The sequence below is a fragment of the Streptomyces sp. NPDC029836 genome, from assembly GCF_055574495.1.
Genome location: NZ_JBVHZI010000005.1, coordinates 55,758 through 167,973, shown reverse-complemented (window position 1 = coordinate 167,973; position 112,216 = coordinate 55,758). Strand labels below are relative to the sequence as shown.

Genomic DNA, 112,216 nt, shown 5'->3' with positions numbered 1-112,216 from the left:
GCAGGGCGGAGGTCTCGGCGAGGGCGCCCTCCAGGTCCGCCTCGCCGGGCGGGCGCAGGACGGCGGCGCCCGGCGTGTGCCGGTCAGGGGCCGGCAGCACCAGATCGGCGCTGGTGACAGCGATGGCGGTCGGCACCCGAATTCCCCCCGTTCACCCGGTACACCACGCACGTTCCCCTGGCCGTCACGTCCGCGCACGTACTGCGCGACCGCAAACTTCCGACGTGCCTCCCCCTTGCCCCAGCACCATATCCGCGACCTCCCTGGTGGGGCAGGGGCTTGCGGATTCCCGTACCGCGAGCACGTGTCACAGGTGGCCGGAAACCCGGACAACCGGGAATCCGGAGGTCGTTCATTTCAAGCCACTTCGCAAAGCCCCTTGACACGGGGATTGGTCTGGACCAACTTGGCTGCGCCAGCACTTGGTTGCGGGGAACCCCACTCCCCCTCGTTCCGCTTGTCCCTTCCTCCCCCCACGGAGCCCACGTGAACCGCATACGCTCCCTTGCCCTGCTGGGCGCGGCCACGCTCGCCGCCGGCGGGCTCACGGCCCTCGCCTCCGGCACCGCCCAGGCGGCCGACGTCAACGTCGTGCGCAACGGCGGCTTCGAGTCCGGCCTGGCCAACTGGTCCTGTTCCGGCGGCAGCGGCGCCTCCGTCTCCTCCCCGGTGTTCGCCGGGACGGGCGCGCTGCGCGCCGCCCCGGCGGGCCAGGACAACGCCCGCTGCAGCCAGACCGTCACGGTCAAGCCGAATTCGACGTACACGCTGAGCACCCAGGTCCAGGGCGGCTACGTCTACCTCGGCGCGACCGGTACCGGCACGCAGGACGTCTCCACCTGGACGCCGGGTTCCGGCGCCGGTTGGCAGAAGCTCTCCACGACCTTCTCCACCGGCCCGAACACCACCCAGGTCAGCGTCTGGACCCATGGCTGGTACGGCCAAAACCCCTATGTCATCGATGAGTTCAGCGTCGTCGGCCCCGACGGCGGCGGCGGCACCGACCCCGGTCCGAGCATCCCGGGCGCCCCCGCCGGCACCGCCGTTTCCGGCCAGAGCGCGAACGGGCTCACCCTTTCGTGGAACGCGGTCAGCGGCGCGGCCGGCTACCACGTCTACCAGGACGGGGTCCGGGTCAAGTCCGTGACCGGCGCCTCCACCCCGATCACCGGGCTCGCCGCGGCGACCTCGTACTCCTTCCAGGTCAGCGCGTACAACGCGGCCGGCGAGGGCACCAAGTCGGCGCCGGTGACCGGTACGACGACGGGCGGCGGCCCGGGCCCCGGCCCGAACCCGGCCGTCCCCAAGCACGCGCTGACCGGCTACTGGCAGAACTTCAACAACGGCGCGACCGTCCAGAAGCTCTCGGACGTCTCGAACGAGTACGACATCATCGCCGTCTCCTTCGCCGACGCCACGACCACGCCGGGCGCCATCACCTTCAACCTCGACTCGGCGGGGCTGAACGGCTACACCGTGCCCCAGTTCAAGGCGGACATCGCCGCGAAGAAGACGGCCGGCAAGTCGGTCATCCTCTCCATCGGCGGCGAGAAGGGCACGATCTCGGTCAACGACTCCACCTCGGCCAACAACCTGGCGAACTCGGCCTGGGCGCTGATGCAGGAGTACGGCTTCAACGGCATCGACATCGACCTGGAGAACGGCCTCAACCCGACCTACATGACGCAGGCGCTGCGCGCCCTGTCGGCCAAGGCGGGTCCGTCCATGGTGCTGACCATGGCGCCGCAGACGATCGACATGCAGTCCACGCAGGGCGGCTACTTCAGGACGGCCCTGAACGTGAAGGACATCCTGACCGTCGTCAACATGCAGTACTACAACAGCGGCGCGATGAACGGCTGCGACGGCAAGGTCTACGCGCAGGGCTCGGTGGACTTCCTGACCGCCCTGGCCTGCATCCAGTTGGAGGGCGGCCTCGACCCGTCGCAGGTCGGCATCGGGGTCCCGGCCTCGCCCAGCGGCGCCGGCAGCGGCTACGTGTCGCCGACCATCGTCAACAACGCCCTGGACTGCCTGGCCCGCGGCACGAACTGCGGATCCTTCAAGCCGTCGAAGACCTACCCGGGTCTGCGCGGGGCGATGACCTGGTCGACCAACTGGGACGCCAAGGCGGGTAGCGCCTGGTCCAACGCGGTGGGTCCCAAGGTCCACGCCCTCCCCTAGGCGGTACGTGTGGGGGTGGCCGATTCAGATCGGCGCACCCGGCAGGTTCTTGACCCGGACATGCCGTGAGAGCACGCTGTGCGCGTCCGCACGGCTACCCCCACACTCCCGACCCAGGAGAACGCATGCGGCTCCACACCCGCCGGAGGGCCGCCGTCACGGCGGCCCTGCTGGCGCTCGCGCTCGGCGCACCCGCCTACGGCCTGAGCGCCACGGCAGCCCAACCCGCCAATCCGTCCACCGCCACCCAGGACGAGTCCATCGTCCAGTACCGGATCCACGGGCCGTCCACCGTCGCCGACCGGACCGCCCTGCTGAGCTCCGGGGTGTCGATCGACGAGGTGGACGACCACACCGTCGTCGTCAGCGCCGACACCATGCAGGCCAAGGACCTCCGCAAGCGCGGCTACCAGCTGACCGCGCTGCCCGGACCCCCGGACCGCTCCGAGCCCGGCATCGCGTCCGGCGCCATGGACTTCCCGTCCGCCGACTCGAAGTACCACAACTACGCCGAGGCGACCGCGGAGATCGACCAGCGCATCGCCCAGTACCCCGGGATCATGAGCAAGCGGGTCATCGGCAAGTCGTACCAGGGCCGGGACATGTTCGCGATCAAGATCAGCGACAACGTCGGCACCGACGAGGCCGAGCCCGAGGTGCTCTTCACCGCGCACCAGCACGCCCGCGAACACCTCACCGTCGAGATGGCCCTGTACCTGCTGAAGGAGTTCGGCTCCAAGTACGGCACGGAGTCCCGGATCACCAACGCGGTCAACAACCGCGAGATCTGGATCGTGCCGGACCTCAACCCCGACGGCGGCGAGTACGACATCGCCTCCGGCTCCTACCGTTCCTGGCGCAAGAACCGCCAGCCGAACTCCGGCTCCTCCTACGTCGGCACGGACCAGAACCGGAACTGGAACTACAAGTGGGGCTGCTGCGGCGGCTCCAGCAGCAGCAAGAGCTCCGAGACCTACCGGGGCCCGGCCGCCGAGTCCGCCCCCGAGGTGAAGGTGGTCTCCGACTTCGTGCGCAGCCGCGTCGTCGGCGGCAAGCAGCAGATCAAGGCCTCGATCGACTTCCACACCTACAGCCAGCTCGTGCTGTGGCCCTTCGGCTGGACGTACAACGACACCGCGCCCGGCCTGACCGCCGACGACCTCGCCGCCTTCAAGAAGGTCGGCACCGGCATGGCGGCCAGCAACGGCTACACGCCCGAGCAGTCGAGCGACCTGTACATCACCGACGGCACGATCGACGACTGGCTGTGGGGCAGCCAGAAGATCTTCGCCTACACCTTCGAGATGTACCCGTCGAGCTCGGGCGGCGGCGGCTTCTACCCGCCCGACGAGGTGATCGACCGCGAGACCTCCCGCAACAAGGAGGCCGTGCTCCAGATCCTGGAGAACGCGGACTGCATGTACCGCTCGATCGGCAAGGAAGCCCAGTACTGCACCTGACGGGTCACCGGCCGCACGGCCCGAGGGGGCGCCCCGCCGCCAGGGGGCGTCCCCTCGGCGCGCTCAGCCCAGGACGGCCAGCGCGTCGATCTCGACCAGCAGCCCGGCGGGCAGGCCCACGTAGACCGTGGTGCGGGCGGCCGGCGCCTCCTTGAGGCCCTGCTCCTCGAAGTAGGCGTTGTAGATCTCGTTCATCTCGGCGAAGTGCGCGGTGTCGGTCAGGTAGACGCGGATCATCATCGCGTCGTCCCAGGTCGCGCCGCCCGCCTCCAGCACGGAACGGACGTTCTCCAGCGTCTGCAGGGTCTGCGCGCGCAGCGTCGGCCCGGCCGGCGTCGGCGCCTGTCCCGCCACCGCGGGCAGGAAGCCGACCTGGCCGGCGACCTGGAGGAGGTTGCCCTTGCGCACGCCGTGCGAGAACCTCGCGGGCGGCGCGGTGTGGGTGTCGGGGGTGATGGCGGTCTTCTCGGTCACGGGGCGTCCTCGCTGGGTTCGGAGCCGGAGTACTCCCGGCTGATGGTGTCGGCGCTGCGGCGTACCAGGGGCAGCAGTTCGAGCAGTTCGTCGGGGCCCGCGACCACACCGGGCGCCGAGACGGACATCGCGGCGACGACCCGCCCGCCCGGGCCGCGCACGGGCGCGCCCACGCAGTTGAGCGCCTCCTCGTGGCCGCCCAGGTCGGCGGCCCAGCCCTGCCGGCGCACCAGGGCCAGCTCGGTCAGGAAGGCGTCCGCGTCCGGGGTGGAGCGGGCGGTGTAGCGGGGGTATTCGATGCGCGCGGCCAGGCTCCGCCGGTCGGCCTCCGGCAGGTCGGCCAGGATCACCTTCGCGACGGCGGCCACGGTCAGCGGGACGGGCTTGCCGATGCGGGAGTACATCCGGACCGGGTAGCGGCTGTCGACCTTGTCGATGTAGACGACCTCGTCGTCCTGGTGCAGCGCCAGGTGGACGGTGTGCCCGGTGAGCCGGTTCAGCTCGACCAGGTGCGGGTGCGCGACCTCGCGCACGTCCAGGTTCTCCACCGCCTCCGCGGCCAGCGCGAACAGGCCGGCGCCGAGCCGGTAGCGGCCGTCCGGCTGCCGGTAGACGAAGCCGTGCGCGTGCAGGGTCCGCAGCAGCCGCAGCGCGGTGCTCTTGTGGACGCCGAGCCCGTCGGCGACGTCCCCGAGCCCGGCCGGGCCCTTCGCGAGCGCCGGCAGGATCTGCAGGGCACGCTCCACCGACTGGCTCACGCCGTGTCCTCTCCTCCGTCCGCCCGCGCGGCGGCGGGTTCCGGCGCCGCACCGGGCTCCGCCCGTTGACCCGCCGTCATCCGGGATGTTAGACAGCATGCAGCGGCATACGCAACGCCCGTTGCGGTACGCGCAACACGCCCGGGAGGCACCCGCACATGCCCAGCGATCCCGTCCAGGCCCTCGCCGACGAACCGGTCGACCACCGGTTCAAGGGCCTCCCCCCGGACGCCGAGCGCGCCGGCCTGACCGTCGGCGCCCTCGCCGCCGAGGCCCGCAACCTGCACACGGGCGGGTTCACCACGCCCGTGCTCACCCTCGACGCGGACGCGCTGGAACACAACCTCACCGCGCTCGGGGAATACTCGAAGCGCCACCACCTCGCCTTCGCCCCGCACGGCAAGACCTGCATGTCCCCGCAGCTCTTCCGGCGCCAGCTGGAACACGGCGCGTGGGGCATCACCGCCGCCGTCCCGCACCAGGCCCGCGTCTACCGCGCCTTCGGCATCGGGCGGATCTTCCTCGCCAACGAGCTCGTCGACCCCGCCGCCCTGCGCTGGGTCGCCGCCGAACTCGCCGCCGACCCCGCCTTCCGCTTCGTCTGCTACGTCGACTCCGTGCGCGGCGTCCGGCTCATGGACCGGGCGCTGGCCGGGCAGCCGGCCGTCATCGACGTCGTCGTCGAACTCGGCGCCGGCGAGGGCGCCCGCACCGGCGCCCGCACCGAGGAGGACTGCCGGGCCGTGGCCGACGCCGTCGCCGCCACGGACACCCTGCGCCTCGTCGGCGTCGCCGGCTACGAGGCCGAGGTGCCCGGCGCCGACCCGGCGGGCGTCCACGCCTACCTGCGCCGGCTCACCGCTCTCGCCGTCGAGTTCGACAAGGCCGGGCGGTACGCCCCCGACCTGGAGGAGATCGTCGTCAGCGCCGGCGGCTCCGCCTGGTTCGACGCCGTCGCCGACGTCTTCGCCGAACTCCCCGCACTCTCCCGGCCCGTCCTGAAGCTGCTGCGCTCCGGCGCGTACGTCTCCCACGACCACGGCTGGTACGGCCGCCTGACCCCCTTCAACCGGATCCCCGAGGAGGGCGGCCTGCGCCCCGCCTTCCGGCTGTGGACCCAGGTCGTCTCCCGCCCCTCCGCCGGCCAGGCCTTCGTCAACGCGGGCAAGCGCGACGTCGCCTACGACCTCGGCCTCCCCGAGGCCGAACTGGTCCGCGACGCCCTCACCGGCGAGGAACGGCCCGCGACCGGGGTCCGGCTCGTCAAGCTCTCCGACCAGCACGCCTGGCTGGAGACCGACTCCGCCGAGGACGTCCAGGTCGGTGACTGGGTGGCGCTCGGCATGTCCCACCCGTGCACGATCTTCGAGAAGTGGCCGCTGATCCCGGTGGTGCGGGCCGACGGCACCGTCACCGACTACGTCCGCACCTTCTTCTAGGCGCCGGCCGTGGACCTGGTCATCCGGGGGGCCCGCGTCGCCGACGGCACCGGCGGACCCTCGTACACCGCCGACGTCGCCGTGCACGAGGGCCGCGTCGTCGACATCGGCCGGATCACCGGCGGCGGCCGGCGCACCCTCGACGCCCACGGCCTGGTCCTGGCCCCCGGCTTCATCGACATGCACGCCCACAGCGACCTCGCGCTGCTCCGCGACCCGGACCACCGGGCGAAGGCCGCCCAGGGCGTCACCCTCGAAGTCCTGGGCCAGGACGGCCTGTCGTACGCGCCCGCCGACGAGCGCACCCTGGACGCCGTACGGGCCGCCATCGCCGGCTGGAACGGCCCCGGCGACGACGTCGACTTCGACTGGCGCACCGTCGGCGGCTACCTCGACCGCCTCGACCGGGCCCACGGCGGGGCCGGCATCGCCGTCAACGCCGCCTACCTCGTCCCCCAGGGCACCGTCCGCGCGTACGCCCTGGGCTGGGACGACCGGCCCGCGACCGCCGCCGAACTGGACCGGATGCGCCGGCTCGTCGCCGAGGGCCTGGAACAGGGCGCCGTCGGCATGTCCTCCGGCCTGACCTACACCCCCGGAATGTACGCCTCCGGGTCCGAACTCACCGAACTGTGCCGGGTCGTGGCCCGGTACGGCGGCTACTACTGCCCCCACCACCGCAGTTACGGTCACGGCGCCCTCGCCGCCTACGCCGAGATGGTCGACCTCACCCGGCGGGCCGGCTGCGCCCTCCACCTCGCGCACGCCACCATGAACTTCGGCGAGAACGAGGGCCGGGCCCCCGAACTCCTGGCCCTGCTGGACGCGGCGCTCGACGCGGGCGCCGACATCACCCTCGACACCTATCCGTACACCCCCGGCTGCACCACCCTCGTCGCGCTGCTGCCCGGTTGGGCCAACGAGGGCGGCCCACAAGCCGTCCTGGCCCGGCTGCGCGACGACGCCGAGGCAGAACGGATCCGGCACGCGTTGGAGGTCGAGGGCGCCGACGGCTGCCACGGCGTCCCCGTCGACTGGTCGACGATCGAGATATCCGGAGTCGGCGACCCGGACCTCGCCCGGTACGTGGGCACCCGCCTCGACGGCTGGGACACCGCCCGCGCCCTGCTGCTCGGCGACCGGCTGGCGCCGACCGTGCTCCAACACGTCGGCCACGAGGACAACGTCCGCGCGATCATGCGCCACCGCGTCCACACCGGCGGCTCCGACGGCATCCTGCGCGGCGCCAAGCCCCACCCCCGGGCCTGGGGCACCTTCCCGCACTACCTCGGCCGGTACGTCCGCGAACTCGGCGTCCTCGGCCTGGAGGAGTGCGTCGCCCACCTCTCCGGCCGGCCGGCGGCCCGGCTGCGGTTGCCCGACCGCGGTCTGGTCCGCGTCGGATACCGGGCCGACCTCGTCCTGTTCGACCCCGACACGGTCGCCGCCGGCTCCACGTACGAGCGGCCCCGGGCGCTGCCGACCGGTATCCCGTACGTGCTGATCGACGGACGCTTCGTCATCCGGGACGGGCGCAGGACGGACGTCCTGGCCGGGCGTTCCGTGCGCCGGACGGCCTTCTCCGTCTGACACCTACGATGGCGCCATGGTCGCCTTCGCCCTCGCCGCCCTCCTCTTCGTCGCCTTCGGCATAAGCGCCCGGAGGGACCGCCGCCGCTTTCGCAACGCCGTCCTGCTCGGGCTGACGGGCGTGGCGCTCTCCTTCGCCGTGGTGCTGCAAGTCGCGGCCCTGCCCGGCTGGCTCGCGGTCGCCGCCCTGCTGCTCGTCCTGTCCGTGCCCACCCTCGGCCTGGTGGCCGCCGGGGGTTTCCTCGTCGCCAACGGCGTGACGATGGTCCGCAAGGAGGGCACGCGCCTGCCCAACCTGCTGTCCCTGCTCGCCGGCCTCGGCATCTTCGCGATGATCGCGCTGCTGGTCTTCGTCGGGGTCTCCGACTCGGCGGTCCTCACCGGGGCGGTCGCGACCCTCGCCCTGGTCGTCGGGTACGTCTCGTTCGTGTTCCTGTCCTTCGTCGGGTACGCCTTCCTCTACGGCCGGATCAAGGTGCGCGGCGACGTCGACCACGTGGTGATGCTCGGCTCGGGCCTGATCGGCGGGGACCGGGTGCCGCCGCTGCTGGCCTCGCGGCTGCGCAAGGGACAGCAGATCCACGACGCCCAGGTGGCGCGGGGCGGCCGGCCGCCGGTGCTGCTGGTGTCGGGCGGCAAGGGCTCCGACGAGAAGGTCTCCGAGGCCCGCGCGATGGCGGACTGGCTGATCGCGCAGGGCGCGCCGGCCGAGCACGTACGGCTGGAGGACCGGTCGCGCACGACCGAGGAGAACATGCTGTTCAGCCGGGAGATCATGGAGGCGCAGACGCCCGGCTACCGGTGCGTGGTCGTCACCAACAACTTCCACGCGTTCCGGGCCGCGATGATGGCCCGCAAGGCCGGCGTCAACGGGCAGGTCGTGGGGGCGCCGACCGCCCGCTACTTCCTGCCGACGGCCACGCTGCGCGAGTTCGTCGCGGTGTTCTGGGAGCACCGACGGGTGAACCTGGCGATCTGCGGGGCGCTGACCGCCTTCGGCGCGCTGGTCTCGGTGGCGGCGCTGCTCACGTTCTGACGGGCCGCGGGAGGGGAGGCGGGCGAACGGCGGGGGCGCCGTGACTCCCCCCTCGGTCGTCACGGCGCCCCCTGGTCACGCGGCTCGCGCGGCGGCTACAGCCGCTGCCACAGGGCCGGGACCGCGGGCGGCTCCCAGCCGGTCTGGGCCTGGTGGCCCTGGAGGCAGCGGTACGTGGCGCCGCCGTAGGTGACGGTCGCGCCGGTGGCGTAGACGCCGCCGGCCTTCCAGGTGCCGCCGGGCTCGGGGTCACCGGGGCCGGGGCCGGGGCCCGGGTCGCCGCCGGTGGTCCTCAGGGTGAGCCCGTAGGCGGACAGGATCGGGTTCAGCGGCTGGAAGAAGGTGGTTCCGCCGCTGGAGCAGTTGCCGGAACCGCCGGAGGTGACGCCCTGGGCCTGGCTGCCGGATATGTAGGAGCCGCCGGAGTCGCCGGGCTCGGCGCAGACCGTCGTCCGGGTCACGCCCGAGATGGTGCCCTCGGGGTAGGTGACGCTCGTGTTGTGCTGCTGGACGGTTCCGCAGTGCCAGCCGGTGGTCGAGCCGGAACGGCACACGGAGGACCCGACGGGTTGCAGCACCGAGCCGGTGACCTGCACGTTCGCCCCGCCGCTGCCCTTGACGAAGGGGGTCGACGTCCAGTTGGCGTTCGCGGCGACCCAGGCCATGTCGTTGCCGGGGAAGACGGACGCCTGGAAGGAGCCCTGCGCGACCTGGTTGAACCGCTGGTGGTGGTGCCGGCCCGGCCGCAGTGCCCCGCCGTCGCGAAGCCCTGGGTGGCGCCCTTGGTGACGGGGAAGCCGACGGAGCAGCGGCCGCTGCCGTTCATGTAGTACGCGTCGCCGCCCCGCAGGTCGTACAGCGGGCGGGGCGCCTCGGCGGTACGGACGACCGTGGCCAGGGCGGAGTCGGTCCCGGTCGCGGCGAGCAGCCGGGCGGCGGCGCCCGGCCGGGTCTCCTCGATGACCAGGGTGTTGGTGCGGGTGTCGACGTAGCGCACCGGCGTCTCGGCGGTGGCGACCCGGTCCAGGGCCGACTTCGCCGCGTCCAGGTCGCTCAGCGACCGGCCGACGAGCCGGGCCTCGGCGCCGGCCGCGCGGATCGCGGCGGTGTCGGCGGCGCGGGTGGTGGCGACGGTCAGGGTGCCCGCGTCGGCCCCGTCCAGCCAGGCACCGGCGAAGGCGGCGCCGAGCCGGTCCCGCAGCCGGGCGGCGGTGGCTCCGGCCTCGGCCTCGTGGGCGAGCCGCGTCCGGGCCCGGGTGGGGGTCAGGCCGAGGTCGCGCTGCATGGCGGCGAGCAGTTCGGGTGGGGCGTCGGCGGTGCGCAGGGTCTCGGCGGCCGAGGCGGCGGCCGGTCGGGGCGCGTCCGAGGCGGTGGCTCCGCCGGTGGCTGCCAGTAGCAGCCCGGCGGTGGCCAGGGCGGTACACGCCGCGCGGGCGTGTCGCTTGAGCATGGGGGATCTCCTCGGTTCGGTGGGGGTCCTCGACACCGTAGGAATCCGAACCGCCGTACGGGAGCCGTCGGTTGGCCCCTCCCCCGGTGGTATGGCCGACCGGCACGGGCCGCCGGGGCGCCTGCGGGGAGCGGCCGGGGCGCGTTCACGGCCCGGCCGAGGTGCGTTCATGGCCCGGCCGAGGTGCGTTCATGGCCCGGCCGCCGCACGATGGGGGCCAGGGGGCAGTGGAAGGGGTACGCGATGGACAGTGAATCGGACCAGCAGCCCACCCGGTCGGACCGGCTCTTCACCGGCGGGGAGCGGCCCTACGACCCTGAGGACCTCGTGATGGCGACCGGCCACGACCCGACTCCGGAGCGGATCGAGAAGGCTCGCCTGATGATCGAGAAGGAGGGTCCGCAGGTCATCGAGCGCTACCTGCCGTAGCCGCCCCCGCCTCGGCGGGCGACCGATGACGCTGCTGTGGGTCCCGGCCCGGGGTGCACACCCCGGGCCGTGGCCCGTTGGTCACCCTCTGCGATGCCGTGTGGCCCGTCCAGCCCCTGAAGGGACCCGACCGCCGCGCCTCCGGCCACGGCCGAGGCCGACCGGGCCAGGGCGTCGGCGTGCGCGGCCCGGGCGTGCTCCAGCACCGCCGGGGCCCGGGTGGCGGTGGGCGCGGCCGGATGCCAACCCAGCAGGTGCCGCCACACCAGCGGGCTCCCGGCGAGCGGCCGGGCCAGTACCCCGGGGGTCACCGGGAACGTCGCCCGGCACAGCCCCACGGCCCGCCCCACCTGGACGAGGTGCACGCACGAAGCGGTGTCCGTCTCGTACACGCAGGCCGGCGTGAACCCGGCGCGCACGCACGCCGCCGCGAAGCAGTCCCCGAAACAGCCGTCGCCCGGTACGTCGGTCCAGGCCTCGGCGGCCAGCTCCGCCAGCTCGATCTCCGCCCGGTGGGCCAGCGGGTGGTCCTCGGCCAGCATCACGTGCACCGGGTCCCGCGCCACCTCCATCCAGGCGAGCCGCCCCGGCTCCGGCGGCGGGCTCTCCCCGCACACCCCGACCAGGGCGAAGTCCAACCGCCCGGCGGCCACCCCGGCCGCGACCTCGCGCTCCGACCAGGACGTGTACGTCGTCACGGACACCCCGGGCTCCCGCCCGGCGAGCCGGTCGACGAGCCCGCCGAGCAGCGGCCCGTGCGTCCCGCCGAGCCGGTATCCGTCCGCGCCCTGCCGGGCGAAGCGCACCGCCTCCTCCTGCAACTCGCACACGGCGGGCAGCACCACCCGGGCCCGCTCCAGCACCAGCTCCCCGAGCGCGGTGGCCCGTACGCCGTCCCGGCCGCGCAGGAACAGCGTCCCGCCCAGCGCCCGTTCGATCCGTTTGAGCTGCGCGCTCAGCGCGGGCTGCGCGAGCCCGAGCACGGTGGCGGCGCGGGTCAGGCTCCCGGCGTCGGCGACGGCCCTGACGATCTTGAGGTGCCTCAGCTCCAGGTCCATGGTCCGAGCTTGGTCCAGACCTGTGCGCATGCGCTACGGGTGTGCCGCATCCAGAATCGAGGGAGGCTCGTTAGCCGTCCGGGGGGCCGCCCTACGGAGGTCAGTAGAGATGAACAGCGTCACCGTCGCCGTCGACTGGGACCACCCCACGGACCCGCGCCCCGGACCGCGGCTCGACCACGTACGCACGTACGTGAGCAGCGGAGGCGCGGACGGTCACCTCTGGCACGGCGTCCCCACCCTCCTGCTCACCACCGTCGACCGGCACACCGGTCTGGCCGTGCGCACCCCGCTGATCTACGGTCAGGACGCCGGCCGGCACCTCCTGGTGGCCGCCGGCTCGGGCGGGCCGCACCACCCCGCCTGGTACGAGAACCTCACCGCCCGGCCGGAGGTCCGCCTCCAGGTGGGCCCGACCGGCCTCACCGGCCGGGCGCGCACGGCGAACCGGGCGGAGCGGGAGACGTACTGGGAGGCGATGACGGCCCTGTGGCCCCTCTTCGACGACCACCAGGCCACGGCATGGCCGCGCGAACTCCCGCTGGTGATCGTCGAGGGCGACGGCGGGCGCCCTGACCTGCGGAGGCCCTAGGCGGCCGGCGCGTCGAAGCGCACCGAGCGGACCTCCAGCTGGTCGGTCGTCGGGTTGCCGTTCGCCCGCAGCCGCCACTCCCGACCCGTGCAGCTCGCGCCGGAGAACACGGTCACCGGGGTGTCCGTCCGGTTGTGCGGGCCGTAGCCGGGGGGTACGTCGTCGTCACCGACGGCGTGGAGGTTGACGCACTTGCCGCTGTGCGGGTCGTGCAGGGTGATCCGCTCCTCGTGGCCGAGGTCGGTGACGTACTTGTACGAGAAGTCCCCCGTGGCCGCCATGGACGACCCGGGCAGCGAGAGGACCAGCGCGAAGGCGCCGAGGGCGGCGGCGACGGTGTTGCGGAGCTTCATGACGGGGTGGATCCCTTCCGAAGGCGGTCTAGGGGTGGTGCTGCGGCCCGACCCTAGGAGGCTCCGGGGGCGGCGAATCGATCCGTCTCCACCGCCCGGCCCGGCGTGGCTCCGCACCACCACCCGTTCGGGCCCCGCCTCGGCCGGGGCCTACGTTGTCCGCCTCGATGAACGCCACCACCGCCGTGAGGGGCTAGTCGGCGACGACACCCGTGTTCTGGCAGGCGGTCAGCAGCCAGCGGCCGTCGTCCTGCTTCGAGACCACGTACAGCGGGGCGCCCCTGGTCTCCCCGGCCGGCGACCGGTAGATCTGACTGACCTTGACGGCCGCCACGTCCGGCCGGATGAACAGCACGTGGGCGACCTCGTAGCTGACCTCCCCGTCCCAGGTCGCCTCGGGAAGGACCTTGCGGGTGAACTCCGCGACGGCGTCGAAGCCGAGCAGGATCCTGCCGTGCGCGGTCGTCCAGATCACGTCCGGGTGGAAGAGGGAGAGGAACTCCTCGGGGTCCTTGTTCCGCTGGGAGCGCTCGACGGTCGCGACGAGTCGGTGAATGGCTTCGATGTCCGTCGCCTGCGACGTGGATTCCGTGGTCATGACCAAATCCTCCGACCTCAAGCCTGGTTGAGGTCAAGCGTCATGGTCATGAACTGTCACCTCGATGGCGCGGGCGCACAGTTCACCGGTGATCAACGGCTCGATCCGGGACCCCTCCCCCTCCTCGGTTCCGCGTCCGACGGTCGTCGTGGGCCGCCCTCCGTGCGTGCACGCGCTGACGGGTGACGGGCCGCCTAGTCGGCGGCCACTCGGCAGGCGGTCACGGCGGTTCCGTTGGTCACGCGGCTGCCGGTCAGGTCGGTCACACACTTCGCGTGGTCGCCGGTCAGGCCGACGTAACACGCCATACGAATGGAGTCGGGGGCCTCGCCGCCCTGTAGCTCCCGCTCGACCTGGTTGATGCAGGCCGTGACGTCCGCGTGGGCGGCGGGGGCCGTGAAGGCCACGCCGCCGACTGCGAGGGCCAGGCCGCTGAGGACACCTGCGATACGGGTGGACGTGCGCATGGACGCACCTGCTCTCCGGGATCGTTGAGCGGCCCGGGACCTGGAGGTGCCGGATCCGGCTCGACGGGACTCCCCCCTCCTGTATTCGACGCTAGAGCAGCCCCTTCCCCCACGCACCCGCACATCCCGTTTCCCCTGCTCAGGAGGGTCGCCCCGCGATGATCCGGCCCGTGCGCCCGCCCACCCGCAATCCACGTCGATCCGGTCACCCTGACGGGCGGGTAGGGCCCGTGGCCGCGCCCGCGGTCCGGCCGCAGGCCCTCAGGCGTGCCCGCATGCCGAGCCGGGCAGCCCCCGCCCCACCCCCAAGGTGACGAGCGCAACACCCCCGCCTCGACCCTCCTCCCCCCTCCTTCCATTCCGCAGGCCGGACCCGCGGTCGGTCGCCTATTCCAAGGGGGACGGCGGCAGCGGCCTCCCATCGCGCGAAACAGGACAATTGCCTCCTGGGAATCCGGCTCGAAAGGTCGAGCGGCGTGGCGCGGGGCCCCGTAAGCTCCCGTCATGCAGGTGATCCAGTCAACGAAACTCGCCAATGTCTGCTACGAGATCCGCGGACCCGTCCTCGAAGAGGCGATGCGGCTCGAAGCGGCAGGTCATCGCATCCTCAAGCTGAACACCGGCAACCCCGCGGCCTTCGGGTTCGAGTGCCCGCCGGAGATCCTTGAGGACATGCTCCGCAACCTGGGCACCGCCCACGGTTACGGGGACGCGAAGGGGCTGCTCTCCGCGCGCCGCGCGGTCATGCAGCACTACCAGACCAAGGGCATCGAGCTGGACGTCGAGGACATCTACCTCGGCAACGGCGTCTCCGAGCTGATCCAGATGTCGATGCAGGCACTGCTCGACGACGGCGACGAGGTGCTGGTTCCCGCGCCGGACTATCCGCTGTGGACCGCCTCCGTCTCGCTGGCCGGCGGTACGGCCGTGCACTACCGGTGCGACGAGCAGGCCGACTGGATGCCCGACCTCGCCGACATCGAGCGCAAGATCACCGACCGTACCCGGGCGATCGTGATCATCAATCCGAACAACCCGACCGGCGCCGTCTACGACGACGAGATGCTGCGCGGGCTGACGGACATCGCGCGCCGCCACGACCTGGTCGTCTGCTCGGACGAGATCTACGACCGGATCCTCTACGACGGCGTCACCCACACGAACACGGCCGCGATCGCGCCCGACCTCCTCACACTCACCTTCAACGGGCTGTCGAAGAACTACCGCGTCGCCGGCTTCCGGTCCGGCTGGCTGGCGGTCTGCGGGCCCAAGAAGCACGCGTCCTCGTACATCGAGGGCCTCACGATCCTCGCGAACATGCGCCTGTGCGCGAACATGCCGTCGCAGCACGCCGTGGCCACCGCCCTCGGCGGCCGGCAGTCGATCGAGGACCTGGTCCTGCCGGGCGGGCGGATCCTGGAACAGCGCAACGTCGCCTACGACCTGCTCACCCGGATCCCGGGTGTGACCTGCGTGAAGCCCAAGGGCGCGCTGTACGCGTTCCCGAAGCTGGACCCGTCCGTCTACAAGATCAAGGACGACCGGCAGATGGTCCTGGACCTGCTCCGGGCCGAGAAGATCATGGTCGTGCACGGTACGGGCTTCAACTGGCCCGAGCCCGACCACTTCCGGATCGTGACGCTGCCGAACGCGAAGGACCTGGCGGACGCGGTGACCCGGATCGGCAGCTTCCTGGACGGTTACGGCCAGCCGTAGCCACCCCCTCCGGACTGATCCCGGATTCAGCTCAACTTTAGAACAGATCCAATGTAGGATGGTCTCCTGACCACGCAGGAGGCCTCCTCATGTACGAGCCGATCCGCACGAAGCCGGTCGTCCACCGCATGGGCGGCAACCGGTCCGACTACCCGCACAGCAGCCGGGGCGAAGCCCTCGACACGCAGCTGGCCGGCCACCTCTCCGCGCTGCTCGCCGTCACCGACGAACTCGGCCTGGACGAGAGCGGTACGCGCATCGCCGACCAGGTGGCGCGCCTGCGCGGGTCCCGGCCCACCCGGGCCGCGCACGGCGCCCCCGGGGACGCCCTCGCGCTGCACCGCCGGGCCCACGACCTCGCCGCCCGCGCCCTGCTCGTCGCCGCGTCCCGCGCCGACACCACCGCCGCGATCCTCGCCGCCCAGCGGATGGACGCGCACGCCGCCGCCCTCGACTCCGTCGACCTGGCCGGCGCCCACTGACGGCCCCGGTCCGGGGCCGCGGAGGCTCCGGACCGGGTGCCACGAACTTGGCTGACTCCGCTCAGAGCACGGCGAGCACCGGGTTCACCAGGAAGCTGTCCAGACCCGCCAGCTCGAACAGCGAGGTCGCGGCGAAGGTCCTGAGATCGTCTCGGCCGAGGCGCGTCGCCAGGACCGACACCATGCGCCTCCGGCCCTGACCCCGAGCGCTCCGCGCCATGTCAGGCGTAGTCGGCTGGGTCGGGGATGCGAAGGAGATCAGGCACGAGGCGAGCTTCGGCTTCATAGAACTGAAGCCGGATCTCCTCACCCCCGGGCCCCCTGTAATCGAACAATCGCATCCCGGGGCGCAGGCTGGGACGACTGAACACCCGGCCGCCCAGGGGCAACGACACCGGACGGCGAGCCGGCCGCTTGAACACCGCAGCCTCCGCATCCCGCGTCAGCTTCCCGTACACGAAGCCACGTCGCCCCAACCCCTGTTTCCACGAAACCCGGCAGGGGATGCCCACATTCTCACCAGCCATTGTTCCCGCCACCCGCCGGGCCGCCCGGCGGGCCATGACCGACCGCATCAACATCCCCGCAGCGAGCACCAAAAGGGACAATATCGCCCACTCGATGAGCATTCTCATCTCCCATTCCAAAGCGGCTGTCGTGCCTCAGCCCACCCCGCCATGCGGCCCTCTTCTTTACCTTCATCCGGTTCATCATGCCGACGCATGCAGGCACCTTCTTGCGGAAATGGAACGGCCCGGAGTCTCCATGGATTGAACCACGGTGACTCCGGACCGACCTACAGATATCCGGTCATCAATTTACGCTGGCAGAATCGGTCCGTCAGTCGGACCGGCGGACCGATCCGGGCACAGCGCTTCTGGTCAGAACCCCTCGGTCACCCTGAGGGCCGAGGCAAGGGACCTGAGGAAACAGCACCCCGGCCCATGCCCCTTGGCCAGGTTCCAGAAGAACCCTGCGGCCAGGAGCACGGCGAAGACTCCCGCGACGATCGCCGCTCCTACCCAGTGCCAGGTAACGAAGACGAAAACTCCGACAGCGACCCAGACCGCGAGCGGTAGCCACTCGGACCTCAGCACGGCGAGCAACGAGACGCGGGGGCTGCCCGGCTCGCGGGCCGGGGGACGGTCGAGCCTGATGTGCTCGGTTGTTCCGCAGAGCCTGCGTTCCATGGCCGACTCCTTCATCGTCCGAAGCGGTTGGTCAGCGCTTCACGCGTGGTCCGCAGGAGCGCCGGGCCGCGCGAGGCCGTGTGGGCCAGAGGATTGCCTCCCGCGAAGAAGCCGGTCGTTCGCAGGTGTTTCCCCTTGGTCGCCCATGCCGCCTTGCTCGCTCCACCCCTCGCGAACGCGAAGAACAGGCCCCGCCCCCACACAGCGCCGGAGGCGCTGCCGATCGCTACGTCCGCACCCGCCTTCAACAGGAACTGGGAGGGGCCCCGTTTCCTCTCTTCCTCCGATGCGACGGCCATGTGAGCACCCAGCCCCACGGTGAATAGGGCGGCGGCGCCCACGACGAACAGACCCATCCCGCACACCGCTGAGGCGATGCACAACGCGGTTCCCATACCTGCCAGGAATTTGATGCCGAGACTCACCGCCTTGTGCTTGCGCCATTCCGAACTGCCTCCGGTGACGTTCCACGCTCCCTTGAAGTCCCCGGTGACGACGTGAGCGAAGAATCCCTTTTTCTCCGGCTTCTTTGCCGCCTTCTTGGCTTTGGGGGACGAATCCGACTGAGATGAATACCCGTAGCTGCGGGAGGACCTGCAGTCGGGGTCGTGGCGGCAGGCGGTCTTGGCGCGGCTCTTCTGCCTGACGTATTCGGGTGCCGGCGTGCCGCCGCTCCTGGAGACCTCCCGTTCGTAGTTGGTGCCGTACCCGGTGGGCTTGGTACCGCCGTTGGTGCAGGTGTACATCCCGCTGCGGCATTCTTCGAGGGCTTCGCCCGTCGGGTCCGATTCCGTCAGCGGGCTGTTGTTGCCGTACTGGTAGCCGTTGTGCTGGCGCGGGTCGTCGACCGTCATCAGCGGGTCCACCGAGAGGAAGCGCCCGAGTACGGGGTCGTACTCGCGCGCTCCGAGGTGGGTGAGGCCCGTGGCCCGGTCCTGGGTGCCGCCGACGAATCCGCGCTCTCCGGGCCAGGCGGTCGGGGCCGCTCCGCGCTCCTCGCCGAAGGGCTTGGTGGCGCGGCGCTGGACCTGGAGGGTGGCGGCGTCCACGGCGGTGGTACCGGTGTTGTGGTGGTCGGCGGCGACGTACGAGATGCTGCCGGCCGATGTGCGGACGATGGTGGTGCCGCCGGGGGTCGCGTAGTAGCGAGTTCCGGAGACGGTGTTGGGCCCGGTGCTCAGGGTCAGCTCGGTGGAGCCGAGGTAGAGGGTGGTCTTGCCCGGGTCCTTGCGCAGGAGGCGGGTGCCGTCCGCGTCATACAGGTAGGTGGAGGTGCCCGTCGGGGAGGTCACCGAGGCCAGGTCCCCCTCGGCGTTCCAGGTGAGGGTCTGGGCGCCTCCCGCGGCGTCGGTCCGGGTGAGGGTGTTGCCCGCGGCGTCGTAGTTCCGTTGGGTGGTGGCTCCGGGGCCGGTCCCCTTCGTGGTGGTGCTGGAGGTCGGGGCGTGCGGCCGCGGGGATCCGGGCGTCGGGTAGGTGTGGGTGGTGGTGACCGTCTTGGCGCTGTCGCCCGCCGGGTCGTGGTCGGTGGAGGAGACGCGGTTGCCGGTCACGTCGTAGGTGAAGGACTGCCGGTAGGGCGCCGGACCGCCGACCCTGCCGGGCTGGGGCGTGGTGTTGGCGCAGGTGCCGACGCCGGGCACGGACGGGCCGGGCCGGGTGGTCGTGGTTCCCGTGTCGGTCCAGGCTTCGGTCAGCCGGCGCAGGTGGTCGTAGCTGAAGCACTGGGTGTCGCGGGCGGCGCCCTGGGTGCTGGTGACGGAGGTGATGTCGCCGGCCGGGTTGTAGGTGTAGTCGGTGACGTCGACCTCGGTGCCCGTGTCCTGCTTGTCGAGGACTGTGCTCAGCAGGCGGCCGGTCGCCGGGTCGTGGACGTTGGTGAAGGCGGCCAGCTTGGGGTCGTCGCCGAAGGTGGTGCGCTGTACCCGGCCCAGTTCGTCGTAGTCGGTGAAGTTGACGTAGGCGGTGTTGTCCGAGCCGTAGGAGACCGGCAGCCCGTTGACGTTGCGGCCGGTGTTGAGCCGCTCGGCGGGCAGGCCGCCCGCGGCGGGCAGGGTGTTGCGGCGCTCCAGGCCGGTGATGGGGTCGTAGGTGGTGGAGGCGGTGTAGGTGCCGGTGAGGGCTCCCTCGCCGGCGGGCACGGTCACCATTGTTCCGGTGGGCCGGTAGCCGGTGTCGTAGCCGGTGGTTTCCGAACGCCAGGGCTTTCCGTCGGCCCACCGGGTGGAGGCGCTGGGCTGTCCGAGGACGAGCGCGTCGTACTCGTAGGCCGCCAGCTTGGTGCCGTCGGCCGCGCCCAAGTTGCGGGAGGTGGGGCGGCCCAGGACGTCGTAGCTGGTGACGACCTTCGTGCCGCGGGAGTCGACGGTGGCCACGGGCCGGTCGGCCGCGTCGTAGGAGACGGACGAGGCGCCCTTGTCCGGGTCGACGGAGCGGATCTGGCGGCCCTGGAGGTCGTACTCGTACGTCCAGGCGTTGCCGGCCGGGTCGGTGATGCGGGTCAGCTCGCCGTCCGTGTCGTAGGCGTAGCGGGTGGTGTCGAAGGCGCCTTCAGGGGCGGCGCCCTTGTACTTGCGCTGTTCGACGGTGCGACCGAGGACGTCGGTGATGACGCTGCGGGCGCTGTCGCCCTGGGGCGGGACGGTGTCGGTGCGGTCCGCGCCGGGGTAGGACGTGACGGTGCGCCACTGCTCCTGCGCTTTGGACGAGAAGATCTTGGCGACCGTGCGTCCGAGGCCGTCGTAGAGGGTGGTGTTCTGGCCGGGGACGGTGTTGTCGTTGGCGACGAACCGGGTCTTGCTCGGCTCGGAGTCCCGGTTGACGTACGGCTCGTTGGTGCGGACGGTGCGGCCGTGGCTGTCGTAGAAGGTGTCGGCGATCAGCCGAGTCGTGGCCGCTCCGTTCTGCGGCGACGACTGGACCTGCACCTGCTGCCCGTAGGCGTCGAGGATGCTGATGGAGGTCGCGTAGGACTGGTCGGAACGCAGGATCTTCGTCGTGACCGAGCTGGTGCCGTTGTTGATCAGGTCGTACGTGTACGTCTTGCTCGCACTGTCGGTGCGTGCGCGGCCGGGTGTCCAGACCGCGGTGGTGCGGCCGAGGGCGTCGTAGGACGCCTCGGTGGTGCGGTCGTTCTGGTCGACGACCTTGAGCGGCACGCCGCGCAGGGGATGCTGGGTGGTCGTGGTGGTCCAGTTCTTGGCGTTGGTCACCTTGACGGTGGTGGCGCGGGCCGGGGCCGCGGGCTCGTAGGCGGTGGTGGTCCTGGCGCCTGCGGCGTCGGTGGCGCTGGTGACGCGACCATAGGCGTCGTAGGCCATGACCGAGGCGACGGCGTACTTCGGTTGGCCGGCGTCGAAGCGTTCGAGCTCTTCGGTGCTGGTGGTGTGGCCGGGGCCGTTCAGGGTGCCGAGGGGCTGGTTGTCGTACAGGGTTCGGTCGTGGGAGAGGGTGTTGGCCTCGGTCGCGGGCGCGCCGCAGTCACCGCCCTGGATCTCCACGGTCTCGGAGACGCGGTCGATCATCCAGGTGGCCGTGTTGCGCGCGTACGAGGTGACGGCGCACGTGTCGGGCTGTCCGTCGGCGCGTTCGAGGACGGTCGTCGGCATGCCGTAGGCGGTGTCGTACGAGATCGTCTTGGAGGTGGACTGCCAGGTCTTGTCCGCGCGGAGGTCCTTGTCGCGGGAGGAGCCGTCACGCTGCATCCGCGCCGTCAGAGGGGGGAGCTTGGTGCCGCGGGCCTGGGTCGCCGTCGCGGCGGAGAGCCATGGTTCGGCCTGGGTGACGGAGACGGGTTCGCCGCCGTCGGCGGCGAAGACCTGGGTTTCGCGGACGGTCCCCGACAGCGCGTTCGCGTCCTTGACCGTGTTACCGGCGAGGCCGGTGAAGGTGGCGGTGCGCTTGCTGCCGTCGGCCTTGACGTCACCGTCCATGCCGCGGAGGTAGAAGACGGCGGTCTTCGAGATGGCATCGGGGGCGGTTCCGCTGCGGGTGATGACCTGTTCGTAGCCGCGGAACTGGCCCCAGGTGCGGCGTTTGTCCTCGGTGAGCTCGTCGTCGTCGCGGTGCCAGGCGGCGGGGCCCACGTACTCGTAGCGGACGTCCTGCGGGCGGGAGCCGCCGTGCGGGTCGCGTTCGGTGACGCGGGTGACGACGTACTTGTGGAACCAGTCGAGCGTCGGGTCGTTGGGGCTCTTCTCGTCCGGGTTCCAGTAGACGGGGTAGCAGCGCGTGGTGTTGGAGTCCTGGGCGGAGGGCAGGCCGGTGCCGGGGGCGCAGTCCGGGTCGGCGTAGCCGATGTCCGTGACCTGGCCGGTCTCGGAGGTGATGGCGGTGAGCCGGCGCCGGTTGAGCGCGGGCTTGTTGTCACTGCTGGAGTCGACGCGGTTGTTGCGGAGCTGACCGGTGAAGGTCACCGGCGGGGTGGCCAGGCTCGACGCGCCGTCGTGGCCGGTGTGGGTGACGGAGGCGAGCCATAGGGCGGGCGCGGTGCCGTCCTGGGGATTGGGGAACTCGTGTTTCAGTTCGTAGGAGTCGACGTTGTCGTAGCCGCCGGTGGTGTTCAGGACTTGGGTGGTGATCCTGGTGAGGCGCTTGGTGGTCCAGAAGCTGGCGGAGTAGTTCTCGCAGGTGCCGGTGGCGGCGCACCGCTGGTCGAAGGGCACGTCCGGCCACTTGGCGGCGTTGGCCTTGGTCAGCTTGGCCGGGGCGCAGTCGAATACCGCGTCGGGCAGGCAGCGTTCGGCGGTGTCGAAGACCACCTGCCCGGTCGGCTTGACGGTGTCCGCATCGGTCAGCCTTGAGCCGTAGGTGATCCTGGTGAGGTTGCCGCCGCGGACATACGAGGTGAGCGTTCCGGTGGGGGCCGCATCGGAGGCGCCGCGCTTGTAGTGGTTGGTTTCGGTGTCGTACCAGTGGGTGGTCACGCCGCCGCGCGGGTCGACGACGAAGTCGAGGTTCCAGCGCCATGCCTGCTGGCACCAGGACGCCGCGAACGTCGACTGGTGGCATTCCTCGCCCGCGTTGTTGCCGTAGATGGGCGTGGTCCACGCCGAGTTGGTCGCGGGGGCGGTGGCACTGCCCGGCTTGCGGCCCACGCCGAAGTAGTACTGGGTTCCGTCGGGGGTCGTGACCTTCCAGTGCTCGCCGTTGTTGTCGCCGTTGGCCGCGCCGGTCAGCCGCTCGACCTTCGAGGCGTCGTCGTTCTCCAAGCGCCAGGTGCCCGAGACGTCGCCCCGGACGAGGGTCGAGGACTTGCCGTTCAGCGAAATCGTGGCGTTGTTGCCCGCCATGCAGTCCTCGCCGGACCCGGTCTGGCCGTCCTTGGAGCAGGGCTTGAAGCTGCGCTCGACGAAGCCGGGCGAGTATTCCCAACCCTCGCCGATCCAGGAGGCCTGGTTGTTGGTGGCGGCGGTGCGGCCGTCGACCGACTGGGAGCTGTAGGAGAGCGAGACGGTGGGCTTGCCGGCGCCGAGGGCGTCCGGGACCGCGACCGGGTAGGACCAGGTGAACCCGCCGGCGTTGCCGCCGCTGCTCCAGGTACCGGAGGGGGCGAGGCTGGTCGCTCCGTAGGTGCCGGCGCTGCCGCCGGGGGCGGCTGTCGCCGCGAGGATGGTCGCGCCGCCGGCGGTGGCTGCCTCGGAAGCGGACTCGGCGGTGAGGCCGTTGGGGCGCGGCCCCTGGGCGGGTGTGCCTGCCCTGAGGGCCACCTCAGTACTCAGGAGGCCGGCACGGTCGCCGTCCTTCGTGGTGGCGACGGGCGTCTGCTTGCGGCATTCCTCGCGCTCGGGCGTGGTCAGCGCACACTCGGGCAGGGTGACGAGGCGGGCCCGGGAAAGCCAGTCGCCGCCGAACGCGCCCGCGATGTGCGAGACGTCGACGGAGACCTTGACCGGGTCGCCGGCCGCCGGCCCGGCGGCCGGCCGGACGGCGAGGAGCAGCCCCTGGACGCCCGCCTTCTCGGCGGCCGCCCGGTCCGTGAGCTGGACCGCCGCTTTGCCGGTGCGCAGTGACGCGGGGGCCGGTGCGGGCGTGACCCAGACGGGTGCGGTGCCCGCACGGCTCGGGTCCGGTGCGGGTGCCGCGGGTGCGCCGGAGGCGGGCGGCGCGGTGAACAGCGATCCGCGCGGGGCCGCAGGGAGGACCGCGCCGAGGTCCACCTCGGCCTGCGTCGCGGGCGGCCAGTACACGTCCTTCGGGGTCCAGGCGGCAGCGCCGTCCCCCTGCGGAATATACGGGTCCGACTTTTCCACCTTCTTGCCGGAAACGGAATCCAGATTTTTCAGCTTGTCCGGCGCCCAGCGCCGAGAATCATTTGGCTTCGACTCCGCACCCTGCGCCGCACCCGCCGACGCAATCAGCGAGAGAGAAACGAGAAGCGGAATTACGATCGTTCTTCTTGTTGCCGGGCGTCTCTTCATCGCCCGGGGCCCATCTGGTGCCGACACGGCACGCCCCCCACGGTCGCCGAGTGGATCAATTGGGGCATGAGAGTAGCCCGTTGAGAATGACCAAAAGACCGAAGAAATCCGGACAAGCCGTTTGCAGCACGCCCTCAATGGCGAATAACAAGGCCGAAAAAGAACGAGTCCGTTGAGCCATGGCCGGATTTCGCTTGTTGAGTTGATCCCGATTCAGGAAGAAACTCCACGGGAACCATTAACTCCGAATGACAGATTCCCTTTGGTGGTCCGGATCGGCTGTTAGCGTTCGCGCCAGATGCAGCCACAACACCATTGGGAGTTCACCGTGGGGGGCACAGTGAAAAGACGGTCGCCGGTCAGACGGCCGGCCGCGCTCGCCGGACTGGTCGCGCTGGCGTTGTCCGTCACTTCGGTCGGCGCGGGACCGGCGGCCTTCGCCGCCGATAGGCCGAGCGCGACGGGGGCCGGCGGACACACCGGAGGGACGGCGGGGACGGGCACCGGGCAACCTCCCGAGCGCCCAACCACCGAGCGGGAGAAGGCCGAACGCGCCGCTCTCGCGGAGGCGAAGCGAACGGGGAAGCCGGTACCGGTGCCGGCCGCCACCACCGAGACCGACACGGTGGTGGCCAACCCGAACGGCACGCTGGGGCTGACCCGCAACGTCGCGCCCGTACGCACCAGGCTCCACGGCAGCTGGGCGGACCTGGACGCCACGCTCGTCAGGAACGCCAACGGAACGCTCCGTCCGAAGGCCACGGTCAGCGGCCTGACCCTGTCCGACGGTGGCACGCAGCCACTCGCCACACTGGAGCAGGACGGGAAACAGCTTTCGCTGACCTGGCCGGAGCCCCTGCCCACCCCGGTACTGGAGGGTGACAGCGCCCTCTACCGCGAGGTGGTCCCGGGCACTGACCTGAAGGTGACCGCCGACCAAGGCGGCGGCATCTCACAGATCCTGGTGGTGAAGTCGGCCGAGGCCGCCGCGCACCCGAAGCTCGCGAAGCTGACCATGGGCCTCAAGGGCCAAGGCGTCACTGTCTCCGCCGACGGCAACGCCAACCTGAAGGCCGTCGACGCTTCGGGCCGCACCGTCTTCCAGGCCCCTTCCCCCACGATGTGGGACTCCGGCTCGGCCGCGAAGGCGCCGCTGGCGAAGCCCGCCAAGGCCGGCGCGTTCTCCGAGTCGGCCAGGGCCGCCGCGCCGCCCTCTCCCGCCTCCCACAACGAGGAGGCGGCCAAGCCCACCTCCGACAGCGACGGCCCGGGCACACACGCGAAGGTGGCCCGGATCCGGGCCGACCTCGGCGAGGATTCGGTGGCACTGACGCCCGACCGGTCCTTCCTGACCGACTCCGGCACCGCCTATCCGGTGTTCATCGACCCGGCGTGGCAGCCCACCAACCGCGGCACCCAGCACTGGGCGTGGGTCCAGGAGGCGTACAGCGGCACGGTCAACTACGACGACTACGGCAACGAGTTCGACCCGGGCGTCGGCTACCAGCGCTGGCGCAGCAGGACGGGCCTGGAGCGGTACTACGTCCAGCTCGACACGAGCAACCTGCAGAACCTGACCATCAGGAAGGCCTCGTTCTTCGCGACCCAGTCGTACGCCGCGGACGCCTCCTGCAGCAAGACGTACAACGTGGACCTGCACTCCACCGAACCACTGCTGTCCAACATCACCTGGAACACCCAACCCCGCGACTGGGAGGTCCTGCGGACCACCGCCCTGAACAGCGCGGGCGGCCCCGGCTGCACGGGCTCCACCACCCGCGGCGAGTGGGACGTGCGCGACCACCTGGCCGGCAACTCCTGGCGCGGCAGCGTCACCTACGGCCTCTTCGCGTCGAACGAGTCGAAGTCCACGAGCAACAACTCCTTCAAGCGGTTCACCCGTGACCGCAACAACCTGCCGTTCCTGTACATCGAGTACAACCAGCCCCCGTACACCCCGTGGGACCTGGGCACCTTCCCCGCCCCGCAGAACGCGAACGGGAACGGTTGCGGCTGGGTCGGCGCCACGAACTACGCCGGGCTGAGCATCGGTGCCTGGATCGGCGACCCGCAGGACCAGGGCAACGATGCGATCTTCCAGGTGGTGGACACCGCCAACGGCGAGATCGCGTACAGCAGTGGCTGGATCGGCGCGGGCAACAGCACCCATTGGGTGTCCACGCAACCCACGAACCTCTCGGACGGGCACACCTACTCCTGGCGCGCCCAGGGAGGTGACGGCGAAATGACCTCGGCCTGGGCGACCGGATGCACGTTCAGCGTCGACACCCAGGCCCCGTCCGCACCCGTCGTCACCTCGTCCGAGTACCCGCCGTCGGGCACGCTGCCCGGATCGGCACGGCACATCGGGCAGGGCGGCACCTTCCGAGTGAAGTCCGACGACCCGCTCAGCGGTGTCCTCCACTATGAGTGGGCCTTCAACTCGGCGATCCCGGTGGGCGGCGCGAACCGCGTCGACGCGGGGGCCGACGGCGGCGCCGCGATCCCGCTGACCCCCACCACCTGGGGCACCAACATCCTGCGCGTGCAGGCCGTCGACCGGGCGGGCAACCGCTCTCAGCAGCAGACGTACGCCTTCTACGTGCCGGACAACCCGAACGCCAAGACCACCCTCGGCGACATCACCGGTGACGAGCGCGTCGACTTCGTAGCGCCCGCCCAGAACGGCGACCTGATCGTCTACCCGACCGCCGTCGACCCGGCGGCCGGCGGTGTCATCGCCTCCGATGTGGCGAACAGCCCCGGCGGCAAGGGCTGGGGCAACGGCACGCTGACCACACATCGCGGCGGCAACGGCATCCGCATCGACGACCTGTGGGTCCACCGCGATGGACAGCTCAAGCTCTACCGCAACTCCCTCACCCAGGGTGGTCTCGCCGCGAACGGCGGCCTCTACTACAACGCCGCTAAGGCACTGACCGTCCAGCGGCCCTACACCGAGGACTGCACCGTCGCCGCGACGGGCGGACCCTGCGGCACCGCGTACGTGGAGAACTGGACCCGCGTCAAGCAGATCGTCGCGGTCGGCGACGCCCTGCCCGAGCCGGGCCTCGACCCGCGCAACGACCTGATCACCGTGGAGAACGACGGCTCCAAGAGCTCGCTGGTGCTGCTCCAGGGCACCGGCGCGACCGGCACGCTGCGCGATCCGGTCGTACTCGTGCTCAGCACCTCCGGCTGGGAGAACCTCACCCTCATCGCACCGGGCGACGCGACCGGCGACGGCCTTCCCGACCTGTGGGCCCGGGACAACGGCACCGGCGACCTCTACCAGTACGCCAACGTTGCCGGGAACCCGGCCGCCCTCGGCGACCACTCCAAGCGCACCCGGATCGGTCAGGGCGTCGGAGCCGTCTCCCACCCGGTCCTGAGCTCGTCGGGCGACACCAGCGCCGACGGCACGCCGGACCTGTGGGCCCTCGACCACCGGCAGCGGCTGGTCACCTGGAACGGCGTCGCCGTCGCGGGCAAGGTCACCGGCTTCGGCAGCGGTCACACGATGGGCGACGCCCGCGTCCCCGCCTCCCAGTGGAAGCTGAACGAGACCACCGGCACCACCGCCGGCGACGTGCGCGGCCGTCACCCGGCGACCCTCGGCGCGGCCGGCGCCACCTGGGCGAACGACACCGTCGCCGGCACGGCGACGAAGGTCCTCGCCCTCGACGGCGTCTCCGGCACCGCGGCCACCACCGGCCCGGTCGTGGACACGACCCGCAGTTTCACCGTTTCCACCTGGGCCAAGTCCGATAAGCCGGGAGTGCTCCTCGGTCAGGACGGCCTCCGGGCCAGTGGCTTCATGCTCTGGCACGATCAGGACGGCACCTGGCGCTTCGCCATGTCGAAGAAGGACGACGACAACTGGGACTACGACCAGACCCTCGTCATGAACGGCTCGGCCCGGGTCCAGACAGGCGTCTGGACCCAGCTCACCGCCACCTTCGACGAGCAGACCGGCCTGATCGCGCTCTACGTCAACGGCACCCTCGCCGGGACGGGCCACCATGCCAAGGTCAACGCCTGGAAGGCCACCGGACCCCTCGTTCTGGGCCGTTACAAGTACCAGGGCCTGCCGACCTCCTACGGCACGGCCCGGCTGAGCGGACTGGCCGTCCACCACCACTCCACCGTCCCCACAGCCGTCGGTACCCTCCTGGTCTCGGCGCTCAGCGAGTCCAAGTGCGCGGACAACGAACTCGGCGGGGACACCGACGGCAACAAGATCCAGCTGTGGGACTGCAACAAGTCCAACGGCGGCGGCGCCCAGAAGTTCGACGTCACCGCCGCGGGTGAGCTGCGCATCTCCGGCAAGTGCCTGGACATCATGGGCGGGGTCGGCGCCAACGGCGCGCCCGTCATTTTGTGGCCCTGCTCGACCGGCGCGTGGAACCAGCAATGGCTGCTCACCGCCACCGGCTGGTTCTACAACCCGGTGTCCGGGCGCTGCCTTGACGTGACGCAGGCCCGTACCGTCAACGGAACCCCGCTCCAGCTCTGGGACTGCAACCAGAGCAACGCACAGCGCTGGACCGCCACCGGTCTCGCCTCGGCGGCGGGCGCCTCCTAGGCGCAGCGCGTACGTGGGGCCCGTCGTCTGCTCCGGCCGTGCCGGAGGAGACGACGGGCCCTTCCGCGCCCGTCGCCCGTTCTCAGGCCCCGGTGAGCCCGGGCGGCAGGGCCGGTGGATTCCCCTGCGTCCAGGTGATGCGCAGGTCGGCGCGGTGAAGGCGCCAGCCGGCGGAGGTCCGCACCAGCTCGTTGTCCGTGCGGCCACCGGAGAGGAACAGGCCGCCGTCACCGGCGAGCACATGGGTACTGAGCTGGTTCCCGCGCAGGGTCGCTCGGTCGGCGTCCACCTCGATGACGTAGTTGGTCCCGAAGTGCACGGTCCGGTCGAAGAGGCGCATCGCGGTGCGCACGTTCTCAAGGACGGCGTCCCGCCCGCGCACGAGTCCCGCGGGGGTCTCGGTGCTCGCGTCCTCGGTGAACAACGATTCGGCCCACGCCCCGTCGAACTTCCGTTCGTCGAGGGAACGCAGGTAGCGGTCGAACAGGTCGGTGACCTTGGCGCGGTCGGTCAGGGCCCGGATGTCGATGTGCAAGGTCTGGCTGTCCATACCGATGATCTTGCGGCCTCGGCAGCGGCAGGAGTCGAACGGGAGGCGGAATATGTCCCAAGCCGCCGCAGGGCCCGGGTGCGCGCGGGTTCCGGGCAGAGCCCCCACCACGGAGGACGACGCGGGTCGGGCAGGATCCGAAAGGACCTAGCGGGGCCCCGGACCGGGTGCCACGAACGAAGCCCCGCTCCCCCGCGCCGCTACCCGCCCGGGATCGGGGGCAGCGGGGTCGGCGGGGGGATGGGTTGCGTCGAGGCCACGCCGCACCAGGGGGTCGTGGCCGGGGGCCAGACCGGGCCGAGGGCTTCGCCGCTCTCCGTCGCGCCCGGGGCGACGCCGGGGATCTTGACCAGGGCCTGGGCCGCGCGGCCGCCGGGCTCCTCCCGGTCGCGGAACTCGACCGTGACGACGTAGCCGCCCGCGCCGGCGTCCCGGCGGGCCGTCACCTCGACCACGCCCACCACGCGCCGGCTCGCCGGATCGACGCGGCACCCGGTGACCCGTACGTCCTGGGCCGCCGGGCCCGGCGGGGGCGCGGCGGGGCGGTCCCCGCCGCTGGCCCACACGTAGAGCCCCAGCGGGGCGAACACCAGCAGTCCGGCCAGCCCCACCAGGCCGACGAGCCATCCCTGCCACTTCAATGCCGTCACGCCCATGGAACGATCCTCCCGGCCGGCCGCCCCGCCCACCAGCACCCACGGGCCCACACAGCATTTCGAAGTGGGACCGCCTGGACACCTGACGTTCACTCAACGCGGCGCGGAACGTGGGTTTCCGCGAGCACGCTGCACCCGTGAGACGCATCCTGGGAATCGCTCTGGCGGTCCTCCTGATCGGCGGCGTGATCGCCGTCATCGCCATCGGGGGCCGCACAGCAGAGGGCACGGCAACGAAGACCGTGCGTGGCGTCATCGGATCCGAGAAGTCCGACTTCTTCCGCGATCCGGACGTCGTCAAGGCCCTTGCCGACAAGGGCTACACCGTGAAGACCGAGACCTCGGGCTCCTGGGCCATGGACCAACTGGCCCTCAAGGAATTCGACTTCGCCTTCCCCGGCAGCAGTGAACCCGCACAGGGGATCGAGGCGGCGGCCGGCGTCAAGGGCGCGCAGACCAGCAAGCCGTTCTTCTCCCCGCTCGTCGTCATCGCCCGCGCCAACGTCGCCAGGGTGCTGTCCGACAACGGGCTGGCGCGGATGACCGGGAAGAACTCCGGCACCCTCCTGATGGGCCCCTACCTGAAGGCCGCCGGCGAGGACCGGAGCTGGCAGCAGTTGTCCGGGTCCGCCGCCCACGCCGAGCTGACCGGGACGGTGTTCATCAGGACCACCGACCCGGCCACCTCGAACTCGGGCGCGCTGTTCATCGCCGCCGCCTCCAACGTGGCCAACGGCAACACCGTCGTCGCCGACGACGCGGGCATCGCCCGGACCGCCCCGCTGATGCGGAAGTTGATCTCCGTGCAGGGCGCCCTGGAGCAGAGCACCGACGACCCGTTCCGGGCGTTCATCAGTGGCAGCGGGGAGCCGCTGATCCTGGCGTACGAGTCCCAGGTCGCCTCGCTCATGCTGCAGAAGCAGGCCGTGGGCAACGCCGCCGACATGGTCGTCCTCTACCCGGACACCACCGTCAACTCCCCGCACACCTTCGTACCGATCACCGAGGCGGCCAAGGACCTCGGGGCGCTCCTGGTCGACGACCCGAAGCTGCGCGAGCTGGCCGTGCGCCACGGGTTCCGCCCGCAGGAGGGCGTCGCCGAGTTCACCGCCGCGACCGCGCCGCACTCCGGCCACCTCAACCCGGGGCTGACCGGCATCCGGCAGGTCGGCGCACCGACCGTCGAGGTCCTGATGGCGCTGGCCGCCCGTGCCAAGGGACAGGGGGACACACCGTGACACCGACACCACCCTCCGGCGGCGACGAAGCGCCGCTCGTCCTCACCGCACCCGAGCCCGTCGCCCCCGTCCGCCGGGAGCAGGCGACCGGCCTCGTCCCGGTGCGGGACGGGGTGCGCGAGGAGATGGCCCGCCGGGCCTCGGAGTACGTCGACTCGCTCGCCGCGATCGACGCCCGCTCCCCCGAGTTCGCGGGGCGGATCGGCGAGATCGCCGGGCTCGGTTCCGCCGACGTCCGCAGCGCCGCCCAGCAGTCGAACCGGATGCTGGAGCGGGCCGTGCGCTCGCTCGGCCGGGACGGCGAGGGCGACGCCCAGGCCCGCGTCGCCTCCTCGCTCGTCGAGCTGCGCCGCACCGTGGAGGACCTCGGTCCGCGGGACGCGCCCCTCAAGGGGGCCCGCCGGCTGCTCGCCAAGTTGCCGGGCGGCAACAAGCTGCGCGACCACGTGGCCCGGTACGCCTCCTCGCAGACCTTCCTCAACCGGATCGTCGGCGCGCTGCGCGGCGGTCAGGACGAGCTGCGCCGCGACAACGCGGCCCTGCACACGGAGCGGGCCCGGCTCTGGGAGACGATGGGCAAGCTCCAGGAGTACGCCGTCCTCACCGAGGCCCTGGACGCGGCCGTCGAGCAGCGGATCGCCGAGGCCGGGCACACCGATCCGCAGGCGGCGGACGTGCTGCGGGCGGACGTGCTGTTCCCCGTGCGGCAGAAGCACCAGGACCTGTTGACGCAGCTCGCCGTGTGCGCGCAGGGCTACCTGGCGATGGACGTGGTGCGGCGCAACAACGACGAGCTGATCAAGGGTGTCGACCGGGCCGCGACGACGACGGTCTCGGCGCTGCGGATCGCCGTGATGCTGGCCTCGGCCCTGGACAGCCAGCGTCGGGTGACCGAGCAGGTCAACGCCTTGCGCGGGACGACCGAGGACCTGATCCGCGGCAACGCGGACATGCTGGCGACGCGGAGCGGGGAGATCCAGCGGATCGCCGCCGATCCCGCGGTCGGGGCGGAGACGCTGCGGACGGCCTTCGCGCAGATCTACAAGACCCTCGACACCATCGACTCCTTCAAGGTGCGGGCCACGGAGAACATGGCGGCGACGGTGGAGTCCCTGACCGGGGAGTTGCGGTCGGCGTCCGCGTACCTGGCCCGCACCCGTACGACGAGCGCGCTGGAAGGCGGGGACCGGTGAACGGGCGTACGGGACGACCTCGCGGACGGCTGGCGGTGGCGGTCGCGCTCGCCGCGACGCTGCTGGGGGCTTCGGCGTGCACCTCGGACGACTCCTCCGGCGGCCCCGGCGGTTCCGGGGAGTCGAAGCCGACGGCGTACGAGGAGGGCCGGCTGCGGGTGTTGGCCTCCAGCGAGCTGAGCGACATGGAGCCGGTCCTGAAGGCGGCGAAGGCGGCGACCGGGGTGTCGGTGGACTTCACCTGGTCGGGGACCCTGGACGCGGTCGAGCAGGTCGCTTCGGGGAAGGCCGACGGGCGCTACGACGCGATCTGGCTGTCCTCCAACGACTACCTGCGGCTGCGGCCGGAGGCGTCCGCGAAGCTCGCCAACGAGACACCGGTGATGTCCTCGCCGGTGGCGATCGGGGTGAAGCCGCAGGCCCTGGCCCGGCTGGGGTGGAAGCCGGAGGAGGTGACCTGGTCGGCGGTCGAGGAGGCCGTGGCCGCCGGGAAGCTGACGTACGGGATGACGGACCCGGTGCGCTCCAACTCGGGCTTCTCGGCGCTGGTCTCGGTGGCTTCCGGGCTGTCGGGGGCGCAGGCGGCGCTGACCGAGCAGGACGTGCGCGCGGCGCAGCCGAGGCTGAAGGGGTTCTTCAACGGGCAGAAGCTGACGTCGGGTTCCTCGGGCTGGCTGGTGACGGCGTACGCGAAGCGCGACGACGTGGACGCGCTGGTGAACTACGAGTCGGTGCTGCTGTCGATGAACGACCGGGCCGAGCAGCCGCTGACGGTGATCCGGCCGAAGGACGGCGTGGTCACGGCGCACTATCCGCTGACGCTGCTGACCTCCGCGCCGGCGGGGGCGCGGGAGTCCGGGCGGGCGCTGACGGAGTACCTGCGGGGCGCCGACGCGCAGCGGGCGATCACGTCGGGGACGTTGCGGCGGCCGGTGGCGGCCGGGGTGGCTCCGGCGGCGGGTCTGGACCCCGCGGTGCGGCGGGAGTTGCCGTTCCCCGGTTCGCGGGCGGTCGCGGACGGGCTGCTGGCCTCGTACGAGAACGAGCTGCGGCGGCCGTCGCGGACGGTGTACGTGCTCGACACCTCGGGGTCGATGGCGGAGGAGGACCGGATCGGGCGGTTGAAGGCGGCGCTCACCGAGCTGACGGGGACGGGGAGTTCGGGGCCGGGTCACAGATTCCGGGACCGCGAGGAGGTGACGCTGCTGCCTTTCGGTGACAAGGTGAAGAAGGTGTTGACGCACGTCGTCGAGCCCGGGAGTCCGGGGGCCTCCCTGGACGCGATCCGCGGGGACGTGGCGTCCCTCCGGCCGGAGGGGGGCACGGCCGTGTACGGCAGTCTGAAGGCCGCGTACCAGCACCTGGGGCAGGGGAACGCCGACGCGTTCACCTCGATCGTCCTGATGACGGACGGGCAGAGCGGTGACAAGGTGCAGGATTTCGACTCCTTCTACGCCGGTCTTCCGGAAGGCCGCAAGCACACGCCGGTCTTCGCGGTCTTGTTCGGCGACTCGGACCGCAAGGAACTGACCCACATCACGGAGCTGACCGGCGGGCGACTGTTCGACGCGACCGACGGCAACGGCTCGCTCGACGGAGCCTTCGAGGAGATCCGTGGCTACCAGTAGGGCGCTCGGCTATCTGGAGTCGAGGAAGAACCTGGCCGGCTCGGCCTGCGGGGTGCTCGGGGTGGTGCTCGCCCTGGTCGGGGTCGCAGGCCCGTACTGGCCGGTGGTGGTCGCCGGGCTGTACGGGGCGGGCGCGCTGATCGCCCCGCCGGAGCGGGTGCCGCTGCCGGCGGTCCCGGACCCGGCGGAGCAACTGGGCGTACTTCGGGCGGACTTCGGCCGGCTGCGAGAGTACTTGGCGGAGGTGGAGCTGCCGGCCTCGGCCGGGGGGAGGCTGTCCGAGCTGACGGAGCTGTACGCGGCGCTGCTCGCGCCGGGCTGGGTCACCGAAGTGCTGGCGGTGGATCCGGAGGCGGTGCACGCGCTGTCGCGGGCGATCCGCACGGACGTCCCGGAGTGCGTGGACACCTACCACCGGACCCGGTGGTGGACCCGGCTGGCGGCGGGCGGGGAGCCGCCGGAGCGGCACCTGGAGCGGCAGCTGTCGGTGCTGTTCGACGAGGCGGAACGCCTGACGGCGGACCTCCGCGAAGCAGAGGCCCGCCGTCAGCAGACGCACACGACCTATCTGGAAGAGCGCGGACGCTCCTGACAGACCAGGCAGGTCGGTGTGCAGCGGTGGGAACCGCTTGGTCGGGGGCTCCCACGTCTTGGGCCCCGGCGGTGGCGGGGCGGGGTGGTCAGCCCAGGCGCTCGACGAGCGCGTGGTACTGGTCCCACAGTTCCTTGGGGGTGTGGTCGCCGTAGGTGTTCAGGTGCTCGGGGACCAGTGCGGCCTCGTCGCGCCAGATGTCCTTGTCGACCGTGAGGAGGAACTCCAGGTCGGCGGCGGGCAGGTCGAGGCCGTCGGTGTCGAGGGAGGCCACGGTCGGCAGGACGCCGATCGGGGTCTCGACGCCGTCGGCGGTGCCGTCGAGGCGGCCGACGATCCACTTCAGGACGCGGCTGTTCTCGCCGAAGCCGGGCCACACGAACTTGCCCGCGTCGTTCTTGCGGAACCAGTTCACGTAGTAGATCTTCGGGAGCTTGGACTGGTCCTTGCCCTTGGCGACGTCGACCCAGTGGCCCATGTAGTCGCCCATGTTGTAGCCGCAGAACGGCAGCATGGCGAAGGGGTCGCGGCGCAGTTCGCCGACCTTGCCCTCGGCGGCGGCGGTCTTCTCGGAGGCGATGTTCGAGCCGATGAAGACGCCGTGGTTCCAGTCGAAGGACTCGGTGACCAGCGGGACGGCGGAGGCGCGGCGACCGCCGAAGAGGATCGCGGAGATCGGGACGCCCTTGGGGTCCTCCCACTCGGGGGCGATCGTCGGGCACTGCGAGGCGGGGACGGCGAAGCGGGCGTTGGGGTGGGCCGCCGGGGTGTCGGACTCCGGGGTCCAGCGGTTGCCCTTCCAGTCGATGAGCTCGGCCGGGGCCTCCTCCGTCATGCCCTCCCACCAGACGTCGGAGCCGTCCGGGGTGAGCGCGACGTTGGTGAAGACGGTGTTGGCGTACATCGTCTTCATGGCGTTGGCGTTGGTGTGCTCGCCGGTGCCGGGGGCGACACCGAAGAAGCCGGCCTCGGGGTTGATCGCGTAGAGCCGACCGTCCTCGCCGAAGCGCATCCAGGCGATGTCGTCACCGACGGTCTCGACGGTCCAGCCGGGGATCGTGGGCTCCAGCATGGCGAGGTTCGTCTTGCCGCAGGCGGAGGGGAAGGCGGCGGCGATGTACTTCGCGCCGGCCGACTCGCCCTGCGGCGGGGTGAGCTTGAGGATCAGCATGTGTTCGGCGAGCCAGCCCTCGTCGCGGGCCATGACGGACGCGATGCGCAGGGCGTAGCACTTCTTGCCGAGCAGGGCGTTGCCGCCGTAGCCGGAACCGTAGGACCAGATCTCGCGGGTCTCGGGGAAGTGCGAGATGTACTTGGTGGTGTTGCAGGGCCACGGCACGTCCGCCTGGCCCTCGGCGAGCGGAGCGCCGAGGGTGTGGACGGCCTTGACGAAGAACCCGTCGGTGCCGAGCTCGTCGAGGACGGCCTTGCCCATGCGGGTCATGGTGCGCATGGCGACGGCGACGTAGGCGGAGTCGGTGATCTCGACGCCGATCGCGGAGAGCTCGGAGCCGAGGGGGCCCATGCAGAAGGGGACGACGTACATCGTGCGGCCCTTCATGGAGCCGCGGAAGATGCCCTGCTCGCCCTGGCCGTCCTCCGCGCCGATGAAGAGTTCCTTCATCTCGGCGGGGGCCTTCCAGTGGTTGGTCGGGCCCGCGTCCTCCTCCTTCTCGGAGCAGATGAAGGTCCGGTCCTCGACGCGCGCGACGTCGGAGGGGTCGGAGGCGGCGTAGTACGAGTTCGGGCGCTTGGTCTCGTCGAGCTTCTTGAACGTGCCCTGGGCGACGAGCTCCTCGCACAGGCGCTCGTACTCGGCCTCGGAGCCGTCGCACCAGACGACGCGGTCCGGCTGGGTGAGGGCGGCGATCTCCTCCACCCACGAGATCAGCGCCTCGTGCCGGGTGGGGACGTTCGTCGGGACGGAAGTGGGAGCCGCGTTGTCGCGCGCCACGATTGCTCCTTGTTGAGGGGTTTGTTTGGTGTTTGCCCCGTGGGGGCTGCGACCCGGACGCTTCGCGCTCCGCTCATCCGGTGCCGACCGCACTCATCTGATCATCCGGTGGATGTGCGCATATGTCCAGGGGGCCTCTCACGTGAGCATGGCCACTCCCGTCAATCTTCCGTAAAGACGTACGTCCGAGGATCGCGGGAAGACGGCTACCGGGAACCTACGGACCCGTAGGTAGCATGTTCGCCATGAATTCTGACGCCGCCGCCGCGGCCGCCGAGCCCTCCCCGGCCGCCGAGGCCTCCCCGGTAGTCGACGCCTCCCCGGTGGTCGAGGCCATGGAAGCGGTCGAGTCCGTCCTGGAGGCCAAGCCGCTGCTGCGCGGTTGGCTGCACCTGGGCATGTTCCCCGCGGTGATCGTCGCGGGCCTGGTGCTGATGACCTTCACCGACACGACCGAGGCCCGGGTGGCCTGCGGGGTGTACATCCTCACGGCCTGCCTGCTGTTCGGCGTCAGCGCCGTCTACCACCGCGGTACGTGGGGCCCGCGCGGCGAGGCCATCCTGCGCCGGCTCGACCACGCCAACATCTTCCTGATCATCGCGGGCACCTACACCCCGCTGACCGTCCTGCTGCTGCCGCCGTCCACCGGGCGGACCCTGCTGTGGGCGGTGTGGATCGCGGCGGCGGCCGGCATAGCCTTCCGCGTCTTCTGGGTCGGCGCCCCGCGCTGGCTCTACACCCCCTGCTACATCGCGATGGGCTGGGCCGCGGTCTTCTTCCTGCCGGACTTCATGCGGACCGGCGGGATCGCCGTCCTCGTCCTGGTGATCGTCGGCGGACTGCTCTACAGCGTGGGCGGCGTCATCTACGGCATGAAGCGCCCCAACCCCTCCCCCCGCTTCTTCGGCTTCCACGAGGTCTTCCACTCCCTGACCCTGGCCGCCTTCGTCGCCCACTACGTCGGCATCTCGATGGCGGCGTACCAGCACTGACGCGCGGCGCGTACGGGGACCCGGTCGCGGTGACGCGGCCGGGCCCCCGTCGCTCCGTACGGGTGCGGCGGGCGGGGTGTCCCCTCGTTGCGGCTCAGCTCCTGGTGGCGGGCGCCGCGCGGGGGCCGCGCGGCAGGTACACGAGCGCCTCGGTCGCGACGAAGCGCAGGACAAAGGTGGTGGCGAGGGCGAGCGCGGTGGCCGGCAGGGCCTCCAGGCCGAGCTTGGCGACGAAGAGCGCGATCAGCGGGATGCGCAGCAGCAGGTCGGCGTTGGCGAGGAGGGCGAACCGGCCCAGCCGGTCCGCCCAGTGGCGGTGCCGACGGTCGCGGAAGAGGAGTTGCTCGATGAGGACGAAGTTCCACAGGACTCCGGCCTGGTTGGCGATGATCTCGGCCGGTAGGTAGTGCGTGCCGGCGTGGGTCAGCAGCCACAGAGCGAGCAGGTTGGGGACGAACCCGGAGAGTCCGATGAGGCCGAAGCCGATCATCCGGGCGAGGGGGGCCGCCGAGCGCAGGGCGGCCAGGTGCGCGAGGAAGCGCAGGCCTTCGCGGACGGCGGACTTGGACTCCCCCGCGTACCGGCCCTCGCATACGAACGGCACCTCGGCGGGGCGCGCGGGGCGACAGCGGACGGCGAGTTCCAGCAGGACGCCGGGGCCGAGCGGGCACGGGGCGGCGGCGGTGACGGCGGTGCGGCGCAGCGCGAAGAAGCCGCTCCTGGGGTCGCCGATGCCGCGCAGGGCGCGCGGGAAGAGGCCCTTGGCCAGCAGGCCGGCGCCCCGGGAGACGGCGACGCGGTAGCCGCCGGCGCGGCCGCCGCCGGGTAGCCGGCGGGCGGCGACGACGAGGTCGGCGCCCGTGCGTTCGCCCGCACCGACGAGTTCGGGAACCAGGTGCGGGGGGTGCCGGAGGTCGGCGTCCATGACGACGATCCAGTCGGAGGCGGCCCGTCCGATCCCGGCGACGACGGCGCCGCCGAGCCCGCCGTCCGGGCTCGTGCGGCGCAGGACGGTGACGGGGAAGGGGCAGTCGGCGGCGGCCTTCTCGATGGCGGCGACGGTGCGGTCGGTGGAATCGTCGGTGTCGGCGGTGTCGTCGGTGGAGTCGGCGACGAACAGCACCGCGTGGGGCGGGTGGGCGGGGAGGGCGGCGGTGAGCCGGGCCAGTAGTTCGGCGACGTGGGCGGACTCGTCGCGGATCGGGATGATCACGGTCACGGTCACGCCGCCGTCCCCGGAGGGTTCGGAGGGCTGCGGAGCCGGAGATTCCGGATCATCCAGGGCGTGCGGGGGCCACAGGTCCTCGCTCATGGTGCGTCAGCTCCCGGTCTCGGCGTCGGTGCGGCGGATCTCGACGCGGTCCTCTCCGGTCCCGAAGACGGCCACCGCGGTCGAGTGCTCCCGTGCAGCCTTCACGGTGGACCGGTCCGTGGCGTCGCGACGCCACGGACGACGAGCGGACGAGGTGGTCGGTGCCGCTCCGGCCGCCCGGCCGGGTCCTGCTTGCCGCGTTGACCGGCGAGGACCCCGGCGGACGTCGGCCCCGGTGCTTCAGGGTCGAACCGTGCCCAACTGCTCCGCGAGCGCGCCCGGTTCGGTCGTGGGTCGCGCGCAGACGAAGTGCCGGCACACGTACGCCGTCGCCAGGTCGTCCACGAGGGTGCGCTCGGCCAGAAGGGGGAACTCCCCGCCGGTGCCGTCCGCCCGGAGCGGCAGACCGGTCGCCACCACCGCCCCGGGAGCCGTCCCCAGCAACGCCGTCCGGTGCAGCGCGGCCCGCGCCGCGTCCTGCGGATGTCCGACGACGGCCACCTCGCGCGGCCCGTCGACGAGCGCCTCCGCGACCGCCAGACCGTGCCCGATGAAACGCGGGGCGCGCGGCCCGAGGGCGTGCACCACCCCGAGCGCCCGCTCGGCCGCCGTCCGGTGCGCCTGCGAGCCGGTGTGCGCGGCGTACGACAGCAGCGCCCCCGCGGCGGCGGTCCAACCGGACGGCGCCGCCGTGTCGGTGGGGTCCTGGGGCCGCCGGATGAGCTGCTCGGCGTCGTGCGCGGTGTCGTAGAGCGAGCCGTCCTCGGCGGTGAACCGGTCCAGCACCAGGTCGACGAGGAACCCGGCGAACTCCAGCCAGACCCCCTCGCCGGTCACGGCGGCCAGCGTCAGGAAGCCCTCGGCGACGTCGCCGTAGTCCTCCAGCACCCCGGCGCTCGGGCCGACCTCCCCGTCACGGCTGGTGCGCGCGAGCCGGGCCTTGCCGTCCATGTGGACCCGTACGAGCAGGTCGGCGGCCTCGGTGGCCCGTTCGATCAGGTCCGGGCGCTCGAAGTACGCCCCGCACTCGGCGAGGGCCGCGACGGCCAGACCGTTCCAGGCGGCGACGACCTTGTCGTCCCGCCCGGGCGCGGGCCGCGCGGCACGGGCGGCGAGCAGCCGCTCCTTGATGCCGGTCAGCCGGTCGGCGTCCACGTCGGGACCGTCCTGCGGCAACCGCAGGACCGAGGTCCCGTGCTCGAAGGTGCCCTCCTCGGTCACCCCGAAGACGGCCGCCGCCAGTGCCCCGTCCTCCTCGCCGAGCACCTCGACCAGTTGGGCCGGCGTCCAGGCGTAGTACGCGCCCTCGACGTGCTCGCCGGTCACCGGGTCCGCGCTGTCGGCGTCCAGCGCCGAGGCGAAACCGCCCTGGTCGGTGCGCAGTTCGCGGACCATGAAGTCGGCGGTCGCCAACGCGACGCGGCGGGCCGGTTCGGATGCCGTGCTGCGCCACAGGTGCGCGTACGCCCGGCACAGCAGGGCGTTGTCGTAGAGCATCTTCTCGAAGTGCGGGACCAACTCGGCGCCCGGCCGCGGGCGCAGCACGTAGCGGTGGAAGCCGCCTCCCACCTGGTCGAAGAGGCTGCAGCGCGCCATGGCCTCGCAGGTGCCCTCGGCCATCTCGCGGGCGCCGTCGGAGCCGGTGCGGGCGTGGTGGCGCAGGAGGAACTCGACGACCATGCCGGCCGGGAACTTCGTGTCGCCGCCGCCGAACCAGCCGCTCGCCGGGTCGTAGTCGCGGGAGAGCTGGAGCAGGGCGTTGGCCTGGGACTCGGCGGTCGGCAGCCCCGCTCCGGCGCCCGATCCGAGCTCGCGTTCGGCCAGGTCGCGGGTGATCTTCCGGGCCACCTCGGCGACCTCGCCGCGCCGGCCGGTCCAGGCGGCCCGCACCCCTTCGAGGACCTGCATGAAGGAGGCCATGCCGTGGCGGGGCTCGGGCGGGAAGTAGGTGCCGAAGTAGAAGGGCTCGCCGTCGGCGGTCATGAAGACGGACATCGGCCAGCCGCCCTGCCCGGTGGCCGCCTGCACGGCTTCCATGTAGACGGAGTCGACGTCGGGGCGCTCCTCCCGGTCGACCTTGACGTTCACGAAGTGCTCGTTCATGTAGGCGGCGGTCGGCTCGTCCTCGAAGGACTCGTGCGCCATCACGTGACACCAGTGGCAGGAGCTGTACCCCACGCTCAGGAACACGGGGACGTCGCGGCGCCGGGCCTCCTCGAACGCCTCGGGCGACCACGGCCACCAGTCGACCGGGTTGTCGGCGTGCTGAAGGAGGTACGGGGAGGTCTCATGGGCCAGTCGATTCGCCATGTGTCCATCCTGCCCTGCCGCCCCGGAGTCCCGCGGGACCCCTGCCGCCGGCCGGTCCGCCTTAGACCCGGCCGAGGCGGGTGGCGAAGGGGCGGAGGGGCCACCCGGTGCGGCGCAGGCCCGACCGGACGCAGCAGGCGGCCGCGACCAGCGCGAGCAGGGCGGCGCCCGACGCGGACGGCATCCCGTTCATCACGAGGACGCCGAGCAGGACGACGACGAGACCGTCGAACTGCCAGACGAAGACGCGGAGGGCGGAGAGGTCGCCCAGCGGCGTGATGATGGGCAGCAGCAGCTCGACGGGCAGGTTCATCTTCATCTCGCGCAGGAACCTGGCACCCAGCGCGAGCACCACCGACCCGGTCGTGAGCAGCACCGCGTCGACCGGTCCGTCCTGGAGCGGCCACCGGGTCAGGACGGTGACGGCGCCCGAGAGCCCCACCGGGACCACCACGGCGACGACCGGCCAGGCCAGGGTGCGGGCGAGCACCCCGCCCCACCACTCGCCGAGCAACGGGGCCAGGGTCAGCTCGTCGCGCAGCCCGCGCCAGCTCTCGCCGACCCAGCCGGACCCCAGGTACACGCCGACCGCGCCCGTCGTCCAGGACAGTGTCGCCAGCCGGGCGTCCGGCTCGGCGACCCCGAGGGCCAGCAGGACGCCGCCGGTCGGCAGGAACACCGCCGCCGCGAGCGCGCGGCCCCGGGTGCGGACCGCGCGGACCGCCCCTTGGGCGAGGTGGCCGCGCAGCCGCCCGTCCGGGCGCGTCAGGGCGGACGTGAGCCCGCTCGGCTGGGGGCGGTACAGATCGAGCGCGTGGTGGAGCGTGCCGGTCCAGGCGAAGGTCTGGGCCTCGGCGGCACGCGCCGACTCCCGGGCGAGCCGGGCGAGATCGACCGTACGGACGGCCCGGAACGCGGACCGGCCGAGCAGGAAGGCCGCGACCACGAGCACACCGGTGACGAGCCACGGCCCGCCCCCGCCCACGAGGGCGGAGCGGCCGAGCAGGGCCACGCCTGCCGCCGCGACGGCCACGGCGGCGGCGAACAGGACGTTCTCGCGCACCGTGCGGACCTGGCCCCACAGCCAGGCCACGGGGGCGGCGGCGCCGATGCCGACCGCGACGGCCAGGGACTGCGGCAGCAGTGGGCTTCCCGGGTCGTCGAGCAGGTCGGTCGCCAGGAACGCCGCCGTGCAGACGACCAGGACCGTGCCGAGTCCCGCGTAGGCGAGTCGGCGGCGGGCGATCGCCGCGAGGTAGTGCGTCGGGGACAGGTCCGTCGACATGAACACGTGCAGCAGGAACGGCTTGAGCACCAGCGGTCCCCAGAACCGGCCGGTGAGCTGGGCGCCCCAGACCACCGCCGCCGCGACCAGGCAGGCCACGGACGTCACCGCCTCGGCGGACGGCAGCGGGACGAGCGCCGCCGTGGTGCGCACCAGGTAGACGACGGGCGCCACGTAGACGGCGCTGAGGATGACGCCGAGGTAGACGGTGTACGCCCAGTCCTGCACGGTGGCGCGGTCGCCGCGGTGGGCGTACCGGTGTCGCACGGCGTGGACGCGGTCCCTGGGGTCGGCCTCGACGGCGTTGATGCTGTCCATGGTCATCCCAGCTCCATGACGCCGTCGCAGGCCTCCACCACGGCGGCCTCATGGGTGGCGACCAGGAACGACGTCCCCTGCTCCGCCCGTTCGGCGAGCAGGGCGGCGACGAGGTCGACACGATCGGTGTCGAGGTGCCGCTCGGGTTCGTCGAGCAGGACGACGTCGGCCGGGCGGACCAGGGTCAGCGCGAGGTTGAAGAGCTGGAGCTGGCCGGAGGAGAGCTGGGAGGGGAAGCGGGTGCCCAGCGCGCTGAGCCCGAGCCGCCCGATGATCTCGTCGGCGCGTTCGGCGGTCTCCGTGGTGTTGCCGAACCAGGAGGCGGCGACCAGGGTCACCTGTTCGCGGAGCGTCATGTCACGGGCGACGGGGATCGGTTCGACGAGCGAGGCCACCAGACGCCGGTGCCGGGGCCTGGCCATGTCGACGGTCTCGCCGCACACGAGGACGGCACCGTCCGTCAGCCTGCGGCTCCCCAGGAAGGCCCGCAGGAGCGTCGTCTTCCCGGAGCCGTTGCCTCCGGTGAGGCACCAGAACGCGCCGGGCATCACCTCGAACGTGGTCGGGGCGAGGAGGGTGGTCCCGTCCAGGACGACCGTGGCACCCTCCGCGGCGATCGCCGGCACTTCGCTCACTGCCGCTCCAGTACGACCAGCATCTCCCGCGAGCGCGCGGTGTACGGCTCTCCCGCGTACGACCCGTTGACGCCCGTCACTTCCAGACCCGCGATCCGCGCCATCAGGCGGATCTCCGCCAGCGTAGCCCAGGTGGCCTGCTCGTGGAACGCGGTGAGGGTCGACGCCCCCTGGACCAGGAAGATGCTCAGGATCTGCTGGGCGGCGCGGTCCGCGGTCTGCGTCACCGTCAACATCCGGTCCCGGCCCAGCGGGTAGGTGACCGAGTGCGCGTCGCCGCCCGTGCGCTGGAACTCGGCGGGGTCGGTGCAGTCCAGGAAGGCCGCGCCGCCCGGCTTCAGGTGCCGGGCGATGCCCCGCAGGAGCTCGATCTTGTCCTCCTGCTCCTGGGCGAGGAAGAAGGTGTTCCGGGACATCGTGACGACGTCGAACGTGGAGTCGAACCGAAGTGCGCGGAAGTCGCCCTCCACCGCCTCGACCTCGCGGTCGAGACGCTTCTTCTCCAGCACGTCCAGGGACGGCCGCGAGGCGTCGACCGCCACGACCCGCGCCCCGGCCTCGGCGAGCGCGAACGAGGACACGCCCGTGCCGCACCCCAGGTCCAGGACGCTCTTCCCGTCCAGGGGCCGGTGGGACGACACCCAGGCCACCAGCCCGGCCCCCGGGGAGAGCATCGACGACACCAGGTCGTACGCCTCGATCGCCGTCTCGTCGTACACGCTCGGATCACTCACCGGAACGCCCTTCCTTCCGCATCCTGTTGGCCACGGCGAGGGCACCCGGCAGGTTGAAACCCACCTCGGCCGTCTGCCGGTTGCTCGCGCGCACACCACTGACCCGCGGCGCGAACGCGACGTTCGGGCGGAGCTTGAGGGTCCGCACGTTGTCCTCGACGATCTCGTTGGACCCCGGGAAGGTGTCCGCGATCACGAGGGGCGCGCCGGTCAGCTGGAGCATCATGAGGGCGGGCGAGTCCGCGCGCCCCTGCGCCAGGCGCATGACGGTGTCCAGCGTGGCGGGGAAGACGAGGAAGCACTCGGAGGCGCCGCTCCTCCCCGAGTTGACCTCGGGCGGCACGTCCGGGTCGTCCCACGAGTCGACCCACACGGCGCCGTTGGCCAGGTGGCGCAGCGCCCGGACCGCCACGAACCGCGACGCGGCGGGCGTCACCGACACGTTCACGACCAGCTCCGGCTGCAACTCGCGCAGCCAGTGGATCCACCACGGCACGAGCGCCGCGCTGATGGAGCCCGTGACATGGACGTGCAGCTCCGCCCCCTCGAACTTCTCCACGTTCACGCGACGGCTCCCGCCGGGCGGGCGGCGGTCCCCAGGGGGATCCACTCGGAGGTGAGGATCGGCTTCATCCGCTGGTCCGCGGGCGCGCTGGGGAACACGTTCATCAGCAGGAACTGCAGCGCCCGGGCGTCGTCGGCCACCGCGGCCCGGCTCGCCGCGAGCACCAGTTCGTACGGCAGGCTCCGGGTGACCCACGAGAAGTCGGCCTGGTTCGCGCTCATGATGGAGAGCTGCTGCATGGCGTCGAAGAGCGCCTTGGGGCCGCGGCTGCGCGGGTTGTACAGCACCTGCGTCCACCCGTGCGGTACGACGGGGGTCACGTCGCGCCACGGAGTCGAACCCTCGTCGGTGGTCTCCCGCACCAGCAGGTGCACGTTCTGCACGCCCGGGTTCGGTGCGAAGAACCGCCAGCCGGGGATGGGCCAGCCGCCCGTGAACGTGCGCATGTCCTGGTTGTACGAGTCGGGGGTGTTCTGCAGCACGGTCGCCACCAGGTGCGCCGCGAGCGCCCCGACCGCGACGGTGGTCGCCCCGCCCTTGATCCGGTCAGTAAGCATCCATGAACCTTCTGATAGCGCCCTCGACCTGTTCGGCGTGCTCCCGGTACCCGATGATCGACCGGTGCGCCGAGCCGCGCACCACCTCGAACTTCGCCCCGAGCTTCTCGGCCAGCACCGCCTGCTGCTCGGCGTACTCGTCCGAGGCGACGACCAGGACCGATTCGACCGCGCCGAGACGCTCCACGGCCCCCTCGGTCCCCATGCGGCGGTACTCGCGGACCGAGTTGACGATGTTCCTCGGCGAGAACACGAACTGCACGTGGCTGTACTGGACGTCGGGCGTGTAGCCCGCCTGCCGCTCCACCGCGTTGGGAGCCCACTCGTAGATCCCGGTGAGCGCCGCCACGAGCGTGTAGACCTGCGCCTGGAGGAACCGGCCGAGCCGCCGGCGGTCCGTGCGGTCCTCGTCCAGCAGCACCGGGTCGGTGCCGTCGACGACGATCAGCTTGTCGACACGGCCGGCGAGGGGCCCCTCGCCCAGGTAGGAGGCGGCGCTCAGCGATCCGATCGAGTGGGTGGCCACCACGATCCCGCCCTCGACGCCGACCTCGTCGAGCACGGCGGCGAGGAGGTCGCCGTTCTCCGCGCGGGAGGTCGTGAGGCCGTATCCGGAGCGGTGGTAGCGGATGACCGTGTGGTGCTCGGCCAGGCTCCGCGCGACCCACTCCCACGATTCGAAGGACTGCCCGAGGCCGCACTCCAGGACGATCACCGCGCGGGAGGGGGTCCCCTCCGCGGGACGGTCCACCCGGTACTCGACCTCGCCGTCGGCGTGGCGGAGCCGTGCTGCGCCCTTGGGGCCGAGCCGGCGCTGCTCGGCGACCCGGCGCTTCTCGCGTGCGATCAGCGCGCTCGTGAGGACGGCGCCGCCGGCGACGGCGAACACGGCCTTCTCGAACGTCCGGGGGGCGCCGCGGGTGTCCAGGACGTAGCCGACGGCTCCGTGGGACCCGAAGAACCCCCAGACGAAGCGCGGCAGTTCCATGGCGGCCGCCACACCGACGTGGAAGGCCTTGACGGCCATGAGCGCGTGGGAGGCCCGCTTGCGCGGCAACAGGTAGATGAGCGGGAAGGACGTCTCCCACACCACCGTCGCGACGGTCAGGGCCCGGCACAGTCGCGGGTGCTCGCGCAGGATCGCCGCGGCGGGTCCCCGGCCGTACGCCTCCGTCTGAAGGACTTCGAGCAGGGCGTCGCCCTGGACCCAACTGCTGCCGAAGGCCTTGGAGATTCCCGAGACCGCGTAGCTCAGCCCGGCCTGGAAGTTGACCGCGCGCAGGAAGAGGTCGTCGGAGAGCCGCTGGTCGGGAATCAGCCCGGTGAGGGCGCGGTACTGGGTGATGACGGCCGTCATCTGGTCCGCGCCGTCCCGCCCGTAGGGGGTGCGGATCTCGCTCAGCCGGTTGCACGTCCCGATGACCGCCGCGGCGGCGATCTGGGCCTTCCGGTTTCCGCGGGCGAGCGCCAGGCCCGCCGATGCGGCGAGGGTCACACCCGCGAGCACGCGGGGAGTCCGCGGATGGTCGATTACACGGCCTATTCGGTGCCGCAATGTGCCTGCCGGATACTGCCGGGCCGATGTGCCCCTCAGATATCCGTCCTCTTCGAATTCCTCACGGAGAAACAAGGTCTCCGCGGCTGCCAGAGCCTGACCGATCGCTATCGGAAGAAATACGCGATCGGCCGCTTCCTGGGCGGCTGTCGCATTCGAGGCGTACTGCCCCCACCACTTCCATTTCACCGGATTGTCCGTCTCCCCCGTCGCATGCCTGGCCGCCGTCGTGAGTACTCTGGACCGCGCGCCGGAGAGGCCCGGTTGCGACGGGCCTCTCCGGCGGCAGTCTCAGTCCTGGGTCAGCAGACCAGGCAGATCGTGCTGCCCTGGATCACGAACTGGGCAACGGTCGGCGTGGCCGGTGTGGCCATGGCCGGCGTCTCGCAGTCCGCGTGGAAGCCCGGGGCCGCCGCGCCGAGAACGGCGTTGGCGAAGTCCTGCGCCGCCAGAGCCTCAGCGGAATTGGAACCCGTAAGAGTCATTTCAGATCGCATTTCCCTAACCTTTCGTCGGTGATCATGCGAGCGAATGGTATCGGCATATTGAACGTTGCCACCCCCGTCGCCCGCTCTGAATGAACGCGCTGCACAACGTTTGCAACTTCGACGTTGCGGACCGACCTTAAGCAGACCTTCAAGAACTCGTCAAGCACAATTGCCCGGCTATTGCCGCATAACACAGGCCCTGTAATGCGGCAGAACCGACGACTTTTTTCGGCCATCCGAACGGATTCTTTACAGCGGGGCGACTCGGACGATTGGGGGCGGCGCCCTCGCCGGCGGCGAAGGATGTTCGAGGACCCGCGGCGCGGGGCGCCCGACGGGGTGGGGGCGGGCGGCGGAGCCCCGGGCGCCCCTGCCCGCGGCGCTCGGGGCCGGCGACATCCGGCCAGTTCTCGACCCACCACACCCTCGCGTTCGTCATGTCGACCGTCCCGCCGGGGCCACCCCGTCCGTTCCGCACGGCGCGTGTGTGGTGGATCTCCAGGGAGGCGCGAGCGGTGAGCGGCCCCTCGCGACCCGGGCGGCGTCACCTCCTCGGCTGGACGGGCTCGCCGCCCCGGGCGGGCGGTTCCTCCTCCGGGAGGGCGTCACGGCGGACCAACAGGGACGCGGTTGCCCGGCGATGGGATCGGTCCTGGTCCAACTCCCTCTGAACTAGCTCAGATTCGCTCGCCTTCAGGATCGTCCCGCAGGACACTTGGCGCACGTTTGCGGAGCTCTCCGAGGAGGATGCCGATGCGGGACAGCCATCGTGTCGAGGCCGAACGCCTGCTGGCCCGGGCCGTCGACGAGGAGGCCCGGCGCGGCGTCGCGGGGTCGGCCCTGCCACCGGCCGATCAGGAGGCGCTGCTGGCACGCGGCCTGAAGGCCCTGGACGGGATGGCCGCGGCCGCGGCCGAGGAGTACGCGGCGTACGCGCTCGCGCTGGACGAGGCGGCGTCCGGGGACCTGTCCCTCGGGGAGGCCTTCCGACGGGGGAACACCTCGACGGCCCTGCTGGTGACGGCGGTCGCCGCCCTCGCCGCGGCGGGCGCGGACCTGGCGTTCGGTGTCGACGCCGGTACGGCGGTCGGCGCGGGCATCGTCGTGGGCGTCGCGGGGGCGGCCACGACCGTGGCGAAGGTGACCGCGCTGCACCTGCCGGCCGCGAACCGGCGCGCCGGGGCCGCCGGCCGGCCGGGCGGGCCGGAGCAGCTGCGGCTCCAGTGGCTGTCGGCACTGGAGGTGCGCGGGGTACGGCCGTTCCTGGAGCGGGAGCGCACCGCGGCGGCGGCCGTACGGGTCCCCGCGCGCGGCGGAACGGCGGGCAGGCCGGCGTCGGGATCGGGGCCGGGAGCGGGATCCGGCACGAACGGCGCCTCTCCCCGGCCCGCGCCGGGCCCGGGAGCCGGGTCCGGTGGCGCGGCGGCCATCGGCAAGCAGGCCTCCGGCGGCGGGCTCGCCCCGCTGCGCGGTACGGACCGCAGCGCGGAGGCGCGGCGGCGCGGCATGTTGGAGCAGTCGTTCGGGCAGCTCCCCGACTCCGGCGCCCTGTTCACGGGCCGGCGGGCGGAGCTGACCCGGATCGCGCAGTGGGTACAGGCGGCCCGGGCCAGCACCGAGACCCGGCCGGTGGTCGTGGTCCTGCACGGCGAGCCCGGCTCCGGCCGCACCTCCCTGGCGCTGCGGGCGGCGCACGCGCTGCGGGACCAGTTCCGCGGCGCGTGCCTGGTGGACCTGCGGGGCGGGTCGGCGGCGCCGGAGACCCCGCTGCCCACCCGGGAGGCGCTGCTGCACCTGCTGAACCGGCTCGGCGCCCCGCGCGAGCAGCTGCTGTTCCGCGAAGGGGCGTCGGCGGACCAGCAGGTGCGCCGGCTCGGCGAGTTGTACCACCAGCACCTGCGCGGGCTCCCGGTGACGGTGGTGCTGGACGACGCGGTGGACGCGGCGCAGGTGCGCACGCTCGTGCCCGAGCGCTCCGAGAGCCTGGTGCTGGTCACGGCGCGGGAGCCGCTGGAGCTGCCCGCGGACCTGTCGGCCTGGGTGCACCAGCTGCCGGTGGGGCGGCTGGCGCCGCCGGAGGCGGCGCAGGTGCTGCGGGAGGGGGCGCGGGCGGCGGGCGAGGCCGCGCCGGCTCCGGAGGCGGAGGCCGGGCTGCTGGAACTGGGGGCCGGGCTGCCGCTCGCGCTGCGCGTGCTGGCCCCGCTGGGGGCGGCGCGGGCCTCCGACAGCGGGGACGGTTCGTTGGAGCACGCCCTGGACCTGGCCTACGCACGGCTGCCGCAGGAGCGGCGCCGGTTGCTGCGGCGCCTCACGCTGGCCGGACGGGCCTCGCTCGGCGCGTCCGCGGCGGCGGCGCTGACGGGCTCGGACCGGGCGGAGGCCGGTCGGCTGCTGAGCGACCTGGCGCAGGCGGGCCTGCTGGACCTCGTACGCGGGGAGCGGTACCGGATGCACGACGCGGTGCGCGCGTTCGCGGCGGCGCGGCTGGCGGCGGACGAGGACCGGGCGGAGGCGGCGGCCGCCCAGGAGAGGCTGATCCGGGACTACGCGCAGCTCGCGGACTCGGTGATCCGGATGGTCGACGGGAAGATGTCGACGCGGGCGAACCACTTCGGCGGGCACGGCTTCGCCTCCCTCGACGCGGCGCTGCGCTGGCTGGACGAGGAGTCGAGCTTCATCACGGCGGCCCTGCGGCACGCGGAGGGCGTCGACCAGCAGACGGTGCTGGACCTGCTGGGCGCGCTCTGCGACTTCTGCCTCTTGCGCGGGGACCTGTACCGGCTCGGGGAGATCAACGAGCTGACGCGGGCCGTGGACGAGGAGCGGATGGCGCGTTCGGTGCAGTGGCGCACCGGTATCGCGGCGCGTCAGCTCGGCGAGCTGGACAAGTCGCGCACGACGCTGACCTCGCTGGTCGACCAGTACCGGGAGGCCCGGCAGGAGGCGGGCGCCGGGATGGCCCTGGTCTCGCTCGGGATCACCCTGCACCACCAGGGCAACCTGCCGGAGGCGGCGACCCGCATCCGGGAGGCGCTGGCCCTGCAGGAGGCGCCGGAGCTGGCGGGCGACCGGGCGTGGGGCCTGCACGCGCTGGCGGCGGTCGAACGCGACCGGGCGCACCTGGCGGAGGCCCTGGCGCTGCTGGAGCGCTCGCTGGTGCTGCACCGGGAGAACGAGAGCGTGCACGGCGAGGCGTGGGCGCACTTCCAGTTGGGCCAGGTCCACCTGCGGCTCGGGGACGTGCCGCGGGCCGAGACGGAGTTGAACCGGGCCCTGGACCTGTACGGGCGCACCCGCGACGACCGGGGCCGGGCCTGGGCGCTGACCCAGCTGGGTCGGGCCCGGGTGGTCGGCGGCGATCCCGGTCCGGCGCAGGAGCGGCTGCGCGACGCGCTGGGCCGGCACCGGCTGGCGGAGGACACGCGCGGGGAGGCATGGACGCTGTACTACCTCGGGCAGGCGTTGGAGGAGGGCGGCGAGCGGGACCGGGCGGTCCGGGAGCTGGAGCGGGCGCGGACGATGTTCTCGCGGATGCGGGACGTGTACGGGCTGGCGCACGCCCGCCACCACTCGGGCCGGGTCACCCGCGACCAGCGGGCGGCGCAGACGGGGAACCTGCGCAACTCCGGCTTCGCCCGTCAGCTGCTGGTGGACGCGCGGGCCGATTTCCGACGCATCGGGCTCGCCCACGGCGAGGCGTGGACCTGCCTGGAGCTGGCGGTGGTGGACGCGGGCAACGGCCGGATCCCACAGGCGCTCGGCCTGTGCGAGGAGGCGGCGCGGCTGTTCGTCTCGTACGGGGACCTGCGCGGCGAGGACTGGGCCCGCTTCCTGCGGTGCACGCTGCTGCCGTACGCGGACCCCGCCGCCCCGGACGAGGCGCGGGCCGAGCTGTCCCGGCTGGTGGCGGCCCCGCATCCGCTGCGCGACGGCAGGCTGGACGACTGCCTGGAGACGTACGGGGTGATCCTGGGCCGGGGCGTGGACCCGACGGAGGGCTGGCAGGCGTGGCGGCTGGGCATGGTCCCGAGCCTGCGCTCGCGCGAGGTCATGGGGGTCCCGGTCCCACCGCGGGCCTGAGCGGAACCGGTACCGCGCCCCCGCGGGAGTGGGCGGAACCCGTCCCGCGCCCCGACGGGCGCGAGCGGGTCCGTACGCGGAGGTGGGCCGGTCCGACCGGCTCCCGCGAGGGGGTCCGGATCCGTACGCCCACGTGCGGGCCGGGCCCCCACCGGCCCGCCCCGGCCCGTACGCACGACCCCAGCGGCGTCACCCCGCCGGGGAAGCGCCGCCCCACCGGTCCTCCGGGCGGGGCGGCGTTCGCGTGCGGGGTGTCAGCCGGTGCTGTCCGGGGTGGCTGCCGTCCGCGCGCCCTTCGGGCCCGCGGCGGCCGGCTCCGGGGCTTCCTGGAAGTCCACCCGCCCCATGTGCCGGGTCATCGACTTCATCAGGAACCACACGCCGAGGGCGAGGGCCGCGAACACGATGAAGCCCAGGATTCCGGGGGTCACCTTGTTCTTGTCGAAGGTGTCGCCGGCCAGGGGGAGGAGCTGGGTCAGGGCTGACTGCGTAGCGCTCATAGCTACGCATTCTCCCGGATGCCCGCGAAGAGGTCGGACTCGGGGAGGGAGGTGTCCACGAGCGACTTCGCCAGCTCGTACTCCTCGGTGGGCCAGACCTCCCGCTGGAGCTCCATCGGAACGCGGAACCAGCCGCCGTCCGGGTCGATCTGGGTGGCGTGCGCGATGAGGGCCTTGTCACGGATCTCGAAGAAGTCCGCGCAGGGCACGTGCGTGGTCAGGGTCCGCTCGGTGCGCTCGAACTCCTTCCAGCGCTCCAGCCACTCCCCGTACGGCGACTCCAGGCCGCGCGCGAGGAGCGCCTCGTGGAGGGCGACGGTGCGCGGCTTGTTGAAGCCCTGGTTGTAGTAGAGCTTCTGCGGCTGGTAGGCGACGCCGTACTCGGCCTCCGGGAACTTCTCGGTGTCGGCCGCGCCGTCGAAGGCCACCATCGTGATCTTGTGGGTCATGATGTGGTCGGGGTGCGGGTAGCCACCGTTCTCGTCGTAGGTGGTGATGACCTGCGGCTTGAAGGCGCGGATCTTCTTCACCAGCTCGCCGGCGGCCTCCTCCACGTCCGCGAGGGCGAAGCAGCCCTCGGGCAGCGGCGGCAGCGGGTCGCCCTCGGGAAGGCCGGAGTCGACGTAGCCGAGCCATTCCTGGTCGATGCCGAGGATCTCGCGGGCCTCGTCCATCTCCTTGGCGCGCACCTCGTGGATGTTCTCCTCGATGTACTTGTCGCCCTGGAGCTTGGGGTTCAGGACGGAGCCGCGCTCGCCGCCGGTGCAGGTCACGACGAGGACGGGCACCCCCTCGGAGACGTACTTGGCCATGGTGGCCGCGCCCTTGCTCGACTCGTCGTCGGGGTGGGCGTGGACGGCCATCAGTCGGAGCTGCTCGGTCAAGGCGGGATCCTCTGTGATTCGGCGCGACGGTCGGCTTCTATAGTGACCGAACGGGGGGTCGGAAAATTCCAACGGGTGCCTCACCCTCCCCACTGAGAGGAACGATCATGAGCGCGGTGCGCGAAGGGCTCCCCGAAGGCCGGTACGGCCGGTCCGAGGACGAGCGTGCGGACCGCAGGCTCAAGGTGGTCGGGTCGGTACTGGGCGTGGTCCTGCTGGGCGTGGTCGGCTGGATCGGCTGGGACTACGTCGGCGGTCAGAGCGTCAGCGGCGAGATGATCAAGTTCCAGATCCTGTCGGACACCGAGGTCAAGGTGCACCTGGAGGTCCGCAAGGACGCCTCGGTGACCGGTGTCTGCACCCTCAGTTCCCAGGACGAGCAGCACGGTGAGGTCGGCCGCGCCGACTTCACTTTCGCGCAGCGCGACACGCGCGTGGACGAGGTCGTCACGCTGAGGACGACCGGGCGTGCGACCGCCGTCGAACTGGTCGGCTGTCAGAGCGCCGCGTCCCCGGTCGGCTGACCCCGGACCGCTCGAACGACGCCTCCTTCGGGACCGGCTGCCCGGCGGGTATCCGGAACGCGATGACACACTTCACTCACCGGGTGTCCTCCCCCTTTTCTTCCCGAATTGTTAGGCTCGTGGTTTCGCCCGCCGCCGGCGGCTTCGCATTCCCCTGTACCGACGAGGAGCACCCGTGACCCAGACGAGCGATAACGTCACCTGGCTGACGCAGGCGGCGTATGACCAGCTGAAGGCCGAGCTGGACTACCTCTCTGGTCCCGCACGCACGGAGATCGCCACGAAGATCGCCGCCGCCCGCGAGGAGGGCGACCTGCGCGAGAACGGCGGTTACCACGCGGCCAAGGAGGAGCAGGGCAAGCAGGAGCTCCGGGTGCGTCAGCTCACGCAGCTCCTGGAGAAGGCGAAGGTCGGCACCGCGCCCGCGTCCGACGGCGTGGCCGCCCCCGGCACCCTGATCACGATCGCCTTCGACGGCGACGAGGACGACACCCTGGAGTTCCTCCTCGCCTCCCGCGAGTACGCGTCGTCGGACTTCGAGACCTACTCCCCGCAGTCCCCGCTGGGCAGCGGCGTGAACGGCAAGAAGATCGGCGAGGACGCCCGGTACGAGCTGCCGAACGGCAAGCAGGCGACCGTCAAGATCCTGGCCGTCAAGCCCTTCAACGGCTGATCCCTCCTTACGCGCACGCGCGCGGGAGCCCCCGTCCGGACCGCTCCGGACGGGGGCTCCCGCACGTGCGGGGGGGGTCTCAGACGGTGGCCGAGCGGTACTTGCGGACCGCGAGGGTGCGGAAGACCACGATGATCAGCACCGACCAGATGATCGACGCCCACACGGGGTGCTGCATCGGCCAGGCGTCCGCGACGGGGTAGCCCTCCGGCAGGTTGCCGAAGAGTTCCCGGGACGCCTGGACGGTGGCGCTGAAGGGGTTCCACTCCGCGATGTGCCGCAGGAACGTCGGCATGTTGTCGGAGGGGACGAAGGCGTTCGAGATGAACGTCAACGGGAAGAGCCAGATCAGCCCGCCCGAGGTGGCCGCCTCCGGCGTGCGGACCGACAGGCCGATCAGGGCGCCGATCCAGGAGAAGGCGTAGCCGAGCAGGAGCAGCAGGGCGAAGCCGCCGAGGACCTCGCCGATGCTGGTGTGGGTGCGCCAGCCGACGAGCAGGGCCACGACCGCCAGGACGACGAGGGTGAGCGTGGTCTGGACGAGGTCGGCGAGGGTGCGTCCGGTGAGGACCGCGCCGCGGGCCATGGGCAGCGAGCGGAACCGGTCGATCAGGCCCTTGTGCATGTCGTCGGCGATGCCCGCGCCCGCGCCGGCCGTGGCGAAGGTGACGGTCTGGGCGAAGATGCCCGCCATCAGGAACTCGCGGTAGTCCGACGGGGAGGTGCTGCCGCCGACGCTGATGGAGCCGCCGAACACGTAGCTGAACAGCACGACGAACATGACCGGCTGGATCACGCCAAAGATGATCATCTCGGGGATCCGGGACATGCGGATGAGGTTCCGCTTGGCGATCACCAGGGAGTCGTTGACCCCCTGGACGATGCCGCCCCGCGGCCGGGGTGCGGCGATCTCCGGGGCCGGGGAGGTGCCCGGGGTCGGGGAGGTGAGGGTCACTTCGCCGTCTCCTTACGCGCCGTGCGGCCCTTGCCCTGGGCGTCGCCCTTGCCGGTGGCGGGCGCCTCGCCGTTCTCCTCCGCCGCCAGTTCGGCCGCGTGGCCGGTCAGGGAGATGAACACGTCGTCGAGGGTGGGGCGGCGCAGGCCGATGTCGTCGATCTCGATGCCGCGGCCGTCGAGTTCACGGATGACCTCGGCGAGCAGCTTGGCGCCGCCCGCGACGGGCACGGTCAGCTTGCGGGTGTGCTCCTCGACCGTGGCCTCGCCCTTGCCGAAGCCCGCGAGGACCTCGCGGGCGGTGGTGATGTGGGCGCGGTCGTGGACGACGACCTCGACGCGTTCGCCGCCCGTACGGGCCTTGAGCTGGTCGGAGGTGCCGCGGGCGATGACCTTGCCGTGGTCCACCACACAGATGTCGTGCGCGAGGTGGTCGGCCTCCTCCAGGTACTGCGTGGTGAGCAGCAGGGTGGTGCCGGCGGCGACCAGTTCCTGGATGATCCCCCACAGTTGCTGGCGGTTGCGCGGGTCGAGTCCGGTGGTCGGCTCGTCCATGAACATCACGGGCGGGCTGACGACGAGGGCCGCGGCGAGGTCGAGTCGCCTGCGCATGCCGCCGGAGTAGGTCTTGGCGGTGCGGTCGGCGGCGTCGGCGAGGTTGAAGCGTTCGAGCAGTTCGTCGGCCCGGGCCTTCGCGGCCTTCGCCGTCATCTGGTAGAGCCGGCCCACCATGTTGAGGTTCTCGCGGCCGGTCAGGTACTCGTCGACGGCGGCGAACTGGCCGGACAGGCCGATGGCCCGGCGGACTTCGTTGGGCTGCTTGAGGACGTCGATCCCGGCGACGACGGCCCGGCCGCTGTCGGGCTGGAGGAGGGTGGTCAGGACACGGACGGTGGTGGTCTTGCCCGCGCCGTTGGGGCCGAGGAGCCCCAGCACGGTGCCTTCGGGGACATCGAGGTCCACGCCGTCCAGAGCCCTTACGTCGCCGAAGGTCTTGACGAGTCCTTCGGCATAGATGGCGCCTGGCATACGGATTCTCCCAGAGCGATTCGGGCCGGATGGTTTCGGGGCCCGAAGAATCAGGACTTTCCTGCACAAATTCAAGGTGGCGTCGGACGGGCAGCGCCCGACGGCCGTCACGCTATCGCGTTATATCGCGTTCCGCCATGCTTTTCTCGGAACCACCGCCGGCTCCTCCCCCGCGCTCAGCCGATGACCGCGTACCCCGCACCGTGCAGGGAACGGGCCACCTCCGCACAGTGCTTCGGCCCCTTGGTCTCCAGGTGGAGTTCCACCTCGACCTCGGTGAGCCCGAGCCGCGGGTCGGTGCGCACGTGGCTGACGTCCAGCACGTTCGCGTCCAGCGCGGACAGTACCCCGAGCAGGGCCGCCAGCGCGCCCGGACGGTCGGTGACCCGCAGCCGCAGCGACAGGTAACGGCCCGCGGCGGCCATGCCGTGCCGCAGGATCCGCTGGAGCAGCAGCGGGTCGACGTTCCCTCCGGACAGCACGGCGACCACGGGGCCGTCGCCGTACCGTTCGGGCTCGCTCAGCAGCGCCGCCACCGGGCTGCACCCGGCCGGCTCGACGACCAGCTTCGCCCGCTCCATGCACAGCAGCAGGGCGCTGGAGAGCGCGTCCTCGGAGACCGTACGCACGTCGTCGAGCAGCTCGCCAATGATTTTGAACGGGACGTCGCCGGGGCGGCCCACCTTGATGCCGTCCGCCATCGTGCTCGGGTTGTCCACCGACACCGGGTGGCCGACCTTCAGCGAGGGCGGGTAGGCGGCCGCGCCCGCCGCCTGCACGCCGATGACCCTGACGTCCGGGCGCAGCGCCTTCACCGCGACGGCGATGCCCGCGGCGAGCCCGCCGCCGCCGATGCCGACGAGGATCGTCCGGACCTCGGGGCACTGCTCCAGGATCTCCAGGCCCACCGTGCCCTGGCCGGCGATGATGTCGCGGTGGTCGAAGGGGTGGATGAACTCCGCGCCGGTGCGGTCCGCGTACTCCTGGGCGGCGGCGAGGGTCTCGTCGACGACCTCGCCGTGCAGCCGGACCTCGGCGCCGTACTCCTGGGTCGCGGCCACCTTGGGCAGCGGCGCCCCGACCGGCATGAACACCGTGGAGCGGACCCCGAGGAGCGAGGAGGCCAGCGCCACGCCCTGCGCGTGGTTGCCGGCGCTCGCCGCGACCACGCCGGCCGCCCGCTGTTCGGGGCGCAGGCCGGCGATGCGCACGTACGCGCCGCGCAGCTTGAAGGAGCCGGTCCGCTGGAGGTTCTCGCACTTGAGGTGGACCGGGGAACCGGTGAGGGAGGAGAGGTGCCGGCTGCCTTCCATCGGCGTGACCCGAGAAACCCCCGACAGCATCTTCTGGGCCCCCCGGACGTCGTCGAGGATGACCTGGGGGACGGGCTGGGGCACGCGGTAGTTCATACCGCCAGTCTCGCAGCCCCCGCAGGTCACGGCGCAGGGACGACCGACGGGTGGACGACCGGCCCGGCCCGCCCCGGCGAACCCCGGAGTCCACGCGGGCAGGGGCGAGATCTCGCCATCCGGGACGACCCCCGGGCGACCGGACCGATGGGCCGCACCAGTTCTCGTACGCGGCGTACGGGCCGCCGCACGGCCGCGTACTCTGTCCCCCATCCTTGTCGGCCCCACGCGAAGAGAGCCCACGGCCATGCCCTCCATCCCGGCCCGTTCCGACCTGCCCACGGCGGCCGAAGCGCCCGCCGGAGCCGGTCTCCTCGACTCGCTCCAGCACCAGGTCGCGGTGTTCGCCCGCCGGGCCGAGCAGACCCGCCTCGGCGGCGTCGGCCAGGCGCGCAACTCGATGGACCGCGCCGCGTACCTGCTCCTGAACCGGCTCGACCTGGAAGGCCCGATGGGCGTCAAGGCGCTGGCCGGCGGGATGGGCATCGACTCCTCCACGGTCACCCGGCAGGTCGCCCCGCTCGTCGACAGCGGCCTCGTCAAGCGGACCTCGCACCCCGAGGACGGTCGGGCCGTGGTCCTCGCGCTGTCCGCGCGCGGGCTGGCCCGCCTGGAGGAGGTGCGGTCCTCGCGGCGCGAGCTGATGGCGCGGGTGACCGAGCACTGGGCGGAGGAGGAGCGCGAGTCCTTCACGACCCTGCTGACCCGCTTCAACCTCTCCCTGTCGGAGCTGATGGCCGCCGCCTCCGAGGGCGGCCCGGCCTCCTGAGCGCGGCGCGCTGATCCCGGCCCGTCCGACCCCTTGACCGGGGTGGTGGCACCGGCCGCACTATGTGGCCTGTGGACCGGCGTTCGGGGCGCGACCCGGAGTTCGAGGCCTTCGTCGCGGGCGCGGCGGGGCGGCTCCTGCACGTCGCGGTGCTGCTGACGGCCGAGGCCCCGACCGGGGCGACGGCCGCGCGCCGGCTGCTCGCCGGGGCGCTGGCCCGTACGTACGCGCACTGGAACCGGTTGCGCGGTGACGACCCGTACGACCACACCCGCCAGGAGCTGTGCGCGGCGTACGCCCGGACGTCCTGGCGCCATCCCGGCGGTACGGGGGTGCTCGCGCGGCTGAGCCCGATGGAGCGGCTGGTGCTGGTCATGCGGGTCTACGAGGGCGTGGCGGAGGAGGTCACGGCCGCGCAGCTGGGGCTGCCGCCCGAGCGGGTCGAGGCCGTGTGCAACCGGGCCGTCGCCACGATGCGGGCGGGGTCGGGACGCGGCGCGGGCTCCGGGCCGGAGCCGGGTGCCGCGTCGGGGCGGGGGGCCGCGTGAGTCCCCTCGACCGCAAGGAGGACCAGGTCCGGAAGCTGATGGAGGGCCCGCACCCGGTGGTGCCGGCCGCTCTCGTGGTGGACGCCGCCGCGCACGGCCGGCGCCTGCTGCGCCGCCGCCGGGCCCTGCGCCGGCTGGGCTGGACGGTGCTGTTCGCGGCGGCGGTGGCCTTCACGGTGTGGACCTCGCTGACCCGGCCGTGGGTGACGCCGCCGAGCGGCATCTCCCCGCCCCTGGAGGGCTGGTAGCGCTCCGGGGGCGGGGGGATCGTGGCCGTTCGGGCCGGGACCGGGCCGTCTCAGCCGAGGGCGCGGGTCAGGTCCGCGACGAGGTCGTCGGCGTTCTCGATGCCGACCGAGAGGCGGATCAGGTCCGCCGGGACCTCCAGGGCCGAGCCGGCCACCGAGGCGTGGGTCATCCGGCCCGGGTGCTCGATGAGGGACTCGACGCCGCCCAGCGACTCGGCCAGCGTGAAGATCTTGGTGCGACCGCACACCGCGACGGCCTCCTCCTCGCCGCCGGCGACGCGGAAGGAGATCATCCCGCCGAAGTTGCGCATCTGCTTCGCGGCGACCTCGTGGCCCGGGTGCTCGGGCAGTCCCGGGTAGAGGACCTGGGTGACCTTCGGGTGGCGCGTGAGCACCTCCACGATCTTGGCGGCGTTCTCCGCGTGCCGGTCCATGCGCACGGCCAGCGTCTTGATGCCGCGCAGCACGATCCAGGAGTCGAAGGGACCGGCGACCGCGCCCATCGCGTTCTGGTGGTAGGCCAGTTCCTCGCCGAGGGCCGCGTCCGCGGCGACCAGGGCGCCGCCGACGACGTCGGAGTGGCCGCCCATGTACTTCGTCAGGGAGTGCACGACCACGTCCGCGCCGAGCGCCAGCGGCTGCTGGAGGTAGGGCGAGGCGAAGGTGTTGTCGACGACCAGCTTGGCGCCGGCCGAGCGCGCGATGTCGGCGACGACGGCGATGTCGGTGATGCCGAGCAGCGGGTTGGAGGGGGTCTCGACCCAGATGACCTTCGTCTTCGGGGTGAGGGCGGCGCGCACGGACGCCGGGTCGGAGGTGTCGGCCACCGACCACTCCACGCCCCAGCGGGAGACGACCTTCGCGAAGAGGCGGAAGGTGCCGCCGTAGGCGTCGTTGGGGATGACCACGTGGTCGCCCGGCGCGAGCAGGGTGCGCAGCAGGCAGTCCTCGGCGGCGAGCCCGGACGCGAAGGCGAGGCCGCGGCGGCCGCCCTCCAGCGCCGCGAGGTTCTCCTCCAGCGCGGTCCGGGTGGGGTTGGCGCTGCGGCTGTACTCGTAGCCGCCGCGCAGACCGCCCACGCCGTCCTGCTTGTACGTGGACACCTGGTAGATCGGGGGTACGACCGCGCCGGTCTGCGGGTCCGCCGTGTTGCCCGCGTGGATCGCACGGGTCTCGAAGCTCTGGTGCTCGTGGCTGTCGTCGCTCATGGGCAGATGCTATGCCCCGTCCGGGCCCCGGTCCTCTTCCGGCCTGACGGGGCGGCGACGGGCCGCTGACCTGCCCCGCCGACCTGGAACGAGGACGGGGAGCCACACCATTGGCCTTGGCCCGGGTGCGTCTGGTTCGCTTGGCGGCATGGAGATTCTCTTGGTCCTGATGGCCCTGGTCCTGATCGTGGCCGTCGTGCTGCCGTACGTGCGTCGCAAGCGGGGTGGATTCGCCGGCGGCATCCGCCAGGTGGCGCCCGGCAGCCCCGACGCCGCCGACCCCGCCGACTACGGCTTCGTGCGCGAGGAGCAGCTGGACATCCGGGTGCCCGGGCCCGACCAGGACCTGATGGACGCGCTGGGCAACGTCCAGCGCAGCGGCCACTGGCAGGCCGCGTCGGCCCTGCTCGCCGGTACCCCGAGGGAGGGCGAGCAGCGCTGGCAGCGGGTGCAGTCCTTCGGCGGCGCGGCGGCGCTGGAACTCGTACGGGAGCCCGGGGCCGGGGCGCGCTGGCTGAAGGCGTGGCGGCTGGAGGCCGAGAAGGACGCGGGCGGCGCGCAGGTGCACGCGGAGCTGCTGGTGCAGCAGGCGTGGCGGCACTCGGGCGGCGTGGGCTCCACCGACCACCGGATCATCCTGGAGGAGGCCCGCGACGCGTGCCGGCGGGCGACGCTGCTGGCGCCGGGCGACCCGGTCCCGTACATCACGGAGCTGGCGGTGGCGCGGGCGCTGGGTTACTCGGAGGCGGACTTCGACGTCCTGTGGGCGCGGATCATCGACCTGGCTCCGCAGCACATGGGCGCGCACCTGGCGGCCCTGCACTACTGGTGCGAGAAGTGGCACGGTTCGCGGGAGAAGGCCGACGCCTTCGCGCACGCGGCGGCCGCCCGCGCCCCGCAGGGTTCGCTGCTGGCGGCGCTGCCGCTGTTCGCGGTGTACGAGCACCTGCCCGAGGTCAACCTGGTGCAGAGCTTCTACCGCAGCGCGGTCGTGACGCGGGCGGTGGAGGGCGCGATGTACGCGGTGCGCACGGCGCGGCAGGACGACCCGATGCTGGCGCACGTACGGCACCTGCTGCTGGTGTTCCTGGTGAACATGGAGCGCTGGGCGGAGGCGATGGAGCAGGTGCGGCACGTGGACGGGTACGTGGGCGCGCTGCCCTGGTCGACGGCCCCGGACCCGGCGGCGACGTACGCGGTGTACCGGGCGCTGGCGGTCGCGGGGTACGAGGCCAACGGCGGGTCCCCGGCGACGCTGCCGCACTGACGCCGGGCGCGTACGCGGGGCGGCGCGGGGACGGGGCGGCGCGGGGACGGGGCGGGGACGGGGCGGGCACGGGCACGGGCACGGGCACGGGCACGGGCACGGGCACGGGCACGGGCACCCGAGAACGGCCCCGGCCCGGCGCGGGTGCCGGATTCTCCGGCCGTCGGCGGATATGTCCCGTCGGAGGCGACGGCTCCCCGCGCTCGACCCCGCAGCCTTGGCCAATAAAGTTGCCGTAAGTGATGATCAGGCCGCATGATTCCGGCCGTGATCGTCAACCGCGCCGCACGCGCGCTCGCCACCCGCTGGGTCCGTACGCGCTTCGACCCGGCCGCCTTCGGTCTCGCCCCCCGGGAGCTGCTCGACCCGCGCGGCGCCGGCCCCGAGGCCGACCCGGAGCGTGCGGACGAGCGCCGGCGCGTCATCGCCGCCGCCCGGGAGGGCGAGTGGCGGCCCGCCGCCGCCCACGTCCGGGCCGCCGGAACGGACTGGGACGAGCGCTGGACCCGGCTGGAGCTGCTGATCCGGCTCGCCGAAGCCGACGACCGCTGGCTCACCGACTGGCGCACCGCCGAACCCGCCGACGGCGACGCCGGCACGGCCCACGCCCGACTGCTGGTCAGCCGGGCGTGGGCGGTGCGCGGCTCGGCCGTCGCCCGCGAGGTGCCGGACGCCGACATGCGCGACTTCCACGCGCAACTGCCCGCGGCCGTGGCCGCCGCGCAGCGGGCCGCCGACCTGGCCCCCGCGGACCCCGGACCCTGGGTCGTCATGATCACGGCCGCGCGGGCGCTGTCGTACACGCACAGCCAGTTCGCCGACCTGTGGCGCAACCTCACGCTCCGCGCGCCCCACCACACGGCCGCCCACTGGCAGGCCATGCAGTACTGGTGCGCCAAGTGGCACGGCTCCGACGAGCTGATGATCGAGTTCGCCGGGCGGGCCGCCGCCCAGGCCCCGGCGGGCAGCCTGCTGCCCGGGGTCCACCTGCACGCGCTGGGCGAACTGCGCGGCGCGCGCGCCGCCCGTACCGCCCGCTCCGAGGCGAACCGGGCCCGGCTCCTCGACATCGCGGGCCGGCTGGACACCGTACGACCCGACCACGAGGGCCTGCCCCGGCTGCGCCACCTGCTGGCGCACCGCATGGGCGAGGCCCGCATGCACGCGGCGGCGCTCGACCAGTTCCGCGCGATCGGCCCGTACTGCGGCGCCGCGCCCTGGAACACCGACGGGGCCGGTCCCGTCGCGGCCTTCGACCTGGCCCGGGGGCTCGCCGCCCACGGCGCGCGCCGCGGCTGACCGCACCCGGCCGCACCGGGGCGGGGCGCCGTCCACGGCACCCGCGCCCGTCATCACCCGCTCCACTTCTCCATCCCCTGGGGGGACCTGTCCTTATGGGCGCTTCACTTCGCGCGCTGCGCGCGCTCGTCCTGCTCGCCGGCTTCTACCTGCTCGGCCTGATCCTGCTCGGCCTCCTCGGCCTGCTCGACTGGGCCGGCATGACCTGGCTGCACGGCGCCTTGGCGGGCAAGCTCGTCATCGTCTCGGTGGTCCTCGCGATCCCGATCGTGCGCGGCATGTTCATGCTCCGCACCCCCACGGCGGACCCGCTGCCGGGCGTCCCCGTCACCGAGGCGCGGGAACCGGTGCTGTGGCAGGCCGTCCGCGAGATCGCCGCTCAGGTCGGCACCCGCGCCCCCGACGAGATCCTGCTGATCGACGAGGTCAACGCGGCCGTCGCCGAGGAGTCCCGGATGCTGGGCCTGCTGCCCGGCACCCGCCGGCTCTACCTCGGCCTGCCCCTGATGAGCGGCCTGGACGAGATGCAGCTGCGCTCCGTCCTGGCCCACGAGATGGGCCACTACGCCAACCTCGACACCCGCCTCACCCCGCTGATCGCCCGCGGTCGCGCCCAGCTGATCCGCACCATCGGCCACTTCCACGACCGCGCCGACACCAAGGTGGCCAAGGAACGCGCCAAGCAGGAGAAGCGCGCCGAGAAGCGGACCGCCAAGGGCAAGAAGGCCAAGGAGGTCGACACCACCGGCGAGGGCCTGACCTACCGCGCCATGGCCCGGATCTACACCGCGTACGCCAAGTTCTACATGCGGGCCACCCTCTCCGGCGCCCGCCGTCAGGAGCTGGCCGCCGACCTGGCCGCCGTACGCGTCGCGGGCCGCGACGCCACCGCCTCCGCGCTGCGCGAGCTGAACGCCCTCGGCGACGCCCACGACTTCTACATGGGCTCCTACGCCACCCTCGGCGTCAACGCCGGACTGCTGCCGCTGCCCGGGCAGGTCTTCGGCGGCTTCCGCCGGCTCCTGGACGCCCGCTCCGAGCAGCTGGACGAGCTGCGCGCCGAGCTGTCGACCGAGCCCACCTCCCCGTACGACTCGCACCCCGCGCTCGCCGAGCGGGTGGCCCGCATCGAGGCCCTGCCCGACGACGGCCGCGCCGGTCAGGCCGCCCGCCCGTCGCTGGAGCTGCTGTCCGACGCGGACGCGGCCATGGCCGCCCTGGAGCCCGTCGTCCTCAGCCCGGAGGCCCTCGGCCTCAAGCGGCTGGACTGGCCGGACCTCGTGCACGAGAGCATGACCCTGTACGTCGGCCAGGGCTCGGGGGAGATCCGCGAGGCCGTGGCCGCCGAGGGCGCCGGTGACGGCCTCGCGCCCCTGCTGGACGCCGTCGACGCCGACCCGCAGTTGCGGTGGCGGCTCGCCGAGCGGTTCCCGACCTCGGAGCAGGCGGCCGCCGCCACCGGTCGCGCGGCCCGCGAGTTCGCCCGCCCGGCCTTCCGCCGGATCCTGAACCAGCTCGTCACCACCGAGCTCACGGCCCGCGGCACCGCCCGCTGGCAGCTGTCCTGGTCCGACTCGGCCGGCCTGGCCTACCCGGCCGGCGACTTCGAGGACCGTCTCAAGGCCGCCCTGGACGCGGCCGTCGCCGACCCGTGCGACACCGAACCGCTGCGGAAGCTGGTGCTCGCCCCGTGATCATCCTCCTCGTCCTGGGCACCCTGCTCCTCGCCGGCGCCCTCTACGTCGCCCGCGGCTTCCACCTCATCCGCAAGGCCCGCGGACTGACCGAGCGGATCGAGGGCCTGGAGTCGGCCGGCGCGGAACTGCGCGCCCGCACCGAAACCCTCAAGGCCGACGCCAAGGCCGGGACGGCGGCCGCTGTCGTCGCCCTGGGCTTCGTACCGGAGGACCGGCTGGACACCGAGAACGCCGCGCCCGTGCCGGCCGAGCGGACGGCCGCCCTGGCCGCCGTCCGGTCCGGGGACTGGGAGGCGGGGGCGGCCTGGCTCGAAGGCGCCGGCGCCGACTGGGAGCTGCGTTGGCGCCGGGTCCGCGCCCTCGCCGAGGCGGCCGTCGAGGACGACGCCTGGCTGACGGCCTGGCGCGCGGCCCGGCCCGGGGACCCGGCGGCGGCCACCGTCCACGCCGACAACGCCGTCCTCGTCGCCTGGGAGGTGCGGGGCTCCGCGTGGGCCCGCCACACCTCCTCGGAACAGTTCGACCTGTTCCACCAGCTGCTGGGCACGGCGCAGGCCGCCGTCCACGAGGCGCAGGAGCTGGCGGACCCGGCCGACCCGGTCCCGTACCTGGTCGAACAGGCCGTCGCGCTGGGGTTGATGTACCCGCACGAGCGGTACGAGCGGCTGTGGGCCGAGATCGTCGCGCGCGCCCCGAAGCTGCTGAGCGCCCACACCAACGCCATGCAGTACTGGGCCCGCAAGTGGCGCGGCTCGCACGAGGCGTCCCTCGCCTTCGCCCGGAAGGCGGCCGCCGGCGCGGCCCCCGGCGAGCTGCTGTCGATGCTGCCCCTGATCGCCTACGTCGAACAGGAGAACTACGAGGACGACCTCGCGGCGGAGGACTTCTTCACGGGGCCCGAGGTGCGCACCGCCGTCGACGAGGCCCTCGTCGACCTCGCGGCGGCCGACCCGGCCGACACCCGCGCGGTCGAGCTGCGCCACCTGCTGGCGTACCTGCTGTTCTGGCAGGACCGGGACGCGGAGGCCGTCGAGCAGTTCCGGCACATCGACGGCCACATCGGCGCGATGCCCTGGTACTACGCGGGCAACCCGAAGCAGCGCTACCTGTACGCCCGCGACTGGGCGGTGCGGGTGACCCTGCTGGAGGACGAGGACTGAGCGGATCGCACGTCGTACGCCGCACGCCGGGGGCGGGTCGGGGAATCCCGGCCCGCCCCCGACCGTTGTCAGGACCACAAGGAGGGAATCCATGTTCTCGTACCGCCGCACGCCCGAGCTGCCCACCCGCGAGGAGGCCCTGAAGGGCCGCGCGCACCCGCTGTTCGCCCTGCCGGAGCGCCACACCGTCCTCGGCAACCCCCTGACCGGCCCGTACCCCGCCCACCTCGAAACGGCCGACTTCGGCCTCGGTTGTTTCTGGGGCGCGGAGCGCAAGTTCTGGCAGACCCCCGGGGTGTGGACCACCCTGGCCGGCTACCAGGGCGGCTTCACCGAGAACCCCGCGTACGAGGAGGTCTGCTCCGGCCTGACCGGGCACACCGAGGTCGTCCGCGTGGTCTTCGACCCGGCGCTCGTCTCCTACGAGACCCTCCTGAAGCTGTTCTGGGAGTCCCACGACCCGACCCAGGGCTTCCGCCAGGGCAACGACGTCGGCACCCAGTACCGCTCGTCGATCTACACCCACTCCCCCGCCCAGCAGGCCGCGGCCGAGGCTTCCCTCGCCGGCTACCAGCGCGTCCTCACCGCGTCGGGACACGGCGGGATCACCACGGCCGTCCTGCCCGCCGCGGAGCGCCCCTTCTGGCCCGCGGAACCGGAGCACCAGCAGTACCTCGACAAGAACCCGGGCGGCTACTGCGGCATCGGCGGCACGGGCGTCTCCTGCCCGATCGGCGTGGCCGCGGCCCCGTCGTCCCCGTCCCCGTCCCCGTCCCCGGACGCCTGACGGTCCGCGTACCGCCCGTGCCGGGTCCTGCGGGGCCCGTGGGGGCATCCGGATCGAGCTGACGGCCTCGGCGGTCGTCGGCGCCGCGCCGCCCGGCCGGGGCGAGCGGGTCGCACACCCGGCCCGCCGCTCCGGACGGGGTCAGCGCACGGTGACGTGCGCGCGGGCCCACGAGGTGTGGTCGAAGGCGGAGTTGCCGTTGGCGTCCTCCACCACCAGGTGGAGCAGGCGCACCCCGGTGACGTCCAGGTCGATCGCGGTGGGGCCGCTCGCTCCCGTGAGGGTGCCCGTGGTCAGCAGGGTGCGGCCGTCGGCGCGGACCACCGCCCGGGTCGCGCCGGCCGCCGACTGCTGCTTCGAGAAGTCGTCGATGCCGACCAGCGCCGTGAAGCGGGCCGCGCGCCCGCCCAGGTGGTAGACGACCTCCGACGGGGCGTGCACGCCGAGCCCCTTGGCGTACGTCACCCCGCCGAACGCGATCGGGGTGCCGTCGCCCGCCTCCTTGCGCCCGTTGGACCGGTCCACCTCGACGGGGCCCCAACCGTTGGCGGCGGACACCCACGGCAGGTCGCTGAGGTACCCGTCCTTGGTGGGCGGGGCGGGCAGCGGGGTGAAGCGGACGGGCACCGAGAAGCGGTACGCGGACGTGGTCGCGGAGGCCGTCAGCAGGGCGGACGCCGCCGCGGGGCCGGTCACCGCCCACACCGTGGTCAGGGTCTGCCCCGGGGCCAGCGAGGCGGCCGTCACCGGGCCGGTCGGGGTCGCCGTCCAGCCCGCCGGGACGGTCAGCGCGACCCGGGCGTCCGGCCAGGCCCGGGCGGCGCCGTTCGCGAGCCGGGTCGTGACGGTGGCGCCGTCCGCGTCCGGGACGGCCGTCAGGCCCCAGGCCCGGCGCGGACGGGTCGGCGCCCAGGACGCGCGCAGCAACGTCGTCAGGGAGGCGACCACCGACGGGTTCGCCGCCGCCACGTCGCGCTGCTCGCCGAGGTCGGCCGTCAGGTCGTACAGCTCGAACCGCCACTGCGCGTCGGGGGCGTCGCGGTCCCGCCCGGGGGCGAACCGGACTCCCTTCCAGCGGTCCTTGCGGATGGCCTCGGCGACCCGCTTGGCGCGGCCGCCGTCCTGCGCGTCGGCCCGGGAGGTGACGCCCTGCTCGTCCCGGTACCAGTACAGGTGGGAGTGGATCGGCGCCAGGGCCGGCGTGCCGGCGAGGACGGGGGCCGCGGAGAGGCCGTCGATGTCCGTGGGCGCCGGGGCGCCCGCCAGGTCGGCGAGGGTGGGCAGCAGGTCGTGCAGCGGGGTGGGGCGGGCGCTGGTGGTGCCCGCCGCGATCCGGCCGGGGCCCCAGGCGATCAGGGGGACCCGGACGCCTCCCTCGTACAGGTTGCGCTTGTAGCCGCGCAGCGGGCCGTTGGCGTCGAACAGGTCGGGGTCCACGCCGCCCTCCTCGTGGGGGCCGTTGTCGGAGGCGACCAGGACGACCGTGCGGTCCGCGATCCCGCGCGCCCGGAGCCGGTCGATCACGGCTCCGACCTGCGCGTCGAGGAGGCCGATCTGCGCGGCGTGCGCCTTGTTGGCCTTGCTCCAGGGCTTCGCGGCGTACGCGCCGAGGTCCGGGACCTCGCTGGGCGCGTGCGGCAGGTTCGGGGTGAGGAGGAGCAGGAAGGGATCGGGCCCGGCCGCGTGCGCGTCGATGAAGTCGAGGGCGCGCGCGGCGATGGCGTCGGGGGCGAAGGTGCCCGCCGCGACCGGCTCCTTGACGCCGTCGCGCCACAGGTACGACGGGTAGTACTGGTGGGCGTGTCCGTGGTCGATGTAGCCGTAGAACTGCTCGAAGCCGCGCGCCAGCGGGTGGCTCGGCTGGTCGGCGGTCTCCGGGCCGAAGCCCCATTTGCCGAACAGGCCCGTACGGTAGCCGCGCGCCCGCAGCACTTCCGCGAAGGTGGTGTCCCCGGCGCCGAGGCCGGCCTGGCCGCCGCTGCCCGGGTTGGCGCGGACGGCGGCGTGCCCGGTGTGCAGTCCGGTCAGCAGGGCGGCGCGGGAGGGCGCGCAGACGGCGGCGGCCGCGTACGCGTCGGTGAATCGCAGCCCCTCCGCGGCGAGTTGCCCGATGCGCGGGGTGGCGATCAGCTTCTGGCCGTACGGGGAGAGGTCGCCGTACCCGAGGTCGTCGGCCAGCACCACCACGAGGTTCGGAGCGCCCCCGGGCACGGCCGGGGCGACCGGCTCCGCGGCCGCGGCGGGCAGTTGGGGCAGTGCGGCGAGCCCGACCGCCGCCGCGGATCCGGCGATGAAGTGGCGGCGGCTGGGCATCGTGAACTCCTCGGCGGCGACGGGTCGGTGAGGAGATCATCGACAGCCGGACCCCGCCGAAGCCATGCACGGGACGTGAAAAGCGTGTGACACGGGGTCCGGGCCCGACCGCCCGGACCCCGCTCCCCCGCACACGTCACGCGTCACACGTCACGCGGCCTCCGCCTCAGATCGTCGCCGTGTCGATCACGAAGCGGTAGCGCACGTCGCTGGACAGCACCCGCTCGTACGCCTCGTTGATCCGGTCCGCCGAGATGACCTCGATCTCGGCGCCCAGACCGTGCTCGGCGCAGAAGTCGAGCATCTCCTGGGTCTCGGGGATGCCGCCGATCATCGAACCGGCGAGGGTCTTGCGGCCGCCGATGACGGAGAACAGGTTCAGCTCGACCGGCTCCTCCGGCGCGCCGACGTTCACCAGCGCCCCGTCGACCTTCAGCAGGGCCAGGTAGCGGTCGAGCCCGAGCGGCGCGGAGACGGTGGACACGATCAGGTCGAAGGTGCCGGCCAGCTCCTCGAAGGTGTTCGGGTCGCTCGTCGCGTAGTAGTGGGCGGCGCCCAGCTTCAGGCCGTCCTCCTTCTTGCGCAGGCTCTGCGACAGGACGGTGACCTCCGCGCCGAGGGCGGCGGCGATCTTCACGCCCATGTGGCCGAGCCCGCCGAGGCCGACGATCGCGATCTTCTTGCCGGGGCCCGCCTGCCAGTGCCGCAGCGGCGAGTACAGGGTGATGCCCGCGCACAGCAGCGGCGCGGCGACGTCCAGCTCGACGCCGTCGGGGATGCGCAGGGTGTAGTTCTCGTCGACGACGATGTGGGTCGAGTAGCCGCCGTAGGTGGGCTCGCCCTTCTTGTCGACGGCGTTGTAGGTGCCGGTCATGCCCTTGACGCAGTACTGCTCCTGGCCGCGCAGGCAGTACTCGCACTCCCGGCAGGAGTCCACGAAGCAGCCCACGCCCACCCGGTCGCCGACGGCGAACTTCGTCACGCCGGAACCGACCTCGGTGACGATGCCGGCGATCTCGTGGCCCGGGACCATCGGGAAGATGCCCTCGCCCCAGCCGTCGTTGGCCTGGTGGATGTCCGAGTGGCAGATGCCGGCGTACTTGATGTCGATGAGGACGTCGTGCTCGCCGACCGGGCGGCGCGGGACGGTGGTGCGCTCCAGCGGGGCCTTCGCGGCGGGGGCGGCGTAGGCGGGGACCTGGGTGACGGACATGGGGTGATCTCCTCTGACGAGGACGCCGGGCTGTGACGTCGTGGGGGTGACGTCGGGGTACGACGTCCGTACTGCGGTACTTCCACCCTGCCCCCGTCCGGGCCGCCCACCCAGCCCCCTGCCGTGCCTAGGACTGGCGAACCTACCCTTGGCGGGGTCAGGCTCGTCGCGCCGTCCGGTGTCCCGCCCGGGGATACTGGCGGTATGGACCAGCTTGATCAGCGAGCCGAACTGGGCGAGTTCCTGCGCAGCCGCCGCGCCCGGCTGCGCCCCGAGGACGTCGGCCTGACCGACTACGGCCGGCACCGGCGGGTTCCGGGGCTGCGCCGCGAGGAGCTGGCGCAGCTGGCCGGGGTGTCGGTGGCGTACTACACGCGGCTGGAGCAGGGGCACGGACAGAACGTGTCGGCGGAGGTGCTGGACGCCATCGCGCGGGCGCTGCGGCTCGACGGTACGGAATCGGACCACCTGACGCACCTGGCGCGCCCCCGTGCCCGCGGCCGGAGCCGCTCGCGGCGCCCGCAGCAGGTCCGCCCGGAGCTGCGGAGCCTGATGGAGGCGATGGAGGGCGTACCGGCGTACCTGGTGGGGCGGCGGCAGGACGTCATCGGCTGGAACCGGCTGGCCGCGGCCGTCTTCGGCGACTTCGGGGCGCTGCCCCCGGCGGAGCGGAACCTGGTCCGGTTGGTGTTCCTCGACCCGGCGACGTCCGAGCTGTACGCGGAGTGGGAGTGCCGGGCCTGCGAGGTCGTGAGCAACCTGCGCATGTACGCGGGCCAGTATCCGGACGACGAGCAGTTGTCCGTGCTGGTCGGGGAGCTGTCCGTGAAGAGCGAGGAGTTCCGCAGGCTGTGGGCGGCGCACACGGTGGCGGACAAGAAGACGCACGGGGTGAAGCGGCTGCGGCACCCCGTGGTGGGCGAGCTGGTGCTGCCGTTCGAGACGCTGGCGCTGCCCGACGACCCGGCGCAGTTCCTGGTGACCTACCACGCGGTGCCGGGATCCCCGTCGGCGGACGCGCTGCGGCTGCTGTCGTCCTGGTCGGCGCCGGCCCACGAGCCGACGCCGGCGGCGCCGGCCGCGCCGACCCGGTCCGCCCGGCCGGCCCCCGGGTCGTGGACGGCGCGCACGGAGGAGCCCGCCTGACGGACGGGCCCGTGCCGTGCGGGCCCGCCGTCAGGGGTCAGAGCGTCAGCCGGAAGACGGCCGCGCCGCGCTCGCGCCGGTAGCCGAGGGCCTCGTTCACGGCCAGCATCGGGGTGTTCTCGTCGGCGACGGTCGTCCCGATCCGGCGCAGCGCGGGGTACCGTACGGCCGCCTCGGCCCGCATCCGCAGTTTGACGGCGCGGCCCAGACCGCGCCCCCGGTGGGCGGGGACGACGACGGTGTCGTACTGGAGGGCGCGCGTCCCGTCCGGATCCGGGAGCACGAGCACCGTGTACGCGGCGATCTCCCCGGCGGCGGTGACGGCGGCGACCATCAGCAGCTTCCCCCCGCGGTCCAGGACGAGCCGCTGCGCGGCGTGCACCCGCTCGGGCGTCCAGGCGGTGAACCGCTCGTCGCCGTCGCCGGAGGGCGCGTCCTCCATCGCCCCGTGGGCCGCGGCGGCGGCCGGGGCCCAGGCGTCGGGGACCAGACCGGCCCAGGTGAGCAGCTCGTACCCGGAGACGTCGGGGTCGGCCTCGGCCGCCGGGTCCTGCCCGAGTTCCTGTACGTACCAGGCCATCGGCAGCACGTTGACGAAGCCGGCGGCCTCCAGGAAGGCCTGGGCGGGCCCGCCCGTGTCGGCGACGGTGGACACCGAGGTACGGCCCTGGTCGATCAGCTCGGCGCGCACCCGCTCCCACAGGGCGCTGCCCACGCCCCGGCGGCGGGAGTCGGGGCGCACGGTCAGCTCGTCGAGGAACGCGGTGTGGGTGTTGCCCTCCTCGGTGAACAGCAGCAGGGCGGCGTGGCCCTCGCCGTCGGCCTGCGCCCAGTGCGCGAACCGGCCCCGCCCGGACGGGACGCGCAGCCGCCCGGCCGTCTCCGCCCGGGTGGGGGCGGGTACGTCGGGCAGCGCGGCGGTGTCGGTCGCGTGCGCGGAGACCTGCACCGCCCACCAGGTGTCCACCTCGGCGTCGGTCGGGGGCACGGTCAGCGTCTCGATCTTCGTCATGCCCCGACCCTAGGCCGTGCCGTCCCCGTCACGCGGACCGGCCACCGCCGCGACCGGCGCGGACGCGCGGACGGCGGGGAGCCCCTCACGGGCTCCCCGCCGTTCGCGGGTCGGACGCGCGGCGCCGTCGGCGGCGCTCACACGGGGTGTCAGGCGGCCGAGCCGGCCTTCCACTCCGCCCAGTTCATGTTCCAGCCGTTGAGGCCGTTCTCCGGCTTGATGGTCTTGTCCGGGGAGTTCTTCACGGTGACGATGTCGCCGATCAGCGAGTTGTCGAAGAACCACGCGCCGGGCTGGTCCGGGTCGTTCGCACCCTTGGCGTCGTTCAGACCGACACAGCCGTGACTGGTGTTCACCTTCCCGAAGATCGAGTCGGCGCCCCAGTAGTTGCCGTGGATGAACGTGCCGGAGGTGGACAGCCGCATCGCGTGCGGGACGTCCTTGATGTCGTACTCGCCCTTGCCGTCATTGCCCTTGAAGCCGACGGTGGCGCCGTCCATCCGGGTCTCCTTGAACTTCTCGGAGATCACCATCTGACCGTTGTACGTGGGGTTGTCCGGGGAGCCCGCCGAGATCGGGATGGTCTTGAGGACCGCGCCGTCCCGGGTGACCGTCATCGTCTTGGCCGTCACGTCGACGGTGGAGACCTGGCTCCGGCCGACCTTGAAGGTCACGGTCTTGTTCTGCACGCCCTGGATGCCGGGCGCGCCCTGCACGCCCTGGAGCGCGAGCTTCAGGGTGACCGTGGAGTTCGCCTTCCAGTACTCCTCCGGGCGGAAGTCCAGGCGCTGGTTGCCGAACCAGTGACCGACGACCTCCTGGCCGCTGCTGGAGCTGACCGTGATCGCCGCCTGGACGGCCTTCTGGTCCTTGATCGCCTTGTTGAAGGTGATCGAGACCGGCATGCCCACGCCGACCGTCTGGCCCTCGTCCGGGACGAACGAGCCGACGAAGCTGTTCTCCGGGGAGAGGGTGGTGAACGAGGCGTTCTCGTGCGCCTCGCGCCCCGCTTCGTCCTTCGCCGTGGCCGCCAGCGCGTACTTCGTGGAGCGCTTGAGTGCGGCGTCGGGCTTCCAGGTCTTGCCGTCGGCGGCTATCTTGCCCGCCACCACGGCGCCCTCGGAGCTCTTCAACTCGACCTGGGTGAGCTTGCCGTCACCGACGGTGACGGTCGCCGCGTCGTTCAGGGCTATGTTGGTGGAGCCGTCCTTGGGCGTGATCTCTATCTTCGCCTTGGAAGCGTCCTTGGCCGCCGCCGCGTCCACGTCCGCCTGCGCCTTGCCCGTTCCCGCGCTGCCCTGAGGCTTCTCGGTACCCCCGTCGTTGCAGGCCGAGAGCATCAGTACGCCGCCGAGCACGGCGGATACGGCCACCAGGGACCTTTTCCGCCGCATGCTGTACGTCCTCACACGTCACTCCATCGTTGCCGGAAACCCCGAGGCTGCATTCCCGGGATTGGGCCGGGCAGGGGGCATCACCCCCTGCTCGTCCTGACAACGCGTTAACAACGCGGATCGGTTCCACACTCCGTTCGAATGTGTGCAACCCCACGGTCAGGCGTTGTCCGCCTCTTCCTCGAAGTCCCCATCTTCCTCGTCGAGGTCCCACTCCAGGGACTCGGGGTCGTATTCGACCGGTTCACTGCTCCAGGACGCCTGTGCCAGCTCGATTCCGGGCAGTTCCGCGACCAGGTCCGTCGGGTCCACCAGGTAGGCCAGCGCCTCGGATTCGTCCTGCCGGACGGCCGCCTCGGCGTGGCCGCGCTCCTCGTCCGGCATGAACTCGTCCGCCTTGATGTGGCCCAGCGCGGCGCCGATCAGTGCCTCGGAGTCGGAGACTTCGAGCACCAAATCCACCCGAAGTCGTACGTATCGTGATGTCTCAGAAGGGTTCATACGACGGAGAGTAAGCCCGCGACAGCCTCGACTTTCCCACGACCCGCCCTCTTCACTAGCATCGGCGCACACGGCCAATTCGCTGCTGCCACAAGGGGGATCGCACCGTGTCCGCACGTCGACCGCTGCTCACCGCTCTCGGAGCGACCACCCTCCTCGCCGTCCTCTGGTTCGTTCCCTCGGCGAACGCCACCGCTCCGGACCGGAACACGACGGGTTCTTCCGGCGGCCCCGCCGCCGCCAACACCGGCACCGTGGGCGGCGTCCCCGCGGGGGACGACGCCACCGGGTCCGGCCCGTCCGACGACGCCGACTCCGGGGACCGGACCGCCACGGTCACCCTCACGCTCGCCGACACCGGCAGTACGGACACCACCCCGTACGTCCTGGGCGGCACCCTCTGCCTGGGTCTGGGCGCCGGGTTCGTGACCTTCTCCGTACGCCGCTCCCGCACCCCGTAGCCGCGTCGGACGGAACGGGAAGGGGCCGGGCCCCGGGGAGCGCTCCCCGGGGCCCGGCCCCTTCCCGTGTCCGGTGCGCCGACCGTCAGGCCAGCGGACCCGTCACCGGCTCCACCGCCGCGACGAGCCCGCCCGCGCGCACGAACGCGTCGGCGGCGGCCAGGTCGGGGGCGAGGAAACGATCCGGCCCGGGACCCTGCACCCCGGCCGCGCGCGCCGCGCCGATGGCGGCCCGGCTCGCCGGCGCCGGGGTCAGCCCGTGGCGCAACTCGATGGCCCGGGTGGCCGCGTAGAGCTCGATCGCGATGATCCGGGTCAGGTTGTCGATCGCCGTACGCAGCTTGCGCGCGGCCGACCAGCCCATGGAGACGTGGTCCTCCTGCATGGCGGAGGAGGGGATCGAGTCGGCCGAGGCCGGCACCGCGAGGCGCTTCATCTCACTGACCAGGGCCGCCTGCGTGTACTGGGCGATCATCAGGCCGGAGTCCACGCCGGCGTCGTCCGCGAGGAACGGCGGCAGGCCGTGACTGCGGTTCTTGTCCAGCAGCCGGTCGGTGCGGCGCTCGGCGATGGAGCCGAGGTCGGCGGCGGCGATGGCCAGGAAGTCCAGCACGTACGCGACGGGGGCGCCGTGGAAGTTGCCGTTGGACTCCACGCGCCCGTCCGGCAGCACCACCGGGTTGTCGACGGCGGCGGCCAGCTCGCGGGAGGCGACCGTCGCGGCGTGCGCCATGGTGTCCCGGCCCGCGCCGGCGACCTGCGGCGCGCAGCGCACCGAGTAGGCGTCCTGGACGCGCGGGGCGGACTCCTCCTGGAAGTGCCCGGTCAGCCCGGAGCCCTTCAGCACGGCCGCCATGTTGGCGGCCGAGGCGCCCTGGCCGGGGTGCGGGCGGATGGCGTGCAGCTCGGGCTGGAGGACCTTCTCCGTACCGAGCAGCGCCTCCAGGGTGAGGGCGGCGGTGATGTCGGCGGAGGTGTAGAGGGTGCCCAGGTCGGCGAGGGCCATGATCAGCATGCCGAGCATGCCGTCGGTGCCGTTGAGGAGGGCCAGGCCCTCCTTCTCGCGGAGCTCGACGGGCTCGATGCCGGCCTCGGCGAGCAGCTCGCCCGCGGGGCGGACGGTGCCGTCGGGGCCCTCGGCGTCGCCCTCGCCCATGAGCGCGAGCGCGCAGTGGGACAGCGGCGCGAGGTCGCCGGAGCAGCCGAGGGAGCCGTACTCGTGGACGACCGGGGTGATCCCGGCGTTCAGCACGTCCGCCATGGTCTGCGCGACGGAGGGCCGCACGCCCGTGTGCCCGGAGGCCACGGTCTTCAGCCGCAGGAACATCAGGGCGCGCACGACCTCGCGCTCGACGCGCGGGCCCATGCCGGCGGCGTGCGAGCGGACGATGTTGCGCTGGAGCCGGCCGCGCAGCTCGGGGCTGATGTGCCGGGAGGCGAGGGCGCCGAAGCCGGTGGAGACCCCGTAGACGGGCTCGGGCTTGGCGGCCAGCGCGTCGACGATGGCGCGGGCGCGGGCGAGGGCTTCGAGCGCCTCGCCGGACAGCTCGACCCGCGCGTTGCCGCGGGCCACGGCGATGACGTCCTCGGCGGTGGTTCCGGACGTCCCCACCACGACAGTGTGCATATCCATATTCAGCACCCTACGGACTGAATCTCTTCATGTCACCACCCGAGTTCGTCACGATCGGGCAGCGCGACCGCCCCTTACGCGCGCACCCGCCGCGCGCCGCCCTCACCCCCGGCCGCGGAACCGGCGCCGCTCGCCCGGGCCCTCCTGCGCGGCCGCGTCCGCGAGGCGCACGACGGCGGTGTCGCGGCCCGCGACGACCGGATGCGGGGAGCGGGCCGCCTTGGCCTTGTACTGGGCGGCGTCGGCGAGCCGGAACAGCCGCCGGGAGGACTTGACGAGCCCGATGGGGTCCCCGGTGGAGGCGATCCCGCAGGCCACGCCCTCCCCGAGTTCGAGCGCGGCGGCCCGCCGGCACACCTCCTCGGTGACGCGGACGACGTCGTCGGCGGGCGGTCCGACGCTGACGAGGCAGAACTCGTCGCCGCCGAGCCGCGCCACGAGGGTGCCGGCGAGCATCGCGCCGCACAGGCTGAGGACGGAGCCGAAGCGTTCCAGCAGCCGGTCGCCCATGGCGTGGCCGAGCGTGTCGTTGACCTTCTTGAGCCCGTTCAGGTCGCACACGACCAGGCTCACCACGACCCCTGTCCTCCGGTGTTCCTCCAGCGCCTCGTCGAGGCGCATGTCCACGGAGCGCCGGTTGGCGAGGCCGGTGAGGGGGTCGGTGAAGGCGAGCCGGCGGGCCTCTTCGAGGCGTTCGTTCTGCGCGAGCCCGGCGGCGACGACGGCCGCGAGCACCGTCGCGAACTCCGCGTCGTCCTCGTCGAAGTCGGGCAGCCCCTCGTCCCGGGCGACGTAGAGCTCCCCCCAGGCCCGCCCGCTGAGCACGATCGGCGCGACCACGCAGGTGCCCCGGCCGCGCCGGCGCAGCGCCTCGCCCCGCCGTCCGGGGCGCTCCCCGACGGCGCTCTCGACCCAGGCGTGCGGCCCGCCGCCGCCGACCCAACGCTCGTGGAGGAACTCGGTGATCTCCGGGAAGTCGTGCACGGGGTAGGACTCGTCCTCGGGGAACTCCTCCTCCCCGGCCCGCCGCTCCCCCTCGTTGACCAGGACGCGCAGCCGGCCCCGCTCGCGCTCCCAGGCGGAGATGGCGGCGAAGGAGCCGTCCATCGCCAGGCGCGCGCCGCGCGCGGCCGCCCGGACGCTGTCCCGCGGCGCGCAGGCGGCCGCCATGGCCTGCGCGAGGCCCACGACGGCTCTGAGCCGCCCGTCAACTCCCATCACTCCAGATTAGGGAGTTTTGCCCGATTCGGTGACGGCCGGCCCGGCATTCGGCTCCGCCGCCCGCTCCGAACCCGCCCGACCCGCCCGGCGGCGCCCACACCGATCGACGCACCGAACCGACCCGGCCCCGCGGCGCGCGCTCCCCTCGGGGCCCCGGACCGGCCCGCCCCGCGGCGCGCGCTCCCGCCGCGGCCCTCGTTACTGCCCGGGCCAGTTCGGCTTGCGCTTCTCGTTGAACGCCGCCACGCCCTCGGCCCGGTCCCCCGAGAAGGCGACCGTCCGCCAGGCCGCGTCCTCGATCTCCAGCCCCGCCGACAGGTCCATCCCGTGGCCCAGCCGCAGCGCCCGCTTGGCCGCGCGCAGCCCGACCGGGGAGTTCGCCGCCATCCGCGCGGCCAGCGCCAGGGCCTCCGTACGGTCCTCGCCCGCCGGGGCCAGCGCGTCGACCAGGCCCAGGGACAGCGCCTCGGCGGCCTCGACCCGGCGGGCCGTGAAGATCAGCTCGGCGGCCCGCGCCGCCCCCACCCGGCGCGGCAGCAGCTGCGTACCGCCGCCGCCCGGGATGACGCCCACGGACACCTCGGGGAGACCGACCACGGCCGTCGCGTCGGCAACGATGACGTCGCAGGCCAGCGCCAGCTCGAAGCCGCCGCCGAGCGCGAAGCCGTGCACCGCCGCGACGGTGGGCATCGGCAGCTCCAGGACGCCCCCGTACGCCCCGCGGGTGGTCGGCCGCTGCCGCACCAGCTCGGCGTCGGAGAGGGAGTTGCGCTCCTTGAGGTCGGCGCCGACGCAGAAGGCCCGCTCGTGCGTCGAGGACAGCACCACGACCCGTACGGAGGCGTCGGCGGCCAGCGCCGCGCACGCCGAGCCGATCGAGCGCGCCATCTCCGTCGACACGGCGTTCATCGCCTTGGGCCGGTCCAGCACCAGCTCCGCGACCGCGCCGCCGTCGCCGTGGCGCCGCACCGCGACGAACTCCCCGAATCGGACCTCGTCCACAGCCACGCCACCCTCCCGGTTAACGAACGTTACCCGGGGATCTTAGGCTTCCGCCGCGTCAACGACCAGGGCTCCACGACGCCCAGTCCGCGCACGGGCCGCTGCCACATCGGCTGGAGCGCGAACCGGTAGGCGCCGCCGCCCTCCTCCAGCTCCGCCGACTTCTCCGAGCGCGGCGCCGCGCCGGTCCGCCCGAGCTCCTCGGCCATCGCCCCGTCGACGAGGACCGCGTCCTTCGGCGCTATGGAGGTGAGCCGGCTGGCGAGGTTCACCGTGGTCCCGAAGACGTCGCCCATCCGCGTCGTCACCGTGCCGAAGGCGATACCGACCCGCAGCTCGGGCATCTGCGGATCGGCCTCCATCGTCTCGATCAGCCGCAGGGCGATCTCCGCCGCCGTCGCCGCGTCGTCGGCGCAGTACAGCACCTCGTCGCCCAGGGTCTTGATCAACCGGCCGCCGTGCGCCGCCACCAGGTCGGCCGCCGTCGTCTCGAAGGCCTCGACGAGCTCGCCGAGCTCCTCCTCCTCCAGCCGGCGGGTCAGCCGGGTGAACCCGACCAGGTCCGCGAAGCCCACCGCCAGGCGCCGGTCGACCATCTCCTCGTCGTCCGCGACCTGCACGACCCGCCCCGTCGCGGCCGCCAGCTGGCGCCGCCACACGTAGACGAGGAACTCCTCCAGCTCCGGCAGCAACAGCTCGACCAGCGGGTAGGTGACCTCGGTACGGGTCATTCCCGGCTCGGGCGGCTCCGTCAGCCCCTCCAGGAAGGAATCGATCTGCCACTCGGCCAGTCGGGCGGTGGTCTGCCCCGTCGACCGGGCCACCTGCACCGCCATCGGCTCGGACAGCAGTCCCGCCTCCACCAGACCCGCGAGCCGCCGCAGGGCCAGTACGTCGGCCTCGGTCAGCGCCTTGGCCTGGCCGATGTCGGCGAAGCCCATGGCCCGCCAGAAGCGCGAGGCCAGCTCCATCGACACACCGGCGCTACGGGCCGCCTGGAAGGGCGTGTACCGCCGCTCGGCGCCCAGGATCAGCTGCTCCAGCCGGATCGCCAACGGATCGGCCGTCGGCTGCGCCGTGTGGTCGACCTCGTGGAGCGGCGTGTGCTGGTCCCGCCCGATGGGGGTCCCGGGGCCGCTCCCCGAGCCGGCCCCGGACGCGCCGGACGTAGGGTCGTCGACGGTCAAGGGCCGCCTCCTGTCCATTCCGCGCGCACTGCCGAACCGGGTGATCACCGGGAGGACCGGGATCGCCTAAACCATACGGCAGGTGTGCCGTAGCTCACTCCCCCACCGGGGAGCCCCGGATCTGCCCCAGCGCCACGACCGGCCACACCGGCCGAATCGGGCCCCGCCGGCGTTCGCGGCGCGGGGGCCCGGGGGCGGAGCCCCCGGCAACCACCCGCACCCGCCCCCGGCGCACCAGGGGCAGGCCCCGCCGGGGTCAGCGCACGGACCGCAGGTGCACCACGTCCCCCGCCCCCACCGCCTCCCGCTCGCCCTCGACCGTCCGGATCACCAGCCGCCCGTCCGCGTCCACCGCTTCGGCCGTTCCGGTGAGGGTCCGCCCGCCGGGCAGGTCCGCCCGTACGTGCTTGCCCAGCGTCGCGCAGCCCGCCGCGTACGCCTCCTGGAGCCCGCTGACCCCCGGGTCACCGGCCGCGTCGCGCCAGTTCCCGTACCACTGCTCCAGCGCGCGCAGCACGGTCTTCAGCAGCGGGTCCCGGTCCGTCGCCGACGCCTTGGCCAGCAGCAGCGAACCGGCCGTCGGGACGGGCAGCTCGTCCTCCGTGAGGGTCACGTTGAGGCCGATCCCGATGACCACCCCGTCCGCCACCCGCTCCGCGAGGATGCCGCCGGCCTTGCGCTCCTCGCCGTCCACCCCGACCAGCAGGTCGTTGGGCCACTTGAGCATGGTGTCCACGCCCGCCGCCCGGGACAGCCCGGTCGCGGTGGCCACGCCGGCCAGCAGGGTCAGCCACCCCCAGCGCTCCTGCGGCACGCCCGGGCCCGGCTTGAGGAGGACGGAGAAGAACAGCCCGGACCGGGCCGGCGCCGTCCAGCTGCGGTCGAGGCGTCCGCGCCCGGCCGTCTGCTCCTCGGCGACGAGCACCGCCCCCTCGGGCAGCGAGTCGGCCCGCGCCGCGAGGTCGGTGTTGGTGGACCCGGTGGCGGGGACCACCTCCAGGGAGGTCCACAGGCCTCCCTCGGTCACGAGGGCGCGTCGCAGGGCGGCGGTGTTGAGGGGAGGACGGTCCAGGCTCGACCAGCGTCCCGCGGAAGCTCCGGTTGGAGCATCTGATGGCGTCATGCAAGTCAATGTAGGTGTGTCAAACGCCGCACTGCCGAGCGCCATGCCCGCCGATACGCTACGCACCAGTAGCCAGCAGCAGTCAATCAATTGACCAGGCAGTTGACACCACACAGGGAGCCGCGACCCCGATGTCCCAACCCTCAGAGCCGATCGACATCCACACGACCGCGGGCAAGCTCGCGGATCTGCGGCGCCGCGTCGAGGAGGCCACCCACGCAGGTTCCGAACGCGCCGTGGAGAAGCAGCACGCCAAGGGCAAGCTGACGGCACGCGAGCGGGTGGCACTGCTGCTGGACGAGGGGTCCTTCGTAGAGCTCGACGAGTTCGCCCGGCACCGGTCCACCAACTTCGGGCTGGAGAAGACCCGGCCCTACGGCGACGGCGTCGTCACCGGCTACGGCACGGTGGACGGCCGCCCGGTGGCCGTGTTCTCCCAGGACTTCACCGTGTTCGGCGGCGCCCTCGGCGAGGTCTACGGCCAGAAGATCATGAAGGTCATGGACTTCGCGCTGAAGACCGGCTGCCCGCTCGTCGGCATCAACGACTCCGGCGGCGCCCGCATCCAGGAGGGCGTCAGCGCGCTCGGCATGTACGGCGAGATCTTCCGCCGCAACGTGCACGCCTCCGGCGTGATCCCGCAGATCAGCCTGGTCGTCGGCCCCTGCGCGGGCGGGGCCGTGTACTCCCCCGCCATCACCGACTTCACGGTGATGGTCGATCAGACCTCGCACATGTTCATCACCGGCCCGGACGTCATCAAGACCGTCACCGGCGAGGACGTCGGCTTCGAGGAACTCGGCGGAGCCCGTACGCACAACAGCACGTCCGGCGTCGCCCACCACATGGCGGGCGACGAGAAGGACGCCATCGAGTACGTCAAGTCCCTGCTGGCGTACCTGCCGTCGAACAACCTCTCCGAGCCGCCCGCGTTCCCGGAGGAGGCGGACACCGAGGTCTCCGGGACCGACCTCGAACTCGACACGCTGATCCCGGACAGCGCGAACCAGCCGTACGACATGCACACCGTGATCGAGCACGTGCTCGACGACGCGGAGTTCCTGGAGACGCAGTCGCTGTTCGCGCCGAACATCCTGACCGGCTTCGGCCGCGTCGAGGGGCACCCGGTGGGCATCGTCGCCAACCAGCCGATGCAGTTCGCCGGCTGCCTGGACATCAACGCCTCCGAGAAGGCTGCGCGATTCGTCCGAACGTGCGACGCTTTCAATGTGCCCGTGCTGACGTTCGTGGACGTCCCGGGCTTCCTGCCCGGCACGGACCAGGAGTACAACGGCATCATCCGGCGGGGCGCGAAGCTCATCTACGCCTACGCCGAGGCCACCGTCCCGCTGATCACCGTCATCACCCGCAAGGCCTTCGGCGGCGCGTACGACGTCATGGGCTCCAAGCACCTCGGCGCGGACCTGAACCTGGCCTGGCCGACCGCCCAGATCGCCGTCATGGGCGCCCAGGGCGCGGTGAACATCCTGCACCGGCGGGCCATCGCCGAGGCGGAGCAGGCCGGCACCGCCGACGAGACCCGCGCGCGGCTCATCGCCGAGTACGAGGACGCCCTGCTCAACCCCTACACGGCGGCCGAGCGTGGCTACGTGGACGCGGTGGTCATGCCGTCCGAGACGCGCGCGCAGGTGGTGAAGGGTCTGCGCCAGCTGCGCACCAAGCGGGAGTCCCTGCCCCCGAAGAAGCACGGCAACATCCCCCTGTAAGCCCGCGAGGCAAGCCCCCGAGGAGGACTCTGTGGTGATCAAGGTCGTCAAGGGCAACCCGACCCCCGAGGAGCTGGCCGCCGCACTGGCGGTGGTCCAAGCGCGCGCGGCGGCGCTGGCCTCGGCCCCGTCGGGCGCGCCCCGGGTTCCGGACGAATGGGCCGCGCCGGCCCGGGTGGCCCGCCGCAGGCTGCCGCGGCCGGGACCCCGCGCCTGGGGTCGTACGTACTGGCCCGGCCAGGGCTGAACCCGGGCCCGCGTCCCCCGGGAGCGGGCCCGGCGAAGATGGCGTGGACGCACGCCGGCGCCTGAGTACGCGTACTCAGGCGCCGGCGGCGTACCGGCGTCAGGATCGAAACATGCTCTGGTCAGACCCGAAGGACGAGCCGCCCGAGGACATGCGCGACGCCCAGGCGATGCTCCGGCGCCTGCTCGTGGTCCTCGTCCTCGCGATGGTGGTGGGCGTCTACCTGCTGGGCGTCGCCCCGTTCTAGGCGGCCCGCGGAGCCGCCCTACGATGGCCCCATGACCGCTACCCCACAGCCCGCGCCGCCCGCGGGCCCGCGCCGCCCGCTGGTCCTCGCCTCCGCCTCGCCCGCCCGGCTGAACCTGCTGCGCCAGGCCGGGCTCGCCCCGCACGTGATCGTCAGCGGCTTCGACGAGGACACCCTGGACCACGACGAGCCGGCCGCCCTCGCGCTGGCCCTCGCCGAGGCCAAGGCCGCCGTGGTGGCCGCCCTCCCGGAGGCCGCGGGCGCCCTGGTGATCGGCTGCGACTCGGTGCTGGAGCTGGACGGGGAGGCGCTGGGCAAGCCGGCCGACGCGACGGAGGCCACCGCCCGCTGGACGTCCATGCGGGGCCGCTCGGGCGTGCTGCGCACCGGCCACTGCGTGGTCGACACCGCCACCGGCCGTCAGGTCTCGGCGACCGCCTCCACCACGGTCCGCTTCGGCGAGCCCACGGACGCGGAGGTGGCGGCGTACGTGGCGAGCGGGGAACCGCTGCACGTCGCCGGGGCGTTCACCCTGGACGGACTGTCCGCGCCGTTCATCGACGGCATCGACGGCGACCCGGGCAACGTCATCGGCCTGTCGCTGCCGCTGCTGCGCTCCCTGCTGGGCGAACTGGACGTGTCCATCACGGACTTGTGGGCCTGACCTCCCCCACCGGCCCGGGGGGCGTCCTCGGCCGGGCGCCGGGGGCGTCCCCGTCGGTCCTGGCGGTCCCGGCGGTCCCGGCGTAGAGCAGCAGGCACAGCACGAGCAGGCACAGGACCAGCATCAGCGCGCCCCAGACCGGCCAGCCGGCGAGCCCGACGGCGAGCGTGCCGAGCAACGCGTGCAGGACGGCCGCGACGATCAGCAGGACGCGCCCGAAGCGGCCCGGCGACCGGTCCCGTACGGCGGCGACGGCGAGCACGACGGCGCACAGCAGCAGGAACGCGCCGACTCCGGCGCCCATCGCGTAGGTGGCCGTGGACATGAGTTCCGGGTCGCTGCCCGCGATGGACATCGACTGGTTCGCGGTGGTCAGGCCCAGCACCAGGTGGACGAGCACGAGCAGCGCCGCCTCGGCGACGAGCACGACCGCGGCCAGCCCGGCCACGATTCTGCGCAGCACGACGCCCCCATCCCCCACACGTCACGAGCGTGTTCGACGACCTGGAGGCTACTAACGAGTAAACCTGCGGACAAGGGGTCGGGGCGGCTTCGTTACGGAGGCCCTCCGTGACGGCTCTCACGCAAAGAATGCATAGGCCGTTCGTAGGGACTCCACAAAGAATCAACGGGGGCGGCTGACCCGGAGAACAGAGACCTGCGCCGTCCATCAGGGTTACTGTGCAGTCTGGGATCTCCCTGACCTGGGGCGACACAAGGGTTTTCGGACTAGAGCCTGCCTCGAATCACGCTCCGTGTGGGCAAGCTCACCTCCGGGAAAGGGTCGAAAGGCCGTGTCGACTATCCCTAAACTCAGCTTGTTTCAAGGAGGGAGCCATCGTGCGCAAGGTGCTCATCGCCAACCGTGGCGAAATCGCTGTCCGCGTTGCTCGGGCATGCCGGGATGCAGGGATCGCGAGCGTAGCCGTCTACGCCGATCCGGACCGGGATGCCCTGCACGTCCGCGCGGCAGACGAAGCTTTCGCGTTGGGCGGTGACACCCCGGCCGCCAGCTACCTCGACATCGCGAAGGTCCTACAGGCCGCCGCCGATTCCGGGGCCGACGCCATTCACCCCGGCTACGGCTTCCTGTCGGAGAACGCCGAATTCGCGCAGGCCGTCATCGACGCCGGACTCACCTGGATCGGGCCGCCGCCCCAGGCGATCCGCGACCTCGGTGACAAGGTCGCCGCCCGCCACATCGCGCAGCGCGCCGGGGCCCCCCTCGTCGCGGGCACGCCCGACCCGGTCTCGGGGGCCGACGAGGTCGTCGCGTTCGCCGAGCAGCACGGTCTGCCGATCGCCATCAAGGCGGCGTTCGGTGGTGGCGGCCGCGGCCTGAAGGTCGCCCGCACCCTCGAAGAGGTGCCGGAGCTCTACGACTCGGCCGTCCGTGAGGCCGTCGCCGCCTTCGGCCGCGGCGAGTGCTTCGTCGAGCGCTACCTCGACAAGCCGCGTCACGTCGAGACCCAGTGCCTCGCCGACTCCCACGGCAACGTGGTCGTCGTCTCGACCCGTGACTGCTCGCTCCAGCGCCGCCACCAGAAGCTGGTGGAGGAGGCCCCGGCGCCGTTCCTCTCCGAGGCGCAGAACGCCGAGCTGTACGCCGCGTCGAAGGCCATCCTCAAGGAGGCCGGCTACGTCGGCGCCGGCACCGTCGAGTTCCTCGTCTCCGCCGACGGCCTGATCTCCTTCCTGGAGGTCAACACCCGCCTCCAGGTCGAGCACCCGGTCACCGAAGAGGTCGCGGGCATCGACCTGGTCCGCGAGATGTTCCGGATCGCCGACGGCGAGGAGCTCGGCTACGGGGACCCCGTCCTGCGCGGCCACTCCTTCGAGTTCCGCATCAACGGCGAGGACCCGGGTCGCGGCTTCCTCCCGGCGCCGGGCACCGTCACGAGGTTCGACGCGCCGTCCGGCCCCGGTGTGCGCCTCGACGCCGGCGTCGAGTCCGGTTCGGTGATCGGCCCGGCCTGGGACTCCCTCCTCGCCAAGCTGATCGTCACCGGCGCCACCCGCGAGCAGGCCCTCCAGCGCGCCGCCCGCGCGCTCGCCGAGTTCAACGTCGAGGGCATGGCCACGGCCATCCCCTTCCACCGCGCGGTCGTCGCCGACCCGGCGTTCGCCCCGGCGGGCGGCAACCCGTTCACGGTCCACACCCGTTGGATCGAGACCGAGTTCGTCAACGACATCAAGGCGTTCGTCGCTCCCGCCGCGGAGGAGACCGAGGACGAGCCCGGCCGCGAGACGGTCGTCGTCGAGGTCGGCGGCAAGCGCCTGGAGGTCTCGCTGCCCTCCTCGCTGGGCATGACCCTGGCGCGCACGGCCGCCGCGGGCGGGGCGAAGCCCAAGCGCCGCGCCGCGAAGAAGTCGGGCCCGGCCGCCTCCGGTGACACCCTCGCCTCCCCGATGCAGGGCACCATCGTCAAGGTGGCCGTCGAGGAGGGTCAGCAGGTCAACGAGGGAGACCTGGTCGTCGTCCTGGAGGCCATGAAGATGGAGCAGCCGCTGAACGCGCACCGCTCCGGCACCGTCGTCGGGCTGAGCGCCGAGGTCGGCGGCTCCGTCACCTCGGGCGCCACCATCTGCGAGATCAAGGACTGACCTCCGCGACACGCCGCGTACGAAGGCCCCGCCCGGTCCGCCCGGGCGGGGCCTTCGCGCGTGCGGGCACCACGGCACGGCCCGCGTCGGGCCCGACGGTGTTCCGGTACGGGTCGCCCGGCCGCCGCTTCCGGGCGGCGGCCGGGCGACCCGTCCGGTCAGCGTCGGCGCATGTCCGCGACCCTGGCCCGCTCGCCCGGATCGGCCATCGCGGCCGACCGGAGGGCGCCGGGTCCGCCGCGCCGCTGGACCGGGAGCGGGGAATCGCGCCGGGGCCTGCGCCCCTGCATCCCGTCACCGCCCGCCCCGCCGCCGGGGCCTCCGCCGGAGGCCACGGCCGCGCCGGCCACGGTGATCTGGACGCCCTGGTCGGCCAGTGCCTGGAGCTCGGTGCCCGCCCGGTCGTCGTGCGGCGGCGGCTCGTCCGTGACCAGCCGGGTCATCACGTCCGTCGGCACGGTCTGGAACATGGTGTCGGTGCCGAGCTTCGTGTGGTCGGCGAGGACCACCACCTCGGCGGCGGCCTGCACCAGGGCCCGGTCCACGCTCGCGGAGAGCATGTTGGAGGTGGACAGGCCGCGTTCGGCGGTCAGACCACTGCCCGACAGGAAGGCCCGGGAGACCCGCAGCCCCTGGAGGGACTGTTCCGCACCACTGCCCACGAGGGCGTAGTTGGAGCCCCGCAGGGTTCCGCCGGTCATCACCACCTCCACCCGGTTGGCGTGCGCCAACGCCTGGGCGACGAGCAGCGAGTTGGTGACCACGGTCAGACCGGGCACCCGCGCGAGCCGGCGGGCCAGCTCCTGGGTCGTGGTGCCGGCGCCGACGACGATGGCCTCGCCCTCTTCGACGAGTCCGGCCGCCACATCGGCGATGGCCGTCTTCTCGGCCGTGGCGAGATGGGATTTTTGCGGAAAGCCGGATTCCCGCGTGAATCCACCTGGCAATACCGCACCGCCGTGCCGGCGGTCGAGGAGTCCTTCTGCCTCCAATGCCCGCACGTCCCGCCGTACGGTCACTTCGGAGGTCTGGACGACGCGGGCGAGCTCCCGGAGCGATACCGCTCCGTTGGCCCGCACCATTTCGAGGATCAATTGGCGACGTTCTGCAGCGAACACGAAACTGACAGTAACCCGGGTGACCGTCTGCTTTCAGCTCCTTGCACCGGAATACCGAAGTTGTCCGTACGACAGGTCGACAAGTGGTATACGCGGCCGGACGGAACCTCACCCGCCCCGACCGACCCCCGGATCACACCCCTGCGACCACCCCAACCCGCATGTGGGGAGGGGTGGTTGTCGGTTCCTACGCCTCGCCGCCGGCCTTGCGCGTGTGCAACTGGCGGGCGACCTCGGCGATCGAACCGGACAGCGAGGGGTACACGGTGAACGCGTTTGCGATCTGCTCGACCGTCAGGTTGTTGTCGACGGCGATCGAAATCGGGTGGATGAGCTCGCTCGCGCGGGGCGCGACGACCACGCCGCCGACGACGATGCCGGTGCCCGGGCGGCAGAACATCTTCACGAAGCCGTCGCGGATGCCCTGCATCTTCGCGCGCGGGTTGCGCAGCAGGGGGAGCTTCACCACGCGGGCGTCGATCTTCCCGGAGTCGACGTCGGCCTGGGTGTAGCCGACGGTGGCGATCTCCGGGTCGGTGAAGACGTTGGAGGAGACCGTCTTGAGGTTGAGCGGGGTCACCGCGTCACCGAGGAAGTGGTACATCGCGATCCGGCCCTGCATGGCGGCCACGGAGGCCAGCGCGAAGATGCCGGTGACGTCGCCGGCCGCGTACACGCCGGGCGAGGAGGTACGGGAGACCTTGTCGGTCCAGATGTGCCCGGACTCCTTGAGCCGGACCCCGGACTCCTCCAGGTTCATGTCCTTGGTGTTCGGGATCGCGCCGACGGCCATCAGGCAGTGCGTGCCGGTGATGACGCGCCCGTCGGACAGCGTGACCTCGACCCGGTCGCCGACCCGCTTGGCGGACTCGGCGCGCGAGCGCCCGACGACGTTCATCCCGCGGCGACGGAAGACGTCCTCCAGGACGGCGGCCGCGTCCGGGTCCTCGCCCGGCAGCACGCGGTCGCGGGAGGACACCAGGGTCACCCGGGAGCCGAGGGCCTGGTACGCGCCGGCGAACTCGGCGCCGGTGACGCCGGAGCCGACGACGATGAGCTCCTCGGGCAGCTCCTCCAGGTCGTAGACCTGGGTCCAGTTGAGGATCCGCTCCCCGTCGGGCATCGCGTCCGGGATCTCCCGGGGGTGGCCGCCGGTGGCGATCAGGACGGCGTCGGCGGTGAGGATCGTCTCGGTGCCGTCGGCCGCGGTGACGATGACGTCGCGCGTGCCGTCGATGCCCTGCGGCCCGCCGAGCTTGCCGCGACCGCGCAGGACGCGGGCGCCGGCCCGGGTCACGGAGGCCGTGATGTCGTGGGACTGGGCCAGCGCGAGGCGCTTGACGCGCCGGTTCACCTTGCCGAGGTCGACGCCGACGACGCGCGCGGCCTGTTCTATGTGCGGGGTGTCGTCCGCGACGACGATCCCGAGTTCCTCGTACGACGAGTCGAAGGTCGTCATGACCTCGGCGGTCGCGATGAGGGTCTTCGATGGCACGCAGTCGGTGAGCACCGACGCCCCGCCCAGACCGTCGCAGTCGACGACGGTCACCTCCGCGCCGAGCTGGGCCCCCACCAGGGCCGCCTCATACCCGCCGGGTCCGCCGCCGATGATCACGATCCGGGTCACGAAAAGTCCGCCTCACGTCTACCCGGCCGGCTGCCGCCCCGGCCGGTGTTCCGGGGGGTCTCCCCGGGGGATGCATTCCGTGCCCCATTGTCCCGCACGCTCCGCCGTGCTTCGCCCCCGGTCCCGCCATCCGGGCACGCGCGGCGGCCGGGCCCTCCCGTACTCTCGACCACATGTCGCTCTACGCCGCGTACGCCGGCAACCTCGACCCGCGGCTGATGACGCGCCGCGCTCCCCATTCGCCGCTGCGCGGAACGGGCTGGATCAACGACTGGCGGCTGACCTTCGGCGGCGAGCAGATGGGCTGGGAGGGCGCCCTCGCCACGATCGTCGAAGCCCCCCGCCACCAGGTCTTCGTGGCCCTCTACGACATCGCTCCGCTGGACGAGGACTCCATGGACCGGTGGGAGGGCGTCGGGATGGACATCTACCGCCGGATGCGGGTGCGGGTGCACACGCTCGACGGCGAGGAGGCCGCCTGGGCGTACGTCCTCAACGGGTACGAGGGCGGCCTGCCCTCGGCGCGGTACCTGGGCGAGATCGCCGACGCCGCCGAGTCCGCGGGCGCCCCGCACGACTACGCGATGGAACTGCGCAAGCGCCCCTGCTGAACCCGGACCGGATCCCGGCCCGGCCCCGACCGGATCCCGACCGCCCGGCGGGCCGGGGAGAGCCCGTCCGACCAGGCCCCGCAACGGCTCCCGGGGACGATTCGGCGGAAACGACAAGGCAACGATCCGAACACCGTGAGCTGCGCCATCTACGCGCGTAGGCCGAGAGCGGCTACGCTCGTCCGCGTGAACGCATCTGTTACCGACCCCTTCGCCGCCGCCGACGCCGCCGCCACCCGCCTGCGCGAGCTGACCGGCGTCGATTCCCACGATGTCGCCCTCGTCATGGGCTCCGGCTGGGCCCCCGCCGCAGAGGCCCTGGGCGCCCCCGAGGCCGAGTTCCTCGTCACCGAGCTGCCCGGCTTCCCGCCCGCCGCGGTCGAGGGCCACGGCGGCAAGATCCGCTCGTACAAGATCGGCGAGAAGCGCGCCCTGGTCTTCCTCGGCCGGACCCACTACTACGAGGGCCGCGGCGTCGCCGCCGTCGCCCACGGCGTGCGCACCGCCGTCGCCGCCGGCTGCAAGACCATCGTCCTGACCAACGGCTGCGGCGGCCTGCGCGAGGGCATGAAGCCCGGCCAGCCCGTCCTGATCAGCGACCACCTCAACCTGACGGCCACCTCGCCGATCGTCGGGGCGAACTTCGTCGACCTCACCGACCTGTACTCGCCGCGCCTGCGCGCGATGTGCAAGGAGATCGACGCGAGCCTGGAGGAGGGCGTCTACGTCCAGTTCCCCGGCCCGCACTACGAGACCCCGGCCGAGATCAACATGATCCGCGTGATGGGCGCCGACCTGGTCGGCATGTCCACCGTGCTGGAGGCCATCGCCGCCCGTGAGGCCGGCGCCGAGGTGCTCGGCATCTCCCTGGTCACCAACCTGGCCGCCGGCCTGTCCGGCGAGCCGCTGAACCACGAAGAGGTCCTCCAGGCCGGCCGCGACTCCGCTGCCCGCATGGGCACGCTGCTGACGCAGGTCCTCGCCCGCATCTGATCGACGTACGAGAGGTAAGGCGGAAGCAGTGCAGGAACAGGTACAGGACGACCTGATCACCCGGGCCCGGGCCTGGCTGGCGGAGGACCCGGACCCGCAGACCGCGGCCGAACTCGCCGCGATCATCGAGGCGGGCGACACCGCCGAACTCGCGGACCGGTTCGCCGGCACGCTCCAGTTCGGCACCGCCGGCCTGCGCGGCGAGATCGGGGCCGGTCCGATGCGGATGAACCGCAGCGTGGTCATCCGGGCCGCGGCGGGCCTCGCGGCCCACCTGCTGGCCCAGGGGCACGCCGGCGGCCTCGTCGTCGTCGGTTACGACGCCCGCTACAAGTCGGCGGACTTCGCCCGCGACACCGCGGCCGTCATGACCGGCGCCGGGCTCCGCGCGGCCGTCCTGCCCCGCCCGCTGCCCACGCCCGTCCTCGCGTTCGCCATACGGCACCTGGGCGCCGTCGCCGGCGTCGAGGTGACCGCGAGCCACAACCCGCCCCGGGACAACGGCTACAAGGTGTACCTCGGCGACGGCGCGCAGATCGTCTCCCCGGTCGACGCCGAGATCGCGGCGGAGATCGACCGGATCGACACGCTGGCCTCCGTGCCCCGCCCGGATTCGGGCTGGCAGGACCTCGGCGAGGAGGTCCTGGAGGCCTACCTGGCCCGTACGGACGCCGTCCTGACCCCCGGCTCCCCCCGGGGCGTGCGGACCGTCTACACGGCCATGCACGGCGTCGGGAAGGACGTCGTCATGGCGGCCTTCGCCCGGCACGGCTTCCCGGAGCCGGTCCTGGTCGCCGAACAGGCCGAGCCGGACCCGGCCTTCCCGACGGTCGCCTTCCCCAACCCGGAGGAGCCGGGCGCGATGGACCTGTCCTTCGCGAAGGCCGCCGAGGTCCGCCCCGACATCGTCATCGCCAACGACCCGGACGCGGACCGCTGCGCGGTGGCCGTACCGGACGCGTCGGCCGCCTCCGGCTGGCGCATGCTGCGCGGCGACGAGGTCGGCGCGCTGCTGGCGGCCCACCTGGTCGCCAAGGGCGTCAGCGGCGTCTTCGCCGAGTCGATCGTCTCCTCCTCCCTGCTGGGGCGGATCGCGGAGGCCGCGGGCGTGGGCTACGAGGAGACCCTGACGGGCTTCAAGTGGATCTCCCGCGTCGAGGGCCTGCGCTACGGCTACGAGGAGGCCCTCGGCTACTGCGTGGACCCCGAGGGCGTCCGCGACAAGGACGGCGTCACCGCCGCCCTGCTGGTGGCGGAGCTGGCCTCCGAACTCAAGGAGCGGGGCCGCGGCCTGACCGACCTGCTGGACGACCTGGCGCTGGCCCACGGCCTGCACGCCACCGACCAGCTGTCGGTCCGCGTCTCGGACCTCTCGGTGATCGCCGACGCGATGGCCGCGCTGCGCGCGGAGCCCCCGGTCTCCCTCGCGGGCCTGCGGGTCGTCTCGGCCGAGGACCTCGCGGTCGGTTCGGCGGCGCTGCCGCCCACGGACGGCCTGCGCTACCACCTCGACGGCGCCCACAAGGCCCGGGTGATCGTCCGCCCGTCCGGTACGGAGCCGAAGCTGAAGTGCTACCTGGAGGTCGTGGTCCCGGTCGCGGACGCCGACGACCTCGTCCCGGCCCGCACCCGCGGCCAGGGCATCCTGGACGCGATCAAGAAGGACCTTTCGGCAGCCGCCGGGATCTGACCCATCGCGCCACCCGACGGCCCCCCGAGCTCCGGCCCGGGGGGCCGTCGTCCTCCGTAGGGACCGCCGCCCGGCCGTGCCTCAGGAGGGCGTCGGGCGGACCAGTTCGCCCAGCGTCGGCACCGACTCCGGACGGGAGCGGACGGCTTCCGTGCACTCCCATGCCCGCGGCGGGTCCGCGTCCGGCCCGCCCAGCACCACCGGGCCCGGCCCGGCCGAGATCGCGTCGCTGCCGGCCAGGGTGCACACGACCTGCGACAGCGCCACCGGCGGCAGGTCCTCGGGCCGCCGGCTGAGCCGGACCGTCCCCGCCGGATCGCCGGCCCGCGGCGGGGCGGCCGTCAGCCCACCGGTGACGCCGGTGGTGAAGCCGGCGCCGCGCTCCTCCGCCGAGGTCCGTTCCAACTGCTCCAGCAGCGCCTGCGCGACGAGCACCTCGGCGTCCTTGGCCGGCCTCTTCTCGGGCACCGGGACGATCCGCTCCACGCCCACCAGCTGCGATCCGCAGACCAGTTCCACCGTGGCCCGGAACCCCTGCACCCCGCTCTGCCCGGCCGGCCGTTCCGGGGTGTCGCAGGACACCCGCGAGGGGGCCGGCCCCACGTCCACCGGCACGGTCGTCGCCCGGATCCCGCACGCCGAGGTCCCGCACAGCAACGCCGCCGCCACGACCTTCGGCAGCGCCCTACGCGTCCACGTCATCCGTGCTCACCTTCCCCACGTCCCCCGGCAGCCGCAGGGTGAAGACGGCCCCGCCGTCCGCCCCGTTCTCGGCCGTGATGTCACCGCCGTGGATGTGCGCGTTCTCCCTCGCGATCGACAGGCCCAGACCGCTGCCGTCCGACTTCGGCCGGGACGCGCTTGCCTTGTAGAACCGGTCGAAGACGTGCGGCAGGACGTCCTCGGGGATGCCCGGCCCGTTGTCCCGGATGGTCACCACCAGCCAGTCGGCGTCGGCCGTCTCCACCGACACCCGCACCGGGGAGCCGCCGTGCTTGAGCGCGTTGCCGATCAGGTTCGCCAGGATCACGTCCAGGCGCCGCGGATCCAGCCGCCACGCGATCCCCCGCCCGGCGTCGAGTTCCACCGCGTCCAGCCACGCCCGCGCGTCGATGCACGCGGTGACCTGGTCCGCGACGTTCACGTCGTCCAGCACCAGGCGCGCCGTCCCCGCGTCGAAGCGGGTGACCTCCATCAGGTTCTCCACCAGCACGTTCAACCGGCGCGTCTCGCTCACCACCAGCCCCACCGCGGGCGCGATCATCGGATCGAGGTCGTCGACCTCCTCCTCCAGCACCTCGGCCACCGCGGTCAAAGCCGTCAGCGGCGTGCGCAGTTCGTGGGACATGTCGGCGACGAAGCGGCGGCTGGCCTCCTCGCGCGCGCTCATGTCGGCGACCTTCTTCTCCAGCGCCTCGGCCGTCTTGTTGAAGGTGTGGGAGAGGTCGGCGAGTTCGTCCGTGCCCGAGACGTCCAGCCGGTGGTCGAGTTCGCCCTCGCCGAGCCGGCGCGCCGCGTCCCCGAGCCGCTGGATCGGCTTCAGCACGGTCCGCGCCGCCGCCTGCGCCAACAGCGCCGACCCGAGCAGCGCCAGCCCGGTGGCGATGGTCAACGACCAGCCCAGCGCGTTGAGGTCGTCCCGCTCGGTGGCCAGCGACTTGTACATGTAGCCGGTCGGCCCGCCGCCCACGATCCGCGTCCCGCCCACCAGGTACGGATTGCCCTGCGGCTTCGTCCGCTGCCAGTACATGTGGTACTCGGCGTCGTTGGCGGCCGTGGTCTTCTGCCGGTCGTTCACGGCGTGCTGGAGGGACTTCGGTACGTCGTCCAACCCGAAGGTGGCCGCCCCCGCCGCGCCGAACACCTTCCGGCCGTCCTTGCGCTCGTGCACCAGCAGCACGCTGTACCCGGGGCTGCTGCCCGCCATCAACTCGGCGGTGCGCTGCATCTCCTGGGAGGTCGGCTCGGCGGGCAGCCCCGCGGCCCGCAGCTGCATCTCCTGGCGGAAGTCGCCGAGGGCCGCGTCCTGGGTACGGGTGAGCACGGCCTCGCGGTTGAGCCAGTAGGCGATCCCGGAGGCGGAGACGGCGGCCGTCAGCGCGACCAGGCAGAACACGACCAGGAGCCGCAGCCGCAGGCTGGTCCAACGCCTGCCCGCGAACAGGGCTCGGATCACTGCGGCGAGTCCAACCGGTAGCCGACGCCCCGGACGGTACGGATCAGGGTGGGTGAGGACGGCACTTCCTCGACCTTGGCGCGCAGCCGCTGCACGCAGGCGTCGACGAGCCGCGAGTCACCGAGGTAGTCGTGCTCCCAGACCAGCCGCAGCAGCTGCTGGCGCGACAGCGCCTGACCGGGCCGGCGGCTGAGTTCGAGCAGCAGCCGCAGCTCGGTCGGGGTGAGCTGGAGGTCCTCGCCGTTCTTCGTCACCGTCATCGCGGACCGGTCGATGACCAGGGACCCGAAGACGGCGGAGTCGCTCGCCTCGCGTTCGCCCCGGCGCAGCACGGCCCGGATCCGGGCGTCGAGCACCCGGCCCTGGACGGGCTTGACGACGTAGTCGTCGGCTCCCGACTCCAGGCCCACGACGACATCGATGTCGTCGCTGCGCGCGGTCAACAGGATGATCGGCAGCTGGTCGGTGCGGCGGATCCGCCGGCACACCTCGAAGCCGTCGATCCCGGGCAGCATCACGTCCAGCACGATCAGGTCCGGCCGTTGCTCGCGCAACAGCTTCAGGCCGTCCTCGCCCGTCGCCGCGGTGGCCACACGGTGGCCCTGGCGTGACAGGGAGAGTTCGAGGGCCGTGCGGATGGCGTCGTCGTCCTCGATCAGCAACAGGAAAGGCACGCCCTCATTCTGTCCCATCGGCCGTCGGGACTTCGACCGTCCGGCGCCCCGGATCCGGCCACGGTTGGCTGTGACAGGCCTGTGACAGTCGAAGGACACCCCGGTTATGTGCGGCGGTCAGGCTTCTGTCATCGCAACACGGACCGAAGCAGACTCCACGACGGGGGGCGCGAGATGAACACGCTGCACAGCACCACGACCAGCGCGGTTGTCACGCGGCTGCACGATGTGAACCGCCGGGCGGGTGTCCGTACGACGCCGGTCGCCCGTCCGCGGCCGGTGCACGTCACAGCCATTGACGCGAACCAGTACCAGACGGTTCCCGCACCGCGTACTCCTTCCGCCACCTCGGAGGCCGAGTTCACGGCGTACGTCCAGGAGCGCCGCTCGGCCCTCTTCGCCACCGCCTTCCACCTCACCGGTGACCGGCACGAGGCCGAGGACCTGTTGCAGAGCGCGCTGTTCTCCACGTACCGCGCCTGGGACCGGATCAGCGACAAGGCGGCCGTCGGCGGTTACCTGCGGCGGACGATGACGAACCTGCACATCAGCGCGTGGCGTCGGCGCAAGCTCAACGAGTACCCGACCGAGGAACTGCCGGAGACGGCCTCCGACACGGACGCGATGCGGGGTACGGAACTGCGCGCGGTGCTGTGGCAGGCGCTGACCCGGATCCCGGAGCCGCAGCGCACGATGCTGGTGCTGCGCTACTACGAGGGCCGCACCGACCCGGAGATCGCCGAGATCCTGGGCATCAGCGTCGGCACCGTGAAGTCGAGCATCTGGCGCTCGCTGCGCCGGCTGCGGGACGACGAGGCGCTGAGCTTCGGACGTGACGAGGCGGAGTCCTTCGGGGAGCTCGTCGCGTAACGAGGACCATGGGCCCAGGGGGCCGTCCTACGGGGGTGGGACGGGGGCTTGCGGGGGGAGAAGAGGCGGGATCAAGCGGCCGGGGGTCCGCGTGATCCCGCCTTTTCGCGTGCCCGGGGCGCGGGGCGCGGGCCTGCGGGGTCAGGCCGGGGTGGTCGCGGTGCGGTGCCGGCCGGCCGCGGCGGCGGCCAGTCGGCCGAGGGCCTCGTCGCGGCCGCAGGGGTGGGCGCCGAGGGCGGTGTGCCGGGCGACGATGCCGCGTTCGGCGCGCATCAGGCGCCAGCCGCGGCGCAGCAGGAACGGCAGGGACTTGCGGCCCTCGCGCAGGTCTCGGGCCAGGCGCCGGCGGAAGGTGGTCGAGGGCCGGCCGCGCAGGCAGAGCGCGTCGGCGAGCAGGCCCAGTTCCTGGCAGCGGGCCACGACGTCGGCGGCGAAGATGCCCTCCGCGATGAACAGCGGGGTCCGCGCTATGTCCAGGGTCTCGGTGCCGCTGCGCGAGGACGAGGCGATGGAGTACTCCGGCACCTGCGTGCGGCCGGTGGAGCAGAGTTGCGCGATGGCGGCGACGGCGGCTTCCGCGTCCCACGACAGCGGGGAGTCCCAGTCGATGTCGGAACTGCCCTCGACCAGCGGGAGGGTCGGGTCCGTCCCCTCCTTGTAGAAGTCGTCCAGGCGCAGGACGGGCAGCCCGGAACGGGCCGCGAGCGAGGACTTTCCGGATCCCGAGGGACCGGTCAGCAGCACGACGCGCGTGGGGAGGGGAGATGAACAGCTCACGGGACACCAGTGTGGGGCATGACCGGCCGTATCGGCACACCCGTGACGGTGCCTGCGACGGGCCTCACACGGGGCGCGGACCGTCGGTTGGAATCGGGGAAGCCGGCTCGACTACCCTGTGTGCGCACGCGACTACGACCACAGGCGGGAACCCATGGCACGTCACGCAGCTCCCACCCCTCCCAAGCGCTTCCGCGCCGCCGGGCTGACCCTGTCCATGGCCGGTGCGGCCCTGGCGATGGCGGCGGGCGGGGCCCAGGCCGGTGAACTCTCCGTCCCCGCGGCGCTGGCGGGGGTGGCCGACCCGATCACGAACCTGAAGGTGAACCCGCTCGCGAACACCGGCGTGGACCCCCTCGACAACGGGGTCGCCACGCAGGTCGCGGACTTCCCGTCCGTCGGCACGGGCATGGTGACGGGCACCCTGACGCGGGGGCCGTCGGTCGGCGAACTCCCCACGGCCGCGGTGTCCTCGCTGCTGGGGCCGGTGCTCCCCAAGGGGTAGGGCGCGGCCGCCGGGCGTACGGGAAGGCCCCGACAGCGCGGGGGTCGCTGCCGGGGCCGGTCCATGGGAGGGGTGCCTCTAGTAGGAGGAACCGCCCGCGCCGAGGGAACCCGTCGGGTGCCAGACCGTCTTGGTCTCCAGGAAGGCGGTCATCCGCGCCGTGCCCGGGTCGGCGCTCCAGTCGTCCACAGGCTGTGGACGCACGACGCGCTTGAGGTTGTCGGCGGCCGCGATCTCCAGCTCCTTGGCGAGGGCCGCGTCGGCGCCCGCCAGGTCGATCGCGTTGACGTCCTGGTGGGACGCCAGGTGCGGGCCCATCTCGGCGGCCTTGCCGGACAGGAGGTTGACCACGCCGCCCGGCAGGTCGGAGGTGGCCAGCACCTCGCCCAGGGACAGCGCGGGCAGCGGGGACTTCTCCGAGGTGATCACGACGGCGGTGTTGCCCGTCGCGATCACGGGGGCGATCACCGAGACCAGGCCCAGGAAGGACGAGTCCTGCGGGGCCACCACGGTGACGACGCCGGTGGGCTCCGGGGTGGAGAGGTTGAAGAACGGGCCCGCGACCGGGTTGGCCCCGCCCACGATCTGGCCGATCTTGTCGGTCCAGCCCGCGTACCAGACCCAGCGGTCGATGGCCGCGTCCACGACTGCGGCGGCCTTCGACTTGGACAGGCCCTCCGCCTCGCCGACCTCGCGGACGAACTGCTCGCGGCGGCCCTCCAGCATCTCGGCGACGCGGTAGAGGACCTGTCCGCGGTTGTAGGCGGTCGCGCCCGACCAGCCGCCGAAGGCCTTGCGGGCGGCGACGACCGCGTCACGGGCGTCCTTGCGGGAGGACAGCGGGGCGTTGGCCAGCCACTTGCCCTTCGAGTCCGTCACTTCGTACACCCGGCCGCTCTCGGAGCGGGGGAACTTGCCCCCGACGTACAGCTTGTAGGTCTTGGAGACGTTCAAACGGGTCACAGAGGATTCAACCGTTCCCATTAGCGCTCACCCTTCGGGCTCGACGGGGCGAGGTAGCCCTCCAGGCCGTGGCGACCGCCTTCGCGGCCGAAGCCCGATTCCTTGTAGCCGCCGAACGGCGAGGTCGGGTCGAACTTGTTGAACGTGTTGGCCCAGACGACGCCCGCGCGGAGCTTGCCCGCGACCGCGAGGATGCGCGAGCCCTTCTCCGTCCAGATGCCGGCGGAGAGGCCGTACTGGCTGTTGTTGGCCTTGGCCACGGCCTCGTCCGGGGTCCGGAAGCTCAGTACGGACAGCACCGGGCCGAAGATCTCGTCGCGGGCCACGGTGTGCGCCTGGGTGACGTTCGTGAAGAGCGTCGGGGCGAACCAGTAACCGGCGGACGGCAGCTCGCACGCCGGGGACCAGCGCTCGGCACCCTCGGCCTCGCCGGTGTCCGCGAGGGCGGTGATCCGGGCGAGCTGCTCGGCGGAGTTGATCGCGCCGATGTCGGTGTTCTTGTCGAGCGGGTCGCCCAGGCGCAGGGTCGACAGGCGCCGCTTGAGGGAGTCGAGCAGTTCGTCCTGGATCGACTCCTGCACCAGCAGGCGGGAGCCCGCGCAGCAGACCTGGCCCTGGTTGAAGAAGATGCCGTTGACGATGCCCTCGACGGCCTGGTCGATGGGGGCGTCGTCGAAGACGATGTTGGCGCCCTTGCCGCCCAGCTCCAGGGTGACCTTCTTGTCGGTGCCGGCGATCTGGCGGGCGATGGCCTTGCCGACCGCGGTCGAGCCGGTGAAGGCGACCTTGTCGACGTCCGGGTGGGCGACGAGGGCCGCGCCCGCGTCGCCGTGGCCGGTCAGGATGTTGACGACGCCCTTGGGCAGGCCCGCCTGGCGGCAGATGTCCGCGAAGAACAGCGCCGACAGGGGCGTGGTCTCGGCGGGCTTGAGGACGACGGTGTTGCCGGTGGCGAGCGCCGGGGCGATCTTCCAGGCCAGCATCAGCAGCGGGAAGTTCCAGGGGATGATCTGGCCGGCCACGCCGAGCGGACGCGGGTTCGCGCCGTAGCCCGCGTGGTCGAGCTTGTCGGCCCAGCCCGCGTAGTAGAAGAAGTGCGCCGCGACGAGCGGGAGGTCCGCGTCGCGGGTCTCCCTGATCGGCTTGCCGTTGTCCAGGGTCTCCAGGACCGCCAGCTCGCGGCTGCGCTCCTGAATGATCCGGGCGATGCGGAACAGGTACTTGGCGCGCTCGGAACCGGGCAGCGCGGACCACTTCTCGAAGGCCTTGCGGGCGGCCTTCACCGCGCGGTCCACGTCGGCGGCGCCGGCCCGTGCGACCTCGGCGAGCACCTCCTCGGAGGACGGCGAGACGGTCTTGAAGACCTTGCCGTCGGCGGCGTCGGTGAACTCGCCGTCGATGAACAGGCCGTAGGAGGGGGCGATGTCGACGACCGAGCGGGACTCGGGGGCCGGTGCGTACTCGAAAACAGAACCCATGGTGATCAGTCCACCGTCACGTAGTCGGGACCGGAGTAGCGTCCGGTGCTCAGCTTCTGGCGCTGCATGAGCAGGTCGTTCAGCAGGCTGGAGGCGCCGAAACGGAACCAGTGGTTGGACAGCCAGTCCGAACCGACGGTCTCGTTGACCAGGACCAGGAACTTGAGGGCGTCCTTGGTCGTGCGGATGCCACCGGCGGGCTTCACGCCGATCTGGATCCCGGTCTGCGCCTTGAAGTCGCGGACGGCTTCGAGCATGAGGAGCGTGTTGGCGGGGGTGGCGTTGACGCCGACCTTGCCGGTGGACGTCTTGATGAAGTCCGCGCCCGCGAGCATGCCGATCCAGGAGGCGCGGCGGATGTTGTCGTAGGTCGACAGCTCACCCGTCTCGAAGATCACCTTGAGTCGGGCGGCCGTGCCGTCCTCGCGGACGCAGGCCTCCTTGACCGCCTTGATCAGCTCGTACGTGTCCAGGTAGCGGCCGGCGAGGAAGGCGCCGCGGTCGATGACCATGTCGATCTCGTCGGCGCCGGCGGCGACGGCGTCACGGGTGTCGGCGATCTTCACGGGCAGGGCCGCGCGGCCCGCCGGGAAGGCGGTGGCGACGGAGGCGACCTTGACGTCGGCGCCGTTCAGGGCCGCCTTGGCGGTGGCCACCATGTCGGGGTAGACGCAGACCGCGGCGGTCATCGGCGTCGTGCGGTCGGTCGGGTCGGGGTGGACGGCCTTCGTGGACAGCGCCCGGACCTTGCCCGGGGTGTCAGCACCCTCAAGCGTCGTCAGGTCGATCATCGAGATGGCCAGGTCGATGGCGTACGCCTTGGCCGTCGTCTTGATCGAGCGGGTGCCGAGGGAGGCCGCGCGGGCCTCCAGGCCGACTGCGTCTACGCCGGGCAGCCCGTGCAGGAAGCGGCGCAGCGCGCTGTCGGACGTCGTCACGTCAGCGAATGCGGTGAGGGTGGTGGGCATGGTCACCAGGGGAGCATATCTACGCGCGTAGCTGCCTGTCACCCCCCACGGCGCACATATGGGCGTGAGATCCGTCATCGGTGCGGACGGCCGGTCGCGCTCGCGCGCGCGTACGGCACAATCGGCGGCATGACTACGCCCTCCCCCCACGAGCCGGTCTACGACGACCGCGTCTACCGCTCCCCCATGGCCGTCGTCAGCGGGGTGCTCATGCTCGCCGTGATCGCGTGGCTGTGCGGGGACGCCGTCGTGCGCGGCGAGGGCGCGACCCGCTGGATCGGACTGGCCGTCGCGCTGTTCGCGGTGCCGCTGACCGTGGCCTTCACCATCCGCCCGGCCGTCTTCGCCAACGACGACCGGATGCGGGTGCGCAACCCGTTCCGCGTCATCGAGCTGCCCTGGGCCGCCGTGGACGCGGTGCGCGCCGGGTACTCGGCGGAGGTCCTGGCCGAGGGCTCGAAGTACCAGCTCTGGTCGGTTCCGGTGTCGCTGCGCGAACGCAAGAAGGCCAGTCGACAGCTCAGCCGGCGCGAGGCGCTGAGCGGCCGGGGGCTGGAGAAGGACGCCGACAAGGCGGCGACGACACCGGAGCGGGCCGCGGCGGACAAGGTCATCGACGAGCTGCGCGAGCTCGCCGAGCGCGGGGCGGCGCGACCCGGCGCGCAGGGCTCCGTCAAGGTGACGTGGTCCTTCGAGGTCATCGCGCCGGCCGTCGCGGGAGTGGCGCTGCTGATCGTGCTGCTCGTCACGGGCTGAGGCGGAACCACCGCCACCGGGGGGCGCGTCCTCGCGGGTGTGCACCGTCATGAGGGCAGCGGCAGCGCCGCCACCGCCACACAGCTCCCGCTCCGGCCCCGAATCCTGAGCGGGGCCCTGCTGGCCGCGCATCTGGTCCTCGTGGCATGGCTGACCCTGCGTCCGCTGGACGTGCCCTGGGCCGCCGCCGCCAATCTGACCCCGCTGGAGGGGATCAGGGCGGACCTGGCGTACGGGCCGCTGGAGGCCGCCCGGCGGATGGGTGAGGGGCTGGCACTGCTGGCCCCGCTCGGGGTGCTGCTCCCGCTGGCCGGGGGGCGGCTCGCGCCCACGTCGTGGTCCGCGTGGTCCTCGTTGGCGAGGACGGCGGCCGCCGGCGTACTGGTCTCCCTCTCGATCGAGATGCTGCAGACGGCCGTCCCGGGGCAGGTCGTGGACGTGGATTCCGTGCTGCTGAACACCCTCGGCATGGTGCTCGCGCACCTGGCCGTCGTACCGGCCCTGCGGGCCAGGATGCGGCGGTCTCAGGGGCCCACCCCGAGAATTACCAGGGTCGGGCTCGGCCGCTGGACCGAGGTCCTTTCCGCGGTGCCGCGCGAGTATTGAGGCATCGCGCAGGGGATTCCCGGGGCGCGGTCACCCTACGAAGGAGAAAGCCATGAGCGCGATTGCCCGCCCCCGTGACGGACGGATGATCGGTGGCGTCTGCGCCGGTCTCGCGCGACGTTTCGGCATGAAGGCGAAGACGATGCGGATCATCTTCGTGGTCTCGTGCCTGCTGCCCGGCCCGCAGTTCCTGATCTACCTGGCGCTGTGGCTGCTGCTGCCCAACGAGAAGTACGGGACCGCGGGCGGCGCCGCCGGCGCCGCCGGCGCCGCCTGGTAGTCCGGCCGGCCGGTCAGCCGGCCTTGGCCACCTTCTCCAGTTGCTTGTCGGCGACCTCCTGCGGGACGGTCGCCTGCTGTCCGGCGCCGGCGACGTTGAGCGCCATCAGCCGTACGACGGTGTCGCCCTCGCGCACGACGACCAGGTGCACCTGGGCCGAGACCCCGCCGGCGGCCGCGATCGTGGTCCAGCTGACGCTCTCGTCCCCCGCGGTCCGGTACGGGACCGTCTTCACGTCCCGGTAGCTGCCGGTCTGCTTCTCCACCGTGGCGGCGAACCCCGTACCGCAGGCGGCGACGGCGTCGCGCAGGCGGGAGACGAGCCGCTTGGCGTCGCTCTCGGAGTAGGAACTGACGGAGGCGGACACGGCGAGGCCGACCTGCTTCTGGGAGCCGATGCCCCGGTTCACGGTCTCGCGCGCGGCCGGGTCGGGCTTGTCGCCCATGATGTCGGCCAGCGGCTGGCAGGCCTTCTTGTCGGCCTGCGGCTGTCCGTCGGGGGCGTTGGGGTTCTTGCCCTGCGCGGAGATCTGGTAGCCGGGCAGGTCGCCCTGGACGAGGACGGCCCGCTCCAGCCCGACGGGTGCGGCGGTCCCGGGCGCGGCGGAGCCGGACGCCGAAGCGCCGGGCGCACCCGGCGCGGGGGCGGCGGCGGAGCCCTTGGGGTCCGGGACCTTGCCGGACGCGGGGGAGTCGGCGCTGCTGCATCCGACCGCTGCCAGGAGCAGCGCGGGAAGCAGCGCGATCGTCGTCACCGGCATGGTGGATCGAGCCTTGATGCGCATGACGAAACCTCATACCCCGTACGTCGAGCGGCAGTTACGGGCGATCGTGGCACACCGCGCGGCGCGACGCACACCTCCTCGAAGAGGCGTGCGCCAGCCGTACACACGTGCGCGTCGCGGCAGGTCAGCCGCCGACGGGCAGACCGCCGGCGAGGGCCGGGAGGCCGCCGAGGAGACCGGTGACGGGGGCGGCGGGGTCGGACGACTCGCCCTGGTGGCCCTCCTGCGTCTGGTTGGTGACCGAGCTGGTGGCGCTGGTGACGGCGCCGAGGGCGTCCGTCAGGTTCGCGGCGGGCAGGCCGGCGGCGGAGGCGGTGCCGGCGGCACCCGCGGCGAGGGCGGCACCAATGACAGCGACACCGAGGGACTTGGCAGCAGACTGCTTCATGAAAGATCGTCCTTGCGACGGGGAATTGAGCGGCTCCGCAAACTAGTCACTTGAAACCCCCGACCGCAAACATCATCACATACGAGAAAGCGCCCGGGAATTGCCCCTCCCGGGCGCTTTCAGTACGTCATGCCGTGGCCTAGGCCGATACGGAACCGCTGGTCGAAGCCGTCTGACGGAACAGCCATTCCGACTTCAGCTCCGCGTAACCGGGCTTGATGACCTCGTTGATCATGGCCAGTCGTTCATCGAAAGGAATGAACGCGGACTTCATCGCATTGACGGTGAACCACTGCATGTCGTCGAGCGAATAACCGAAGGTGTCGATCAGGTGCTCGAACTCGCGGCTCATGCTGGTGCCGCTCATCAGCCGGTTGTCGGTGTTCACCGTGAGCCGGAAGTGCAGCTTGCGCAGCAGGCCGATCGGGTGCTCGGCGTACGAGGCGGCCGCGGCCGTCTGCAGGTTCGACGTCGGGCACATCTCCAGGGGGATGCGCTTGTCCCGGACGTACGAGGCCAGCCGGCCCAGGGTGACCGAACCGTCCTCGGCGACCTCGATGTCGTCGATGATCTTCACGCCGTGGCCGAGCCGGTCGGCGCCGCACCACTGCAGGGCCTGCCAGATCGAGGGCAGGCCGAAGGCCTCGCCCGCGTGGATCGTGAAGTGGTTGTTCTCGCGCTTGAGGTACTCGAAGGCGTCGAGGTGGCGGGTGGGAGGGAACCCGGCCTCGGCGCCGGCGATGTCGAAGCCGACCACGCCGTTGTCCCGGTAGCGGTTCGCCAGCTCGGCGATCTCCAGCGCTCGGGCCGCGTGGCGCATCGCGGTGAGCAGGGCGCCGACGCGGATGCGGTGGCCGTTGGCCTTCGCCCGGCGCTCGCCCTCGCGGAAGCCGTCGTTCACGGCCTCGACGACCTCTTCGAGGGTCAGGCCGGCCTCCAGGTGCTGCTCGGGGGCGTAGCGGACCTCGGCGTACACGACGCCGTCCTCGGCCAGGTCCTCGGCGCACTCGGCGGCGACCCGGAAGAGCGCCTCCTTCGTCTGCATGACGGCGCAGGTGTGCGCGAACGTCTCCAGGTAGCGCGGGAGGGAGCCGGAGTCGGCGGCTTCGCGGAACCAGACGCCGAGCTTGTCGGCGTCGGTCTCGGGGAGGCTCTCGTAGCCGACCTCGCGGGCCAGCTCGATGATGGTCCCGGGGCGCAGCCCACCGTCGAGGTGGTCGTGCAGGAGCACCTTCGGGGAGCGGCGGATCTGGTCCGGCGTGGGCAGGGTGGGGGTGTCGCTCGTCATCTGGGCACTCTAGCTCCTACGCGCGTAGAGCGTAGCCCCGGCAACGGTCGCCGATATGTAACAGTGACCGTCCGGACGGGTGGCGTACACCTGGCGGTCTGAGACTGTTCCGCCATGGCACAGCATGCGCCGCCGGCGCGCGGGGCCCGCCTGGGGCGGCCCGCCGGAGCGAACGGTTCGGTTTCCACGGTCAGTGGTGTGGTGCTCCTGCTCCCCGGGGCGTCCAGATTCTCCCCCGGCCCGCTGCGGCCGCTCGCGCGGGCGTTGGCCCGGGCGGGCGGGACGGACGGGCTGGTCGCGCACACCGTCCAGCACGGTTCGGGGCCGCAGGAGGAGGCCGCCGACTGGGCGGCGGACGAGGCCCTGAGACGGTACGGGGACGTCCCGGTGTGCCTGGCCGGGTACGGGGCGGGCGGCCGGACGGCGCTGCGCGCGGGCGGCCACGGGGCCGTCAACACCGTGCTGGCGCTGGCCCCTTGCCTCGGGGACGCGGGCGCGGAGGGCTCCCCCGAACCGGTGAAGCACCTCGCGGGGCGCCAGGTGCTGATCGTGCACGGCACGAACGACGCGCGCAGCGACCCGGAGTCCTCCTTCCTGTTGGCGGCGCGGGCGAAGAAGGCGAACCGTTCCACCTGCCGGTTCGAGGTGCACTCCGATGGGCACGGGCTGCGCGAGCACCAAGCAGAAGTGGTCGCCCTCGGGGTGGACTTCGTGCTGGGCGCCATGGTGTCGGGGCGGTACTCGCGGCCGGTCACGGACGCACTGGCGGCGCCGCCGCCGCTGGGTCTGCGGATGCCGCTGGCCTCCGGCTTCGGCCGCTCCTTGCGGGGCTGACCGGGCCCGCCCCGGGCGGTGGCGGGCGCGTAGGGTGAGAAGTGGACTCGGGGCACTCCTCACCGGGAGGCGGCGACGCGTCATGGCCGGACTGGTGCGCAGGAACTTCGACAGCGCCGACGAGACCCGGCCGTTCCGGGACGCCACGGGCCGGCTGGACCTGCTGATGACGAACGGCGGGCCGGTCGGCCGCGCGGTGTTCGAGCCGGGATGGCACTGGACGGAACACGTCGGCCCGCTGGTCGGCACGGACCGTTGCACGGCGGCGCACACGGGGTACGTGGTGAGCGGCCGGATGAAGATCGTGATGGACGACGGGGCGAGCACCGAGTACGGCGCCGGTGACTTCATGGAGGTCGCGCCGGGACACGACGCCTGGGTCGTGGGCGACGAGGCGTGCGTGGTCCTGGACTGGACGGGGTTCGGGGACTACGCGAAGCCGCGGTCGGGCTGACGCGGCGGCCGGCAGGGCCGCCCCGGCGCCGGGTCCCGGGGGTCGCGGGTGAGGAGGTCGGCGGCGTCGTCGAGGGTGCTCCTCAGTAACGCGGCCGTCGGGGCGGTGGCCAGGAGGTGGGCGTGGTGGTGGCCGCCCGTCGGGGCGGTGCGGACCACCATGTCCGGCGGCACCGTGAGCCGCGCCCGGACCACGCCGGGCACGGCGCGGGCCGCCGCGAGGCGGGGGCCCGCCTCGGCCAGTCTGCGGCCGGGCGGGAAGTCCACGTAGCGCAGGCCCGCGTGGGCCTCCCGGGGGCGGCGCGGCGGCTCCGGGAGGCCGAGGCCGGCGGCGAGCGCGAGGGCGAGGACGTCGGTGCCGTGCGCGAGGCGCAGCAGCTGGGTCAGTTCCTCGGAGCCGGGTCGGGCGTGTGCCTCGACCAGGCGGGGGCCGCGCGGGGTGAGCACGACCTCCGTGTGGGAGGGGCCGTCGTGATGGCCGGTGAGGTCCAGGACGCCGCGCACGAGGGCCCGTACGGCCTCGGCGGTGGCCCGGTCGAGGGCGACGGGCAGGTCGTGGCCGGCGGCGGTGAGGCCGGCGCCGGGGCCCGGGAGCCGGCGGGTCCAGCCGAGGACGCGGTGCCGGCCCCCGCGGGAGAGCGCCTCCACCGCGAGTTCGGGGCCTTCCAGGTACTCCTCGACCAGCAGGTCGGTGATCTCCGGGTAGTGCGGGGCGGCGGCCTCCGCGGCGGCGGCGTCGCCGACGAGGCGTACGCCCTCCCCGTCGGCGCCCGCGCGGGGCTTGATGACGCAGGGGTATCCGATGAGGGTGGTGAGGAACGGGATCAGCGCGGCCCGGCCGCAGCGGGCGAAGGAGACCGGCCGGGCGGGGTGCAGGGCGTTGGAGCGGGCGCGGAGGGCGGCCTTGTCCATGAGGGCGGTGACGGCGGTGGTGGGGGTCCCCGGCAGGCCGAGGGCCTCGTTGGCGCGGGCGGCGGCCAGGGTCGCGGCGGGGCCGAAGCCGAAGACGCGGGCCCGGCCGGCGCGGACCTCCGCCAGTCGGCCGACCTCCGCGACGAGGCGGGGGTGGTCGCGCCAGTCCGTCCGTACCCGCCGCTCCGCCCCCTCACGGTCGGATGGCACCGACGGATCCGGCGCGACCACCACGGTGCGCGCGCCCGCGCGGCGGGCGGCGGCAACCTCGGCGGGACGCGGGCTGAGCAGGACGGCCAAGGGTTGGTGCCGTTGGTCGGTCGGTCCTTGCCGCATCCCGCGCTCCCCCCGTCACGCCGTGCCCCCACTGTGCCGGTTCGGCATATGCCGGAAGCGGCCGCGCACGCGTCGAGTTGCCGCCTTGCGGGAACACGAGGGGTTTATAAACGGTCACATGCAGGGACGAATACGCATATGCCAGCCGCTACCGACGGAGACGACGGGGTCGATGAGGTCGATGGGGTGAACGGGACCGAGGGCCTCCCCGGGGGGCGAGGGCAGCACGCGGACCACCGGGACCACGGGGGCGAGCTGACGCCCGCCGCGCGGCGGCTGTACGCGTACGCCGTCGAGCGCCGCGCCTTCACGGCGGCGGAGGCCGGCGCGGCGCTGGGCGCCCGGGCCGGCGCGGCGATCACCGAGCTGGCGGCGGCGCAGCTGCTCCAGCGGGCCCCGGGCGAGGGGCCGGAGCGGTGGAGCGCGGTGGCGCCCCGGGCGGCGGCGGCCCGGGTCCTGGCCCCGCTGGCGCTGCGCGTACGGGAGACCCATGACGAGATGGACCGGCTGCGCGGGCGGCTGGAGTCGCTGGTGCCGGCGTACGAGGCGGGGGCGGCGTACCGGGAGCTGAGCGGCTCGGGACATCTGGAACTCGTGACGGACCTGGGCGCGGTGCGCGGGCTGATCACCGAGCTGGTGGCGGGGTGCGAGCGGGAGCTGTTGACCTCACAGCCGGGCGGGGGGCGGCCGTTGGAGACGCTGGAGGACGCGGTCGGGCGGGACGAGTCGCTGCTGACGCGCGGGGTGCGGATGCGCACGATCTACCAGCACACGGCCCGCTACTCGCGGCCGACGGCGGCGTACGTGGAGCGGGTGACGGCGCTGGGCGCGCAGGTGCGCACGCTCGGCGACGGGCTGATGCGGATGCTGATCTTCGACCAGCACACGGGGTTGATGGCGGTGCCGGACCGCAGCGGGGCGGCGCTGGTGGTGCGGGAGCCGAACGTCGTGCACTTCATGACGGCGGCCTTCGAGCGGTCCTGGTTGGGGGCCGAGCCGTTCCCGACGACGGTGAGCCCGGACGCGGCGCGGTCGATCTCGGACGAGCTGCGGCAGACGATCGTGCGGCTGCTGTCGGAGGGGCTGGAGGACAAGGTGATCGCGCGCCGCCTCGGCATGTCGGAGCGGACCTGTCAGCGGCACATCGCGGAGATCATGCGGGCCGTGGGCGCCAAGTCCCGCTTCCAGGCAGGGTACTTGCTCTCCCAGACGGCGGGGTCGCCGCCGTAGGCCGCGCCGGTCGGACCGGCGGGCCGGTCAGGGCAGGGGTTCCGGTTCCGCGATCAGGCGGCCGCGGCGGGACAGCAGGAAGCGCTTGAACTCCGCGACCGGCGGGGTGTCGGGGTGCCCGTCGAGCCAGGCGACGCCGATCTCCCGCACCGCGCGCGGGGCCGTGACCGTCAGCTCGACCACGCCCGGCCGGGGCACCGCCGGCGGGGGCAGCAGGGCCACGCCGAGGCCGGCCGCGACGAGGCCGCGCAGGGTTTCGGCCTCCTCGCCCTCGAAGGCCACCTTGGGGACGAAGCCGGCCTCCGCGCACAGGTCGTCGGTGATGCGGCGCAGGCCGTAGCCCGCCTCCAGGGTGACGAAGGTTTCCTCGGCGGCCTCGGCGAGCCGGACCCGCTTGCGCCCGGCGAGGCGGTGGTCGTCCGGCACGACCAGGCGCAGCCGCTGCTCGTCGAGCCGGCGGGCCACCAGGTCGGGGGCGTCCGGCAGTGGCGAGGTCAGGCAGAGGTCCAACTCACCGGCCCGGAGCTTCTCCAGCATGGCCTCGCCGTAGTTCTGCACGAGGGAGAACCGCACCCGGGGGTGGTCGGCCCGGAAGGCCCGGATCAGGCCCGGCACGGTCTCGGGTCCCAGGGTGTGCAGGAACCCGAACGCGACCTTCCCGAAGGCCGGGTCGGCGTCCTGCTGTACGGATTCGGCGGCGCGCGCGATCCCTTCGAGGGCCTGCTCGGCGGAGGCGAGGAAGGTCCGACCGGCCGTGGTGAGGGCGACGGTACGGCCCTTGCGGGCGAACAGCGTGACGCCCAGATCCTGTTCGAGGCGGACCATGGCGCGCGACAGGGTGGACTGCGGAACGCCCAGTTCGTGCGCGGCGCGCGTGACGTGCTCGTGCCGGGCGACGGCGACGAAATGGGCGAGCCGGGGGGCCAGCTGACGTGTCACGGCCATGTCTTCTTCGTAACGGTTCATTGACATCCGCCGCCCTGAGCTGTGGTGATGCGTGAGTGGATCGATTATGGCGAATCTGTGCATTGGACGCATGAAAAAGGCGGGCCTACGGTCGTCGTATGCCTCCCGCTCATACCGGGGCACCCGTCACCTCGGGTGCCTCCACCCTGTCGTCCCCGCTCCCGCCCGCTCCCGGCACCTCCGCCGACGCCACGGACGGGCCCCTCTCCCCCGGCCGCCCCGGCTACCGCCGGATGAGCCTGGCGCTCTTCGCCGCGGGACTGGCGACCTTCGCCCTCCTCTACTCCACCCAGGCCCTGCTGCCCGCGATCTCCGGCGGGTTGGGCGTGACGGCGGGTCAGGCCAGCTGGACGGTGTCCGCGGCCACCGGCGCCCTCGCCCTGTTCGTCCTGCCGCTCAGCGCGCTGTCCGAGCGGTTCGGCCGGACCCGGATGATGACCTGGTCGATGGTGCTCGCCGTCGGCGTCGGCCTGCTGGTGCCGTTCGCGCCGAACCTGGAGTGGCTGGTGGTGCTCCGCGCGGTGCAGGGCGCCGCGATCGCCGGCATCCCGGCCTCCGCGATGGCCTACCTGGCGGAGGAGGTCCGGCCCAAGGCGCTGGTCGGCGCGATCGGCCTGTTCGTGGCGGGCAACTCCATCGGCGGGATGAGCGGGCGCATCGTGACCGGCTGGGCGGCGCAGCTGTGGGGATGGCGGGTCGGGCTGTTGAGCGTCGCCCTGATGGCGCTGGCCTGCGCGGTGGCCTTCCTGATGCTGCTGCCCCGGGCCCGGTTCTTCCGGCCGGCGTCGCTGAACCCGCGCGCGGTGGGACGTACCGTCACCGGGCACCTGCGCGATCCGCTGCTGCTGCGGCTGTACGGGATCGGCGCGCTGTTCATGACCGTCTTCGGCGCGGTCTACACGGTGATCGGCTTCCGGTTGGTGGACGCGCCGTTCTCGCTGGGTCAGGGCGTCGTCGGATCGGTGTTCCTGGTCTACCTGGTCGGTACAGTCTCCTCGGCGGCCGCCGGGAAGCTGGTCGCCCGCACCGGGCGGCGCGGCGCGCTGTACCTGGCCGTCACGACGACGGCCCTGGGCCTGCTGCTGTCGCTGGCCGACTCGTTGGCCGCGATCCTGGTGGGTCTGGTGCTGATCACGGCGGGCTTCTTCGCCGGCCACGCGGTGGCCTCCGCGGCGGTGAGCCGGACGGCGCGGACGGGCCGCGCACAGGCCTCCGCGCTCTACCAGTCCGCGTACTACCTGGGCTCCAGCGCGGGCGGCACGTTGGGCGCGCTGGCCTACCACGCCTCGGGGTGGGCGGCCACGGTAGGCATCGCGCTGCTGGCGGTGGTGGGCGTCGCCTCGATCACCCTGTACGGGTCCCACGCGGCCCGCGTCGAGCGGCGGATCCCGCTGTCGGCGGCGACCGCCCGCTGAGACGGGAGGTCCAGGAGGGGCCAGGAGGAGACAAAAGGGGTTCCGGTGCGGTCGGCGCCGGGAAATCCCAGGTCGTTACACAACTTCCCCTGTCCTTGCGCGCACCCGTGCCCCAAGATGCGGTGCAGGACAAGGGGAGGGTGAATGGCCGCGATACGCACGCGTGCGAAAAAACGGGCAGCAGTGGTGTTCGGCGGGGCGTTGGCACTGGCCGCGCCCCTGGTGGTCGCGGGCGGCGGGGCGGCGCAGGCCGCTTCCTGCAACGTGACCACGGGGCCGTACCAGCGGCAGGTGGAACAGTTCCTGGGCAGGCCGGTGGACGGCGTCCAGTCGGCGGCCGACTGCAGTGCCATCCAGTCGTTCCAGGCCGCCCACGGGATAACCCCCACGGCGGGGTACGCGGGGCCGCTGACCTGGCAGACGATGAACACGATGCTGGCCCAGCGGGCGGCCGGGAAGAACCCGAACGCCGACCGCAAGTGCCCGACCAATCTGGGGCGGATCGCCTGCGTCGACCTGACCCGGCAACTGACCTGGATCCAGGACGGCGCGACGCTCAAGTACGGGCCGGTGCCCGTGCGCACCGGCAAGGCCGAGACCCCGACGCGGACCGGCCTGAAGAAGATCTACTACCGCAGCATCAACCACTGGTCGACGCTCTACAACGTCGCGATGCCGTACTCGCAGTTCTTCGACGGCGGGATCGCCTTCCACTCCACGCCCAAGAGCATGTGGAACCCCCCGGGTTCGGGCGGCTGCGTCAACATGACCACCGCCGACGCCAAGGCGTACTGGAGCATGCTGACCAACGGCGAGGACGTGTACGTGTACGGGCGCAAGCCCGGAACCTGACCCACCGGGCCGCTCGCGGCTGCCGTTGTCGGTGCCCTCGGGTAGTTTCCGAAGCATCGGAATCCTTCTGGGGAAACGGCAGCCATGAGCGACCTCGCTACGACACCACCGGAAGCGGACCTCGACGCCGCGATGGACCGCTACCGGGTGGAACTGACCGGATACTGCTACCGGATGCTCGGCTCGGCCTTCGACGCCGAGGACGCCGTGCAGGACACGTACATCCGCGCCTGGCGCGGCTTCGACAAGTTCGAGGGCCGTTCCTCGCTGCGCTCGTGGTTGTACCGGATCGCCACGAACGTCTGCCTGGACCTGCTGAGCGCGGGGAACAAGCGGGCCCGTCCGATGGACCTCACCGCCCCGCAGCACCAGGCCTCCGCCGTGCTCAACGAGCGGTCCGAGGTGACCTGGCTGGAGCCGGTGCCCGACGGCCGGGTGCTGCCGCAGACCGCCGACCCGGCGGAGATGGCGCTGGCCAAGGAGTCCGTCCGGCTGGCGTTCGTCGCGGCCCTCCAGCACCTGCCGGCCAAGCAGCGGGCCGTGCTGATCCTGCGCGAGGTGCTGGCCTGGAAGGCCGACGAGGTCGCCCTGCTCCTGGACACCACGGTGGCCTCGGTGAACAGCGCGCTCCAGCGGGCCCGGGCGACGCTGGCCGGACGCAGGATCCAGGAGAGCGAGGCGGCGGACCCGCTGGACGGGGAGCAGGCGAAGCTGCTGGAGCAGTACCTGTCCGCCTTCGAGGCGTACGACATCTCCCGCCTCACCGCCCTGCTCCACGAGGACGCGGTGCTGTCGATGCCGCCGTTCGACCTGTGGCTCCAGGGGCACGCGGACATCGCGGCGTGGCACCTGGGCCAGGGCATCGGCTGCAAGGGCTCCCGCCTGGTCCCGACGACGGCGAACGGCATGCCGGCGTTCGGCCAGTACCGGCCGGACCCCTCGGGCAAGGGGCACACGCCGTGGGCGCTCCAGGTGCTGGAGGTCTCAGGGGGGCGGATCGTCGGGCTGAACGCGTTCCTGGACACCGCCCGGTGGTTCCCGCTGTTCGGGCTCCCCGAGCAGCTCGACGAGACCGACGAGGCGCAGTAGGCCGCGC

102 protein-coding genes and 1 pseudogene (2 of these 103 only partly in view) are annotated in these 112,216 nt (G+C 72.5%); 47 read left to right on the top strand and 56 right to left on the bottom strand.

Annotated elements, in window-relative coordinates; all coding sequences use genetic code 11:
- Positions 1–136, bottom strand: partial view of a hypothetical protein gene (locus tag ACZ4XJ_RS17245; RefSeq protein WP_362881375.1) — the start only. It extends 746 nt beyond the left edge of the window; the window shows 136 of its 882 coding nt (coding positions 1–136); the start codon lies at positions 134–136; its stop codon lies off the left edge, out of view.
- A gap of 350 nt (positions 137–486) precedes the next feature.
- On the opposite strand from ACZ4XJ_RS17245, the gene ACZ4XJ_RS17240 reads away from it, so the two are divergent.
- On the top strand, positions 487–2,184 hold the full coding sequence (locus ACZ4XJ_RS17240) for a chitinase (RefSeq protein ID WP_468496635.1): 1,698 nt from the start codon (positions 487–489) through the stop codon (positions 2,182–2,184).
- Positions 2,185–2,309: 125 nt separating this feature from the next.
- A complete protein-coding gene (locus tag ACZ4XJ_RS17235) occupies positions 2,310–3,644 on the top strand; it encodes a M14 family metallopeptidase (protein WP_468496634.1) in 1,335 nt (444 codons plus the stop codon).
- Positions 3,645–3,707: 63 nt separating this feature from the next.
- On the opposite strand, the gene ACZ4XJ_RS17230 is transcribed toward ACZ4XJ_RS17235, so the two are convergent.
- Together ACZ4XJ_RS17230 and ACZ4XJ_RS17225 are read right to left on the bottom strand one after the other, a co-directional pair.
- On the bottom strand, positions 3,708–4,118 hold the full coding sequence (locus ACZ4XJ_RS17230) for a RidA family protein (RefSeq protein ID WP_362881380.1): 411 nt from the start codon (positions 4,116–4,118) through the stop codon (positions 3,708–3,710).
- Entirely contained in the window at positions 4,115–4,876 is a 762-nt protein-coding gene (locus tag ACZ4XJ_RS17225; RefSeq protein WP_362881382.1) for an IclR family transcriptional regulator, read from the bottom strand. Before ACZ4XJ_RS17225 ends, ACZ4XJ_RS17230 begins: the two co-directional genes overlap by 4 nt.
- Before the next feature lie 158 nt (positions 4,877–5,034).
- Here ACZ4XJ_RS17225 and ACZ4XJ_RS17220 point away from each other — a divergent pair, with 158 nt between their 5' ends.
- From ACZ4XJ_RS17220 to ACZ4XJ_RS17210, 3 genes are read left to right on the top strand one after another with little or no spacing between them, the layout of a single operon-like run.
- Complete coding sequence (locus ACZ4XJ_RS17220) at positions 5,035–6,315, top strand: alanine racemase (protein WP_362881383.1); 1,281 nt, start codon at positions 5,035–5,037, stop codon at positions 6,313–6,315.
- A 9-nt stretch (positions 6,316–6,324) separates the two neighbouring features.
- The gene (locus tag ACZ4XJ_RS17215; RefSeq protein WP_362881385.1) at positions 6,325–7,905 is read left to right on the top strand and encodes an N-acyl-D-amino-acid deacylase family protein; all 1,581 of its coding nucleotides are present in this window, start codon (positions 6,325–6,327) and stop codon (positions 7,903–7,905) included.
- Between the two features lie 16 nt (positions 7,906–7,921).
- Positions 7,922–8,941 carry a YdcF family protein gene (locus ACZ4XJ_RS17210; protein ID WP_468496633.1) on the top strand — a complete coding sequence of 340 codons (1,020 nt, stop codon included), beginning with the start codon at positions 7,922–7,924 and terminating at the stop codon, positions 8,939–8,941.
- Between the two features lie 95 nt (positions 8,942–9,036).
- On the opposite strand, the pseudogene ACZ4XJ_RS17205 reads toward ACZ4XJ_RS17210, so the two are convergent.
- Positions 9,037–10,391: pseudogene (locus ACZ4XJ_RS17205) on the bottom strand (carbohydrate-binding protein).
- Positions 10,392–10,634: 243 nt separating this feature from the next.
- On the opposite strand from ACZ4XJ_RS17205, the gene ACZ4XJ_RS17200 reads away from it, so the two are divergent.
- A complete protein-coding gene (locus tag ACZ4XJ_RS17200) occupies positions 10,635–10,820 on the top strand; it encodes a hypothetical protein (protein WP_362881390.1) in 186 nt (61 codons plus the stop codon).
- Here the strand turns inward: ACZ4XJ_RS17200 and ACZ4XJ_RS17195 are convergent.
- Positions 10,808–11,878 carry a LysR family transcriptional regulator gene (locus ACZ4XJ_RS17195; protein WP_362881392.1) on the bottom strand — a complete coding sequence of 357 codons (1,071 nt, stop codon included), beginning with the start codon at positions 11,876–11,878 and terminating at the stop codon, positions 10,808–10,810. The two genes, ACZ4XJ_RS17200 and ACZ4XJ_RS17195, sit on opposite strands and share 13 nt — an antisense overlap.
- A 109-nt stretch (positions 11,879–11,987) precedes the next feature.
- Between ACZ4XJ_RS17195 and ACZ4XJ_RS17190 the strand changes: the two genes are divergently transcribed.
- A complete protein-coding gene (locus ACZ4XJ_RS17190; RefSeq protein WP_468496632.1) occupies positions 11,988–12,470 on the top strand; it encodes a nitroreductase/quinone reductase family protein in 483 nt (160 codons plus the stop codon).
- On the opposite strand, the gene ACZ4XJ_RS17185 is transcribed toward ACZ4XJ_RS17190, so the two are convergent.
- The 3 genes from ACZ4XJ_RS17185 to ACZ4XJ_RS17175 all read right to left on the bottom strand — a co-directional run bounded on the left by ACZ4XJ_RS17185 (position 12,467) and on the right by ACZ4XJ_RS17175 (position 13,888).
- Positions 12,467–12,823 (bottom strand): hypothetical protein, encoded by a 357-nt coding sequence (locus ACZ4XJ_RS17185; protein ID WP_362881396.1) that lies wholly within the window; start codon positions 12,821–12,823, stop codon positions 12,467–12,469. The two genes, ACZ4XJ_RS17190 and ACZ4XJ_RS17185, sit on opposite strands and share 4 nt — an antisense overlap.
- 193 nt (positions 12,824–13,016) lie before the next feature.
- Positions 13,017–13,421 carry an SgcJ/EcaC family oxidoreductase gene (locus tag ACZ4XJ_RS17180; protein ID WP_362881398.1) on the bottom strand — a complete coding sequence of 135 codons (405 nt, stop codon included), beginning with the start codon at positions 13,419–13,421 and terminating at the stop codon, positions 13,017–13,019.
- A gap of 194 nt (positions 13,422–13,615) precedes the next feature.
- Positions 13,616–13,888 (bottom strand): hypothetical protein, encoded by a 273-nt coding sequence (locus ACZ4XJ_RS17175; RefSeq protein WP_362881399.1) that lies wholly within the window; start codon positions 13,886–13,888, stop codon positions 13,616–13,618.
- 504 nt (positions 13,889–14,392) lie between these two features.
- Here ACZ4XJ_RS17175 and ACZ4XJ_RS17170 point away from each other — a divergent pair.
- A complete protein-coding gene (locus ACZ4XJ_RS17170) occupies positions 14,393–15,604 on the top strand; it encodes a pyridoxal phosphate-dependent aminotransferase (RefSeq protein ID WP_362881401.1) in 1,212 nt (403 codons plus the stop codon).
- Positions 15,605–15,693: 89 nt separating this feature from the next.
- Positions 15,694–16,086, top strand: coding sequence for an SCO4983 family protein (locus tag ACZ4XJ_RS17165; protein WP_362881403.1), 393 nt, complete (start codon positions 15,694–15,696; stop codon positions 16,084–16,086).
- A gap of 61 nt (positions 16,087–16,147) precedes the next feature.
- Here the strand turns inward: ACZ4XJ_RS17165 and ACZ4XJ_RS17160 are convergent, their stop codons facing one another.
- The 4 genes from ACZ4XJ_RS17160 to ACZ4XJ_RS17145 all read right to left on the bottom strand — a co-directional run bounded on the left by ACZ4XJ_RS17160 (position 16,148) and on the right by ACZ4XJ_RS17145 (position 23,524).
- Positions 16,148–16,270: a hypothetical protein gene (locus ACZ4XJ_RS17160; RefSeq protein ID WP_468496631.1), complete on the bottom strand. Its 123-nt coding sequence runs from the start codon at positions 16,268–16,270 to the stop codon at positions 16,148–16,150.
- 37 nt (positions 16,271–16,307) lie between these two features.
- On the bottom strand, positions 16,308–16,715 hold the full coding sequence (locus tag ACZ4XJ_RS17155; protein WP_468496630.1) for a hypothetical protein: 408 nt from the start codon (positions 16,713–16,715) through the stop codon (positions 16,308–16,310).
- A 252-nt stretch (positions 16,716–16,967) separates the two neighbouring features.
- Positions 16,968–17,276 carry a hypothetical protein gene (locus tag ACZ4XJ_RS17150; protein WP_468496629.1) on the bottom strand — a complete coding sequence of 103 codons (309 nt, stop codon included), beginning with the start codon at positions 17,274–17,276 and terminating at the stop codon, positions 16,968–16,970.
- A gap of 11 nt (positions 17,277–17,287) precedes the next feature.
- Positions 17,288–23,524 (bottom strand): RHS repeat domain-containing protein, encoded by a 6,237-nt coding sequence (locus tag ACZ4XJ_RS17145; protein WP_468496628.1) that lies wholly within the window; start codon positions 23,522–23,524, stop codon positions 17,288–17,290.
- Positions 23,525–24,287: 763 nt separating this feature from the next.
- Between ACZ4XJ_RS17145 and ACZ4XJ_RS17140 the strand changes: the two genes are divergently transcribed.
- Positions 24,288–28,277 carry a ricin-type beta-trefoil lectin domain protein gene (locus ACZ4XJ_RS17140; RefSeq protein WP_468496627.1) on the top strand — a complete coding sequence of 1,330 codons (3,990 nt, stop codon included), beginning with the start codon at positions 24,288–24,290 and terminating at the stop codon, positions 28,275–28,277.
- 82 nt (positions 28,278–28,359) lie between these two features.
- On the opposite strand, the gene ACZ4XJ_RS17135 is transcribed toward ACZ4XJ_RS17140, so the two are convergent.
- Both ACZ4XJ_RS17135 and ACZ4XJ_RS17130 read right to left on the bottom strand, forming a co-directional pair.
- On the bottom strand, positions 28,360–28,827 hold the full coding sequence (locus tag ACZ4XJ_RS17135; protein WP_468496626.1) for a nuclear transport factor 2 family protein: 468 nt from the start codon (positions 28,825–28,827) through the stop codon (positions 28,360–28,362).
- 200 nt (positions 28,828–29,027) lie between these two features.
- Entirely contained in the window at positions 29,028–29,483 is a 456-nt protein-coding gene (locus tag ACZ4XJ_RS17130; RefSeq protein WP_468496625.1) for a hypothetical protein, read from the bottom strand.
- Positions 29,484–29,620: 137 nt separating this feature from the next.
- On the opposite strand from ACZ4XJ_RS17130, the gene ACZ4XJ_RS17125 reads away from it, so the two are divergent.
- Genes ACZ4XJ_RS17125 through ACZ4XJ_RS17110 form a run of 4 tightly spaced genes read left to right on the top strand, consistent with a single transcriptional unit; the run spans position 29,621 to position 34,134 of the window.
- Entirely contained in the window at positions 29,621–30,721 is a 1,101-nt protein-coding gene (locus tag ACZ4XJ_RS17125) for a hypothetical protein (protein ID WP_468496624.1), read from the top strand.
- Complete coding sequence (locus tag ACZ4XJ_RS17120) at positions 30,718–31,914, top strand: toxic anion resistance protein (RefSeq protein ID WP_468496623.1); 1,197 nt, start codon at positions 30,718–30,720, stop codon at positions 31,912–31,914. Before ACZ4XJ_RS17125 ends, ACZ4XJ_RS17120 begins: the two co-directional genes overlap by 4 nt.
- Positions 31,911–33,542 carry a substrate-binding and vWA domain-containing protein gene (locus tag ACZ4XJ_RS17115; protein WP_468496622.1) on the top strand — a complete coding sequence of 544 codons (1,632 nt, stop codon included), beginning with the start codon at positions 31,911–31,913 and terminating at the stop codon, positions 33,540–33,542. Before ACZ4XJ_RS17120 ends, ACZ4XJ_RS17115 begins: the two co-directional genes overlap by 4 nt.
- Positions 33,529–34,134 carry a hypothetical protein gene (locus ACZ4XJ_RS17110; protein ID WP_468496621.1) on the top strand — a complete coding sequence of 202 codons (606 nt, stop codon included), beginning with the start codon at positions 33,529–33,531 and terminating at the stop codon, positions 34,132–34,134. Before ACZ4XJ_RS17115 ends, ACZ4XJ_RS17110 begins: the two co-directional genes overlap by 14 nt.
- An 88-nt stretch (positions 34,135–34,222) precedes the next feature.
- Here ACZ4XJ_RS17110 and ACZ4XJ_RS17105 read toward each other — a convergent pair whose 3' ends face one another.
- Positions 34,223–36,088: a phosphoenolpyruvate carboxykinase (GTP) gene (locus tag ACZ4XJ_RS17105; RefSeq protein ID WP_362881417.1), complete on the bottom strand. Its 1,866-nt coding sequence runs from the start codon at positions 36,086–36,088 to the stop codon at positions 34,223–34,225.
- Positions 36,089–36,423: 335 nt separating this feature from the next.
- Here ACZ4XJ_RS17105 and trhA point away from each other — a divergent pair, with 335 nt between their 5' ends.
- Complete coding sequence (gene trhA / locus ACZ4XJ_RS17100; protein ID WP_362881428.1) at positions 36,424–37,080, top strand: PAQR family membrane homeostasis protein TrhA; 657 nt, start codon at positions 36,424–36,426, stop codon at positions 37,078–37,080.
- 94 nt (positions 37,081–37,174) lie between these two features.
- Here trhA and ACZ4XJ_RS17095 read toward each other — a convergent pair whose 3' ends face one another.
- The 9 genes from ACZ4XJ_RS17095 to ACZ4XJ_RS17055 all read right to left on the bottom strand — a co-directional run bounded on the left by ACZ4XJ_RS17095 (position 37,175) and on the right by ACZ4XJ_RS17055 (position 46,848).
- Complete coding sequence (locus tag ACZ4XJ_RS17095; protein WP_468496620.1) at positions 37,175–38,392, bottom strand: glycosyltransferase; 1,218 nt, start codon at positions 38,390–38,392, stop codon at positions 37,175–37,177.
- 240 nt (positions 38,393–38,632) lie between these two features.
- Entirely contained in the window at positions 38,633–40,702 is a 2,070-nt protein-coding gene (locus tag ACZ4XJ_RS17090; RefSeq protein ID WP_468496619.1) for a thioredoxin domain-containing protein, read from the bottom strand.
- A gap of 61 nt (positions 40,703–40,763) precedes the next feature.
- Entirely contained in the window at positions 40,764–42,311 is a 1,548-nt protein-coding gene (locus ACZ4XJ_RS17085; protein WP_468496618.1) for a hypothetical protein, read from the bottom strand.
- Positions 42,308–42,940, bottom strand: coding sequence for an ABC transporter ATP-binding protein (locus ACZ4XJ_RS17080; RefSeq protein ID WP_362883009.1), 633 nt, complete (start codon positions 42,938–42,940; stop codon positions 42,308–42,310). The genes ACZ4XJ_RS17085 and ACZ4XJ_RS17080 overlap by 4 nt, the downstream gene beginning before the upstream one ends.
- A complete protein-coding gene (locus tag ACZ4XJ_RS17075; RefSeq protein ID WP_362883010.1) occupies positions 42,937–43,674 on the bottom strand; it encodes a class I SAM-dependent methyltransferase in 738 nt (245 codons plus the stop codon). The genes ACZ4XJ_RS17080 and ACZ4XJ_RS17075 overlap by 4 nt, the downstream gene beginning before the upstream one ends.
- On the bottom strand, positions 43,667–44,239 hold the full coding sequence (locus tag ACZ4XJ_RS17070; protein ID WP_468496617.1) for a CypD family RiPP peptide-cysteine decarboxylase: 573 nt from the start codon (positions 44,237–44,239) through the stop codon (positions 43,667–43,669). The genes ACZ4XJ_RS17075 and ACZ4XJ_RS17070 overlap by 8 nt, the downstream gene beginning before the upstream one ends.
- The gene (locus ACZ4XJ_RS17065; RefSeq protein ID WP_362883014.1) at positions 44,236–44,796 is read right to left on the bottom strand and encodes a hypothetical protein; all 561 of its coding nucleotides are present in this window, start codon (positions 44,794–44,796) and stop codon (positions 44,236–44,238) included. Before ACZ4XJ_RS17065 ends, ACZ4XJ_RS17070 begins: the two co-directional genes overlap by 4 nt.
- Positions 44,786–46,303: an alpha/beta fold hydrolase gene (locus ACZ4XJ_RS17060; RefSeq protein ID WP_468496616.1), complete on the bottom strand. Its 1,518-nt coding sequence runs from the start codon at positions 46,301–46,303 to the stop codon at positions 44,786–44,788. Before ACZ4XJ_RS17060 ends, ACZ4XJ_RS17065 begins: the two co-directional genes overlap by 11 nt.
- A 350-nt stretch (positions 46,304–46,653) precedes the next feature.
- Complete coding sequence (locus ACZ4XJ_RS17055; RefSeq protein ID WP_468496615.1) at positions 46,654–46,848, bottom strand: cypemycin family RiPP; 195 nt, start codon at positions 46,846–46,848, stop codon at positions 46,654–46,656.
- A gap of 744 nt (positions 46,849–47,592) precedes the next feature.
- Here ACZ4XJ_RS17055 and ACZ4XJ_RS17050 point away from each other — a divergent pair.
- Positions 47,593–50,919 (top strand): tetratricopeptide repeat protein, encoded by a 3,327-nt coding sequence (locus ACZ4XJ_RS17050; protein WP_468496614.1) that lies wholly within the window; start codon positions 47,593–47,595, stop codon positions 50,917–50,919.
- A gap of 254 nt (positions 50,920–51,173) precedes the next feature.
- Here ACZ4XJ_RS17050 and ACZ4XJ_RS17045 read toward each other — a convergent pair whose 3' ends face one another.
- Both ACZ4XJ_RS17045 and mca read right to left on the bottom strand, forming a co-directional pair.
- Positions 51,174–51,419: a hypothetical protein gene (locus ACZ4XJ_RS17045; protein WP_383992440.1), complete on the bottom strand. Its 246-nt coding sequence runs from the start codon at positions 51,417–51,419 to the stop codon at positions 51,174–51,176.
- 2 nt (positions 51,420–51,421) lie between these two features.
- A complete protein-coding gene (gene mca / locus ACZ4XJ_RS17040; protein WP_362883023.1) occupies positions 51,422–52,303 on the bottom strand; it encodes a mycothiol conjugate amidase Mca in 882 nt (293 codons plus the stop codon).
- Between the two features lie 107 nt (positions 52,304–52,410).
- Between mca and ACZ4XJ_RS17035 the strand changes: the two genes are divergently transcribed.
- Together ACZ4XJ_RS17035 and greA are read left to right on the top strand one after the other, a co-directional pair.
- On the top strand, positions 52,411–52,827 hold the full coding sequence (locus ACZ4XJ_RS17035) for a DUF4307 domain-containing protein (RefSeq protein WP_362883025.1): 417 nt from the start codon (positions 52,411–52,413) through the stop codon (positions 52,825–52,827).
- Positions 52,828–53,002: 175 nt separating this feature from the next.
- Positions 53,003–53,500: a transcription elongation factor GreA gene (gene greA, locus ACZ4XJ_RS17030; RefSeq protein ID WP_362883026.1), complete on the top strand. Its 498-nt coding sequence runs from the start codon at positions 53,003–53,005 to the stop codon at positions 53,498–53,500.
- Between the two features lie 79 nt (positions 53,501–53,579).
- Here the strand turns inward: greA and ACZ4XJ_RS17025 are convergent, their stop codons facing one another.
- The 3 genes from ACZ4XJ_RS17025 to ilvA all read right to left on the bottom strand — a co-directional run bounded on the left by ACZ4XJ_RS17025 (position 53,580) and on the right by ilvA (position 56,892).
- Positions 53,580–54,455, bottom strand: a complete 876-nt coding sequence (locus ACZ4XJ_RS17025; protein WP_362883028.1) for an ABC transporter permease — start codon at positions 54,453–54,455, stop codon at positions 53,580–53,582.
- A complete protein-coding gene (locus tag ACZ4XJ_RS17020; RefSeq protein WP_468496613.1) occupies positions 54,452–55,483 on the bottom strand; it encodes an ATP-binding cassette domain-containing protein in 1,032 nt (343 codons plus the stop codon). Before ACZ4XJ_RS17020 ends, ACZ4XJ_RS17025 begins: the two co-directional genes overlap by 4 nt.
- Before the next feature lie 176 nt (positions 55,484–55,659).
- Entirely contained in the window at positions 55,660–56,892 is a 1,233-nt protein-coding gene (gene ilvA, locus ACZ4XJ_RS17015) for a threonine ammonia-lyase (RefSeq protein ID WP_468496612.1), read from the bottom strand.
- 247 nt (positions 56,893–57,139) lie between these two features.
- On the opposite strand from ilvA, the gene ACZ4XJ_RS17010 reads away from it, so the two are divergent.
- The 3 genes from ACZ4XJ_RS17010 to ACZ4XJ_RS17000 all read left to right on the top strand — a co-directional run bounded on the left by ACZ4XJ_RS17010 (position 57,140) and on the right by ACZ4XJ_RS17000 (position 58,457).
- Positions 57,140–57,661, top strand: a complete 522-nt coding sequence (locus tag ACZ4XJ_RS17010; protein ID WP_362883033.1) for a MarR family winged helix-turn-helix transcriptional regulator — start codon at positions 57,140–57,142, stop codon at positions 57,659–57,661.
- Between the two features lie 71 nt (positions 57,662–57,732).
- Positions 57,733–58,209, top strand: coding sequence for a sigma factor-like helix-turn-helix DNA-binding protein (locus ACZ4XJ_RS17005; RefSeq protein ID WP_362883035.1), 477 nt, complete (start codon positions 57,733–57,735; stop codon positions 58,207–58,209).
- Positions 58,206–58,457, top strand: coding sequence for a hypothetical protein (locus ACZ4XJ_RS17000; protein ID WP_468496611.1), 252 nt, complete (start codon positions 58,206–58,208; stop codon positions 58,455–58,457). The genes ACZ4XJ_RS17005 and ACZ4XJ_RS17000 overlap by 4 nt, the downstream gene beginning before the upstream one ends.
- Positions 58,458–58,507: 50 nt before the next feature.
- Here the strand turns inward: ACZ4XJ_RS17000 and ACZ4XJ_RS16995 are convergent, their stop codons facing one another.
- On the bottom strand, positions 58,508–59,665 hold the full coding sequence (locus ACZ4XJ_RS16995) for a cystathionine gamma-synthase (RefSeq protein WP_362883038.1): 1,158 nt from the start codon (positions 59,663–59,665) through the stop codon (positions 58,508–58,510).
- Positions 59,666–59,813: 148 nt separating this feature from the next.
- Here ACZ4XJ_RS16995 and ACZ4XJ_RS16990 point away from each other — a divergent pair, with 148 nt between their 5' ends.
- The 5 genes from ACZ4XJ_RS16990 (at position 59,814) to msrA (ending at position 65,875) form a co-directional block, all read left to right on the top strand.
- Complete coding sequence (locus ACZ4XJ_RS16990) at positions 59,814–60,932, top strand: hypothetical protein (protein ID WP_362883040.1); 1,119 nt, start codon at positions 59,814–59,816, stop codon at positions 60,930–60,932.
- Positions 60,933–61,199: 267 nt separating this feature from the next.
- Complete coding sequence (locus tag ACZ4XJ_RS16985) at positions 61,200–62,231, top strand: hypothetical protein (protein ID WP_468496610.1); 1,032 nt, start codon at positions 61,200–61,202, stop codon at positions 62,229–62,231.
- Between the two features lie 95 nt (positions 62,232–62,326).
- Entirely contained in the window at positions 62,327–63,925 is a 1,599-nt protein-coding gene (locus ACZ4XJ_RS16980) for a M48 family metallopeptidase (RefSeq protein ID WP_468496609.1), read from the top strand.
- Positions 63,922–65,088, top strand: coding sequence for a hypothetical protein (locus ACZ4XJ_RS16975; RefSeq protein ID WP_468496608.1), 1,167 nt, complete (start codon positions 63,922–63,924; stop codon positions 65,086–65,088). Before ACZ4XJ_RS16980 ends, ACZ4XJ_RS16975 begins: the two co-directional genes overlap by 4 nt.
- 91 nt (positions 65,089–65,179) lie before the next feature.
- Positions 65,180–65,875, top strand: coding sequence for a peptide-methionine (S)-S-oxide reductase MsrA (msrA, locus tag ACZ4XJ_RS16970; RefSeq protein WP_362883046.1), 696 nt, complete (start codon positions 65,180–65,182; stop codon positions 65,873–65,875).
- Positions 65,876–66,016: 141 nt separating this feature from the next.
- On the opposite strand, the gene ACZ4XJ_RS16965 is transcribed toward msrA, so the two are convergent.
- Both ACZ4XJ_RS16965 and ACZ4XJ_RS16960 read right to left on the bottom strand, forming a co-directional pair.
- Entirely contained in the window at positions 66,017–68,188 is a 2,172-nt protein-coding gene (locus ACZ4XJ_RS16965; protein ID WP_468496607.1) for a sulfatase-like hydrolase/transferase, read from the bottom strand.
- Positions 68,189–68,354: 166 nt separating this feature from the next.
- Entirely contained in the window at positions 68,355–69,401 is a 1,047-nt protein-coding gene (locus tag ACZ4XJ_RS16960) for an NAD(P)-dependent alcohol dehydrogenase (protein WP_468496606.1), read from the bottom strand.
- A 204-nt stretch (positions 69,402–69,605) separates the two neighbouring features.
- On the opposite strand from ACZ4XJ_RS16960, the gene ACZ4XJ_RS16955 reads away from it, so the two are divergent.
- On the top strand, positions 69,606–70,547 hold the full coding sequence (locus ACZ4XJ_RS16955) for a helix-turn-helix transcriptional regulator (protein ID WP_468496605.1): 942 nt from the start codon (positions 69,606–69,608) through the stop codon (positions 70,545–70,547).
- A 37-nt stretch (positions 70,548–70,584) separates the two neighbouring features.
- Here ACZ4XJ_RS16955 and ACZ4XJ_RS16950 read toward each other — a convergent pair whose 3' ends face one another.
- From ACZ4XJ_RS16950 to ACZ4XJ_RS16940, 3 genes are all read right to left on the bottom strand, one after another.
- Positions 70,585–71,559, bottom strand: coding sequence for a GNAT family N-acetyltransferase (locus ACZ4XJ_RS16950; protein ID WP_362883054.1), 975 nt, complete (start codon positions 71,557–71,559; stop codon positions 70,585–70,587).
- Positions 71,560–71,708: 149 nt separating this feature from the next.
- A complete protein-coding gene (locus ACZ4XJ_RS16945) occupies positions 71,709–72,953 on the bottom strand; it encodes a L,D-transpeptidase (protein WP_468496761.1) in 1,245 nt (414 codons plus the stop codon).
- Between the two features lie 159 nt (positions 72,954–73,112).
- Positions 73,113–73,454, bottom strand: coding sequence for a hypothetical protein (locus ACZ4XJ_RS16940; RefSeq protein WP_388888455.1), 342 nt, complete (start codon positions 73,452–73,454; stop codon positions 73,113–73,115).
- A gap of 107 nt (positions 73,455–73,561) precedes the next feature.
- Here ACZ4XJ_RS16940 and ACZ4XJ_RS16935 point away from each other — a divergent pair, with 107 nt between their 5' ends.
- Positions 73,562–73,915 carry an LPXTG cell wall anchor domain-containing protein gene (locus ACZ4XJ_RS16935; protein ID WP_468496604.1) on the top strand — a complete coding sequence of 118 codons (354 nt, stop codon included), beginning with the start codon at positions 73,562–73,564 and terminating at the stop codon, positions 73,913–73,915.
- Positions 73,916–74,000: 85 nt separating this feature from the next.
- On the opposite strand, the gene hutH is transcribed toward ACZ4XJ_RS16935, so the two are convergent.
- The 5 genes from hutH to ACZ4XJ_RS16910 all read right to left on the bottom strand — a co-directional run bounded on the left by hutH (position 74,001) and on the right by ACZ4XJ_RS16910 (position 80,081).
- Positions 74,001–75,542: a histidine ammonia-lyase gene (hutH, locus tag ACZ4XJ_RS16930; protein WP_468496760.1), complete on the bottom strand. Its 1,542-nt coding sequence runs from the start codon at positions 75,540–75,542 to the stop codon at positions 74,001–74,003.
- Between the two features lie 108 nt (positions 75,543–75,650).
- Positions 75,651–76,766, bottom strand: a complete 1,116-nt coding sequence (locus tag ACZ4XJ_RS16925) for a GGDEF domain-containing protein (protein WP_383992495.1) — start codon at positions 76,764–76,766, stop codon at positions 75,651–75,653.
- A 201-nt stretch (positions 76,767–76,967) separates the two neighbouring features.
- A complete protein-coding gene (locus tag ACZ4XJ_RS16920) occupies positions 76,968–77,771 on the bottom strand; it encodes an enoyl-CoA hydratase/isomerase family protein (RefSeq protein WP_362879860.1) in 804 nt (267 codons plus the stop codon).
- Positions 77,772–77,800: 29 nt separating this feature from the next.
- Positions 77,801–78,958 carry an adenylate/guanylate cyclase domain-containing protein gene (locus ACZ4XJ_RS16915; protein WP_362879859.1) on the bottom strand — a complete coding sequence of 386 codons (1,158 nt, stop codon included), beginning with the start codon at positions 78,956–78,958 and terminating at the stop codon, positions 77,801–77,803.
- Positions 78,959–79,214: 256 nt separating this feature from the next.
- On the bottom strand, positions 79,215–80,081 hold the full coding sequence (locus tag ACZ4XJ_RS16910) for a biotin--[acetyl-CoA-carboxylase] ligase (RefSeq protein ID WP_362879858.1): 867 nt from the start codon (positions 80,079–80,081) through the stop codon (positions 79,215–79,217).
- A 131-nt stretch (positions 80,082–80,212) separates the two neighbouring features.
- Here ACZ4XJ_RS16910 and ACZ4XJ_RS16905 point away from each other — a divergent pair, with 131 nt between their 5' ends.
- The 4 genes from ACZ4XJ_RS16905 to ACZ4XJ_RS16890 all read left to right on the top strand — a co-directional run bounded on the left by ACZ4XJ_RS16905 (position 80,213) and on the right by ACZ4XJ_RS16890 (position 82,966).
- Positions 80,213–81,808: an acyl-CoA carboxylase subunit beta gene (locus tag ACZ4XJ_RS16905; RefSeq protein ID WP_362879857.1), complete on the top strand. Its 1,596-nt coding sequence runs from the start codon at positions 80,213–80,215 to the stop codon at positions 81,806–81,808.
- 34 nt (positions 81,809–81,842) lie between these two features.
- Entirely contained in the window at positions 81,843–82,055 is a 213-nt protein-coding gene (locus ACZ4XJ_RS16900; protein ID WP_362879871.1) for an acyl-CoA carboxylase epsilon subunit, read from the top strand.
- A 112-nt stretch (positions 82,056–82,167) separates the two neighbouring features.
- Positions 82,168–82,302, top strand: coding sequence for a morphogenic membrane protein MmpB (mmpB, locus tag ACZ4XJ_RS16895; RefSeq protein WP_362879856.1), 135 nt, complete (start codon positions 82,168–82,170; stop codon positions 82,300–82,302).
- A 31-nt stretch (positions 82,303–82,333) separates the two neighbouring features.
- Entirely contained in the window at positions 82,334–82,966 is a 633-nt protein-coding gene (locus tag ACZ4XJ_RS16890) for a nucleoside triphosphate pyrophosphatase (RefSeq protein ID WP_383992506.1), read from the top strand.
- Here ACZ4XJ_RS16890 and ACZ4XJ_RS16885 read toward each other — a convergent pair.
- Positions 82,947–83,429, bottom strand: a complete 483-nt coding sequence (locus ACZ4XJ_RS16885) for a hypothetical protein (protein ID WP_468496603.1) — start codon at positions 83,427–83,429, stop codon at positions 82,947–82,949. The genes ACZ4XJ_RS16890 and ACZ4XJ_RS16885 overlap by 20 nt on opposite strands.
- 377 nt (positions 83,430–83,806) lie before the next feature.
- On the opposite strand from ACZ4XJ_RS16885, the gene ACZ4XJ_RS16880 reads away from it, so the two are divergent.
- Positions 83,807–85,570 (top strand): acetyl/propionyl/methylcrotonyl-CoA carboxylase subunit alpha, encoded by a 1,764-nt coding sequence (locus ACZ4XJ_RS16880; RefSeq protein ID WP_362879853.1) that lies wholly within the window; start codon positions 83,807–83,809, stop codon positions 85,568–85,570.
- A 158-nt stretch (positions 85,571–85,728) separates the two neighbouring features.
- Here the strand turns inward: ACZ4XJ_RS16880 and ACZ4XJ_RS16875 are convergent, their stop codons facing one another.
- Positions 85,729–86,688, bottom strand: a complete 960-nt coding sequence (locus ACZ4XJ_RS16875) for a DeoR/GlpR family DNA-binding transcription regulator (protein WP_362879852.1) — start codon at positions 86,686–86,688, stop codon at positions 85,729–85,731.
- A gap of 187 nt (positions 86,689–86,875) precedes the next feature.
- Positions 86,876–88,315 (bottom strand): NAD(P)H-quinone dehydrogenase, encoded by a 1,440-nt coding sequence (locus ACZ4XJ_RS16870; protein WP_362879851.1) that lies wholly within the window; start codon positions 88,313–88,315, stop codon positions 86,876–86,878.
- Between the two features lie 173 nt (positions 88,316–88,488).
- Here ACZ4XJ_RS16870 and ACZ4XJ_RS16865 point away from each other — a divergent pair, with 173 nt between their 5' ends.
- The 3 genes from ACZ4XJ_RS16865 to ACZ4XJ_RS16855 all read left to right on the top strand — a co-directional run bounded on the left by ACZ4XJ_RS16865 (position 88,489) and on the right by ACZ4XJ_RS16855 (position 91,609).
- Positions 88,489–88,926, top strand: coding sequence for a gamma-glutamylcyclotransferase family protein (locus tag ACZ4XJ_RS16865; protein ID WP_362879850.1), 438 nt, complete (start codon positions 88,489–88,491; stop codon positions 88,924–88,926).
- 186 nt (positions 88,927–89,112) lie between these two features.
- Positions 89,113–89,919: a purine-nucleoside phosphorylase gene (locus tag ACZ4XJ_RS16860; RefSeq protein ID WP_281205643.1), complete on the top strand. Its 807-nt coding sequence runs from the start codon at positions 89,113–89,115 to the stop codon at positions 89,917–89,919.
- 28 nt (positions 89,920–89,947) lie between these two features.
- Entirely contained in the window at positions 89,948–91,609 is a 1,662-nt protein-coding gene (locus ACZ4XJ_RS16855) for a phospho-sugar mutase (protein ID WP_362879849.1), read from the top strand.
- Between the two features lie 81 nt (positions 91,610–91,690).
- Here ACZ4XJ_RS16855 and ACZ4XJ_RS16850 read toward each other — a convergent pair whose 3' ends face one another.
- From ACZ4XJ_RS16850 to afsQ1, 3 genes are read right to left on the bottom strand one after another with little or no spacing between them, the layout of a single operon-like run.
- Positions 91,691–92,311: a hypothetical protein gene (locus tag ACZ4XJ_RS16850; protein ID WP_362879848.1), complete on the bottom strand. Its 621-nt coding sequence runs from the start codon at positions 92,309–92,311 to the stop codon at positions 91,691–91,693.
- Positions 92,295–93,785: a sensor histidine kinase gene (locus ACZ4XJ_RS16845; RefSeq protein WP_468496602.1), complete on the bottom strand. Its 1,491-nt coding sequence runs from the start codon at positions 93,783–93,785 to the stop codon at positions 92,295–92,297. The genes ACZ4XJ_RS16850 and ACZ4XJ_RS16845 overlap by 17 nt, the downstream gene beginning before the upstream one ends.
- Positions 93,782–94,459 (bottom strand): two-component system response regulator AfsQ1, encoded by a 678-nt coding sequence (gene afsQ1 / locus ACZ4XJ_RS16840; protein ID WP_362879846.1) that lies wholly within the window; start codon positions 94,457–94,459, stop codon positions 93,782–93,784. The genes ACZ4XJ_RS16845 and afsQ1 overlap by 4 nt, the downstream gene beginning before the upstream one ends.
- A 174-nt stretch (positions 94,460–94,633) precedes the next feature.
- Between afsQ1 and ACZ4XJ_RS16835 the strand changes: the two genes are divergently transcribed.
- On the top strand, positions 94,634–95,329 hold the full coding sequence (locus ACZ4XJ_RS16835) for a SigE family RNA polymerase sigma factor (protein WP_362879845.1): 696 nt from the start codon (positions 94,634–94,636) through the stop codon (positions 95,327–95,329).
- A 141-nt stretch (positions 95,330–95,470) separates the two neighbouring features.
- Here ACZ4XJ_RS16835 and ACZ4XJ_RS16830 read toward each other — a convergent pair whose 3' ends face one another.
- Positions 95,471–96,106, bottom strand: a complete 636-nt coding sequence (locus ACZ4XJ_RS16830; protein ID WP_468496601.1) for a uridine kinase family protein — start codon at positions 96,104–96,106, stop codon at positions 95,471–95,473.
- Positions 96,107–96,260: 154 nt separating this feature from the next.
- Between ACZ4XJ_RS16830 and ACZ4XJ_RS16825 the strand changes: the two genes are divergently transcribed.
- Positions 96,261–96,611: a hypothetical protein gene (locus tag ACZ4XJ_RS16825; protein ID WP_468496600.1), complete on the top strand. Its 351-nt coding sequence runs from the start codon at positions 96,261–96,263 to the stop codon at positions 96,609–96,611.
- Between the two features lie 78 nt (positions 96,612–96,689).
- On the opposite strand, the gene ACZ4XJ_RS16820 is transcribed toward ACZ4XJ_RS16825, so the two are convergent.
- From ACZ4XJ_RS16820 to deoC, 3 genes are read right to left on the bottom strand one after another with little or no spacing between them, the layout of a single operon-like run.
- Positions 96,690–97,595 carry an aldehyde dehydrogenase family protein gene (locus ACZ4XJ_RS16820; RefSeq protein ID WP_468496599.1) on the bottom strand — a complete coding sequence of 302 codons (906 nt, stop codon included), beginning with the start codon at positions 97,593–97,595 and terminating at the stop codon, positions 96,690–96,692.
- Complete coding sequence (locus tag ACZ4XJ_RS16815) at positions 97,595–99,052, bottom strand: aldehyde dehydrogenase family protein (RefSeq protein WP_362879841.1); 1,458 nt, start codon at positions 99,050–99,052, stop codon at positions 97,595–97,597. Before ACZ4XJ_RS16815 ends, ACZ4XJ_RS16820 begins: the two co-directional genes overlap by 1 nt.
- Positions 99,053–99,057: 5 nt before the next feature.
- Positions 99,058–100,020 (bottom strand): deoxyribose-phosphate aldolase, encoded by a 963-nt coding sequence (gene deoC / locus ACZ4XJ_RS16810; RefSeq protein WP_362879870.1) that lies wholly within the window; start codon positions 100,018–100,020, stop codon positions 99,058–99,060.
- 129 nt (positions 100,021–100,149) lie between these two features.
- Between deoC and ACZ4XJ_RS16805 the strand changes: the two genes are divergently transcribed.
- From ACZ4XJ_RS16805 to ACZ4XJ_RS16795, 3 genes are read left to right on the top strand one after another with little or no spacing between them, the layout of a single operon-like run.
- Entirely contained in the window at positions 100,150–100,776 is a 627-nt protein-coding gene (locus tag ACZ4XJ_RS16805) for a PH domain-containing protein (RefSeq protein WP_383995897.1), read from the top strand.
- Positions 100,777–100,815: 39 nt separating this feature from the next.
- Positions 100,816–101,382 carry a VanZ family protein gene (locus ACZ4XJ_RS16800; protein ID WP_468496598.1) on the top strand — a complete coding sequence of 189 codons (567 nt, stop codon included), beginning with the start codon at positions 100,816–100,818 and terminating at the stop codon, positions 101,380–101,382.
- A 52-nt stretch (positions 101,383–101,434) separates the two neighbouring features.
- The gene (locus tag ACZ4XJ_RS16795; protein ID WP_468496597.1) at positions 101,435–101,662 is read left to right on the top strand and encodes a PspC domain-containing protein; all 228 of its coding nucleotides are present in this window, start codon (positions 101,435–101,437) and stop codon (positions 101,660–101,662) included.
- A 13-nt stretch (positions 101,663–101,675) separates the two neighbouring features.
- On the opposite strand, the gene ACZ4XJ_RS16790 is transcribed toward ACZ4XJ_RS16795, so the two are convergent.
- The 3 genes from ACZ4XJ_RS16790 to ACZ4XJ_RS16780 all read right to left on the bottom strand — a co-directional run bounded on the left by ACZ4XJ_RS16790 (position 101,676) and on the right by ACZ4XJ_RS16780 (position 104,122).
- Positions 101,676–102,446, bottom strand: a complete 771-nt coding sequence (locus ACZ4XJ_RS16790) for a hypothetical protein (RefSeq protein WP_468496596.1) — start codon at positions 102,444–102,446, stop codon at positions 101,676–101,678.
- Between the two features lie 124 nt (positions 102,447–102,570).
- Entirely contained in the window at positions 102,571–102,834 is a 264-nt protein-coding gene (locus ACZ4XJ_RS16785) for a hypothetical protein (RefSeq protein WP_362879837.1), read from the bottom strand.
- Between the two features lie 139 nt (positions 102,835–102,973).
- Positions 102,974–104,122 carry an adenosine deaminase gene (locus ACZ4XJ_RS16780; RefSeq protein WP_362879836.1) on the bottom strand — a complete coding sequence of 383 codons (1,149 nt, stop codon included), beginning with the start codon at positions 104,120–104,122 and terminating at the stop codon, positions 102,974–102,976.
- A gap of 114 nt (positions 104,123–104,236) precedes the next feature.
- Here ACZ4XJ_RS16780 and ACZ4XJ_RS16775 point away from each other — a divergent pair, with 114 nt between their 5' ends.
- Positions 104,237–104,956 carry an alpha/beta hydrolase gene (locus ACZ4XJ_RS16775; RefSeq protein WP_383995911.1) on the top strand — a complete coding sequence of 240 codons (720 nt, stop codon included), beginning with the start codon at positions 104,237–104,239 and terminating at the stop codon, positions 104,954–104,956.
- Positions 104,957–105,038: 82 nt separating this feature from the next.
- Positions 105,039–105,410 (top strand): cupin domain-containing protein, encoded by a 372-nt coding sequence (locus ACZ4XJ_RS16770; protein ID WP_362879834.1) that lies wholly within the window; start codon positions 105,039–105,041, stop codon positions 105,408–105,410.
- On the opposite strand, the gene ACZ4XJ_RS16765 is transcribed toward ACZ4XJ_RS16770, so the two are convergent.
- On the bottom strand, positions 105,386–106,657 hold the full coding sequence (locus ACZ4XJ_RS16765) for an ATP-grasp domain-containing protein (protein ID WP_362879833.1): 1,272 nt from the start codon (positions 106,655–106,657) through the stop codon (positions 105,386–105,388). The two genes, ACZ4XJ_RS16770 and ACZ4XJ_RS16765, sit on opposite strands and share 25 nt — an antisense overlap.
- 186 nt (positions 106,658–106,843) lie before the next feature.
- On the opposite strand from ACZ4XJ_RS16765, the gene ACZ4XJ_RS16760 reads away from it, so the two are divergent.
- Complete coding sequence (locus ACZ4XJ_RS16760; protein WP_468496595.1) at positions 106,844–107,887, top strand: helix-turn-helix transcriptional regulator; 1,044 nt, start codon at positions 106,844–106,846, stop codon at positions 107,885–107,887.
- A gap of 27 nt (positions 107,888–107,914) precedes the next feature.
- Here ACZ4XJ_RS16760 and ACZ4XJ_RS16755 read toward each other — a convergent pair whose 3' ends face one another.
- A complete protein-coding gene (locus ACZ4XJ_RS16755) occupies positions 107,915–108,853 on the bottom strand; it encodes a LysR family transcriptional regulator (RefSeq protein ID WP_362879831.1) in 939 nt (312 codons plus the stop codon).
- 98 nt (positions 108,854–108,951) lie between these two features.
- Between ACZ4XJ_RS16755 and ACZ4XJ_RS16750 the strand changes: the two genes are divergently transcribed.
- From ACZ4XJ_RS16750 to ACZ4XJ_RS16740, 3 genes are all read left to right on the top strand, one after another.
- Positions 108,952–110,268: an MFS transporter gene (locus ACZ4XJ_RS16750; protein WP_362879830.1), complete on the top strand. Its 1,317-nt coding sequence runs from the start codon at positions 108,952–108,954 to the stop codon at positions 110,266–110,268.
- 144 nt (positions 110,269–110,412) lie between these two features.
- Positions 110,413–111,120: a L,D-transpeptidase family protein gene (locus ACZ4XJ_RS16745; protein ID WP_362879829.1), complete on the top strand. Its 708-nt coding sequence runs from the start codon at positions 110,413–110,415 to the stop codon at positions 111,118–111,120.
- Positions 111,121–111,204: 84 nt separating this feature from the next.
- Entirely contained in the window at positions 111,205–112,209 is a 1,005-nt protein-coding gene (locus ACZ4XJ_RS16740; RefSeq protein ID WP_468496594.1) for a sigma-70 family RNA polymerase sigma factor, read from the top strand.
- On the opposite strand, the gene ACZ4XJ_RS16735 is transcribed toward ACZ4XJ_RS16740, so the two are convergent.
- Positions 112,105–112,216: the 3' portion of an STAS domain-containing protein gene (locus ACZ4XJ_RS16735; protein ID WP_468496759.1), read on the bottom strand. Its footprint extends 215 nt past the window's final position; the window shows 112 of its 327 coding nt (coding positions 216–327); the start codon falls outside the window, past its right edge; its stop codon occupies positions 112,105–112,107. The genes ACZ4XJ_RS16740 and ACZ4XJ_RS16735 overlap by 105 nt on opposite strands.

Excerpts from the sequence above, each read along its gene's own strand:
- ACZ4XJ_RS17235 (WP_468496634.1), top strand. The coding sequence starts at position 2,310 with ATGCGGCTCCACACCCGCCGGAGGGCCGCCGTCACGGCGGCCCTGCTG.
- ACZ4XJ_RS17220 (WP_362881383.1), top strand. The coding sequence starts at position 5,035 with ATGCCCAGCGATCCCGTCCAGGCCCTCGCCGACGAACCGGTCGACCAC.
- ACZ4XJ_RS17210 (WP_468496633.1), top strand. The coding sequence starts at position 7,922 with ATGGTCGCCTTCGCCCTCGCCGCCCTCCTCTTCGTCGCCTTCGGCATA.
- ACZ4XJ_RS17200 (WP_362881390.1), top strand. The coding sequence starts at position 10,635 with ATGGACAGTGAATCGGACCAGCAGCCCACCCGGTCGGACCGGCTCTTC.
- ACZ4XJ_RS17195 (WP_362881392.1), bottom strand. The coding sequence starts at position 11,878 with ATGGACCTGGAGCTGAGGCACCTCAAGATCGTCAGGGCCGTCGCCGAC.
- ACZ4XJ_RS17190 (WP_468496632.1), top strand. The coding sequence starts at position 11,988 with ATGAACAGCGTCACCGTCGCCGTCGACTGGGACCACCCCACGGACCCG.
- ACZ4XJ_RS17185 (WP_362881396.1), bottom strand. The coding sequence starts at position 12,823 with ATGAAGCTCCGCAACACCGTCGCCGCCGCCCTCGGCGCCTTCGCGCTG.
- ACZ4XJ_RS17180 (WP_362881398.1), bottom strand. The coding sequence starts at position 13,421 with ATGACCACGGAATCCACGTCGCAGGCGACGGACATCGAAGCCATTCAC.
- ACZ4XJ_RS17175 (WP_362881399.1), bottom strand. The coding sequence starts at position 13,888 with ATGCGCACGTCCACCCGTATCGCAGGTGTCCTCAGCGGCCTGGCCCTC.
- ACZ4XJ_RS17170 (WP_362881401.1), top strand. The coding sequence starts at position 14,393 with ATGCAGGTGATCCAGTCAACGAAACTCGCCAATGTCTGCTACGAGATC.
- ACZ4XJ_RS17165 (WP_362881403.1), top strand. The coding sequence starts at position 15,694 with ATGTACGAGCCGATCCGCACGAAGCCGGTCGTCCACCGCATGGGCGGC.
- ACZ4XJ_RS17160 (WP_468496631.1), bottom strand. The coding sequence starts at position 16,270 with ATGGTGTCGGTCCTGGCGACGCGCCTCGGCCGAGACGATCTCAGGACC.
- ACZ4XJ_RS17155 (WP_468496630.1), bottom strand. The coding sequence starts at position 16,715 with ATGCTCATCGAGTGGGCGATATTGTCCCTTTTGGTGCTCGCTGCGGGG.
- ACZ4XJ_RS17150 (WP_468496629.1), bottom strand. The coding sequence starts at position 17,276 with ATGGAACGCAGGCTCTGCGGAACAACCGAGCACATCAGGCTCGACCGT.
- ACZ4XJ_RS17135 (WP_468496626.1), bottom strand. The coding sequence starts at position 28,827 with ATGGACAGCCAGACCTTGCACATCGACATCCGGGCCCTGACCGACCGC.
- ACZ4XJ_RS17130 (WP_468496625.1), bottom strand. The coding sequence starts at position 29,483 with ATGGGCGTGACGGCATTGAAGTGGCAGGGATGGCTCGTCGGCCTGGTG.
- trhA (WP_362881428.1), top strand. The coding sequence starts at position 36,424 with ATGGAAGCGGTCGAGTCCGTCCTGGAGGCCAAGCCGCTGCTGCGCGGT.
- ACZ4XJ_RS17095 (WP_468496620.1), bottom strand. The coding sequence starts at position 38,392 with ATGAGCGAGGACCTGTGGCCCCCGCACGCCCTGGATGATCCGGAATCT.
- ACZ4XJ_RS17090 (WP_468496619.1), bottom strand. The coding sequence starts at position 40,702 with ATGGCGAATCGACTGGCCCATGAGACCTCCCCGTACCTCCTTCAGCAC.
- ACZ4XJ_RS17085 (WP_468496618.1), bottom strand. The coding sequence starts at position 42,311 with ATGACCATGGACAGCATCAACGCCGTCGAGGCCGACCCCAGGGACCGC.
- ACZ4XJ_RS17065 (WP_362883014.1), bottom strand. The coding sequence starts at position 44,796 with ATGCTTACTGACCGGATCAAGGGCGGGGCGACCACCGTCGCGGTCGGG.
- ACZ4XJ_RS17055 (WP_468496615.1), bottom strand. The coding sequence starts at position 46,848 with ATGCGATCTGAAATGACTCTTACGGGTTCCAATTCCGCTGAGGCTCTG.
- ACZ4XJ_RS17050 (WP_468496614.1), top strand. The coding sequence starts at position 47,593 with ATGCGGGACAGCCATCGTGTCGAGGCCGAACGCCTGCTGGCCCGGGCC.
- ACZ4XJ_RS17045 (WP_383992440.1), bottom strand. The coding sequence starts at position 51,419 with ATGAGCGCTACGCAGTCAGCCCTGACCCAGCTCCTCCCCCTGGCCGGC.
- ACZ4XJ_RS17035 (WP_362883025.1), top strand. The coding sequence starts at position 52,411 with ATGAGCGCGGTGCGCGAAGGGCTCCCCGAAGGCCGGTACGGCCGGTCC.
- ACZ4XJ_RS17020 (WP_468496613.1), bottom strand. The coding sequence starts at position 55,483 with ATGCCAGGCGCCATCTATGCCGAAGGACTCGTCAAGACCTTCGGCGAC.
- ilvA (WP_468496612.1), bottom strand. The coding sequence starts at position 56,892 with ATGAACTACCGCGTGCCCCAGCCCGTCCCCCAGGTCATCCTCGACGAC.
- ACZ4XJ_RS17010 (WP_362883033.1), top strand. The coding sequence starts at position 57,140 with ATGCCCTCCATCCCGGCCCGTTCCGACCTGCCCACGGCGGCCGAAGCG.
- ACZ4XJ_RS16995 (WP_362883038.1), bottom strand. The coding sequence starts at position 59,665 with ATGAGCGACGACAGCCACGAGCACCAGAGCTTCGAGACCCGTGCGATC.
- ACZ4XJ_RS16990 (WP_362883040.1), top strand. The coding sequence starts at position 59,814 with ATGGAGATTCTCTTGGTCCTGATGGCCCTGGTCCTGATCGTGGCCGTC.
- ACZ4XJ_RS16980 (WP_468496609.1), top strand. The coding sequence starts at position 62,327 with ATGGGCGCTTCACTTCGCGCGCTGCGCGCGCTCGTCCTGCTCGCCGGC.
- msrA (WP_362883046.1), top strand. The coding sequence starts at position 65,180 with ATGTTCTCGTACCGCCGCACGCCCGAGCTGCCCACCCGCGAGGAGGCC.
- ACZ4XJ_RS16965 (WP_468496607.1), bottom strand. The coding sequence starts at position 68,188 with ATGCCCAGCCGCCGCCACTTCATCGCCGGATCCGCGGCGGCGGTCGGG.
- ACZ4XJ_RS16960 (WP_468496606.1), bottom strand. The coding sequence starts at position 69,401 with ATGTCCGTCACCCAGGTCCCCGCCTACGCCGCCCCCGCCGCGAAGGCC.
- ACZ4XJ_RS16955 (WP_468496605.1), top strand. The coding sequence starts at position 69,606 with ATGGACCAGCTTGATCAGCGAGCCGAACTGGGCGAGTTCCTGCGCAGC.
- ACZ4XJ_RS16950 (WP_362883054.1), bottom strand. The coding sequence starts at position 71,559 with ATGACGAAGATCGAGACGCTGACCGTGCCCCCGACCGACGCCGAGGTG.
- ACZ4XJ_RS16945 (WP_468496761.1), bottom strand. The coding sequence starts at position 72,953 with ATGCGGCGGAAAAGGTCCCTGGTGGCCGTATCCGCCGTGCTCGGCGGC.
- ACZ4XJ_RS16940 (WP_388888455.1), bottom strand. The coding sequence starts at position 73,454 with ATGAACCCTTCTGAGACATCACGATACGTACGACTTCGGGTGGATTTG.
- hutH (WP_468496760.1), bottom strand. The coding sequence starts at position 75,542 with ATGCACACTGTCGTGGTGGGGACGTCCGGAACCACCGCCGAGGACGTC.
- ACZ4XJ_RS16925 (WP_383992495.1), bottom strand. The coding sequence starts at position 76,766 with ATGGGAGTTGACGGGCGGCTCAGAGCCGTCGTGGGCCTCGCGCAGGCC.
- ACZ4XJ_RS16910 (WP_362879858.1), bottom strand. The coding sequence starts at position 80,081 with ATGACGCCATCAGATGCTCCAACCGGAGCTTCCGCGGGACGCTGGTCG.
- ACZ4XJ_RS16905 (WP_362879857.1), top strand. The coding sequence starts at position 80,213 with ATGTCCCAACCCTCAGAGCCGATCGACATCCACACGACCGCGGGCAAG.
- mmpB (WP_362879856.1), top strand. The coding sequence starts at position 82,168 with ATGCTCTGGTCAGACCCGAAGGACGAGCCGCCCGAGGACATGCGCGAC.
- ACZ4XJ_RS16890 (WP_383992506.1), top strand. The coding sequence starts at position 82,334 with ATGACCGCTACCCCACAGCCCGCGCCGCCCGCGGGCCCGCGCCGCCCG.
- ACZ4XJ_RS16865 (WP_362879850.1), top strand. The coding sequence starts at position 88,489 with ATGTCGCTCTACGCCGCGTACGCCGGCAACCTCGACCCGCGGCTGATG.
- ACZ4XJ_RS16850 (WP_362879848.1), bottom strand. The coding sequence starts at position 92,311 with ATGACGTGGACGCGTAGGGCGCTGCCGAAGGTCGTGGCGGCGGCGTTG.
- ACZ4XJ_RS16835 (WP_362879845.1), top strand. The coding sequence starts at position 94,634 with ATGAACACGCTGCACAGCACCACGACCAGCGCGGTTGTCACGCGGCTG.
- ACZ4XJ_RS16825 (WP_468496600.1), top strand. The coding sequence starts at position 96,261 with ATGGCACGTCACGCAGCTCCCACCCCTCCCAAGCGCTTCCGCGCCGCC.
- ACZ4XJ_RS16820 (WP_468496599.1), bottom strand. The coding sequence starts at position 97,595 with ATGGGAACGGTTGAATCCTCTGTGACCCGTTTGAACGTCTCCAAGACC.
- ACZ4XJ_RS16815 (WP_362879841.1), bottom strand. The coding sequence starts at position 99,052 with ATGGGTTCTGTTTTCGAGTACGCACCGGCCCCCGAGTCCCGCTCGGTC.
- deoC (WP_362879870.1), bottom strand. The coding sequence starts at position 100,020 with ATGCCCACCACCCTCACCGCATTCGCTGACGTGACGACGTCCGACAGC.
- ACZ4XJ_RS16805 (WP_383995897.1), top strand. The coding sequence starts at position 100,150 with ATGACTACGCCCTCCCCCCACGAGCCGGTCTACGACGACCGCGTCTAC.
- ACZ4XJ_RS16795 (WP_468496597.1), top strand. The coding sequence starts at position 101,435 with ATGAGCGCGATTGCCCGCCCCCGTGACGGACGGATGATCGGTGGCGTC.
- ACZ4XJ_RS16790 (WP_468496596.1), bottom strand. The coding sequence starts at position 102,446 with ATGCGCATCAAGGCTCGATCCACCATGCCGGTGACGACGATCGCGCTG.
- ACZ4XJ_RS16785 (WP_362879837.1), bottom strand. The coding sequence starts at position 102,834 with ATGAAGCAGTCTGCTGCCAAGTCCCTCGGTGTCGCTGTCATTGGTGCC.
- ACZ4XJ_RS16780 (WP_362879836.1), bottom strand. The coding sequence starts at position 104,122 with ATGACGAGCGACACCCCCACCCTGCCCACGCCGGACCAGATCCGCCGC.
- ACZ4XJ_RS16775 (WP_383995911.1), top strand. The coding sequence starts at position 104,237 with ATGGCACAGCATGCGCCGCCGGCGCGCGGGGCCCGCCTGGGGCGGCCC.
- ACZ4XJ_RS16770 (WP_362879834.1), top strand. The coding sequence starts at position 105,039 with ATGGCCGGACTGGTGCGCAGGAACTTCGACAGCGCCGACGAGACCCGG.
- ACZ4XJ_RS16765 (WP_362879833.1), bottom strand. The coding sequence starts at position 106,657 with ATGCGGCAAGGACCGACCGACCAACGGCACCAACCCTTGGCCGTCCTG.
- ACZ4XJ_RS16755 (WP_362879831.1), bottom strand. The coding sequence starts at position 108,853 with ATGAACCGTTACGAAGAAGACATGGCCGTGACACGTCAGCTGGCCCCC.
- ACZ4XJ_RS16750 (WP_362879830.1), top strand. The coding sequence starts at position 108,952 with ATGCCTCCCGCTCATACCGGGGCACCCGTCACCTCGGGTGCCTCCACC.
- ACZ4XJ_RS16745 (WP_362879829.1), top strand. The coding sequence starts at position 110,413 with ATGGCCGCGATACGCACGCGTGCGAAAAAACGGGCAGCAGTGGTGTTC.
- ACZ4XJ_RS16740 (WP_468496594.1), top strand. The coding sequence starts at position 111,205 with ATGAGCGACCTCGCTACGACACCACCGGAAGCGGACCTCGACGCCGCG.